Genomic DNA, 115,343 nt, shown 5'->3' on the forward strand with positions numbered 1-115,343 from the left:
GGATGCTGGTACCCTTGCAAACTCCTGGAGACACCAGCCAGGCACTCCTGCTTATTGTACAGAACTGGCTGTGGCAGAACTTAAGCAAGCTCTTGCCGATGGTGAAAAACAAGAAGCTGCACATCTGCGGGACTATGTTATCGGGAAATTTATTAAATTTTCAACACCGCCCACACATGAAGAAGTCGTGGTGCTTAACCGTTCATTGTTTCCTAAAAACCCTAAGGCGCATTGATCAACAAGGAGGGATAACCATCGGATTATCGAATTCCGGGCAGAACTATGATCCAGATAATGGTTTATGTTTTAACTAAACATTATGATGCCCAAAAGCCCCAACGTCAATCGGCCCTTAGAGCGTGTTAATAGTGTTCACAGTCCGTTTTTAACGCTACAATTTTCTTACAATCCTCAATAAAGGTGTTCGACATTTGTACTTTATCGCACTTAAGGAGACAACACCTATATGTTGTCTCCTTTTTTCATACCAATAGAAATCTGTTAACAGATAGTTACAACGAGGACTTTTGTAGTTCGATTTTAGCAGAGAAACTCCTGAACTGTTAAAGGGTAATGGTTTAAAAAGTGTACCAGAAATGCAATTAACCTATTTTTTTGTAGTTCGATTTCTCGTTAAGGTTTACCATCTTTGCACATAATTCAATATTCCCATACTGTGATAAATGTAAATAACATTTCCGTTTCATTTGGCGGAACCACGCTCTTTAGTGATGTAACCTTCTCAATAAACGAGAACGACAAAATAGCCCTGATGGGCAAGAATGGTGCCGGTAAATCTACCATCCTCAAGATAATTGCCGATGTAGCCAAGCCAACTACCGGTAGCGTAACCGGTCCTAAGGACGCGGTAATAGCCTATTTGCCACAGCATTTACTCACCCAGGATAAGGTTACCGTTTTTGAAGAAACGATGAAAGCATTTGAAGAAGCGAACCAAATGCAAAAGGAGCTTGATGAGCTAAATGAACAGCTCAACATTCGTACAGATTACGAAACTGATGATTACATGAAGCTGATCGAGCGGGTATCAGAACTGAGCGAGAAGGTTTATACGGTAGAGGTCACCAACTATGATGCTGAAGTAGAAAAAGTCCTAAAAGGGCTGGGTTTTGATCGTAAAGACTTTGGCCGGCAAACTTCTGAATTTTCGGGTGGTTGGCGCATGCGTATTGAGCTGGCCAAAATTTTGTTAAAAAAGCCAGATCTTATTTTACTTGATGAGCCCACCAATCACATGGATATCGAGAGTATACAGTGGTTAGAAGACTTTCTGATCAACTCAGCAAAGGCTGTGATGGTTATCTCGCATGATCGTGCTTTTGTAGATAACATCACCAATCGTACTATAGAAGTTACCATGGGCAGGATATACGATTATAAAGCCAAATACACTCATTATCTCCAGTTGCGTGCCGACCGCCGCGTGCATCAATTGAAAGCTTACGAGGAGCAGCAACGCTTTATTGCAGATAATCAGGAATTTATAGACCGTTTCAGGGGAACTTACTCCAAAACTTTGCAGGTACAATCGCGCGTAAAAATGTTGGAAAAGCTTGAAGTTATCGAGATAGATGAAGTGGATACTTCGGCATTACGATTAAAATTCCCACCTTCACCACGTTCGGGTCAATATCCGGTAATGGTAGAAGACCTGACCAAAACATACGGAGATCACGTCGTATTCAAAAACGCATCTATGGTGATCGAACGAGGAGAAAAGGTAGCTTTTGTGGGTAAAAATGGTGAAGGTAAGTCTACCATGATCAAAGCCATTATGAACGAGATCGATTTTGAAGGGAGTTTGAAAGTAGGTCACAATTCCAAGATCGGGTATTTTGCCCAGAACCAGGCCGCATTGCTGGATGGGAATTTAACCGTATTTGAAACCATTGACCAGATTCCGTTAAGTGATGGCACGGTTAAGATCAAGGATCTTTTAGGTGCGTTTATGTTCAGCGGTGATGATACCACAAAAAAGGTAAAGGTACTTTCTGGAGGAGAGAAAACCCGTTTAGCCATGATCAAGTTGTTGTTAGAACCCGTGAATTTGTTAATACTGGATGAGCCCACCAACCATTTGGATATGAAGACCAAAGACATTATCAAAGATGCGCTTAGGGATTTTGATGGCACTTTGATCCTGGTATCTCATGATAGGGATTTCCTGGACGGACTGGTGAAAAAAGTATTTGAGTTTGGTAATAAACGGGTACGCGAGCACTTTGAAGATATCAAAGGTTTTTTAGCCTACAAAAAGATGGACAGTTTAAAAGAGATCGAACAAAGTTAATCATTGGTTCTAAATAAGATTTAATTCTTTTGGTACGTTATTATACAATAATCCGATCTTCAAATTATTGAGGACAATTTCTTCAAATCATCTATAAAGGTGTTCGAGAACTGCGGTCGGACCGTCACAGGAAAAGTTTAGGTACTACCGAACTTTACTGTAATAATTTAAAAAAACCTCTCTACGATGATGTATAGAGGTTTTTTTGCTTCTTCAGTTTTTGGTTCAGTTCAACCCCGCCGAAGGCAAAACCTAAGCGATAACTGGCCATTATCTAATCCATTTTATAAATCCTTGCTTTTAGATATTGGATTATAGGTTCTATAAGCCGTAAAAGGCCTTCTAAATGTTGAAAGTATTTCCGCTCAGGAATTCGGAAAAAAGTTAAGTAGCCCTAACTTTACTGTAAAACTTAAAAAACTCTTTACATTACCCTGAGCGTTTTTATTTCCTTATATACTAATTAAAAAGCAATTAGAAATTTCAGATAATAAATATTCGGTCACTTACCGATCAATTAATTGAATTCCGGTATTCATTGGGTGAATGCCCAACATGCTGTTTGAAGAAACGGGTAAAATGTGAGGGGTACCTGAAGCCAAGCTTATAAGCCACCTCGCTTACTGATTTCCTTATATCGAGTATCTGTTCTTTCGCTGCATCAATCAGTTTTAGCTGTATGTACTCCTGCGCTGATTTTCCAGTTTCTTTTTTCACCAGGTCTCCAAAATACTTTGGAGACAGATTTAGCTGATCTGCACAATACGAAACGGAAGGCAATCCCAGGTTTTGCAGCTTTTCCGACTGGAAGTAATCGTTCAGTAATCCCTCAAATCCAGTCAATACATCTTTATGAATATGTTCTCTTGTGAGAAACTGCCGGTCATAAAATCGAACGGAATAATTCAGGAACATTTCGATATTACTTACGATCAAAGTCCTGCTGTGCTTATCAATTGGGTGAGCTAATTCATATCGGATCTTATTAAAACACTCCAGCACTATTTCTCTTTCTGCATCCGAAACGTGAAGGGCTTCATTGACATCATAAGAGAAAAAGCTGTATTCGTTGATGCATTTACCAAGATGGGTTCCACGGATCAAATCGGGATGAAAGAATAATCCCCAGCCTGTCGGCTGTATCGTGTTTTCACTTTCATCAAAACCAAACACTTGTCCGGGTGCAATAAAAAGAAGTGTCCCCTCTTCGTAATCATAATGACTACGGCCATATTTTACCTCCCCGCACTTCTCGTCTTTTAAAAAGATCATGTATACGTCCGAAATATAACGTGCCTCTTTTACGGGTTTCGACAGTGACTGGTCAAGAACACTAACTAATGGATGCAAGGTCTTTTGCCCCCGGTCGTTATTGATCTGGGTCACACTTTCAATTCTGAGGGGATTTCCCATGACTTCGGTTATTTGAAGTGAAATTAGATTAAGTATTGCAAACAATCTTACAGAAATACTCCTGAACAGAAATAATGGTAAGAGAAACAGGAATCTGTATAACGATCTGATGCAAAAGTATAAAGAAATTCGCCCCTTAGAATATTCTATCGAATCATTTGACATAGCTCTGCAAATAACTGTAAAAACGACAAATATTAGTACAATTTAACCCATTATACCCCTTATATGGGAGAGGCGGAACTACAACAACTTATTGCCGACTGTTTGCAGCAAAACCGAACGGATCAGAAAGTGCTTTATAGGGCATTTTATGGCTTTGCAATGAGCATATGTCTGCGATATGCAGGTAACCGCTATGAGGCTGCGGAGATCATGAATCAGGGTTTTTTAAAAGTATTCACTAATTTGCATAAGTATGATACGGGGCATCCGTTCATTGCCTGGGTTGGCCGTATTATGATGAATACCTCGGTTGACTATTACAAGAACAATCTGAAACTCCCCCTTAATGATGATCTGGATGCCGCCGAAGATATAGGCCATGATGAACTAACCAACCAGAAATTAAATTATGATGACCTGCTGAGCATGATCCAGCAGTTGCCAAATGCCTATCGTACCGTGTTTAACTTGTTTGCTATTGAAGGTTTCTCGTACGAAGAAATAGCTGCCCAATTGGGTATCAGTACCGGTACGTCAAAATCAAATTTATTTAAGGCGAGAGAAAAACTAAAAACGATGGTGCTTAACTCCGGCCGTTTGCCGGACGATGGTTCTGAGGATATCAGGCGTAAGATTATTACCATTGGCACATTTAGTCTCGGACTATCACAATTGATCGAATTAATAATGCGATGAAAGGAAAAAACGAAAATAAAGTCCCTTGTAAAAAGGTTGTTTAATCTCGTTCGAATTAGCTGATACATTAATCTATCCTGCACTTATTTGACTGGACGGATAGAGCGGTAGATCACAATTTTGTACTAATTTTGGATCTAAACAGTATGAGATGCTTTTGGATGGATGATGTACACAGGCATCCTCTTGCCAAAGTTGATAAACGTCAACGACGGCCATACAAAACAGAACTTCGTCAGATCAGAGTTTATTATCATTTTTTATGTTAAATTGCTGTAGAAAAATGCTGGTGCATCAACCCTATCCTATTGCAATAGCTATTTTACAACCGTTTTATTTTATTTTGCGTATTGCTATTTTCAATTAAAATGAACACTGATACACTCTATACGCATATCTGCTCTTACGTTCAAATATCCAGAGATGAGTTTGAGCTCTTTTTCAATTTGTTTAAAACGGTTCATTTAAAAAAGGGTGATTTCCATTACATAGCTGGTAAAGTTCCTAAGTATTGGTCGTTTACTGTAAAAGGCTGCTTGCGTGAATATTGGATCGATACCGAGGGTAATGAGAAAATTTTCCAATTTTATGAAGAAAATGCATGGGTTGGTCAGATCCAAAGTATGGTAACACAAAAGCCTACGGACATGAACCTACAGGCACTTGAGGATTGCGAGTTATTGTGTATAACAGGCGATGATATGTGTAACGCCGTAAAAACACCATGGATTCAGAACTTTACAATGCATAAGAGTTTTTCTGATAATGCCTCCATAATGGAAAATTCAAACCGAATTAAATCGGCATCACCTGAAGAGCTGTATTTGGAAATTCTTAAGGAAAGACCATCCTTATTGCTGCGTGTTCCACAGCACTATATTGCAAACTTTCTTGGCATCCGGAAAGAAACACTAAGCAGGGTTAGAAGAAGAGTTGCCCACCTATGATTTGTTGATCCAAGTCAACGACATTCAATTTCCGTTCCGGTAATTTTACAGCGAAAAACGATCACCTCCATGTTATCGATATCGTGCTTTATACTCGCGACCTGATAAGCCGTTGAGTGACTGATCGTTTTCTCGAACAACAAATTTTTAAGAAAGAATTAAATCAATGAAAAAAATAATCTACAACCAATACGGCAGTGTCGACGTTTTACATTCCGTAGAGGTAAATAAGCCAATTCCCGATACGCAACAAATTTTGATTAAGGTAAAGGCAGTTTCTATTAATCCTATTGACTGGAAGATTTTAATGGGTGAGGTCAAACTGATGTCAGGCAAGAAATTCCCAAAATCTGTTGGCTGCGACTTCTCCGGAACAATAGAAAGCACAGGTACGGGTATCCAAAAATTTAAAACCGGGGATGATGTGTTTGGGGTAACAAATCCTTTTAAAGAAGGAGCCCTTGGAGAATACATCCTGGTGAATGAAAAAGAAATTGCTAAGAAGCCTGCGGAGCTGTCATTTGAGCAGGCTGCTGCAATACCAACGGTCGGCCAGTCAGCTTTACAGATGCTTACTAAAAACCTTAATAACATCAAAGGAAAGGAAATTTTGATAAATGGTGCGTCTGCCGGAGTAGGCATGTTTGCTATTCAGATCGCAAAAAGCCACGGAGCGATTGTAACGGCTGTTTCAAGCGCAAAAGGGCATCACTTGTTAAAAAAATGGGGTAGTGATTATGTGATTGACTACAACAAAGAAAAATTGACGGATTTAAGGAAGAAGTTTGATGTTATCATTGAACTCTCTGCAAAATTATCTTTCAGCCAGGCTAAAAAATTGATGAAGCCTGAATCAACATATTTTACCGTAACCCCTTCGCTATGGAATTTTGTGCACTCTTTTTTAAATAACATGGTATCTAAAAAGAAATATGAAGTTCTTTTAATGAAATCAGATACAGAAAGTTTAAATCGATTGGCAAACTATACGCTAAAAGGTTTTGATATCCACATTAGCAAGACCTATCCCATGTCAGATTATAAGGAAGCTTATAAAACTATAATCAAAGAGGGGGCTTTAGGCAAAGTCGTTTTTAATATCCCATCTTAAAATGCCCGTTCATTTGTTAAAAATTAGCAATTATTTTTTGACACGCACAGGCCTTATGAAACAATGTCATAAGGCCTTTTTTATTAGGTCAAACGTATTGCAAAAAATCGCAGAGAAATACTCCTGAACAGAAATAATGGTAAGAGAAACAGGAATCTGTATAACTATCTGATGCAAAAGTATAAAGAACTTCGCTCCGTCCAATGATCTATTGAATCACCCGACATCGTTCTGTAAAAACATTAAAAGTAAGAGAGAAAATGAAAAAATTACCATTAATAGCGTTAGGTACATGGTCCTGGGGAACAGGCTTTGCAGGAGGCGACCAGGTTTTCGGTAACAACCTTAGCGCCGGCGATTTAAAGCAGGTGTTTGATACAGCAATGAAAGCAGGGTTTAACCTGTGGGATACTGCTGCGGCTTATGGTATGGGCTCATCAGAATCAATCTTAGGCGAATTTGTAAAACAGTATCCCCGCGAAGACATCCTATTATCTACCAAGTTCACACCACAAATGGCAAGTTCTTCTGACAACCCTGTCGGGGAAATGCTGAATAGCAGTTTGGAGCGTTTGGGAACGGACTATATAGATATTTATTGGATTCATAACCCTACCGACGTTAATAAATGGACTCCTGAACTGATTCCACTGCTTAAAAGTGGAAAAGTAAAAAGTGTTGGGGTATCTAACCATAACCTGGAAGAAATTAAACTGGCAAACAGTATCCTCGCAAAAGCAGGCTTTAGTATTTCGGCCGTTCAAAATCATTACAGTCTTTTATACCGTTCCTCCGAAGATGCCGGGATAATAGACTATTGCAAAACACACAACATCACTTTCTTTGCTTATATGGTGTTGGAACAAGGTACATTGTCTGGCAAGTACAACACCCGGAACCCGCTTCCTGAAGGTAGCGGCAGAGCAAATACCTACAATAAAGTACTTCCGCAAGTAGAGGAATTAACCGATATAATGAAAGAAATTGGTGACAGCAAAAATGCTTCTGTTGCCCAGGTTGCTATTGCATGGGCCATTGCTAAACACACCTTACCCATTATCGGAGTAACCAAAACTTCCCAAATTAAAGACGCTTTAAATGCAACTAAAATTATTTTAACCGATCAGGAAATAGAAAAAATAGAGGCATTGGCAACAAAAGCAGGCGTTGACACTCAGGGTGCCTGGGAAAAATCAATGATATAATTACACAACGTGCAGAATATAGGCTCACCACTGAATTACCTGGCAGGCATGTAGCATCATTCCCGGCCAATTTATCCTTAAAAAACAAAGCGTTAAAATTTACCCAAGTGAAAAAAGCAGCAACTTTTAAAAACAAAGATCTGAAGATGGCAGCGGAAATACATCTGCCGGATGATTTTACTGAAACAAAAAAATATGCGGCCATTGTATGTATACATCCTGCCGGTGGTGTTAAAGAGCAGACTATCGGTATGTATGCTTCACGACTGGCAGAATATGGATTTGTCGTATTGACGTTTGATGCTTCATACCAGGGAGCAAGCGAAGGTGAGCCTCGTTACCTGGAAGACCCTACGGCCAGAGTGGAAGATGCCCGTGCCGGTGCTGACTATTTATCAACGCTGCCATACATTGATACTGACCGTATGGGTGTATTCGGAATTTGTGCCGGTGGTGGTTATGCCATCAGTGTGGCACAAACAGATCATCGCTTTAAAGCAGTAGCCACAGTGAGTGCTGCGCCTATGGGCGAAGGATTCCGGAATTTTCTTGGAAACGAAACACCCGCCTCGGTTTTGTTGAATATACTGAAAAACGTGGGGGACCAGCGAATCGTGGAAGCAAATGGCGGAGAATTACTTTATGTACACTGGGTACCTGATACAAAAGAAGAGATTAATAAAAATACACCTGATCTATGGAGAGAAGGTTATGACTATTATAAAACATCGAGAGGGCAGCACCCCAATTCAGTGAATAAATACTTGTTTACCGGCACAGACAGAATGATGGCCTTCTCTGCCTTTGACCAGATAAGCACATTGCTTACGCAACCCATTCTTTTGATTGCAGGAAGTAAAGCAGATACCAGATTTTTCAGTGAACAGGCCTACAACCTTGCAAAAGGCAAAAAAGACTTATTCATCGTAGAAGGGGCAACTCACATTGCGCTTTATGACATACCTGAATATGTAAATCAGATTGTACCAAAGCTGGTTGATTTTTTTCAGGCATTATAATAATTATATAAACAAATACCCTTAAGAAAAACGAAATGAACAAAGAAAAAGGTTCAAAAAAAGTCTTGTTCGTGGTAACAAGCTGTAATGTAAAAGGAGCTACAGGTATTCCAACAGGATTTAACCTGAGCGAAGTTACACATCCATTGGAAAAATTGGAAGCAAGCGGCGTTGTAGTTGATATTGCGTCTATAAAAGGCGGCGAAGCCCCATTAGATGGCTTAGAGGATTTCAATGATCCGGTTAATGCCCAATATTGGGCAGATGCTGATTTTCGTAAAGCTCTCGCGAATACCCTGAAATTAGATGATGCAAAAGCTTCAGACTATGACGCCATATTCTTTGCAGGCGGTCACGGAACCATGTGGGATTTCGCTGATAGCCCTGCAATCTTAAAGTTAGTACCGGAATTTTATGAGTCCGGAAAAATTGTTTCGGCCGTTTGTCACGGCCCTGCGGCTTTGATAAATGTAAAACTAAGCGATGGCTCCTATTTAATCTCAGGTAAAAATGTGGCTGGCTTTACTAATGGAGAGGAGGAAGAAGTGCAATCAACCAACGTAGTTCCATTCCTGCTACAGGATGCTTTAATTAACCACGGAGCTGTTTACAAGCACGCGCCTAACTGGAACAATAACATCGCTATTGATGGCAGGTTGATCACGGGTCAAAATCCGCAATCTGCCGCAAGTGTAGGTGAAGCCATTGTAAAAGCGCTTAAAATTAACGCTACCGGCGCATCAGCACCTAAACCTGCATTTTCAAGTGCTGATGTAAGTAGTGTTTCTCCTGCATTAGGCAAGTATATTGCTGAAAAATTAGTCGGCGAAGTTTGGGAGCGTCCGGGTTTGTCAAAGCACGACCGTTGCATAGTTACTTTATCATGCCTGATAGCAAGAAACCAAAGCAATGCAATGCCTCATTACTTTATTAAAGCACTGAACAACGGTATTACACCGGGCGAACTTTCAGAGATTATTACTCACCTTGCTTTCTATTCAGGAGCGCCTAATGCCATGTCGGCTGTGGCTGTTGCAAAAGATGTATTTGCAAACTATGGTATTTCACAAGCAGAATTACCTTCAATCGAACCATTGATGCTTGATAAAAATGAAGCTTTACCGGGCGATGAAAACAGGGTAGCTTTTATTCAGCAAAACATCGCTCCAATAGCAGAAGGCTTTGCTAAATATACTAATGAATTGTTATACGGTGAAGTTTGGCTGCGTGCAGGTTTAACATCAAGAAGCAGAAGCCTGGCAACAGTATGCGCAATGATTGCAGCCGGGGATATCCAATTTCTAGGAATGTACATGGGCAGGGCTGTTGAGCACGGCATTACCAGGCAGGAAATCGGTGAAGCATTAACTCAACTGGCATTTTATGCAGGTTGGCCTAAACTTATTTCTGCGTCAGAAATTGTAAAAGAGGTATATGACGGTGCAGGTAAATAATTTCTTTCATTAGCACCAATTCCCTTAAAAGGAGTTTGGGATTAAAATCCCGGGCTCCTTATTTTAACACAGGACTCCATGACGATGAGTCTGGTTTAAATCATCACTAAAATTAACATGAAGCCATTAAATAAAATAATTACCATTGAGGAGCATTTTATCCTGAAAAGCATCTCGCAAAAAGTAGCAGCATTCAACGTCAAAGAAAATGGTGGGACAGCGCCCAACGATTTAGTGCAAAAGGAATTAATGAAAATTGGGCCCGCCAGCGAAGATATGGAAGATGTTGGGGAGCGGCGGATAAAATTCATGGATGAAAGCGGCATTGATATGCAAGTGCTCTCGTATGGTGCCGGAAGCCCACAAAATATAACAGATGAAACATTAGCCATTGAACTTTGCCGGGAAGCCAATGATGAATTAGCTAATTTGATAAAACTGCACCCAACAAGATTTGCCGGCTTTGCCACCTTGCCCGCCGCTACCCCAAGTGCGGCTGGAGAAGAATTGAACAGGACTGTGAAAGAATTAGGTTTTAAAGGCGCCATGCTTTCAGGAACTTTCAATGGTCGTTTTTTTGATGAACCTGAATTTTTACCCATTTTTTCCAAAGCCCAGGAATTAAATGTACCTGTGTATATGCACCCTGGCTTCATCTCAAAAAACATTGCAGCGCATTATTATCAGAGTAATAGCTGGCCTGCCGTTGCGGGGGCTATGTTTGCATCCGCAGGATATGGATGGCATTTAGATTCAGGAATCGCAATTGTCCGGCTAATTGCTTCGGGCATTTTTGACAAACTGCCCGATCTGAAACTCATTTCAGGACATTGGGGCGAACTGGTTCCTTTTTTCCTGAATCGCTTAGACGATCAATTAAGTAAGACTTTAAAATTAGATCGTAAAATCTCCGACTATTATAAAAGTAATATCTATATCACACCAAGCGGGCTTTTTTCTGAAGCTCAACTTAAATATGTGATTGAAGAACTGGGGGCCGACAAAATTATTTACTCAGGTGATTACCCTTATTTAATAGACAAAAACACCAGGCAATTTCTTGAAACGGCGCCTATTTCACAAGAGGCCAAAGAAAAAATCGGTTATCAGAATGCCGAAAAATTGTTGGGCTTATAGTTGTTCCTCATTAGGAGTAATCATTTATTGCAGCTGTTAAAGCTTATTGAAGTAAAGTAAAAGTGTTTATAAACATAGAATAACAACAAAAAACAATGAAATTATCAAATAACAAAATATTAATCACCGGCGGAGCTACCGGCATAGGTCTGGGATTGACTGAAAGATTTATTCAGGAAAATAACCAGGTTATTATATGTGGCAGAAGGAAAGAAGCTCTGCAAGAAGTGTCTGACAAATTCCCGGCAGTAATAACTAAGGTTTGCGACTTATCGGAGGAATCCGGGAGGACAGAACTTTACAACTGGATTGCTGAATACCATAGTGATCTGAACGTATTGGTAAACAACGCAGGTATTCAAAACTGGATGGATATTTCAGATAAAAGCTTTTATGATAAAGCAAAAAATGAAATTCAAATAAACGTTTTGGCTCCGTTACATTTGACTTCGCTTTTTACCGAACTCAAATCATTGGACACTGTCATCAATGTAACTTCCGGCCTGGCATTTGTGCCCCTTACAAAAGTGCCCGTTTATTGCGCCACAAAAGCTTTTTTCCACTCGTTTACCCTTTCATTGAGGCATTTGCTAAAATCAAAAAATATAGAGGTCATCGAATTGATCCCGCCAGCCCTCAATACAGATCTGGGCGGCAAAGGGTTGCATAGCGAGCACCCTTCTGTAAGTGATTTTATTAATGCAATATTTCAACAACTAAAAGAAGGCAAAGATCAATTGACTTTTGGATATAGCCAAATGCTATCGAAAGCAACACCAGATGAAATACAGGGAATGTTTAAAAGAATGAATCCATAAGAAGAAACGATCAATATTCTGAAGTGAGTGTGTTGGAAATGAATCCTATCAGATTTTTTCATGATCCCGAAGCCAATATTATAAAATATGGGCAGCATTTCAATAATTGAAACTGGGTATAAAAAGGCACTGCGAGCTATCTCAAGCTGTTTCGCAGTGCCTTGGCAACGTTTCATAAATCAGTAGAACCCTCGGGGCATTTTTCGAAGCACATTATTCAAGATTTACAGAAAATAGCAAAGCTGGCTTAATCGGTTCGAGGTCAGTTTAGGAAAAACGCGACAAGCATTTATGGCTCAATATGCTCCGATAAAAAAAACTTAAACCGATAAAAGCCGGGGATCTCACTCCCGGCTTTTATCGGTTTAAGTACTAAAAGGACTCATGCCATGTAAGACCTGGGGCCGAAATTCTAACAGCATCTTGTTGTTTCTCTTTTACACTTTTTCAAAGTTGCATCCCGACTAAAGACGCTTGAGTATCAACTTTCTAAAAATGGATAATCGGTATACCCTTTTTCCCCTCCACCATACATAGTAGCTTGTTCTATGGTATTGAACGCTGCATCAAGTTCGAACCGCTTTGGCAGATCAGGGTTGGCCAGAAATAAGCCGCCGTAAGCGATTATTTTAGCGATACCCTTTTCCAATTCTGCCTCCCCGCTATCTTTATTGAACCCGCCATTGGCGATGACCAGGTGTTTACTTATACTACCGAATGTTTCTACAGCATTCTTAGGGTAGTGAGGGTAATTATCCAAAGGAAACAAGCCATTCATCAGATGAATATAGGCCAGTGGCAATTCATTCAATGCTTCGATCAAAGGTTTGAATTGAGCAACAGGGTCACTGTTTTCTATATTGTTATAATAGACAGTTGGCGATAGCTTAATACCAACTTTGTCGCTTCCCGACGCATTAACCAGTTCCTGCATAACTTCCAGCACGAAGCGGTTCCTGTTCTCAATGCTACCGCCATACTCATCTGTCCGAAGGTTTGCACTTTCCGATAAAAATTGGTTAGGTAAATATCCGAATGCTGCATGTAATTCAACACCATCGAAACCGGCTTCGATGGCATTTTTGGCAGCCTGACCGTAATCCTTTACAATCTGCTTGATCTCTGCGGTAGTTAATTCCTGAGGCGTTTCGTACTCTTTCGGCCCCTGAGAGGTGAAATGCTGCTGCCCTTTTATCCCAATTGCCGACGGTGCAACCGGAAGTTTTCCTTTTCTATCCACTGAATGCCCAACACGGCCGGTATGCCAAAGCTGCGCATAGATCAGGCCTCCTTTGTCATGAACAGATTTTGTTACTTTCTTCCAGGCATCAATTTGCTGCGGGCTGTACAGACCGGGTGTCAGGGGGCTACCCATCGCCTGTTCCGAGATATTTATGGCCTCCGTAAGGAGTAGTCCGGCACTGGCACGCTGTGTGTAATATAATACGGTCGGGTTTGATACGACACCTTCGCCGTTAGCCCGGCTACGCGTCATTGGTGCCATCGCGATGGCGTTCTGCAATATTTCTTTTCCTAATGTTATCTTTTCTAGTAATTTCATGGTCTCTTTTTTTATTATCTTATTGATATCTGTAAATTGTATTGTTTGATTTGGAAGATGTTTCCTTAGATCAGCCAACTGATCGACGCTGTTATTGAAGGACTACAAGAACAACTTTACCGTTAACACCCCCGGCCGACACAAAATCCTGAGCTTGAGCAGCTTCGTCTAATGGGAAAGTTTTTGCAACGATGGGACGGAGTTTTCCTTCATTGACTAAAGCCAAACCAGCGGCCAAACTACCCGCTGAGATATTTGAACTGATAAACCGTGCGTCAACCTGGTACTTTTCCGCTAATGCTGCGGAAGGCGGGCTTACTATACTGAATAATCTACCTCCGGGCTTTAACACTTCGAAAAGTTTATGCTGTGATTCGCCACCAGCGCAATCCACCACCAGGTCGATATTGTTAGCTAACAAACTAACGTCTTGCGATTTATAATCTATCACCTCATCCGCACCAAGGCTTTTCACTAACGCGATGCCTTGTCCGGATGCTGTTGCGATAACATAGGCCCCGGCGTTTTTTGCCATCTGCACCATAGTTGCGCCTGTTGCCCCCGCAGCCCCCTGAATTAAAACTTTCTGATCTTTCGCTAATTTTCCCTCGTTAAATAATACCGATTGAGCGGTGCCGATATTAACCACCAGGGAAGTAGCTTCTTCAAAGGAGGCATTAGTGGGTTTAATAGCTACGTTACTTTCATTTGCAATCGCATATTCGGCATACCCGCCTTCTCTGGTCACAGCGATCACCTGGTCACCTGCTTTAAATTGGGTTACCTTTTCTCCGGTGGCAACAACAATCCCTGCTACATCTGCACCTGGTACAAATGGCAAATTGACAGGACGGATCTGTTGCATAATGCCGCTGCGTAATTTGATATCCAAAGGATTTACGCTGGCTGCCTTAACTTGAATTAAAACCTGGTTTTCATTGTTGATTTCAGGCTGAGGGACCTCTACCAGCTCTATCACATTGGAATTGCCAAATGCTTTATATTGTATTGCTTTCATTATTTTTTACTTGATCATATTTAACTATATGACAAAAGTAGAAGTAAAAAAATGGGCAAAATAACCGAAAAGGACACAAGAATAGTCCTATCCGATAAATAATAGTTGATTAGATAAACGAAGTTCTATGAAGAGGTGGAAAATTTTTTCGGGGTAATGCCGTACTGCTTCTCGAATAACCTGCTGAAGTGGCTAAGGTTTGAAAACCCCAACTCGTAGCCAACCTCAGAAACGGAATGTTTAGCCTGTTTCAACAGAAAAGCGGCTTCTTCCATTCTGGCTTTTTGGTAATAATTATATATCGTATCACCAAATGTTTGCTTAAAAAGCGGCCTAAGTTTCGTTTCGCTCATCGAAGCGATCAGCGCTAATTCACTTAAAACCGGCGGGGTACTCAAATCACTCAATATCTCGTTGCGAATGACCAGAAGTTTCTCTGCATCGTTACTATTTATATTTTTAAAAGTCGTGTTCTCCCTGAGCGACAACTTACTAAAAAGCAGGTACATTAATTCCTGTACCTTAATTTGAACATAAAAATTGTTCATCGAGTTATTCATGTCGACAGATACGATATTTTTAAGCAGCAATTGCATTTCAGCATCCAAACTTTCGAAAAACAGAAAGGAAGCGTTTTCCGCTGTAATGGTTTGTATGGTCGTATTAGGCTTTTCAATAGATAGAACTGAGCGTAATCTGTTAGCAGTGATCCCAACTACTACGTATTGAATATTACTGCCGGCAGGAAAACGAATTTCCGTGCGCAAATCATTTGAGGAAAGGAGTATGGAAGAGTCATTTTTTTGTGAGCATGGTATGTTTGCATCATTATGATATTTAACTTCAAGATCTTCCCTGTCATTATAAAAGAAAATGGTGCGAACATCGTTAGCTATTGCAGCTGGATTGCGTTTAACAATCAGATCTTCATTCAATACATAACGATGGATCGTTAATTTGAAATCATCCCCAAACCCAACTTTACGTACATAACCTTCTCCCAATGTCTTCGGGATTTCCAATACATTGTCCCTTACGGGCGCATTGATCTCTTTTGAAAACAGTGTTATAAAGTCAAAACCCGGGGCAGTTGTAAATTCCAAAATCATTGCAAGAAGTAACTAGTTAGCATGTCTAAGGTTATGTAAATTTCTCCAAAAAAATCACTTTCTTTCAATACATTTCTATTGATGATGAGTATTTGATATATAAATGGAAGATAATCAGATTCTACAGTGTTATTTGCAACATTCATTTTTTACTCAAGGTTGCTATAAAACGCAATAGATTGACCTAACTATTTTGGAGCCAACCTGGATTGCTGCCTATTTCCTTAACGTTATTTGTCGTTTGATGTCAAATTTATTTCTTTAATTCATAAAACCAGGCTTATCAGCTTCGGTTCCGGCTTTTTCCATACCGAGGCTTTCATTAACATGAAGTGTAGGATCTTCTATAAGTTTTACCACCAGATCAGCAACACTTTTTCGGGATATTTCGGTTCCGGTAACGGGTTGACCTTTTTGAGTGATTTTATAATCAACTTCATCATTGTTTGTATACCAGGTCGGACGAAGAATCGTATATACCAGGCCAGATGCCTCAATGAGGCTTGCAGCTTTTTGATAGCGTTCCAGTATAGGCCCGATCATCTGTTTGTTCCAAAGGCCAAAAGCACCGGGAACTTCATCGTAAATCCCAATGGCTGCAATGAATACAATACGCTTCACCCCTGCGGTCAACATGGCTTTTACCGTCTGTTCGGCGATCACATCTTCCTGACCGTTTATATTAACATAGACCAGGTCTTGTCTCTGCATAGCATTTTCAAGTTTTTCGTCGTCCAGTATATCGCCTTCAATCAACTTAATCCGCTCACCTTCCAAATGTTGCAGGTGTGAGGCATTACGCAGATACAAAGTAAGATGGATGGAATTATTTTGTAATAACCTGTCGATTACATGTCCGGCAACTTGTCCGCCGGCTCCAAGTATTAATACCTTTGTCATATTCAGTTTCTATAATTAATATATTTTGCCATAAATGCATCCTTTGGATGAAATCCTTCTGTATACAGGTTAAGGTTCCTGTCACGTTCTATAAGCCGGGCTGCTTCGCACTCCCGATGAGGTTAACGTCTACGAGTTCCAATTTCTTTACCATATGCTCTACGGTAGCCTTGTACTTTTTAAAATGAGGCGTTGCAATATGTTTTAGATAGGCTGCACTGTCGGCGTAGATCTCCAGGATAGTTATCCGCGAAGGGTCTTTTTTGTCGGCAACTGCATAATAGGTCAATACACCAGGTTCCAGCCGGACAGCCGTTTGCATCTGCTCTTTCAGTGCTGCATTATATTCCTTGAGTTGTGTTGAATCAACTTCAATTTGAGCTATACGGATCATGCGCTTATCTGTTTGTGCTTTCGCATGTAAAATAGAAAGGAGTAATATTCCGCAACAGCCAAGTACCTTAAGTAATGCCCGAACTGTCGTTCTGTAAAAATGATTGCTGATTTTCATAGTTTTTTATTTAATGACCTTGAGCTTAGTTAGTACTATACGGGCAGCATCCGCTTGCTGTTTCCCGATGCTGCTTTCCAGTAAGGCAAAAGCTTGTTCCAGTAGCCCTTCCGTCAGTCCGACATTCATCCCCATGCCAAGATGTGCTTGTAATTGTGCTTCCAGTCCGGCCAAGCTCGCAAGTACTGTGATCGTTGCGAGTTCACGCTCCTGATAAGTCAGTACGCCCCGCCCAAAGATGTCGGCAAACAAATGCTCTTTCAAAAAAGCATCAATGCCGGGCGCAAAAGCATTGGCACCCGTAAGCGGGCCGTTCTGCGGCCTACCTGTTAAAGTCTCCAGCGTTTTCCTTCCCGCCTCGTATTTGCTTTTATTATCGCCGGTTACAGCCGTCGGGGTCTGCCCTTCCGTGTCCTGTATACCCATAGATTTCCGTTCTTCCAGTACCGACATAAAAGTGGTAATACCGTTAAGGCTGCGCGGAAAACCGCAGTAGGCATATAACTGCAACAGTTCTTCCCTGATTTGGTTGACAGTCAATCCGGCATCAAGGCCTTCATTCAGGGCCCTTTTCAATTGCGCCAGATCACCCGTCGCAGTAAAAGCGGCAATTAGTATGATATGTTTTTCGTTTGACTTTAATTCGTGACTTTGCTGTCCATTCATAGTAAGACTTGTAATTGTTATCAGAAGTGTTAAAACTGTACGGATCATTGTTGGATTGTAATGCAAAAGTCGTGCGAAAGTATCAGCCTGTGGTTATACAGACTCCTGAAATACTTACCATTATTCCTGATTTGATAACTTGTGTATTGTTTATCGTGTTTTTTTGATATTCCTTTTAACTTTAAGTAGAGCTAAAATAATGGCTGGATAAACCACACATGGTTGCCCCTTGTTGACCAATTTTGAAATGACCACTTTGGGTTTCCGGGTTCAAATCTTTAGATAAAGAAATAAATTGGTGGAGAGGGGTCAGTGCTATTGGTTTTTTTCCAGTCAGTACCAAGGCTTTTATAATTGAACATTTATAGAAGCCAATTTCTTCAAATCTTCTATGAAGGTGTTCGAAAAGTGCGGTCGGACCTCACTTAAGGAGACAACATATAGGTGTTGTCTCCTTTTTTCATACAAATAAAAATCTATTAAACAGATAGTTATAACGAGGACTTTTGTAGTTCGATTTTGCAGAGAAATCCCTGAACCATTAATGGGTAAAATGTTATGCTACAAATAAAATCGAACGTAAAAACCTAAACCTTCACACTTATTTAAACCGACTTAATAGAAGAACAATCCGCTTTTCCAAAAGTATAAGCATGCTTGAGGCTTGCTTAAAAATCTTTTTTGGGCTGGGGGCAATAGCTGCCTGAAGCTACTTCTATTAACGAAAAATGCAAGTGAAGATTCGATGATAGATTTTATCCAGCTTTCATTCCCGACTGCTTTAACAACCTTGATGGTAACATTACTCACTCAAATGAGACAAATTCAAATGCTATTGTAAAGCACGCGAAAGTTTTTTCGACATGCAATGTGTTGTTTTGCATAAACATTTACCAGTCATTGTCATTAAAAATCACTCATTTAAATCCCTGCTTTTATAATCGTTTTAAGCACGATTACAATTAATTAACCACAACACCATTAAACTGATCATGAGCAAAGAAACACCACAGCAGTCCATCATTACCGAGAAGTTTACAATACCTCCTGCTAACCTTCGCCCAGGCCTAAGCTGGGCACAGAGGATCAGCCTGTATTATTTTCGATCAGTGCCTTTCCTGACCATACTACTGGGTTTCGGCGTCGGTCATGTGGATTATTGGTGGTATCTGCCGGTCTGGTTGACCAATACTATCATGATGGCTGCCGCTATGTATCAATTGCTTAGATACAGACCGTCCAACAATCAGCTGTTTACAACCGCCGCCTTGTTACTCATCACCCCCTGGATTATTTTTCCTGTTTTTGGAGGCATGGGTCGGCCACCGCAGACCGTCCAGGGCTGGCTGGAATTGGAGGGAGAACAGCACGCCCGATTTAATTTGCTGATCATCGGCGGTTCACTGGCTTATCTTGGCACCGCGCTCCTTTACTGTTGGTTACGGAATAAGGAAAAAATATTTGCGTCACTGGGTCTGGGGCTGATGACATTGGGCATGCCACTTTTTGTAATAAACATGGCCTATTGGGGAAGCTTCCTTTCTGAGGCGTTCCGCAATTTTAAAACAGCGCACCGCCCTGACTGGTACCTGGCGCTAAGGGAACTGTTCTTCTTAATCGGCACAGTTGAGGTTTCGCTGATCTATCTGGCCACTGCGATGTTTGCATTAGCGTTAGGTAAGGCAGGTTATTTCAAAGCGGCGGCTGTACGTACTTATGTCATTGTCAGCCTGTGCGCCGCCCTGATCAACCTGATCCCCCCATCCGCCCCCGACCCTTTTTCTACTATGAGTTACCTCGTGTGCATACCGGCCATTCCATTTATCATGCTTTACCTTATTGGTGTCAACCTACTGCGAAGAGTTTCAGCGCATCCATGATTCGTTTGTTTACGCGGTTGCTTCAAAAAACTTAAATTTACGTTATGCACCGTTTTTGGTTTCCTATAATATTCATCTGTCTGCTCTTTCTCAGTGAGGGCATCCTGTCTGCTACGGCTGCTGTTCCTGTGTTGCGGACAGACAGTTTAAAAGTTCAGAAAAAGGGTTTTGACCTGCATGCGCTTCCCTGGCGTTTCCATATCGCCGATGGCAGGAATTATAGTAACCCTGCTATTACAGACAGCACCTGGACGGTAACAAAAACCATGTTTGGCAGTACCGAACAACCACAGGGCTGGAAAGGAAGCGGCTGGTTCAGGTTATGGCTAAAGGCAGATGAACACCTGATTGGCAAGATGCTGGCACTTAGAATTGGTCAAAATGGAGCCGCCGAGATCTATATAGACGGAAAGAAGATCGGTGGAACGGGCAAGATTAGTAAAACAAAAGCCGAAACGCAAGCTGGGCGGGCCCCCTTCAGCGTTTTTCCTTTTATGGTAATGGATCAACAGGCGCACTTGCTCTCGGTCAGGTATGTGAATGATCAGCCGACCTTTCCGGAATACACCGGATTCCAGTTGTGGGTAGGTACCTATGAGCAATTGGCGGCCGGTGCATTGGATGACTTGAAGATGAATGGCTTTTTACTGGCCAGTATCAGTGCCCAACTGGCGCTGGTACTGCTTCACCTTGCCCTGTTTGTTTTTTACCCACGACAGCGGCTGAACCTTTATTATAGTCTTTTCGTATTTTCAACTGCTTCGGTGCTTTACCTGCGTTACCTAACGGTTGGTACTGCTGATCCTTATGTGCAGCGGATAACGGCAGATCTTTTTGAGGCAGGAATCATTGTTGTCCCTTTTCTCGCAGGTATTTTGTTATATGGTGTCAGCTATGACCGCCTGCCACGCAGGCGTATATTCATCACGGCTTCATTAGGTGCATTGACCCTGTTGGATTATTTCCTGGAATATCGCAACACTTCCGTACCAACAACAACATTCTGGTTGGAGATCTTTTACTTCCTGCTGGTGGTCGCTGATGGTTTATTGGCGCTGGTAAGGGCAATGATCCGTAAAAAGCCAAGAATCTGGCTGATCGGGGCGGGCATGCTCACCATCACCCTATTCTATTTGCTGGTTGGCAGCGATCTGTTCGGGCTGATGAAAGGCAATTACCAGCTGATCGCTGAATGGATGAGCATCGGTCTCCTTGCTATACCGGTATCTTTTTCCATCTATCTCGCGCTCAACTTTGCGGATGTCAACCGCAGCCTCACCTCCAGGCTAAAGGAAGTAGAAACGTTGTCTGCCCTGAACCTTGCGCAGGAGGTGGAAAAAGGCAGGATATTAACCGAACAAGCGGAGCGACTGGAACAAACGGTAGCTGAACGCACGCTGGAGGTCCGCAGCCAGGCCCAAAAACTACAGGAGATGGACGCCCTGAAATCCCGGTTTATGGTTAACCTGACCCATGAATTCCGTACGCCCTTATCCCTGATCATTGGACCAGCCAGCTTACTGGCGGAAAAAGCAGGAACCGCTATTGAACGGCAGCAGGGCGACTTGATCAGGCAGAACGCACAGCAACTTTTGCTGCTGATCAACCAGTTGCTTGACCTGAGCAAACTGGAAGATGGCAAAATGGAAATTGCAGCTGCTCAAACAGATATTCTGGCAACATCGGCATCTGTACTGGCACCATTTGCCGGTGTTGTTACCCAGAAACAGATAACGATTGACTTCAAAAGCCCATTCAGCCAGTTACATGGCATTATTGATGCCGAAAAGCTAACGATCATCCTCCGGAATTTGCTTTCCAACGCGGTCAAATTCAGTTTAACACACGGCAGGATACTAGTAGATATCGCTTTGGAGAAAGACCATGCAGATGATGTCCTGTTATTAAGCATCGCGGATCAGGGAATTGGCATATCTTCCCTAAAGCTCCCTTATGTTTTTGACCGGTTTTACCAGGCTGATGCATCGGATACACGTTCAAATGAAGGCAGCGGGATTGGCCTGGCGCTCACCCGGGAACTTGTCGAATTACTTGGCGGCACGATCAATATAGACAGTACCGAACATGTTGGCACGACTGTACGCGTGAAACTGCCAATAACAAATATACAAACGAAGACCGGCGGTGAACAATACTCTTTGCCGGCTGATCCGGAGCCGGTACAAGAAGGCGAAAAGGACGATTTTTCCGATAAGGGACCTTTGTTGCTTATCATCGAAGATCATGAACAGCTCCGGGAGTTTATCAGGAACACGCTGGGCCCGCAATTCAGGACAGTGACTGCTTCAAATGGTGAAGAAGGGCTCAGACTCGCCGGGAAATACATTCCAGACCTGGTCATCACCGATCTGATGATGCCGGGAATGGACGGGTACGAGGTTTGCAATAAAATAAAGGAGCAGGAATTAACCAGCCACATACCGGTATTGATGCTCACCGCTAAAAGTGCTGCAGAAAGCAGAACAAAAGGATGGGAAGCCGGTGCCGACGCCTACCTGTCAAAGCCCTTCGAACCATCGGAACTGCTGGCCCTTACAGAAGGCCTGATCAGAACCAGGACGCAATTACAGGAGCGTTACCTCCGTGAGGAGGCATGGAAACCTTCCGCCGGGTCGTTGCCGCCGCAGGAAATTCGCTTTATTGACAGGGTGCGTAGTGTTATTGAAGCGCAGCTGGGCAACGAATTGTTTGGTGTTGATATGCTCTGTGATCTGGTCGCGTTAAGCAGGGCGCAATTGCATCGTAAATTAAAAAGTACAACCGGACACTCCCCTGGTGACCTGATTCGTATGGTGCGTCTGCAGCAAGCGCTGAATTTGCTTAAAGCAGGGGAAACCACGGTAGCAGAAGTCGCATACAAGGTCGGTTTCGGTAACCCGGCCAGTTTCTCAACGAGTTTTTCCAATTATTTCGGATATGCGCCGAGTGAGGTAAAAAATAGCTAAAGGGGCCACCCCTTACACTTGCTCGATTTTGTCATACATATGATATCTGCCGGATAATTGCGTAAGCATCAATATTATATTATCAATTACTATTGCCTCCCCATTTGAAAGTATTATTTTTGAGAATAAGGGTTGCGAGGTATTTTGTATGTATAGGAGGGATATTTTTTCATATAGGTACATGAGGTGTTGCATGCTATTGGGGTGCCTGGTATTGTTGTGCCTAATAAACCGGGCCAGCGCGCAGCATGCAACCCTAATACGCGGTAGTGATTTTGGTAAATATAACCAGATCTTCCTTGATGATTCGCTTTGGTTTTTTCACTCCGGCGATTTTGCCGCCGGTAAACAGGCTGTAACCACTACAGCTGGCTGGGATACCTTGCGTAATACCACTTTTGGCAAAACCAATGCGCCCCTGCACTGGCGGGGTATGGGCTGGTTTGGTATATGGGTAAAAGCAGATACAGGGCTGGTGAACAGAAAACTTTTCATCGGCATCAATCACGATGGCGCTTCTGAAATATTTATGGATGGTAAACCCATGGGGGGTTATGGCAAGGTTGGCCACTCAGCGCAGCAAATGGAGGCTGTCCGCGCCCCAAGGGAACTGATCCCGCTTTGGTTTGCCGATACCCGTCCGCACCTGCTCACTATCCGTTATTCAAATTTTTTTGGTGTTTTTCCTGATTTTTTGGGGTTTCAGCTTTCAATAGGCGATTATGTAAACCGTGCCGAAAAAACAAGGGCGAGCAAACAACTGTTTGATTATTTGCCAATGTTCGCTGCCGCACAGCTTATACTGGGCCTCTTGCATTTCCTGTTTTTTCTTTTTTACCCCAGGCAAAAGCTCAACGCGTATTACGCGCTGTTTGTGTTGCTGATAGGCATCAATGGCATTGGGGTTTACCAGTTTTATCTAACTCCGTATCCTTCGGTACAATATCTTGCCGATTTTATAACCACTGCCTGTAGGGTATTGATCATGTGGTCGGCCGTGTTATTACTTTACGTACTCAATTATCGCCGGGTGCCCAGGTGGCGCGTGGCGGCCTTAACAGGCATTACGCTATTTTATCTTATAAGGTACATTTTAAAGTCCTGGGTTTTTAAGGTGGAGCAAGGGGATGACTATTTTTGGATAGCCTACTTTGTATGTATGACGGATGGTTTATGGTCGGTAGCCCAGGTTATTAGAAGAGGTCAAAAGGATGCATGGCTTATTGGCATTGGGGTAAGCACTATTATATTGGTTTATGTATTTACCTGGTCGGATATGTTTCACGTTTGGCCTTATCAACGTAACTCGCTACGCCTGTTTGTAATGGGTGCGGGGTCGTTAGTGCTGCCGCTTTGCCTATCACTTTACCTGGCGCTTGATTTTGCCAGAACCAATCAAAAACTTACGGCAAAGTTGCGTGAAGTAGAGAGCCTATCGGCCCGGGCCCTTGCCCAGGAGGCCGAAAAACGAGAACTGGTGGCCACAGAAGCCCGGCGACTGGAGCAGATTGTGCAGTTACGTACCGCCGAGTTGAAAGAGCAGGCCGATAAGCTACGTGAATTAGACGCGGTAAAATCGCGCTTTTTTACCAACATTACCCATGAGTTTAAAACGCCGCTTACGATGATCATGAACCCGGCTAAAGAACTGCTGTATACACCTACCGGGGATTACAATAAAAACCTTAGGCTCATCATTAACAATGCCGAACGTTTACTGCAATTGATTAACCAGCTATTGGATTTAAGCAAGGTGGAAAGCGGCCTGATGGACGTAAACCTTACGCCTGTAGATTTGGTGGCGCTTATAAAACTGCACACCTTCTCCTACGAATCGTTGGCCCTACAAAAGAGCATTTCGCTACATTTTACTGCCGACAGGGATTCCCTTTGGATAATGACCGACCGGGATAAAATGGATAAGGTGGTCTTAAATATACTCTCGAACGCCTTAAAGTTCACCGATAAGGGAAAGGTGGAAGTGGCGTTGCGCCAAAATGCCGAAGCACACAACAGTGCCTTCACCCTCACGGTAAGAGATACAGGAAATGGTGTCCCGGCCACCAAGCTGCCCTACATTTTCACCCGCTTTTATCAGGCCGACCCATCGGATACCAGATCGGCAGAGGGTACAGGCATTGGGCTGGCGCTCACCAAAGAACTGGTAGAACTAATGGGCGGGCAGATAGGGGCCGAAAGTGCAGAGGGTTTGTTTACACAGATCCGGATTGATATGCCATACCTGGCTGCCGAAGCTGTTGCTGGACTGGCGATGGAAACGTTACCCGATATGGCGTTTACGCCCGTGGCCGACGCTGGCGAAGTGTTGGTTCCCGATGAAGGCAGCCCGCTGATCTTGTTAATTGAAGACCATCATGAACTGAGGGAGTTTATTTGGCAGTCGCTGGCCGGGAAGTATCGGCTAATTACCGCGGCAAATGGCGAAGAAGGGATAACCCTTGGTCTGCAACACATCCCCAACCTGGTTATTACCGACCTGATGATGCCAAAGGTAAGTGGATACGAAGTGAGCACGACATTTAAAAAAGACGAAAAAACCAGCCATATTCCCATCATTATCCTAACCGCAAAGGCCGACTTGGTCAGCCGTATACAGGGGATCGAGACCGGGGCCGATGCCTACCTCGCCAAACCGTTTGATCAGCGGGAATTGATTGCCTTGATTGAAAATCTCATCAGCGTACGCGAACAATTACGCCTGCATTATAGCAACTGCGACCTCTGGCTTAAAGATACCGTCGCCCTGCCATCCATTGAGCAGGACTTTATAGCGCGGATACGCCAGGCTGTTGAAAGCCACCTGAACGAAGAAGGTTACAGTGCTGATCAGCTTGCTGTCGATATAGGGCTTAGCCGCACTCAGCTACACCGCAAATTAAAGGGCCTTATTGGCCAGGCCCCCGGCGAACTGATCCGCATCGTTCGCCTGCAATACGCACATGATTTGTTGGAACGTCGTGTGGCAACCGTATCTGAGGTGGCCTATATGGTTGGCTTTGGCAGTCCGGCCAGTTTTTCCACCAGTTTTTCCCGCCATTTTGGTTTCTCTCCTAAAGCTGTAGGCACCACATAATTTATTCGTCGAATATCATTGATCTGGCACAAACTCGAAAGGATTTGTAACAGGCTCGAAAGTATTTTGTGAACGTCTGTCGGTTATTTGTGCACTGATATTAGAGAACGGATATTTAGCCGTAAAAAGTATCTTTATATATCATAAAGACTATGAAAAAGATCTGCCTGAGTTTTCTATTCGTTCCAGCATTGCTATTATGTCGTTTTGCCAGCGCTCAGGTTTCACTGGGTGGTATGGCGCTCACCACAGTAACCATTATTGATGCTAATCACCGCGTCCCGCTTGCTGCGCAAACGGTACTCATTGAAGGGGGTAAGATCAAGGATGTTTTTGCTGATGGCAGCAAGCCCATACCCGCTTCTTATGCTGTACTGCCGCTGAAAGGAAAGTTCCTCCTCCCGGGTTTGATAGATACCCATGTACATCTGGCCACTGATCCGTCAGGAGTGGATAACCGAGCCCATACATTAGCTGTGCTCCGGCAAATGTTGTACAGCGGCATCACGACGGTAAGGGACATGGCCGGCGATGCACGCACGCTTGCTGGCTTATCGCGCGATGCGCTAACCAACGATATTATATCTCCTGATATTTATTATTCTGCGCTGATGGCGGGGCCCACTTTTTTTAGCGATCCAAGGACGGGCAGCTCCACTAAAGGCGCCGTATCAGGCAAAATGCCATATATGTTGGCAGTTACAGACAGTACAAATTTGCAATTAGCCATCGCGGAAGCAAAAGGTACAGGAGCAACCGGGATAAAATTATATGCCAATTTATCGCCTGGGCTGGTCGGCAAAATTGTTAGCGAAGCAACCCGGCAAGGCATGATTGTTTGGGGACACGCCTGGTTACAGCAAGCCAGGCCATCTGATCTGGTTAAAGCAGGGGTGAGTTCAATTTCGCATGCACCACTCGTAATACATGAAAAATTTGATAAGATCCCGGATACGTGGAAGAAACACCATACAAACCGTTTCTGGGACGACTCAATACCCAATTTAAACACGCTGTTTATTCTGATGAAACAGCGTGGCACTATACTGGATGCTACACTACTTACCTACAAAAACTGGGCGCAGACAGATACTGCGATGCAGTATGATTATGAAATTGGGAAACGACTTACTATCGAGGCATATAAAGCTGGTGTAACGATATGCACCGGGACTGATGACGATCAGGAGGCCTTTGTACAGGACGAAATAAAATTGCTGGTCAGCGATGCGGGTTTTAAACCCATAGACGCAATTATAGCGGCTACCCTGAACGGAGCAATGGCACTAAATATTGCCAATACGCATGGCACCATATGGCCCGGCAAAACGGCTGATCTTTTAGTACTGGACAAAAACCCCTTGGTAACTTTGGATAACCTGACATCAGTTTATCTTGTTATTAAGAAAGGCTTCATCTTTAAAAAGTAAAAGCCCGCCTAATTTTACCCGTAAGTTCATAAACAGAAATATGTTTTATGAACATCAAATCAAATAACCTTCCTTAGGTTGTTACGCAACAAAATCGAAAACATTTGCAACATACTCGAAAGTGTTTTGCCGGCGTGTGTTGTTTATTTGTGCCTTGTCGCTTCCCTTGATAAAGGGTGCATATTTAACACCATTAATAGCGATATAAAAAACGTCAAAACAATACCTTACCAATGAAAACTTTTAAAATAACCCTCGTGATACTACCTATCATGGCAGTATTTATATCCTGTTCAAAAGATAACAAAAGTCCGGACCCTGCTGTCATCACTACACCTTTGGTAACACAAATGGTAGTAACCTATTCGAATTTAAGGGTCGTTTACAACAATACCTATGACGATAAAAAAAGACTGGCCACAGTTGGCACTTCTACCTATGTAGTAACTTACAATGCTGGCGGTTTTGAAATAGTACGCCCCGATGCTCAATTAATCACGGATGTAAATTTGGCCGATGGACGAATTGGCAGCATCCTGAGCTATTACACTACAGAAAGATACAATTCTACATTTAGTTACGATAACAAGGGGCGATTGATAAAAATACTGCAAACCCGGACAGCAAACGGACAAGTAATAGGCCATTTTAGTTATACTTATTCCTGGGACGATAATGACAACCTGGTATCCAATACTTCAACCGGTAATAGCGGCGACACTTATACCACCACCTATTCCGGCTTTTCGGCAGAAAATGTAAACACCCTTAGGGGCAAGAATTTTGGGTTCAACTATTTTGGAACTGCCGACTACCCAAGTGATTATGTACCTAACAATAACGGCGGCAGCGGGTATATCTTTCCAAGTATATACGCGGGTAAGCTTTTACCGTCGGTTATAAAAAAGCCCGGTCATACGTATAACGTAACCTATCATAAAAACGCACAAGGTTACATAGATAAAATTCAAGAGATTGATCCGGCCGATTCTTACTACAATATAATTATTGATATCGCTTACCAATAGCAAGCGGCAGCAAAAGTTTTACTCCTTTATATTTCAACACTTTTATAAACCCATAAACAATGAAAAAACAACATATCGTCACGCTGATACTGAGCTGTGTAATATTTGCCGGATGCAACTATAGTAAAGGTGCAAAAAAAGACCTCCGCACCGGGTTATCGTTCAGCTACAATGGCTTTATCGTGCATGATGTTTTATTGATTGACCCTGCTAATAAACGAATGACCGATAATAAAGTACAATTGAATACCCACATAGCTATCGTAGCGCTTGGCTTAAACAATTATGGGCTTAAAGATGGAAAGGTTTTCCCGGGGATGATGCTTTTGGTGACCGATAAAAAGGGAACGCCGGTGCTTAATGCTGCCGACCTGTTTGCCGGCGACCAGGGCCATCCGCCGGAAAGCGCTACCGAACTGCGTGGTGATATCACCATTGCAAAGCCGATGGTAGCCGGTGAAACCTATCACGTAAAAATGCGCGTTTGGGACAAGGTAAAAGCAGACAATGAATTAAATATTGAAGCAGAACTGGTTATACAGTAAGTTATTATACACCTCAAAATTTGGTAACCATTTAAATTATTTAGCATGGCCATTTTATTGCCGAGAAAACCGACCCTTATTTGCATGGCAGTGCTGGGTCCCATTTGCGTGGTGGACGGCATTGTCAAAAAAGACACCCGAGAGATCCTGGCAATGTTGGCCGTATTCATATTTGCCATAGTAACCCTGATCATGGACAGCAGAAAAAAGAAAAAGCTTATAAATAAAAATGACAAGGAGTATAGCAATCGCGTTAACCCAAACCGATAAACCTTAATAAAATATCATTATGCCCGATGGAAAAAACTTTTGGACAACCGTGCCCGGAATTATTACCGGCCTGGCCGCTATAGTTACCGCTATTACCGGTTTAATTGTGGCATTAAACGGGGCCGGTTTGTTTAGCAAATCAGCTACTGCAAACAAGGCCACTACCGAAACAAAACAAGAGGTTAAAAAAGATGTGGATAGTTTGGCGGGTAAACAAGCGGGACCGCAAAAGCCAGTTGAAAAGTTCAAACCGGTATTTGCAATGACCACGGTAAAAATTGAAGATCACGAGTACAAAATTCTTGGCTCATCACTTGAAGCGATAACACCAGAAAGCAACGCGCTGAAAATTGAAATCAAATACAAAAACAACAGCAATTATTCGCCGGCTACTTTTTGGAACGAAGGCTTTAGGCTGGCTATTGATGGATCCCTTACTGCACCTTCAGGAGACTTAAGCGAACTGGTTGAACGCCATGCAGAACTGGCTGGGACCGTAACTTTTGAGGTGCCGAACAATGCCAAAGATCTTGCTTTGCATATCCTTGATGTTGGAAAAGATATATCCATCCCTATAGAACTGGTGCCTGATTAATTCCCGCCAGGTTTCGAGGCGCAACAAACCCGAAAGGATTTGCAACAAACGCGAAAGTATTTTTTGAGTAGGCGGTGTTTATTTGTGGAGGAAACATCGGCTATAAGGAGGATATTTTTCCCCTTTGCTTTTTAAGCATTTTATAAAATCACAATAAGGAACCTTAAAGTCTACCAGAAATGAAAACACTTCAAAACTACTTTACACTTAACAGGATGCAAACCCCACCCGAAAGGCTCGAAAAAAATGAGATAGCAAGCATTATTTCAGAAAAAAACGGAAAAAGCATTGCCAAATCCGCGTTTGCCGCCTTACTTACGGGTAGCTTATTAATTACTTTGTATGGTTGTGGCAAACCCACTCCTAACCCAACTCCCCCTCCGGCAAATACCACGGGCTGTGCTATTACAGGTGATGTTGACGAGGCCCTTGGCTCCCGTATATTTGAGTATGACGATAAAGGCCTCCTTGTAAAAATGACAGGTCCTAATTATTATTATGGCCCTTTCGTCAGAACTATTACCGCTGCTAAAGCTGTGGATTCCTATCCTACTGAATCGGTTAGTGGTAATGGCACTCATTACAGCGGCAATATTAACATTACCTATAATTATAGTGGTGGCAGCGGCAATATTTATGATGGCAATCCCGAATATTTACACGAATCGTTTGTTGCCTCTAACCCGCCTAATGTATCCAAAAGAGACTCGCTGTATCAATTTAAATACGACGACGCAAAGAAACACCTGACTTCGGTTTTAATAGCAACTAACGGTTCCCGAGACGCCGACGGCTTTACGCTTTTCAGATATGAACTCAATTTTACCTATGATGCCAATGACAACGTAACACAAGTAAAAATTGTATATGATTACGAGCGGAAGTTCAGCGCTCCTCAAACAGGTGAGAGCCGGATCGATTACAAACAAACTTCTGATGAAACGCTGAATATTACTTATGACGATAAACCTTCGCCATACACGGTCATCGCCAAATATTGGAAATTTATAGGCGAAGATTTTAGTGGTTTTGGCGCCTATAACCTGGATAAGCTTCGTTTTTGGGCAGGCCGCTGTGCCATCCTGAGTAAGAATAACCCGGTTAAAATTACCGGGAAACTGATAACCACCAGTGGCGCAGCAGCTGTAGACATTAACGTAGCCCTTACCTATCAATACAACGAGAAGAATTTTCCGCTTAGCATGACAATTAATGGTGCAGGCGTAAATGCGTTTACTTATAACTGCAAATAGGTTCCTGTTTATTAGATAATGATGCTATGCTTGTATTGTGGGGAATAGGTTAGATGGCTATAAAAATATTAAAATTATAAGACAAGGCAATTCATGATTATTTGCGTGTTGGTTAACTATGCAACAAACGCGAAAGGATTTTTCCGCCTGTTTATGTCTCTTTGAGTTCCTTGTAATACTTTCCTATAGTAAACGTGTTCAATCATTAATTAAACTACAACACCTTATCCACTTATGAAAAAAAACTATAAATCCGGGATTTACTACTTTGCAGTGAATGCGTTAAAATTAGCCACATTAATAACTGTTACCAGCTTGCTGCTTTTTGCCGGCTGCAGCAAAGACTCGCCTCCCGCAACTAAAACAGACACAGGAACTGGAACTGGAACCGGGACTGGAACGGGCACTGGAACCGGAACCGTTATTGATACCCTTACTGCCAGCAAAGTTGCTGTTGCCGCTTTAGATGATGAGGTAAATACCTTTATGACCACTTATAACGTTCCGGGGGTATCTGTAGCCATTACCAAAGGGGAAAAGCTGGTTTATCTGAAAGCCTATGGTACAAGTGATAAATCTAAGAACAGCAAAGCTGTGATCAGCGACCGTTATCGTTTAGCCAGTCTTTCAAAACAGTTTACGTCTGTTGCCATTATGAAATTGCTGGATGAGGGCAAAATAAAGCTGGATGATAAAGTGTTTGGTGATGGCGCTCTGTTAGGTAAAACCTATGGCACTAAAACGTACGGTTTGCATATTACCGATATCACGGTTGATGAACTGCTGCATCATACATCCGGGGGCTGGGGTAATGAAGTGAATGACCCGATGTTCAGCAACCCTGGAATGACAGCTGCACAACTCATCACCTGGACCTTAGATAACCGTCCGCTTGACCATGTACCGAGCACGAACTATGACTACTCGAATTTTGGTTACTGTATATTAGGACGAGTGATAGAAAAGATTACCGGACAGACATATGAAGAAGCGGTGAAAACATTGGTGTTAAAACCCATCGGAATTACAGATATGACCATTGGCGGTAACACAGTTGCCCAGAAACTATCAAAAGAAGTTACTTATTACGGCCAGTCTGGTGAAGATCCATATGCATACAATATCAGCAGGATGGACTCACATGGAGGATGGATAGCGACAGCTGCAGACCTGGCCAGATTCCTGGTTTATATTGATAAGTTTCCGATACGTACGGATATTCTGTCATCATCGGCCTTAAATTTGATGTATACCGGCTCAACAGCCAATACAGCTTATGGATGCGGCTGGGCCATTGCAGGCAAAAATTATTTTCACCAGGGAAGTTTGCCTGGTACGGCCACTGAGCAAGCCCGCCTCGAAAATGGATTTAATTTTGTGATTTTAACCAACACCCGCAGTTTTGTAGCCAATTTCGACAATGATTTAGACCAGATATTCTGGAAGGCTTACGCCAAAAATCCAAGCTGGTCTACAGACGATTTGTTCACTAAATAACTAAATAGACAACCCACTCTACAATCATCAGGAAGTCGTAAATGTGTTCAAATAATTTCCCGCTCTGAATGTTAAATAATCGGATCAGGGTTTTAATAATTCTATACTACAATTGAACATTTATAGAAGCCAATATTTTCAAATCTTCCATAAAAGAGTTCGAAAATTGTGTACTAAGACACTAAAGGACATTCTATTATGGATGTTTCCTTTTTTTATACCCATAAGAAAATGATAGCCAGACCGTTAGATCACCACAAAAAGAGTTCGAAATTTTCCGGTAAGACTTTATACTAATTTTGAATCGGGTCTATTTTTATTCAAATTATTGGGCAATGACGCTTTTCCAGAGTTCGATTTTCTCTTAAGGTTATTTATACTAAGAGTGAGCTACAACTCCAATGCCGGTTATGGTATTGGCAGCACTTTTCAAACGGTAAAGGAATTAGCGCCCAATAGTACCATTTTGGAAGGGTTTTCGACCAGGGTGGCATTGAAAGGGATGGTATTTTGTTCGTCATGGCGGGTGAAAAAGAAAAACAGGCTAAGGAGGAAATAAAGACATAGTTGAAAAAATAAAGCTGGCACAATGATCAATTACAACAATAAACTCAGGGGTGGCATACTGGTCGTATTGTTGACCTGTACTCTTGCGGCTCATAGCCAGCAATAGCCATTTGGCAATTTAAACTTGGTTGATTCGGACCCAGTATTGCCTAATATTCTTGGGACGGCAGGAAGCGCGGCGTTAACAGCCCGTGCGGTCAGCGAGCTAAAAGCTCCCCTTTAATAGATAAAGCAATACATTACCTTTATCTATTAAAGGGGGCTTACCTTCGGCCATATTGCAGGTTTACTGGAATAAGTATCGTGTTTTGACTTTCCATGATGCTAGGCGTCAAAATTTGTTGCCAGTCCAAATTATATCCCTCTTTCTTTTGATGAAGATATTCTATCCGGAATGGGTAAAATCCTTTAGATAAAGGCACAATACATGTCTGGCCGAAGTCGTCACCATCACCGGTAAAGGCAATGACTAATTTATTATCAATATATAGCTTAGTGCCTTTCTCGCCGCTGCCCAATGTAAAAATGTAATATCCCACTTCCTTCGATTCGAGTAAGCCGTCTATTGTCAATGCGTATTGATTTTTCCGCGGTAACTTATCGATACTGAAATTATTGTCGGTTATGCCCGTTTTTGCAGGTTTCAGTTTTGTAAGATCCGGCCATTCATTCCAGGTTCCTTCGTAATAAGCATAGTTAAATCCGCCACTTTGCCAACCCTTAATGTTTGAGATCGGCTTCGGCATTTCTTCGTCGAAGAAAAGGCCTGTCATCGTTTTATCATACCGGCTTCGGTTGGTGAAGACCTTATAGGTTACTTTGGCCGGGCCGTTAACCGTGATCTCTGGCTGAACTTTTAGGGAGTTCATCCTAGGGACGGTTCCGTCAACCGTGTAGCGCAAGTGAATCGGATCCTCATAATAGAAAAGCTTAAAAGGTTTATCTTTTGAAACAATGCCGTGCATAGGAGAAAAATACATGTTCTTGATATAGCCATCATAGGCAAACTTCAAGCCATCATAGGTGCCTTTTAGTCCTACAGAGCCGTGCGTTTCACCTTCGTAAATATTGAGTTTCCATTTCAAGCCTGCAGGAGCCGTATTTTTCAGAATAGTTTCAAGGGTATCTATTTTCATGTCCTTCATATCACTTTCCCTGCCTGCGATGAAGAATGTTGCATTTTGAAATGGTAGTGTTGGCAGTTTAGCTGCAGCTATTTTTAACACATAATTGTTATCCCACCAGACACTCGGGTCAAGCGCAATATAGGATTTGAAAAGCATTGGCTCCTTGACGAGTGCGTAAAGTACAAACATACCACTTAAAGAGTGCCCCCAAAGGGTATTGTCTCCGTTGGAAGGATACTGTTTGTTAATGTAGGGGATTAATTCATTCTTGATAAATCCGAGGAATTTATCCGCCCCGCCTGAATTTTTCCAGGTGTCCAAATGGGTAGGTGCGAGGTCTGCGTTCCGGTCGGGCTCTATTATGCTGACAATAATGGTTGGCGGCATGAAGCCCTGGACCTCTGCAAAATAATGCACCTGGGCTATCAATCCCGCATTCCAATCGCTGCCATCAAGGTTATAAATTACGTCATATTTTTCCGTACTCCCGGGCTTATAACCGGGCGGCAGGAAAACCTTAAATTGACGCTCCTGGCCGAGTATTGACGAATGAAGAGAGTCCAACAGACCGTGCTCGCCGATATTGATGTCTGTACCTTGTGCCGTAGCGGGATTATTCAGACTGCCAATCATTATGAACAACATTAAAGAAAACAGGGCCGGTGTTACCTTGTTCTTAATAAAATCAAGTCTTGAAGTTATCAGATAACTTTTGAGCATTCTGTGTTTTAATTAATTGTTTTTTATTTTATTCTACCCGCAGACAATTAGCCAAGCTAGCGACAATCGCTTTTCCGGCACGAATGGTTATCTAAAAGAAACAAGCGCAATGCCAATTCATAAACAATTAAAAGTCAATTAAATACAAGACAACACCTTTCAGCAAGTGTACGAAAGTGAACATGATCGTGCGAAAACAGCACAGGACACGATTTTGTTGTATATATCTTTCGAGTTGTAATAACATTAGCAAATACAGCTTGATTCTTCTCTTCAGATCTTGTGCAAATAAAAACCCCACTCACCAGAGCGGGGATAAATGACTGATTTTTAACACACTATTAAGAGATTCAAACTATCACATCTTCTGGTTAACAGTTACTACCAACCTGCTTTGGTATCATCGGCACGAGGGTCCGCACCGCCCTGATAGCCGCCAGAAGTTTTTAAAATAGCATCCACCCTTCCTATCCCGTTAATGTTGTTCAGCTTGTAACCCTTTTGTGTGAGCTTGCTTTGGGTGGCTTCGCTGAAGGCACCTTTTTCCACTGTAACATTATCAGGCAACCACTGGTGATGGAAACGTTTAGAAGCGACAGCTTGCTGCATGTCCTGATCAAACTCTATCACGTTTAATATCGTTTGAAATACGGATGTGATAATGGTTGACCCACCTGGTGTGCCCACCACCATAAATAACCGGCCATTTTTTTCAATAATTGTTGGCGTCATTGATGATAGCATCCGTTTATTGGGCTGTATGCTGTTGGCCTTACCGCCTACCAGGCCGTACATATTTGGCACACCCGGTTTTGAGCTAAAGTCATCCATCTGGTTGTTCAATAAAAAGCCGGCTCCTTTCACAAATATTTTTGAACCAAAGGAACCATTTAAGGTGGTAGTAACAGATACCGCATTTCCATCCTTGTCGGTAATAGAATAGTGTGTGGTTTGATCGCTTTCATACCCTACAATGGTACCCGGCTGGATACTGGCGCTTGGTGTGGCAGCATCCCAGGTAAAGCTATCCATACGGGACAGGATATACGAATCTCTTAACAAACTATCCACCGGGACTTTGAAAAAATCAGGATCGCCTAAATATTTGGAGCGGTCGGCATATACCCGGCGTTCAGCCTCGACCATCAGTTGCACGGTAGAGTCCTGGTTATATCCCCACCTATGCAGGGGATATTTTTCAACCGATTTAAGCAAAGAAATTAAGGCAATGCCGCCGCTTGACGGCGGGGGCATTGTAATAATCTTATAATCCTTATACTTGCCGGTAATGGCTTTGCGCCATACCGAGTGGTAAGCTTGAAGGTCGGCTTTAGATATCAGGCCGCTCCCGCTTTTCATTTCTTCAACAATCTGATCGGCTACGGTACCTTCATAAAAGCCTTTGCGACCCTTATCACGTATTTGTTCCAGCGTTTTTGCCAGGTCTTCCTGTATCAGCAGATCGCCTTCCACCCAAGGCATTTCTTTTAAAAAATAAGATTTGCCTGGGTTGGCTTTTGCAAAAATGTTTGCGCCCCTGGTTAAGCCGTCTGCAAGGCGCTTGGTGATCTTAAAGCCATTGCGCGCCAGGTCTATTGCAGGCTGCACCAGTTCGGCCCATTTCAACCTACCATATTTGCGATTGGCTTCCACCATACCGTCCACAGATCCCGGAACGCCAGAGGCCTGGTGCGAGCCGGTGCTCATGCCAGGTATCACGTTTCCGGAAGCGTCTAAGAACATATTGGCGCTGGCGGCAAAGGGGGCTTTTTCCCTGAAATCTAATGTATTGGTTTTGCCCTTTGCCGAACGGTAAACCATAAAGCCGCCACCACCAATATTACCGGCTTCGGGGTAAGTTACGGCCAGTGCAAATTGCACAGCTACCGCAGCATCAACCGCGTTGCCTCCTTTTTTTAATATAGCGAGGCCTACCTGTGCTGCGTCAGGATAGGCACAAACTACCATTCCGTTGGCATAGTGATCATTTGATTGTGCATGTACTGTTATTTGCCGGGTAGCAAATAACAGTAGCAACATGCCATATCTTTTTAGCATGAAATTATATTTTAGGGGTTAATTTATGTGATTGCTGTTGTCTATTAATAATTGATCATATCATCCAAAAAATCCATATCAGGCATTCCTATCGGCGCCCCCGGCGGCATGTCAAGCGCAGGGTCGGGGGTAAACTTTGATGGGTTTTCATGAAATTCGCCAATCTCGGCCAATGCAAACAATACGTTGGCTTTTTGCTCATCATGAATGCCAGGTAATTTGGCGGTCAGCCAATCCTTAAGCTCATCAATTTCTAAAAGCGCCTGCCCCCGTACACTTTCAGAGGTGCGGGTATCAGCCGCCAGTTCAAGCAAATATTTCAGTGTCAGATTATTGACCAGCACCTGTAACTCGCCTTTATAGCCCGGTAAAACCGGTGCCTTCCAGGTTTGTTCCAGCAATTTGTTGGTGATAGCGATAAAGCCGGGTTGTTTGCTGTCGCGGGCATGGTATTCAATTAACCTTGCGGCGCGTTCGGCATTTAACAGCGACGAGATCGTTTCGGCCGCGGCAGATTCTGCTGCAGCAATCGGGTCAAACGTAGGCCCGGTATAACCGGCGAACGTTTCCACGCTGGACGGGTATCCGGTTGGGCGTGGCGGTATTTTGGAGATCAATCCATCCGGCAGGGCCAGTGCTTCTGGCGAAACGGTGGCCATTAAAGCATCAAAAGCACTCCATTGTACAGCTGGGTCCACCATTCTTGTTGGTTCCTGGCCGTCATTTTTAATGGCATGCGTAAAATACAATCCGCCTATGGATTTTGCTACAGCCTCTACCTGGTATCTGTGCAGCAGGTAGGTTGGTACCAACACTTCTTCCAGGGTTGCCAAAGGAGCATCTTTGGCGATGGCTTTTTCAGAGAACCTGTCTAAAGCTGCCCTGCGTATCTTCATCAACTTGTTCAACTCCGCTATCGGATCCGCGCCATCATCCCATTGGTGCGATGCGGGGTGGGCATAGCCGCCAATATCAGGTATATATTTAAAGCCTAATTTGATGGTCTCATTCATAATTTTATCGAGCGCGGCATTTTCGTCTGTTCCTTTCGGGAAATCACTATAACCCCACATTACCGCGCGCTTATCCCAGCTGCCAATTCCCCTGGCATAAGCGTCGGATACATCAATAGCGCCATCAGCTTTAATAGAAAGGCGGGGGAAAGGGTAATCCATTACCGATGCACGGTCCTTTTCACTGGCGGCAAAATTATGGGTAAAACCAAGTGTATGGCCAATTTCATGGGCGGCCAACTGCCTTAAGCGGGCATAGGCTACCTGTTCCAGTCTTTTATCAAACGGTTTACCACCCTCATAAGGTTGCAGCAATCCTTCCATAATCAGGATGTCCTGCCTGTGCCGGTCTGATCCCAGCGTAACCACGCCTTTAATGATCTCACCTGTACGCGGGTCGATATAAGAGGCACCGTAAGAAAAGGCACGGTTCCCCCCTGACCGGTTTACCCAGTTCACAACATTATAGCGGATATCCATTGGGTCGGCACCTTCCGGTAGTTCTTTAACTAAAAACGCATTTTTATACCCGGCCGCTTCAAAAGCCTGGTTCCACCATGCGCCGCCTTCAATCAGGGCTTTTTTGATCAGGGCAGGCGCACCTCTGTCCACATAATAAACAATGGGCTCTACGGGTTCGCTTACCGCTGCATTCGGATCTTTTTTTGCCAAACGATGACGGCGGGTAAATTTTTTCTCCAGCGGTTCATTCAGCGGTGAGGAAAAATCAATATAACTGAAGATATTGAATGATGAACGCGGATCAAATTTACGGGGTTTGTAGTTGCCGTCAGGCAGCTCAATAAACGATTGATGCATTTTGACGGTAACAGCGGTTGGGTCAGGTGCTATGCCATCGCCACCGCTACCACCGAAACCTCCACCGCCTACTACTGCTCCGGTTAGGGTAATCAGTGCTTCAAACTCTGTGTTTTTTGGAAAGTTTTTGGTATTGGGCATATAAACAGCCGAACGGGTATCATCAATGCGATAAGCGCCAGTGCTGGCTCCTGCTGCAGCGCCCCTACCACCGCGCCCCCCACGGCCGCCTCCTCCGCCTGCAGATGTGCCCCCAAGCCTGCCGCCAATATTCTGGCTATCACGTACAATAAAAGGTGTCAGGTCTATCAATACTTTATCGCCTTCAATGGCAACCGGCACAAAGCCCCATATCACCGATTTAGCGAAAGCATTTTCTACTGCTTTAATCTCATCTGCATTGGTGGTATTGGCCCGGTAGCCGTAGTTGGGCTCAACCAGTAAGATCTTGGGGCCTACTTTGATGAATTTAGCAATCGCGTCTGAGGCCTGTCCGCGTTCCGCACTTTTGCCGGCGCCATCGGTTAATGATTTAAAATAGAGAAATTCGGTATCAAATTTGTCTACTTCCAATAAGATGCGACCTGTTTTATCATCATAATAGAAATTAAAATAGCCGTCAAATTTTTTCATTCCCTGTGTTGCCGCAGCAATACTTGTGGCCGGGATGCCAACTGCCGCTCTTCCCGCCCCACCCCGGCCGCCAGCTGGCTGAGTATCTTGTGAGAAAGCATGATTGCCCAGGGCAATTATACCTGCAAATAATAAAATATATTTTTTCATTACCGTTTATTTATTGAGGGTTTTGTACAATTAGTAGATTGATTGATGTTTCGGCGCTGGATATTGGCCAGATATAGCGGTTATCGGTAGCTAAAATTGCCGGCGCATTGCCTGCTGTACCCGATTTTGCAGGTAGCGTTAAGCCCAGTCGTTGTAAATCCGGCACACGGAAGCCCTCGCCCAAAAACTCGATCTTTTTTTCCTGTAAAATGGTAGCTATTAAAGCCGACTGGGTGGCAATACTTACAGCCGGGAATACATAGGTAGCGTCAGAACGGTTCCTTACCGCAGTAAGCAGGGCAACTGCTTTGGTCATATTGGCCACATCGCCACTACGGGCCAGGGCCTCGGCAAAATTCAATAACACTTCTGCATATCTGATAACCGGTACCCAATCAGAATAAGTACTGGCCACTTTATATTTACTAAGCCATTTTTGGCCGGTGTTGGTAAATACCAAGTCCTTACGCGCATCGGTTGAGGTTGCTGAACTGTATACCGGGTCGGCAATTGTGCCCGAAGCATTTAAATAAAATTCGCCGTTACCCGGAGCAATATTAAAGTAGTAAGCCAGCTGATTTTGTGTGCCAGGCGTTTCGGTAGCTGTAAACGGCAGGGAGAAAACAGACTCCAAACCGGCGTAGCTTCCCAGGAAAACGGTAGCGATATTAGCCTCCAGTTTATTATTAACGCCGCTTGCCGGGGCCTGGAAAGGGGCTGCAGCCGATACGATCTTATTGCATTCGGTAATCACGCCGGCATAATCGCCCTTAGTCAGGTCAACCCTTGCCTTTAAGGCAATAGCCGTATTTTTAGTGGCCCTGGTGGTATTTAAAATAGTTGTTGTGTAGTTAGCAGGCAAACCTATTTCGGAGGCATCCAAATCAGCCAGTATCTGCTTGTAAACGTCTGCAACAGAGCTACGGGCCAGTTGGTTATTGGCGTTAGAGCTTTCAGCAATTAACCGTAGCGGCAAACCTAAGCTTGTACCCCCGTTTAGGGTGTATGGCCGGGCATAGGTTTGAACCAGCGCGAAATAACATAAGGCCCTGATAAACTTGGCTTCGCCGGTAAAATTAGCGTACTGCGCCGTTGTTATTTTACTTTGGTTGAGCGCTAAACCGTCCAAAAATGTATTTACCGAGTTAATAGTGGCATATCCTGCACTCCACAGACTAACCACTTCGCTTGTGCTGGAGTTAACGGCCTGCAGCCAGGTTTGCTGCCCGGTCACAATATTGGGTTTATTCATAATAAACTCATCGCCTCTTAACTCGTTATAAATGATTAGCCTACCGCCATAAAAGCTACCGCTCTTCAACGAGGCGTATAAACCATTAATCTGCGCAACAATCCGCGTAGCATTATCAAATGCATTAGCATCGGAGATATTGGTAATATTGGTAGGTTCAAGCAGGTTCTTCCTGCAAGCCGTCCCGCATAATAATAAGCAGCTTAACAACAAAGCCCTTAAAATTACTGTGCTATAATTTTTTATAGTTTTCATCATCTTCTAATTAAAATCCTACGTTAATGCCCATGGTGAATGATTTACCGGCAGGAACAGAGTTCTTGTCACGACCGGAGGCGGTATTAGAATCGCCGTTGGCCGAAATTTCAGGGTCGGAGCCGGTGTATTTAGTATATAAAATGATGTTGCTTGCCGAGCCATATATCCTGATTGAGGAGATACCGGTTTTCCTAAACAGCTTTACAGGGAAGGTATAGCCTAACGAGGTGTTACCCAGTTTAACATAGCGGTCACTCTCTACGTTAAACGAGTTGGGCAAAACAGAACCGCTCGCCTGCTGGTCATTATAATGCAGGGCTGGGATATCAGTGATCTGACCCGGGGTTGTCCAGCGCCTTAAGATATCAACCTGATTATTAAAAAAGCGGTTGTCCAGCAGCGTTGCTTTAGTACCGTTGTAGATCATGTTGCCGCCTGAATAAACAATGTTTACATACAGATCGAAGTTTTTGTATTTAAACGTATTGTTAAAGCCGCCATAGTAGGTTGGTAAAGTGGGGCCCATCACAACGCCGTCGCCGTAAGCATCCAATGCGGGCGCTTTTGTTCCGTCGAGATATGTCCAGGCTCCCGATACCGGGCTGTATTGTACTGTTTCGCCATTCCTGTTTAAGTAAGTTCTTAAACCGTTAGCCGGGTTAACCCCTGTTGTTTTAACTACGTATACCGAGGCCACCGAATAGCCAACCCGGGTAATGTTGGTGGTTTCCAGGCCGCTGGTCCAAATATCGGTATTATTAGCCAGGGCGGTAACGCGGTTCTTTAAAGTACTGAAATTAAAGCCGGCGGTCCAGCGGAATGGCCCTTTATCAATGATATGTGCCTGTATATCAAACTCGAAGCCGCGGTTATACATAGAACCTATATTGGTATTGATAGCGTTTGCGGGAATGCCTTTAGAAGGAGATTGCGGCGCGGCTAAAATTAAACCGTCGATGTTATTATTGTAATAATCGGCATCCAGGGTTATCCTGTTTTGCCATAGGCCGATATTGAAACCAATATCAGTTTTTTTACTTGTTTCCCATTTCAAATTGAGGTTGCCGGTTTGCGAAAGTGCCAGGGTGGCTACGCCGCCGTAAACACCTGGTGTATAAAGCGTTGATGATGCATAGTCACCAATATTAACATTACCCACAAGACCGTAGCTGGCACGCAACTTAACAGAAGAAACCGTCTTGGATAAGGATGATTTTTGGTAAAAATCCTCTTCTGAAAGGTTCCAGCCAATGGAGCCACCGCCAAAATTTCCATATTTATTGGTAATTGAAAGACCAGAGAAACCATCCCTGCGGAAACTGACGCTGAGCAGGTACTTTTTCTTATAATCATAAAACATGTTACTGAAATATGACCGGTAGCCGTTTTCGGTATAATTACCGGTTGCGGCGCTTACAGTTGTAAAACCGCCGGCAAACGATTCAAAATAGGGATCCGACAAACCTGTACGCGTGGCGCTAAAACCGTTTATTACGGTATGGATCACTTCATATCCTGCTAATAAACTGATGTGATGATCATTAGCAAACGAGGTAGTATAGTTCAGGGTATTGGTAAAGTCGGTTCGGTAATTGGTGGTATACCGGCTTGTAGCCGAACCGTTGGTGGCGTAGCCGCCAGCCTGGTAAGGATTGTTGAAACTGATATTGGATACATTAAGGCTGTTAATACTATAATTAGTTTTGGCCTTAAAGCCTTTAAACAGCTCCCACTCGGCATAAACCAATCCCAAATAGTTATTGCTTTCTGACGAAAATTTATCATGCTGCAACTGCGGTAAGGGATTATAATAACCTGTCAAGTTGGTATTAGGGCCTAAGCCCAAGCCACTGCCACTAATATTGTAAGAGCCATCTGGATTAAATGGCAGCACGTTTGGAGGTAGCACCATTGACTCGCGCACCAGGTTGTTTAGGCCAAACGTATTGTTAACGCCGCTGGTTAGGTTATTATTGATAGCATCGCCGTAGGTAAAATTTGTACCGATGTGCAGGCCTTTGATCAGCCGGTGATCCAGGTTAACCCTGGCCGATTTGCGTTCAAAAGTATTTTTCACCAAAAAACCTACCTGGTTGGTGTAACCCAGAGAAACGAAATAGTTTGTTGATTCGGAAGCTCCTGAAACACTCAGGTTATGGTTATGTGAGTGCCCGGTTTGGTATACGTAATCATACCAGTTGGTTTCCTGTATGGACCCATCGGCATTTTTCCCCAAAAAATAAGTTGGCGTTAGTCCGGAATTTACCTGCGACTCGTCTTTGATGGTTACATAATCTGCGGCGCCCAACAGTTTGGGTAATTTGGGCTTTTTAGTGACGCCATAATAACCATCGTAAGTAACTTTTACTTTACCGATCTTACCTTTTTTGGTAGTAATAACTACTACCCCATTTGACGCACGTGAGCCATAAATGGCTGTGGCTGATGCATCCTTGAGTACTTCAATAGATTCGATATCGTCGGTATTAACGGTTGATAGCGGATTGTTCTCGGCAGAGTTGCCCACATCACCAGTAAATGATGTGATACCATCAATTATAATAAGCGGATAGGAACTTAAATTGATAGAGTTGGTGCCCCTGATCCGGAACACGGGCACCCCGTTTAATGAGCCGCCGTTTGAGGTGATCTTAACACCCGCGGCTTGCCCGGCCAGGGCCTGGTCAAAACTGGGTAATGGCCTGTTCTCGATGTTTTTGCCCCCTATGTGGGCAGATGATCCGGTAAACTCCGCCCGGTTTTGAACAGTATAGCCGGATACTACCACTTCGCTAAGCAAATCTGACCGGGGAGAAAGGCCTATATCAATAATGGTTTTTGAGCCTATTTTAACTTCCTGCCGTTCGTACCCAATAAAGGTGAATACCAGTATACCACCGGCATCAGGAACATTAAGTGCATAGGTCCCGTTAATATCTGTTTGCGTGCCTGTTTTTGTCCCCTTTACAGAAACGGAAACACCCGGTAGGGGCTTCCCCTTTTCATCATTTACGGTTCCTTTGATCGGGAAGGAAACCGGCGGTGCGGTTACAGCTGTTTGTACCGGTTTGGTTGCATAATTTTCTTTTAGTTTAAGCACTATTGTTTTGTTTACGATAGCATAGGTAAGCGGCTGGTTGCTGAAGCAGGCATTCAGTACTTCTTCCAGCGGCGCTTTGTTGACAACGATATCAACTTTCCGGGCCATGGCTATCCACTCCTGGTTATACAGGAAGAGATAGCCTGTCTGTTCCTTAATTTTACTGAACACTTTGGCCAACGACGCATTGTGTTCGTTCAGGGTAACATTTTGAGCGTAAGTACTTGCACTTACCTGTATAAAAGTTGTAAATACCAGTAAAACAATTAACTTCATACGTAATAGTATCCGTTTATTTATACTAAAATTTGAAAAGCCTTTAAAGACCAGAACCTTTTCAAAATTCTCACTGGCCTGGGGTAAGACCGGAAACCTGGAGTTAATTATATTCCTTATTTTTCGGAATAGTAATGCGTCAACGACCGTCTTGTAACAATGTACAAGCGTGTTTTTGCAAATAGCAGTTAAATGCATAATTTTGCATGATTAAGGTTAAACATTAAATTTCGGGAAGAAAGATTTTTTTTGATTGGCCTCAATCTGATAGCCGGAACGCTGTGAACGTTCCGGTTTTTTTATTGAGGTTATGGGTAAGTAATTATGGGTCCATAGCCTGTGTTTAAGGGTTAAAAATTAATTAGTTGATTATCGTGACCTTGTTTTCTTTCAGCGTGCTTTTTACCCCGCTTATTTCAAGCATTTTTAAAATCTCTGTTAAATTTGAAGTGCGGGCAATATACCCCGTTAGCTGATTTGCCGGCACTTTGCCCTGGTAAGTAATTTCAACACCATACCATCTTCCTATTTGCCGCATAATAGTTTTAGTATCCGACTTATTAAAGCTAAACAGACCATTTTTCCAGGCGATACTTTCCTGTGCATCCACAGTAGAAACCTTGATCTGATCTGTAATTTCTGCTTGTTCGCCGGGGACAATCATTTGATTGGCCGAACCTTTTTTTACTTTGACAGAACCTTCTAATAAGGTGGCATTGATGTTTATTTCATCCTGATAAGCCATAATATTAAAATGTGTTCCTAAAACCTCTATTGATGCATGATTAGCCAGCATAACTTTAAATGGTTTGTGCTTATTTTTTGCCACCTCAAAATACGCCTCGCCGGTTAATTCTACCACGCGTTCAGTTCCGTCAAAGGCTGTTGGATATTTCAGGCTGCTCAGGGCATTTAACCAAACTTTGGTACCATCGGCTAAGCTTACTTCGTACTGGCTGCCCACCGGTGTCGAAATACTGTTGTATTGTATGCCCGGCGCAGCTATGCCGGCTCCTTCGTTGCGGTAGCTCAATTTCCCGCTGTCTGTTTTGTCTACCTGCGTGTTTCCCTGTTTGGCAACCAGCCCCTTACGGGTTTGATCCAGAATTACTTTTGAACCGTCGGCCAGGGTAAGTATCGCCTTGTTGTTGTTTTTTGTTCCTGATAAAATGGCCTGATCGCCGCCTGCGCTAATTTTATTAAATGGCGACAGGTGATAAATCAAGCCGACGCCTGCAAGCAACAGTAGGGCAGCTGCGAGCTTACGGCTATGCCCTAGCACTATTTTAATTATGAACGGCCTACGCCTAATCAGATGTTCTTCCTGCGCCTCCTGTATTCCTTTAAATAAACGTTCACCTAATTCAAATTCAGTTCTATCCCCGCTTTCCCAGTTAATGACCCCGGAGGATTCCTGATTGTACCATTTATCCAGTTTCATCCGCTCTTCGCTGGTAAGATTGCCACTTAACCATTTCTCCGATAATTCTTGTAATTCTTTTTCAGTCAAGTGCAGTATTTAAAAATGATTTGCATTTATTACATAGCGTGTAGAACCAGTAAGCCACCCTTAGTGAGCATGAAAATATTTTTTACCGGAGCGCCAGGTAGACTATAGTGCAGGAGAAAAGTGTAAGGCAAATGAAGTTATTAAGACTTAAGCGCAGGATTTTAAGCGCTTTACTAATATGAGCTTCAACTGTTTTTGGGGATATAGCCAGGTTTTCAGCGATCTGCTTATCGGAAAGTCCTTTATCCCGGCTCAGTTTGAACACCAGTCGGCACTTATCTGGCAGGGAATCAACCAATGATTCTATTTGCGATCTCAATTCGTCAAACTCAAGCCATTGTTGCGTAGCATTATCTGCAACTGCCGGAATTTCCAGGTCGTCAATATATAGCGGCTGCTTGTTCTTTTTCGCCAATTGCGTCATTACTTCATATCTTATAACTGATGCGATATAGGTGTGAAAAGTATATTTAAGGGTTATAGTATGCCTGCGTTTCCAAAGGTTAATAAAGGCATCCTGAACAACTTCTTCGGCAATGGTATAAGATTGCAACTGGGTATAGGCCTTAGTCAGCATTTTTTTCCAGTACCTGTTGTAAAGCATTTTAAAAGCAATGGCATTGTTCTTGGCTATTAAAAGGATCAATTCTTCGTCTGAAAGGTTTTTTGACAGTTCCATTTACTAAATTGATAACGTACCTAAGTTAATATTGCCTTTATTTTAAATTAACGTTATAAATTTAGCAATTCATTAGACTTTTAGGCACACAGATTCAAATATGTAAAAATATTACGATTACATCATTTTATTATAAAAAAAATGGCCGCCAATTACATTTCTTTCACAAAAACAAACAAAAAATATAAAATATTTCAACACAAATCAGTACTTAGATAAAAAAATCACAAAAACAGTGATTTAAAATACAAGATATTTTTTTTCAATGATTTTCAGTGATTAAACCAAGCCAATTTAACATCCTCCCTAAAAGCCTGAACTTAAATACTAAGCGTAGTCATTTCAAAATTGGTCAACCGGGGTCAATCAGGTGTAGTTTATCTAGCTATCCATTTTATTACAAAAAATTCAGAAGGATAATACATTAAAAAATATGCCCCAATGTATTTCTCCACGAACCTGAAAATTGTGAAGACTTGCTCGATTTTTAGGATTCGGCCTTGCATATCCCACCATTATTCAATATAGCGACCAGTCCTGAGCTCTCGTCGGATTAATAATTATTTCAATCACAAGATTAACTTCGAACCTTTCATAATTGAATATTTATAGAAGCCAATTTCTTTAAATTTTCTATAAAGATGTTCGAAAACTGTGGCCGCAAGGCCACTTAGGGAGACAACATATAGGTATTGCCTCTTTTTCTACACCAATAAAAATCTGTTAATCAAATAATTACAACAAGAACTTTTGTAGTCCGATTTTATTGCAGATTTCAGGAAATTAAAGGCTATGCAAAACCATTTTTAAATAAGTGATCTGCCTGAAGGCACCTACAACTATATGCCTATGCCCTGAAATTACCGAACAGGCACAAAAAGTACAGCATCTGCTACGGTCACCCCATCAGCGTTTTTATTGGAGATCTCTACATAAGCTTTCTTTTCCTTTGACAAATCATATAACCCCAATGAAAGCCATTCCCCTGACGTTTGTCCTTCTACACGCAAATCCGACTGATTGATTATCTTTTCTATAGTCTTTTCTCCATCATAAATAGTGATATAAGTTTTCGTCGAGGCATTCATAACCTTAGGGAAATAGGTATAAACATGATAAGTCCCCTTTTTCAAAATTTTCGGAATAAACTGTACAGACTTGGCCGTTACTGCCTTGGTGGTGTCTATAAGATAAGTTGGACCATAACCGCCGAACTTTTCGGTTTTCCAATTACCTGTTAGGTGACCGGCTTCATTATCAACCAATATTTCTGTAGTGCTTCCATCAGCAAGGGGGTTACTCTGGAGTATATCTCGTATCTCCTTCACATTAACTTGCTGAACAGCTATTTTTTTATCAATTGACAGACATGCAGCCACAGCCGAGGATTGGCCCAACACCATGAATACTGGCTCCATACGAATGGAACCATAAGCAATATGAGTTGCAGACAAGCACACCGGAACAAACAAATTTGCGGCGTCCTTTTGCTTTGGGATTATAGCCCTGTACGAAACAGCATAGGGCGCAAATCCATGCACCTGAACATCGCCTTCATTTTTCACCATACCGTTCACTACCAACCTTTCGCAATTATGCGAATCCATGCCATATGCAGCCATTCCTACTCCATCATCAACCACTTCCTTTCCCTGGCAATGATGTTGGGTCATCACAAGTTCGCCGATCATTCTGCGGGCTTCCCTGATATAAAGCTGAGTTGTCCAGTTACCGCTATCCGTATATTCATCTTTGGGATAACCCCATTGTTTCATTTCGTTCCTGATGTTCTCGGGTATGCGGCTATCATTTCCAATAAAATAAAGGAAGCCTTTGGTATAATCTTCATGTTCCTTCCATATTTTGGCTCTTGTATTATAATCAGCCTCGGGATATTCCCAGTTCATCCCAATCATATCCGTCGAGAAACCTCCCCTGTTATTAATGTCCGTTTTACCGTTAGGCATCTTACTGATAATAAAAACGTCAAAAATTGTTTTCCAGGGTTGTTTCTCTTTTAAACGGATAAGTAACTCATACTTCTGAGGATCATAATTTGCGGGCCTTGAAATTGGAATACGGTTTTCTGGCACATTGGTTAACGTAATGCGAAAATTGTAAGCCTGTACTTTTTTATCCCCGGTACCATTTGCTTGTAATACTTCCTTACTTATACCCCACAACAAACCGCTTTTCGGATCGCCCGGTACTTTATAGGGATCAACACCATCCAGAAACTGGTGTTGATCCAACAATTCAACCCCGTTTATAGTTTCATCATACTGACTGTTCGCCTCCCGCCCTACCGCATAAGAAACACCCGAGCGGGCCATCAGATCGCCTTCATAAGTACAATCAATAAATACTTTAGCACGGATAATTTTATTGGAAGCAACCGATGGCTTATAGCTATTCTCCAATGTAATTTCTTTGAGCTGATTCCCTTCTTTTTTTACTTTGATAAGCCTGTTCCCAAGCAAAACAGAAAGGCCTGCCCGTTTTACATAGTCATTAAAAATGCCTTCAGCTACCTTGGGCTCAAATATCCATTGTTCAAATTTCCTGTAATGCGTGCCTATACGGCGGTAAAAATCTCTCGCTAAACCGGTCACTACATATTTATTCCCAATATCTGTATAACCAAGGCCTCCCGAGCTCATACCACCCAAATGTTTTCCCGGTTCAATCAATATCACTGTTTTCCCCATTTTTTTTGCCGTGTAAGCTGCAATTACGCCTGCGGAAGTTCCTCCATATACACAAATATCAGCACTGATTACTTTGCTGTTTTGCGCATTAGCAGGCAATACAGCAACAAAACGGACTATTAATATTGCCAGGATGATCGCTTTAATGTTTTTCATAATTGTTTATTTTAAACGTTTCAATTTCAGAAAAAGACCTGCCGCAGTAGAGGCAGGTCTTACGTGACAATAATTTAGGTTGAGTAATTTTTTAATAAGGTCCTATATCTAATAACCCGGGTTTTGAACAATTGCGGGGTCAGTTACCGTTTCAATATTAGGGATTGGCCAAAGGTAATCTCTATTAGCATTAAAATTCCTGACCTCAACCACCCGCATATCTGCCTTATTGGGCACATTACTATAATTTGCAATTCCGTTAGCATCAATTGATGGAGCACTGGCTAACAGTCCTCGCGGTATCCTTCCATAAAGAGGGCCCTTCATTACCAGGTCTGCAATTTTCCATCGCCGTATATCAAAAAGCCGGAAGCCTTCTGTTGCAAATTCATACAAACGTTCTTTGCGAACAACGGAACGAAGTTGGGCCTGGGATTGGCCAGGTTGAATTGCCGGCATATTTACACCTGAACGCTGCCTGATGCTGTTGATAGCATCATAAACAGACTGATCAATTTCTCCTTTTTCTATTTTGGCCTCGGCATATATCAGCAGCACCTCGGCATATCGTACCAGTATGACATTTAATTCTGAATTTGCTGGATCAGCTTTGTCTGTTAAATCTACGTACTTACGCCAGCAATAACCCGTTGCAGTAGCAAAAGCATTTATAGCTTCCTGGTTGGGCACTCTTGTTGCCGGCGATGTATTATAATTCCAGCATTGAAGGCTGTCTTTATGTGTCTCAAATTGATAATTGTAAAAAACAGACCCGGGTAAGGCAATGGTAAAGCCAAGCCTGGGGTCGCGGTTAGCAAAAGGTTTAGCAGGGTTATAAAGCGGCGACTTATCAATAGTTAGGCCATCGGTACATTCAAAAGCATCTACTAAAGATTGTGAGGGTAACTTATTGGAGTAACCCAAGCCGTTCCGTGATAAATAGCTTTTAGCGGTAGATTGCGTTATTGCGGCAGATTTCAGGTATTGTAAAGCAAGGATGATCTCCTTTGAAGTTTGACCGTTATAAGTAAATAAATCGGCAAAATTATTATGGAGGCTATAAGTGTTCAGATCCATTACGGCTTTGGCTGCCGCTATAGCAGCATCCCACTGGCCATTATATAAAGCCGCTCTGGCCTTTATGGCCAAGGCCGCACCTTTTGTTGCGCGCCCTGCATCACTTGCACCGTAACTTACCGGAAGATCATTAGCTGCAGCATCCAGCTCGTTGAGCACAAATGTTAATACATCCGCTTTTGAACTTCTGGGAAGCTGTGCATTATTTATAGACAACATGTTTGTAACCAATGGCACCCCGCCAAAAAGTTCTATTAAATTCTGGTAAGCATAGGCCCGTACAAAACGTGCTTCGGCAATTGACCTGGTATAAATAGCTGGTGTGGTTTTATCCTTTACCTTAGCAACATTGTCTAATATAAAATTACATCTTCCTATGGAGGTATAAAACTGGGTCCATATTGTTTGTGTGTAGGCGTTATTGCTATCCTGATTTCCCTGGCCTAATGATTGCAGGCCATCCACATTCCTGTTCCAACCAATATCGGTAGCCTCGTCAAGCGAGGTAACAATAGGCATATTAACATCGAAATTGATCTTTAAAGTTGGGTAAATTCCGTTTACAGCTAAAATCAGTTCATCCTGATTGGTAAAAAAGTTTTGATCAGATGGCCCTGACAATGGAGATTTATCTAAATAACCTTTGCTGCATGCCGAAGTAATGAGGATGAGGCAAATTACCAGTATCCTCAGTTTTATATTCTTTTTCATCTTTTAAGTCTTAAAAATTAACATTTAAACCAAAGCTGTAAACTTTTACCTGAGGATATGAATTAACCGTACCAACAGGCGATTCCACATCGTAACCCTTCCAGAAATTATCCGAAGTAAAAAGATTGGAACCATTGACAAACATGCGCATGCTCCTGACACCTATTTTACTGGTTAAGGATACTGGAAAAGTATAACCTACCTGCAGATTTTTTAATCGCAGATAAGAGGCATCTTTCATCCAAAAGCTTGAGTTTTGTTCATTGTTCGATCCGCCGAAAGCAAGACGCGGAAATTTAGCATTGGGATTATCCGGGGTCCAGCGGTCTTTATTTTGTTCAAGGATAGTTCCACCAAACTGCCCCGTGCTAAACGGCATTATACCAGGCCCATATAAGTATCCGTTAGCCTTCCCTACACCTTGCAAAAAGATACTGATATCAAACCCCTTAAATGAACCAGTAATGTTTGATGCATAAGTGTACCGGGGAATGGTACTTCCCAGCACAACTTTATCTTTTTCGTTTATTATTCCGTCGTTGTTTTGATCCTTGTATTTGATATCCCCGGCTGCAACCGTACCAAACTGCGTGGCATGACCTGCAACGTCTGCGGCATCTTTAAAATAGCCCTCTGCCTGATATCCGTAAATAGAATTAACAGCATAACCTTCCCTGTTTACAGTAAGGCCAGGTAAACTTATCCCATGCATATCGATCACCTTATTTTGAACATCAGAAAGGTTTAAATTAACACTGTATTTAAAAGCGTTTATATTCCCTTTATACCCAATACCTAACTCCCATCCTTTATTCTTAACTACTCCCGCATTTTGAAACGGAGCATTTAATCCTATAATTAATGGAATATCCAAAAGGAGTAAAATATTGCTTGTTTTTCTGGTGTAATAGTCAGCAGTTATCGTTAAATGGGAGAACAAAGTCATATCAATACCAATGTCCGACATTTTTGTGCTTTCCCAAGTGATATCGCTATTGGCTAAACTATTAAGGGAAGCCGTATTTACAACTTGTTTCCCAAAAACAGATGTTCCTAAAACAACAGCTGTTACAGAGGGATAAGTTCCGATATTCTGATTTCCTAAGCGGCCCCAGGAAAGCCTGAGCTTCAGTTCATCAATAGTATTTTTTAAGGGCTCCATAAAACTCTCCTGTGATATGCGCCAGCCGGCAGAAACAGAAGGAAAAAAAGCATACTTATTGCCTTTAGCAAAGCGGGATGATCCGTCATAACGGCCATTTACCTCCATTAAATATTTCTGCTTATAATCATAGTTTATCCTACCGAAGTAAGAACGCAATGCCCATGCCTCAGATGTACCGGCTGTTTGTTGATTTGCGGTAGAGCCTGCATTGATAACCGGGTAATCGGGCAAGATATAAGTGTCGCGGTAGGCGCTTGTATAATCATTGTGATAATCTTCCTGCGAAGCCCCTACAATTGCTTTAAGGTCATGTGCTCCGAATGTTTTATTGAAGGTAAGCATAGCCCTCAGCGTATTATAAAAAGACCGGCTGCTACTTTCAGTAAGCGTTGTTAAAGCAGGGGTTTTAAAACTGGGTGTACCATCCGGAAGGTAGGTTTGAATAGCTTTATTAAAGTTTTTGCCAATAGATTCAGCATATTTGGGGCCAATATTAACTTCAGCTTTTAGCCATTCAACCGGACTGTAAAGAAGGGTGGCATTTAAAGTGGCAAAGGGGGCTGTGGTCTTATTTGTACCACCATCCTTAGTTTGGGCAATAGGATTAAGGCCATTCCAGCCTACGCCCCAACTACCATTTGAATTAACACCTAATTGGTTGGCCGGAATACCATTTATATAGTTAAAGATATTTCCAGAACCAACTCCAGGTTCCTTGGTTACAGCATTAATTATTTGAAGATCGAATTTTGCACTAAATTTCTTTGAAAAAGTAACATCAGTATTATTACGTATGGTATAACGTTTAAAATCAGAGTTCTCAATAATTCCTTTTTGATTAAAGTAGCCTACTGAAGTAAGCAGGCGAACTTTTTCTGAACCTCCGTTTACGGTTAAAAATTGGCTTTGCTGGAAACCGGAACCAATTAACACTTCTTTTTGCCAATCTGTATTTGGATATTGATCGGTACTTACACCATTCTGAGCCCGATATTGTTGAATCAAAGCGTCTGAATAAAGTTGAGTTCTTCCTACATTAACATAAGCTTCATTCAGCAGCAGCATGTGATCCAGCGCATTTACAGTCTTTGGCATATTGGTTGGTTTTTGCCAGCCAGCATAACTATTATAGCTTATACCTATTTGTTTCCCGCCACGTTTGGTTGTTACCAAAATAACACCGTTTGCCGCTCTGGAACCGTAAATAGATGCCGAAGCTGCATCTTTTAATATAGATACTGATTCAATCAAATTTGGGTCAATGTTATTCATCGAACCCTCTATACCATCAATTAAGACTAAAGGATCAGCAGTTTTTCCAGTTGTTTCTATTGTTCCAACACCCCTGATCCGAATCGTGCCGGCATCCCCTCCGGGTCTTCCTGAACTTTGGGTTACAGTAACCCCTGGTGCTACACCCTGTAAGGATGCTGAGGTTTGTCCAACTGGTCTTATTTTAAGATCATCTCCTGAAACAGATGAGACAGCCCCCGTAAGATTTACCTTCTTTTGTGTTCCATATCCCACTACCACCACTTCGTTCAATCCCTTTGATTCGGCCTTTAGCTGAACATCGATCTTAGTTTGTCCATTAATGGCAATTTCCTGTGTTACATAGCCAATACTGGTAAATACAAGCGTTCCATTACTATCAGAAAAGGTTAACGAATAATTACCTTTTACATCGGTAACCGTGCCGATTGTGGAGCCTTTCAGTTTGACACTTACTCCTGGTAATGCTCCTTTTTCATCTGTTACGGTACCGCTTATCTTAATTGCCGGGGTGATGAGTGGCGCCTGATTTTCTTCTACATACTTTCGTTTTAAAACAATAGTTTGCCTGATGATCTTATAGCTTAGCGGTTGATCTTTAAAACATTGCTTTAAAACCTCCTCAATAGATGCATTGGTAACCGTTACGCTGATTCTTTCATTTTGAGGAATATCTTTACTGTTATACAAAAAATAATACCCGCTTTGCTTTTCTATTAACTGTAAAACTTTTTCAATAGAAATTTTATTTTCCCGAAGTGTTATGGTTTGGCTAAAACTGGAGGCACTTACCTGGGTAAGTGCGGTAAACATCATAATGGCAATTAACTTCATAGCCAATATAGTTTTGGCAAGTTGCGGCTGTGCCGGCAACAATACCTTATTAATAAATTTCATACCTTTGAAATGTTGGGTTTAAGGGTTAGCTATCAATTTCGCGATTGGTTATAATTGTAAACTCAGCACTAACCGGGAATGTGGGCAAACGCTTCCCGGTTTCTTTATTTACAAGAATTTACTTTGAGTACATTACCTTGGTAATGTTTGGGGTGGGTTAGTATATCTTCTTCATAGCTGGTTAATTTAAGTGAATAAATGGTTAAAAATTGTTGTTATCCGTATCATGTCACCATCCCATCTGGTTGACCATATTACTGTGTTATAATGATGTTTTTCTCTTCTATTTTAAAATGTATTCCGGTATAGCTTAGCATACTTAAAATTTCCGAAGCATTTACATTTCGTGATATTTTACCGGTAATTTGCACATGAGGTACCTTACCCTCATATTTTACATCCACATCATACCATCTTGAAATTTGTCGCATTACTGCTTCAATTTCCGTGTTTTTAAAGAGAAATACACCTCTTTTCCAGGCAGTTACGGCATTAACGTCAACATTATCGGCAATCTTTATATCACCAGCATCTGCTAACTGTGCCTGCTGGCCTGGCTTTAATATATTATTTGCATGTCCGCTAAGTACTTTTACAGATCCTTCCAGCAAGGTTACTTCGGTAGTAGCTTCATTATGGTAAGCCATAACGTTAAAATGAGTTCCCAGAACCTGGACAAGCCCCTTATCATATTTAACTATAAAAGGGATATGCATTTTGGCAACCTCAAAATAAACCTCACCTGAAATATCCACCTCTCTTTTATTGGGATCGAAAGCCACCGGAAAACTGATGGAGGAAGAGGCATTTAACCAGGCCCTGCTCCCATCGGGCAATACCACCTGGTACTGTCCGCCCCTGGGCGTTGAAATTTTGTTTGTTTCAGCATCAGATCTACCAGAGTTATTAGGCTTTGCAGAGTAGATAAGTTGGTTATCCTTTGTTTTATGAACCGTAATATCGCCCTGATTGGCTAAAACACCATTCTTGGCCGTATCTAATACTATAGTGGAGCCATTACTTAAAGTAAGAATCGCTTTGTTTGTACCCGGACGAACATCTGTTGGTATCTTATTTTTAGCTATTTGTGGAGCTGTTTTCCCTCCTTTATTTAAATAGAGATAGATCCCAAAGCTTAAGAACAATGTAATAGAAGCTGCAACGGCAATTTTAGTCCATAAATATATAACCCCACCTCCTGATGATTTACTTTTCAGTATCTTATTTATCTCTTCATTAGCCTTTGCGTCATCAGGAACAAGGGCATTCTTATCTAATTTATTAAAAGCATGGGCCATTAACTCTGACAGATCTTCGTCGCTGAACTTATTCAACAATAGAAACAGTTCTTTCTTTTCATTACCTGTAATCGTTTTTTCATAAAAACGGTTAAACAAATACGAAGCTCTTTCGTTGTTTTTCATTATCATTCAAAAAATACTAAAGAAATCAGGTGTCAGTTAATTGGTTTTTAACTTTCTTATATACAAGACGCAGACCGACGAAAAAAAGGGGGTACTGAAATTATTTTTTTATTAAAAAAAGCAGGAGTACAATAAAATTGATCTTTTTTTTAACGTATAAGGTTATGGAAGCGGTAGCCAGCTGCAAATATGTTTTAACAGTTTCTCTTGAAATTCCCAACTGACCGGCTATTTCTACGTACTTCAAATGCTCATGCCGGCTTAGGAGATAAACCTTTTTTTGTTGAGGAGGGAGTTGATCAATAGCTTCATCCAATAACCCGTAATAATTATGAGTATTACCATCTAAACCCTCTTCCTTGAAGGTTTGAACCTCTTCGCTCTCCCATTGTTGATGTAATATGGTCTGCCTGATATGTTTTCGTAAAAAATCAATGGTATAGTTTCTTGAAAGTATAAAAAGATATCCTTTGAAATTATTTATCCCATCCAAAGTTTCACGGCTGTTCCATATTTTTAAAAACACATCTTGTACAATTTCATCAGCCAATTCACTTGATTCTGTTAAACGGAAAACATGGGTACGTAATAATTGATGATATGTAATATATAATTTTCTGAAAGCGCGCTCATTCCCTGTTGATACAAGTTTAACTAATTCTATTTCACTAAGAGAGTCGGGCATTAATTGGCTAATTAGAACTAAATTTAAAGGTAATAAAATTTAGAACCTATTTAAAGACTGTCCATAATTTGCTTATTTCGTTTCCGCATAACGAGGCATTCCCATTAAATATTTGTCATTTAAAAGTATTTAAAGAAGATTTTCCCGTCCTACCTATGCCAGATAAAACTTTGATATTGCCTAAATTTTTATTACAATCTTCTTTCTATATAAAATATATATTATAAACCAGATCAGGATCACGAATACACAGGCTGAAAATATGGACGCATTCTCCGGCGAAAAAATTGGTAGAAACACAATCTTATAAAAATATTTCATACCACTTACCGAATGCCCATTATATGGTATCCTTATAAAATTAATAATCCCGGGAACGATTTCCGACAAGACATATGCACTTATAGCATTTATCCCGAAAACCGAAAAGATCCAGGCGTATTTTTGATACCTCTTAACATCTATGATCCAAAATGCCAATGTAAGTCCGAGTGTACATATACCACCTGAATACAATACGTAAGAGCTTGTCCATAATGATTTATTGATGGGAAAAAACGAGTCTGTGATCAGTCCCAACACGATAGAAGAGATACCTATTAAAAACAAGCGGCTACACTTTTTATTAACATCCTGTCCCGTCTTTTTTAATATGGCTCCTACCCTGATACCCAAAAGTGTTGTTCCGATAGCCGGCCAGGTGCTCAGGAGGCCAACAGGGTCCCACTGTTTGGTAAACCTATACATATGGTTAGTAGAAAACACAGCCCGGTCTACCCAGGCAGCAAGATTAAATTCGGGAATCAGATTGGGTGGGTGCCCGTCCGGGACAGGTATATAATTCAACACAAGATAATAACTCACTAAAATTACAGCCAGAAGCCAGTCTCTCGTTCGCTGATTGGTTTTTAGATATACTAAGGTTGATAAAAAATAAACCACGCCTATGCGTTGCAATACACCAGGAAAACGCAGGTGCGCAAAATCGGGCCGGTAGAATAGAAATATCGAAAGACCAATCCCAATTAGAATCAGCATCCGCCTGAGTGCACTAAAAATGATCGTTCTGTGATTTTCACGATCACCTTTTTTACTTTCCAGTGCGTAAACTATCGATACACCTACCATAAATAAAAAGAAAGGAAAAACCAGATCGGTAGGTGTACACCCATTCCACTTAGAGTGTTCCAACGGAGCATAAACGTGATCACCATCGCCCGGCGTGTTCACCAGGATCATGGCAGCAATTGTCAGTCCCCTGAAAAAATCAAGCGACAAAAGTCGGCTTTTTTTTACAACGGCATCCTGTCCCGGATCAGCAGTTCCAGAGCGCATTTTTTCCATCTGTATTTTTTATAACTACCTAATAAACAATGCAATTAATAAACAATCATATTTAAATTCTATTGCAAAATAAGAATAATAATTATATATTCGTGTACGTACACGTTAATTATTTATATTTCTTAATCTTATCCTTCTGCTAACCATTTTTTAAACAACAACTTATTGAAATCATGAAAAAAACAATCTATCTTTTGCTATTCGCGCTATCATTCGCTGCGTGTAAAAAATCTGACGGAAAACTGTCAGATACAGCTAAAACAACAACCGGCAGCAATGCCGTGAGTAAACTCAAAACAGCTTCAACCCTATCGTTTGCGGGATATACCTGGGAAGTAACAACCAACACGAGCGGTCAGCAACCAGGGCCAAATGTTTTCACTACCGGGAGCGCCTATGTAGATGCCAGCGGTTTTCTGCATTTAAAAATAAAGAAAAACACTACTACCGGTAAATGGGAATGTGGTGAGGTTACCATGCTTTCGAGCCTTGGCTATGGCACTTATCAATGGGAAGTAGAGGGCCCTATAAGCACCCTTGACAAAAACGTTGTTTTTGGCATGTTTAACTACTCGGGAAATGATAAATTTGATGAAATGGATATAGAGTATTCAAAATGGGGGATTGCATCAAATAACCGGGTACTTAATTATACCTTATATCCAGAAACCGGAAGCCCCCTTGATACTGTTGAAGTTACCTACCCTGTTACTTTGAGCGGCACTTACACAACCCAAAGATTTAAAAGATCAAGCAGTGCCGTAACTTTCAAAAGCTTGGGTGGCTTTTATGATGATGATACAAACTTATATGCCAGCAAGACCTGGACCAGCCCGCCACAATCAATCAGCACACTATCAATGCCTGTAATGATGAACTTATGGCTATTTCATGGCGTTGCTCCATCAAACGGACAAAATGTGGAGATCATCATCCACGATTTCAAATTCACGCCGTTATAATTTTTTTAACCCTAATGATAAGGTAAGTAATTTATATAGTTAATATTCAACGTGATGGGAGAAGGGCAAAAGTCCTTCTCCCATTTTTTTGCTATCTATTTTAAAGGTTTTTAAACGTCTTATCAATGTTACATTAATGAACTTTTGCCATTTAAAAATGGTTATTAAAATGTATTATATTTGGTTCGTATATACATGAAGAAGACAGAAACTGAGTTAACAGGCGTTAAAGAAATAGCCCGCAGGGCAAACGTATCCATTGGTACCGTTGACCGGGTAATTCATAATCGAAAAGGGGTCTCTGAAAATACCAAGCAGAAAATAAACGCCATTATTGAGGAACTAAATTTTCAGCCAAACAAAATGGCCAGCCTGCTGGCCTCCAGAAAAATATTGACCTTTGCCATTTTAATACCTGCAGTTTCCAACGAAACTGATTATTGGAGTTACCCTTTGAACGGTATAAAACAGGCAGCGGCTGAAATAAAGCAATTTGGTGTAAGCGTTAAATACTATTTTTATGATCTCGACTCAAAAAACAGCTTCAATACAGCGGCCGATGAGCTATTAAATAGCGAACCACACGCCATCTTGTTAGCACCATCTTTTGTAGAAGAGTCAATAATATTGGTAAAAAAAATCCGGGATCTTAGCTTGCCCCTAGCGTTTATAAACTCTGATTTGCCCAATCAGGATAACCTGACCTATATTGGCCCCGAGCTTTATCAAAGCGGAAAGCTTGCTGCTCAGCTTATCAGTTTCGCCATTCAAAAATCGGATAAAGTATTGACCGTTAACATATCCACAGATCTGGAAAATGATCACCATTTATTTCGGAAGGAACAAGGTTTTAAGAAGTTTTTTGATGACGCCGGCAAAACGAACGAATTATTAACACTTAATATTAATGAAACTAAGCTTGTAGCAGTAGAGAAATCATTGTTAGGCTCTTTATCCACCAACACCGCCATCAAAGCAATTTTTGTTACCAACTCCAGGGTAAATATTGTGGCCAAGATATTAGAGAAGCATAACAAAAAGGATATTTTGCTGATTGGTTATGACTTTTTAAAGAAAAACATCAATTACCTTTTAAGCGAACAAATTACCTTCCTGATCTGCCAGCGTCCTAAAGAACAGGGATATTTGGGCATCATGGCACTCTACAAATATCTTTTTAAGATCAGCGAAGTCGAAAAATCCGTTTATATGCCCATCGATATCATCACTAAAGAAAACTATCAGTTTTACAATAGTTGATCAAGCCTTAATCCTGTATTTCCTGTTTCGATTTTTTATCAACCGGTTCTTTATGATAACCTGGGTTGAAAGGATCATAATAATATATACCTGCCTTTATATAATAATTAAGATGCATCCGAAGCCTTTCGTTAAATAAGCGATCATCTTTCATTGATATATTAGTCCAGCCTGATTCAGCCAGTGCTGCTAAACGAGGGAACAATAAATAATCCAGTCTTTTCTCTGAGACAACAGTCTCCGTCCATAAGTTAGCTTGTACTCCGATGACGTTCCCGTGGCTGTAAATTGTATCCGAAAGCGAGTTTTCGGGGAAATGATAAACATTTGTATAGGAGTTGTAAAGCTTACCCCATTTTCTGCCAGACCTGTGCGTACTATCCTGAACAAAATCAAAATACATGGGTAATCTTGGGCAAAGAATCACTTTATACCCATCACGAAGTGCTTCAGTGAGAACAGTCGGCTTATCCTGGCGCCACCAATTGATCATAACCCGGTTAGTTGGTAAACCAGCAGCCACAGCTTCATCCCAGCACATCACTGTACAATTAAGTTTTTGTACGGTATCGGCTATCCCTTTTAGAAAATAAAATTCCGCCTGTTTGTAATCGGTAAACCCTCTTTCATTCATTAGCTTTTTAACATCCGGGTTATTCTCCCATCCCTTTATGCCAAGTGTAACCTCGTCGCCACCTATATGGATCATATTTCCGGGGAATACTCCTTTAACCTCCTTTAAAATATCGCTGATAAAACTATAGGTGATCTCTTTGCCCGGATTAAACGTAAAGTTTTCAAATCCGGGCGTTGTACCTCCGGAATATATAGGATAAGCATGGTTTGCTGCGGTTGCATGGCCGGGCATATCAATTTCAGGTACAATTTCGATATTACGCTGTTTAGCAAAATTGACAATTTCTTTTATATCATCTTGTGTATAATACTTTGCAGATACCAGCGAGTCGGTAAAATTGCCAATCCCTCCGGTTGTAGTGAGTAAAGGATATTTTTTCACATCGAGTCTCCAGCCCTGCGCATCTGTCAAATGCCAATGAAAACGGTTAAGCTTGTAAAAAGCCATCCCCTTTAATATTTTCTTTACGACCTCTTTCCCGAAAAAATGTCTTGATTCATCAAGCATAAATCCCCTCCATTGATACCGCGGCTGATCGGTGATCGTAACGCCCGGTAAAATTATTTTCGCCCCCTCAGTTTTTGCAGATCTGCACAATTGCAGCAAAGTAACTATCCCATTAAATACACCAGCGCTATCTGGCGCCTGAATACTTATTACACCGCCGGAAATACTTAATGTGTAAGCGCCGGAAATTCCACGGGTTGTATCCCTGTTAATGAGTATTTTCTGTAAAGGCCCCTTCGCATGTTTATCCTGAAAAGCCAGCTCCTCATTTAAATAATCTACCGCATAATTGAACCGATTGTTATTGGTGTAAAACCGGCAGTGTTTTGCCAAAGGCAAGTTATATTTGAGCAATTTTACTTGTTGGGGATAGGGTATCAGGTTTAAATCCTGCGCATATAAAAAAACAGGCAAGGTTATTACGAGGAAGATCAAAAAGGCTCTTTTCATACTAGGCAAGTGTTAAAATAGGTTTTGGTTCGAATTCCACCCTGCCAAAAGCTGCGGGCTGATGAAAATCGGGTTTCTCGGAAACAATTTCGACCCAGCTTAAAAAATGTGGTTTGGGCAAACCATCACCACATTTAGCGAAATTGACAGAACAGGCTTCTCCGCTTAATGATACTTTATTGTGATAACAAAATACAGCTACAGGCAATATGATAGAGATATCCCATTTGATTGATCTATCTTTTGAAATATTATCCATGGAGATACAGATACTATCCTCCACCGTTTTTAGCAGCTGTAATGGTAAAAATTTACGATGTACCCTGCTTTTTCCGTAAGCTCCTTTAACCGAGCCTAAACAGTTAAATTCAAAGTTATAGTAACTGGTATCCTGCTCAAAAGCTATAAAAAATTCCACGCAATTATCCCTGTGTACCTCACCATTGAGCTTCCTTGTTCTTACCCGGAGAAACTGTTCTGTTACAGAAAATTTCAAGTGGATACCATCGTCAAAATGTGAGATAGAAAAGGCAGCAGTGCAGGATATGGTTTTCTCTGTGTTCCATGGTTCGTAGTCAATCGTATGCAGTGTTGATTTTTCATGGGCATGCGCCTCCTGCGAAACGAAAGGTATATTTAAAAATTTCATTTTTGTTTTGCTAAACGATCATATAAAACATGGATCTTCTGATTTCTTAAAAGGTTTTCTTCGTCTATAGCCGATTGATAAAGAAAATCCTTATTAAGCGCAGTAAATTCATCGTTAAGCCTTTGCTCGTTAGATAAAAGTTTTTTGAGTTGAAGAATATACAAGGGTATTTTGTCACCCGAAAAGTCCGTGGAATTTATTTCAGCTTCGATCTTCATATAGGTAAGGTAATATATCCTGATGTCAGCCATCAAAAGATAGTGTCTGAACTCCTGCACACCTTTTACGGGCTGAAGTGATTTGAGCGCTCTCAGAACTTCGGTGGCGCTATCTAACAATTGCCCAACTGTAATTTCTTTGGAGGCTATCACCTTCCCATGAACAACATTGAATGGAGCAGAAAAAAGCGCTTTTGTAAACAGTTTTGATTTCGGGGAATCAAAGCCATAATGGCTGCTACAATAGCTTTCGATAAACTGATCATTACTCAGTTTTCCATCATCATTTAATGTCTGCAAATAGTAATCAACCAGCATATTAAAACCACTTAGCGGATATACATGCCGGATGGCGTACAGATCGATAAGTTCATCCTCAGATTCAAACAAAGATGAGTAAACACCGGAGGTTGACCATGAGGTCATCACGATACCTTTGTACCCTAAATGTCTTGATAAGGGAATAAAATCCCTGATATTATTAAAATGTTTTTGCCAATCGGTTAAAAAATAATTATCAGGGTAGCTCCTTATTGCCGGTGAGCCCCATATTTCATATCCCGATTTTAATAATTTGGAATGATCGCCAAAACGGTTTACATCCCAGCCATAATTCCAATCAATAAAAATGGTTTCTTTGGGTAGTAGATTGATATAATCGGGGTATTTCAAAGCAATATCGGCCCACACTATTGGCCTCTTACCCAAGCCAACCACTATGTCACATAACATTTTAATGTGATCGAAATATAATCTGGACAATCCTATCTCTGCTGCCCTTTTCTTACACTTTTCGCAATGTCCTAATAAATAAGTTTCGTCGCCACCGATGTGTATATAAGGCGAATTATGGGTTGAAACAAGGTCTGTATAAAGCGCTGTAAATAATTTTTTATTTAACTCAGGCTCGCTGGGGCATACCTGGCTAAAATCTTTCTGGTCTTCCCGCAATGCGGCGTATTTATAGTTCCTTAAAATATACTCTACATGGCCAAAGCTTTGTTGCAGTGGAATAACCTGTATATGAAGTGATTTACAATAGCCGATGAATTCAGCTATCTCCTGCCTGGAATAAGCATACCTGTTTGCGATCAACGGTTCCCTCACAAAGGGGTAACTACCCTCCCATTCCATGATAATAGTATTGATACCTTTTGTACTTAAATTAAGAACAAACTTTTTTAATGCTGGCAATTTCATCACCTGTATCCGCATATCCAGATGAAAACCCTTTATGGCAATTGAATCAGCTGGCTGTGACTTTACGGCTGATGCGGACAGGCTTAGCCCTATAAGCAATAGCATTAGCCATAATCTATTTTGTAAATAAGCTTTCATAAACTTTGAAGATATTTTACTTACTATATTATTGTCATTCGTGTGCGTACACGAATGACAATAATAAGCATTTTATTTGCAGTTTGTTTTATCGAAACGAGGTTCGATAAAAAATTTAATCTTTACAGATCATATTGTAATTCCGATAAATCAATAGCCGGGATTTTGCTCTAATTTAGCGTCTTTGTTCAGATCAATTTCAGACTGGGGAATGGGCAAAAGCAGGTTTCTTGATGAAATACCAGCGATCTTTAGTCCCCTGCCTGTAACCCTTTGCAGCAATGTCCCGGTGCGCATTAAGGTCATCCGGCGGTTTTCTTCCGCGATCAGTTCCCTCGCCCTTTCATCCAGGATAAAATCCATCGTTATCATCCCCGCATTTACGGTAGCAGCCTTTGCCCTCGCCCTTAATACATTAATAGTTTCTGCAGCGCCACCTTTATTGCCTTGTTTAAACTGGGCCTCGGCTTTTAGTAAATATGTTTCACCTAAGCGCATAATGATAAAATCCTTGATCATACTGCTACCGAAGGTATCATTCGGGTCAAACTGATCCCATTTATTGGTTTTGGGAACAATATTTCTGTTGGTGTCAATTCCCGGCCCGGCTACAAGCTGACCATAATTTGGCGAAGAGGGATCATTGTAATAATATTTTCTGCGCAGGTTATATTTTGAATTACGCATATCATTTGCTCCGTACAGGTTTAAAACAAAATAGGTTAAAGCCATTCGGCTGATGCCTCTTCCTCCTAAAGTATCGCATAAGAACATGCCCGGTGTATTGTAATATCTGCTGCCCCAAACCCTGCGGTGCTGGGAACCCAAAAATCTGTAACCAGGAAATTTAGACTGCAGATCCGGACCCGCACCATTTGGTACTGATGCCGGGTTTTCGGTCTCCTCCACCCAGATGGCCTCTTTATTACCCTGACTTCTTCTTTGATTGCCGTATATGAACATATCTGCAAAAGGGTCACCAGGCTGGGATGCCTTAACGCCGTAGCGCTCGGTTATCAGGCTAAAATCGCCGCTGTTAATAATGGTATTACATTCTGCCTCTGCTTCGGCATCTTTACCGCCAATTCTTAAATATGCTTCGGCGAGCAACTGGGAAGCCATAGATTTGTTAGGAAGCGATTGCGCAACCAACTGATCGATAGCAGGTGCGTTTTCTTTTGCAAAAGAGAGATCGGCCACAATCAAATCATTAATGTCCTTTATCGGTGCGCGAACAAAATCAGTTTTAGGTGCGGTTAAAGGTTTTGTAATCAAGGGCACACTTCCGTATAATGTAACCAGGTAATTATAAGCCAATGCCCTGTAAAACATGGACTGTGCTTTGATCTTGTTTCTGAAGTTTGCGCCCAGCTTTATGGCAGGATTATCAATATTAGCAATAACCACGTTGGAGTTATTGATGATATTATAGGCCCATTTCCAGACAAACGCTGCAGCACCGTTAGCCGAATTTAACTTTTCATAATTTGTATAAGGAATCGATACGGGATCAAGGTCATCAGGTGCCTTATTATAGGCAACATCGGTTCCCATTTGCCATACGCATAAAAATCCCTGGTTACCATTATTATCTTCATTCATAGTATTCCAGAGCGAGTACTGGCTTTGTAAACCTACAATACCAGCTTCAAATGCAAGAGAATCATTTAAAGCCTCGGGAGTAAACTTTGAGTAGACATTCTCTTTTAGAAAATCTTTTTTGCATGCCGTAAGCATACAAATTGTTGCGGCGACAATTGCCAATAATATTTTATGATTTTTCATTGGATTTTAATTAACGGAGTGTAATATTAGCGCCTAAAATAAATGTACGGACCAATGGATAGTTACCTTCCGTATTGCCGGTAATGCCATAACCCACTTCAGGATCCCAGCCATACCATTTGGTGAATGTTGCCAGGTTTCTTCCGCTCAGGTAAACCGTAAGCCCGCCAAGCTTCAATTTGTCGAGCAATGTTTTGGGCATGCTGTAACTTAAGGTCACATCTTTTATCCGGGTATAGCTTGCATCTTCGGGATAGCCATAATTCAAATAGTTAACATAAGTAAGCTTAGGCCTGGTATCGCTTTGATTTGTGGCAGTCCAATAACCCAAGCCACTGGGTAGGTTTTGCCTTCCGCCGAAATCCTTAAAGTTGATCACATCATTATTTTTTGTAACTCCCTGAACGGTTTGGATAAAGATATTGAGGTGGAAGTTTTTATAATGAAAGGTATTGGTTATACCTCCGGTCCATTTTGGAATTTCCTGCCCGATGATGGTCTGATCTTTACCATCCGAGGTAATTGTTTTACTCCCGTCAAGGTCGGCAAATTTCAGGTCGCCGGGTGTAGCATTCGGGTCCTGGTTTGCCGGATTTTCTCCAACTTTCCATACCCCCTGCAGTTTATAGTCATAAACAATATTAACCGGGTGCCCTATAAAAAAACGGTTCCCTATATCGTCTTTCTTATCGCCATACAGATCAACTATCTTATTGTTATTGGTAGAAAAATTCAAATTAGTTTCCCACTTAAAATTATCACCAACAATATTTTGCGTTCTAAGCGATATCTCCAGTCCCTGATTGGAAACCTTACCCACGTTAGTAACTACCTGCGAGTAACCCGTTGCTGACGGTAAGGCCCGATATAAGACCAGATTTTTGGTTCGGGTATTGTAGGTTTCAATTGTACCGGTAATCCTGTTATTCAGAATGGTAAAGTCGATACCTATATTGCTGCCATAGGTACTTTCCCATTTCAAATCTTTATTACCCAGGATGTCGGCAATTACACCAGTTGTTGGATGGCCGTTAGACGGAATGGAAATGGTTGTGAATGTGGAGATAGTAGATGTAGGGTCGACCGCTGACTGATTACCGGATAAGCCGTAAGAACCACGTAGTTTCAGATTATTGATAAAGCTTACGTTTTTCATAAAGCTTTCATTACTGATATTCCAGCCGAGAGCAACCGATGGGAACAAACCATATTTGCTGGTATTAGCGCCAAATGCGGAATATCCATCCCGTCTTGCTGTAGCCGTAAATAAGTACTTGCCGTCATAATTATAATTAACCCTTAGCATTTGCGAAACCATTTGAGTGGAAATAGCTTCTGACGATGCCGATATGGTATTAGCCCCCTGCAGGTTATTAAACTCTAAGGCGTCATTAATAAAACCCGATGCGTTTATTGTGGAGGAGAACAATTTATTTTCCTGGGCACTGTATAACCCTGTAAAATCGATGTGATTTTTATTCCAGTTTTTCTCGTATGACAATATATTTTCAACTATCCATTTTTTGCTTTCGCTGTTCACTACTGCCGCGGTACCTCCAGCAATATCACCGGCAAGTCTTCCCTGGTAATTCTGAAACAGCGTGGGCGTATAGGTGTAACCAGCGTTAATACGATATTTGAAATCTTTAAAAGGCTTTAATTCAACGTAAACATTGGTTATAACATTCTGGCGCCTGCTATTCCTGTCGTTAAGCGTGCCCAACATCGGGCTCTGAATGGCTTGCTCTCCCTCCATCGGAAAAATAGCGTAAGTACCGTCCGGGTTTTTAAATCTTCCGTAAGGGCTTACATCAGATGCCAGTGTTAAGCTGGCCCTTCCTCCGTCAGAGTTATTGCTAACCAGGTTGAGGTTTACACCAGCGCTTAAATAACTGGTTATTTTAGCATCAATGTTTGACCTAATACTTGCCCTCTTATTCTGGTAACCTAATAGCACCCCCTTCTCGCTAAAATAATCTCCGGAAATGTAATATTTAACATCTTCGTTACCGCCCGATATACTCAGGGTATGATCCTGGATAAATCCCTGCTGCTGGATCTCTTTCAACCAATCGGTGGTTATACCAGCAGCATAATTCTGTTGCTCATACAGGTTGGGCACAGCGAAATCATTAGTCACCCCGGCTTGTTCTTTCCAGTCGGCATACTTTTTAACGTACTCCGCTGGCCCCATTGGTTTTAAGGTGTGTGCAAAGTTTTCAAAGCCAGCATAGGTATTAAAATTGATAGCGGCCTTACCCGTCTTGCCACGCTTGGTAGTGATCAATATAACACCATTTGCACCCCTGGTACCATAAATTGCGGTAGCCGATACATCTTTTAAAACATCTACAGAAGCAACATCAGAGGTACTGATATCGCTCAGTGAACCATTTTCAAAGGGGATACCATCAATCACGATCAGGGGTGCTGTTTGTCCGTTGATGGTATTAACCCCACGAACCAGTACCGAAGGTGACTCACCAGGAACAGCGGTACCTGTGGATATATTTACACCGGCAACGGCTCCTTGCATGGCTTGCAATACATCACCAACAGGGAGTTGCGATAATCTGTCTTTGGGAAGCGATGAAACCGAACCTGTTACATCAGACCGTTTGGCGGTACCGTAACCAACAACCACAACCTCGCTGAGGGCTCTATTAACCGAAGTCATGCTGATCTGCATCATCTGGTCAAAATTGGCCCTTACTTCTACGGGCTTGTATCCAATACTGCTAATCTCAAGAATAGCGTCATTGGGGACATCGATCTTGAACATACCCTGCGCATCAGAAATTGTACCGGTCGAAGCATTTTTTACTTTTACCGAAGCACCAACCACCGCCTCTTTAGTCACATTATCGGTTAGCTTTCCTGTGAGCGTTTTGTGCTGCGCGAAAGCCTGGGAGCTTATAAAAACGGTCAGCATTAGAATCAGGGTTTTGAGTACCCCCCTGAAGGAAAATCCATAACAACAAAAAGTAATTGTTGTTGGCTTTACTGGTTTAGGCAGTCGCTTAAACTCAATTAAAGAAAAAGTACTGGGAGGTCGTTGTTTGATCATAGCTTAATTGATTAGGTTAATTTATTAGGATATTGATTTTCCTTTACATGCTGATTAAAACCTGCAGTCTCATCCGTTGATCACGTTCCCTTATTTTCTTGTAAAGGATCGCCTTAGTTAAAGGCGATCCTGCTTAATCAGAAAAAATAATATATCGTTAACGTACACATTTGTATCGTTAACGTACACGTTAAAACAAATATATACACTTATGTTAATTATCCAAATTTCTTTGTTGCTTTTTTTTACAATATTTTGAGATGTCCGTCTTGGATTGGCAATGGATAGATTTAGTGCCTTTCAAGTACCCTGGATGGTTATGAATTTTTAAAATACCAAGGGAAATATTGATAAACCTGATTAAACCAAAAAAGAGAAGGTATACCTTCTCTTTTTTGGTTTAATCAACAAATCCTTATAATCTACGGCTATGACAGAGGATTATTTAAAGCAGGCTGTAACTATCGTTATCAACAAAGAGTATAGCATTCTCATGTGTTTTCAATATCGTCGAAGGAAAAATTTCAGATACGGGCTGCACTAATGTGTGTTGTATTGCTGTCGCTTTATTGACTCCCGGAACCATGCAAAACAAGTGAGTTCCTTTCATTAAAGCAGGTATAGTCAACGTCACTGCGTATTCTGGCACGTGAGCCAGAGTATCAAAGCAACCGTCATTAACTTGCTGTTGCCTGCAGGCCAGATCAAGCTGAACTATTTTTACCAATTCCGGATCATTAAAATTTGCCACATGTGGATCATTAAAAGCGATGTGGGTATTCTCCCCTATTCCCATACATACAATATCGGTCGGGTTATTGATTAGCAAGCGAGAATATCGCTCGCATTCGGTTTTAACATGAAGTAAATCTCCATTAATATAATTTACCGATGCGAAAGGAACGCGATCAAAAAGCTTTTCCTTAAGAAAACTGCTAAACAACTCCGGAGCTCCCGCTGGCAAGCCTACGTATTCATCCATATGAAACGCATTTATTTTCGCCCATTCAATACTTTTATCGCTGGCCAAAGCATTTAAAAATTCATTTTGTGAAGGAGCGGCAGCAAAAACTATGTTGATAACCGGCTTATCAATCAGTAATTGTTTAATCTTTTCGCTTACCATTTTGGCCGCTGTTTCGCCAAGGGATGTCCTGTTTTCAAAAACCAGCACTTCGAGTTTTTCTTTTTTTATAATTTGCTGCATTTGTATTGCTTATTTCAGGATAGGTTTAATATCTATTTTATATTGCTGGTATAAACTACTTTGCCTCCAATAATGGTTTTACAGAGGTTGATCTGCTCATCAAAGAGCACCAGGTCGGCATCTTTTCCAAGCTCAATAGATCCTTTTCGGTCATCTGCCCCCATTATTTTAGCAGGCGTAGCGGTCATCATAGTTATGGCATCAATCAAAGGCACATCGGCAAGTCTGACCATGTTTTTTACCAATTGGATAGTTGTGGCTACACTTCCGGCAAATGCGCTTCTGTCAGGTAATTTCGCTACATTATCTTCCACAATCACCTTCAAACCATTTTTGAGATCACCAAGAATGCTTTCTCCTGGCGGCATGCCGGCAGCCCTCATCGCGTCGGTTATCAGGGCTATTTTATCAGGGCCTTTGATCTTATAAACCAACTTGAGCAAAGCTGGAGGTAAGTGTACTCCATCAGCAATTATCTCCACGGTCATATTATCCAGCAGGTAACCAGCCTCTATAACACCCGCATATCTGAAAGCATTACGCCGGGATACACCCGACATGCAAGAATAGAAATGGGTAATATGAGTGTAACCATTCTCATAAGCCTCTAAAGCCTCTTCATATATGGCATTGGTATGTGCAATAGACGGCAGTATACCCTTTGATCTAAGGTATCTGCCAAATTCCAGGGCTCCTTTTAATTCAGGGGCCGCACTCCAGCGCTTTACAATGGATGATCGTTGTAAGACATCTTTGTATTCATCAGGGTCTGGCAATCGTATAAACCTTGGGTCCTGCGCGCCGCGTTGATCCATTGCAAAGTACGGCCCCTCAATATGCATACCTAAATAGTTCGCCCCCAAAACGTTTAATTTTTCCGACTCTTCATACAAGCTCAATGTTTTAAACAATGCCTCTGGTTCGCAGCTTAACGTAGTTGGTGTGAATGAAGTTGTTCCGTGACTTGCATGTAATTTTGCAATTTCCAGGTAAGCCGTAACCGTATTATCCATAAAATCGTGGCCGCCACCACCGTGTACATGAATATCAATAAACCCAGGAGAAAGGTATTTCCCGCCAGCGTCAATTACCGTATCGCTTTCCGTATCTATATTATTTTCAGCAATAGCGGTTATCTTACCATGATTAATCAATAAGCTTCCGTTTTTAAGGATCCGGCCGGGTGTTATAATTTTTGCATTAATGATTTTCAAACTTGAAGAATTCATTTTTGAGTTGTTTATATTAAAAAGTCCATTTTTTGATCCTATGGCCATAAAATGCGTAAAAAACCAGGTAGCCATAACAAGGCAATAATACCATATAGGCTTGTTGTAAACTAAACTGATCTGCAAAGTAGCCGTAAAAAAGCGGCAGGATCGCATTGCCGCACAATCCCATAATTAACAACGAAGCGCCTATTTTTAAATGCTTACCCAAGTTATTGAGTGCCAGCGGCCAGATACCAGCCCAGATCATGGAATTTGCAAAGCCCAAAAGCACAATAAACCATAAAGATATATGTGCATAATGGCCAATGAGATTAATCTGGCCCCTGCAAATAACAACAAAGATCGAGAAAACAGATCCAAGTACCGTACAAATACGAAGCGCGTTCTTTTGAGATATCGCCCAGGGAATTAAACAGATCCCCATCAGGTAACCGCATATGGTTGCAAACAGTGTATAAGACGGCAATACCTTAGCCTCTGCTAATGGCATTCCCATGCTTTGCGCATATGGTATGATAGTATCTATTGCAATAACCTGCGAGCCAACATGGAAAAAGATCGCAAAAACGCCTAGCACCAGATGAGGAAAATGATAGATCCTTGTCTTGTTAAATTCGTCCCGGAGCTCTTCATTATCGCCCACTTTATCAATTTCGGGTAGCGGTGAATATCTGATCAATATGCCAAGCAAAGCGAGTATACTGCCCACAAAAGCGTATGGCGGTATAACACGTTTAATGAGCATATCCAATGCCAATTTTTTATGACTATCGTCCATCAACTGAATATCTTTGAATAATTGACTATCACCTGGTTTAATGATTACAGCGGCCAATAGCAAGGGCGCAATTATACCTGCCGTTTTATTGCAGATCCCCATCATACTGATCCTTTGGGCTGCCCGATCTTTTGCTCCCAGTATAGTAACGTAAGGGTTAGCGGCGGTTTGCAATATGGCCAATCCAATACCGATAATAAAAAGGCCTGTAAGAAACAGATAATATGACCTGATCATAGCTGCAGGAATAAAAATGAATGCCCCAATAGACATAATCCAAAACCCAATCATCATACCCTTTTTGAATCCGGTCCTTTTCAACAAATACGAAGACGGAATTGAAATTACGAGATAAGAAATATAGAAAGCAAATGTGACCAAATACGACTGAAAATTTGTAAGCTGGCAGGCTATTTTGAAATAAGGTATAAGTATCGCATTAATCCACGTTGCAAAACCGAACACAAAAAATACAATACAAATGATCATCAAGGGTATTATATTTTTAGATAACTGGTCTTTCATAAAATGAGCAATTCTAATTGGCAGTGATAGTATTCGTGTACGTACACGAAGATAAATTAATTATATCTTTCTGGCAAGCATTTTCGATACTAATTTAAAATGCTTGCAAAAAGCAAAAATAAGAAGCAACTATCTGATGCTGAAGAGATCATTACCCCATATTACATAGTTTGCTGCTCATATACCAAGAACCTAAAAAAGACTGATATAATTAATCGCTTTATAAATATTACCACAATCGAAACTACAAGCCGTACCAATATCCCCTTAATTCCTGAGCCCTTGCCATACTTCGGATGCCAATCACTGTTGGGTTCACTAAATGCGCCTTTTACAATTAAACACTTATAGAAGCCAGTTTCTTCAAATTTTCTATAAAAAAGTTCGCAAGCCGCGGTCATTTATCTCATCTTGTTTTAACATTTTGCAATAGGAAACCAATTTTAGCACAATTTGCTCAATAGCATTTGTTGTTTCATATTTATTTGTTATATTGTATTGTCGGAACATAAAAAGTTGGCTTGTAAGCTATCAACCTCATGAAGTTATGAGAGGTTTATTTCCCCTTCCCATTTTAGAGTATTGACGTTATTTTACGCTTTGATATATACTCATGCCAACTTCTCAACCTCATTATATTATTGCAATTGGCGCATCAGCAGGCAGTACTGAAGAAATTAACGCCTTTTTCGATCACACACCTTTAGATGATGTTTCCTATATAATTGTGCAACATTTGTCAGTTGACTTTAAAAGCAGAATGGTTGAATTACTCGCCAGACATAGTAAACTTAAAGTTGAAGAGGCTGTGCATAATATGGAAGTTAAAAGGAATCAGGTTTACCTGATTCCTAATGATAAATTTATGACCATCAGTAACAACAGGCTTCAATTAACAGAGAAAAAAACTGCAAAAGGTCCGCATTTAACTATCAATACCTTATTCACTTCACTTGCCGTGGATGCCGGCCCAAAGGCCATCGGGGTCATTTTATCTGGATTAGGCTCTGATGGAACCGAGGGTGTTAGTTCTATAAAAACAGCTGGGGGGATGGTGTTAGTCCGTAATCCTGAAACAACCGAATACAGCAGCATGCCTGCTCATGCTATAGCCACGGGAATGGTAGATTTTATTTTAGAACCAGAATTCATGCCGGGAGTTATTGAAGATTATGTAAAACATCAAGGAGATGTAAAATATAAAGGAGAATTAATAGCAGATGAAAAGAGCGATGAAAAATACATCACAGCCATCATCGCATTGATAAAAGAAAAGTCGCCGCTTGATTTTTCCGATTATAAACAAACCACCATACTCAGAAGAACTAAAAGAAGAGCGGCTTATAAAAACTTCACCAAGCTCTCAGATTATCTGGAGTTCCTAAAATCGACCCCCGAAGAGGTTGAGGTCCTGGCGACAAATTTTCTGATAAGTGTTACAGCTTTTTTCAGGGATAAGGTGGCATTTGACATTATTAGGGATACCGTATTTCCCGACCTACTATCCAGGATCACTCCCGACGAAGAACTGAAAATATGGGTAGCTGGGTGCGCAACCGGCGAAGAAGTGTACTCTTTGGCTATACTAATTACTGAACAGCTCAATGCTAATTCACAAAATAACGTTGTTAAGATTTTTGCTACTGATATTGATAGCGCTGCGCTTGCATACGCAAGCAAAGGTATATATCCCAAAGCGGCTATTAAAAATATACCCTGGGAACAAATTAATAATTTTTTCCTTAAAGAAGGAAATGATTACCGGATAAAACCAGAAATACGCAAAATGGTCATATTTGCGCAGCATGACCTTGTAAAAAATCCGCCTTATTGCAATATGCATTTTATCAGTTGCCGCAATCTGCTGATTTATATGACCCCTGTTTTGCAAAAAAAAATATTTACATTGCTTTTATTCGGGCTTAAAATGGATGGGTATTTATTCCTGGGTACTAGCGAAAACCCCATGCCGATCATCAATAACCTGGAAATAATAGATAAAAAATGGAAGATCTATAAAAACATCAAACCAAAGCAAGCAGTAAGTTTCGATGCCTTTTCAATGCCTGACTTACAGGACATCAAAAGAGCTGCCCCAACCCAATCCATGGAAGATTCTTCAAAAAATACAAACTATACCACGGCCGATGCCATGCTTTTAAATTTGGCAACCCAACTGGACCATCTTGCTATTTGTGTTGATGAACATAACAACGTGTTAAAGTCATACGGCGATCCGACAAAATATTTTCTACAAAAATATTTCACCTCACACCTTCCTGACTTATTGCCCAAACCACTTGCAGTAGCCTTTAATATATTGATTAACAATACATTAAAAACAAATAAAAGTAGCCAAATTAATGGAATAAAAATAAAAACCGGTAAACATACCATTAAAGTAAATATAACTTTAGATCCTTTGCAGCAAAAGAAAGGCGAAAAAAAGTTACTGATGGTAACGCTAAGGGAAGACAAGTTAACTAAAGATAAGCAATTAACAGCGGATACCTTATTTGATGAACACACATCGCTTAATCAGTATTGCATAAACCTGGAAGAAGAAGTAAAGGAATTAAAAGACAAGCTTCAGGCATCATATGAGAGGCTTAATGCATCTAATGAAAATATGCTGTCTTTTAACGAAGAATTGATCTCTGCAAATGAAGAAATGCAAAGCACCAACGAGGAAATGCAATCAGTAAATGAAGAGCTTCATACTATTAATGCCGACTATCAACTTAAAAACAAAGAGCTTGTTGAGCTCAACGATGATCTTAATAATTATTTCCGTAGTAATATTAATGGGCAATTGTTTATCAACAACGATCTGGTTTTAATGAAGTTTTCGCCAGGTGCTGTGAAACAAATTAACTTACTGGAAACTGATATTGGCAGGCCATTAAGTAATATTTCTACCAACATTAAATTTGATACCATCATTGATGATATTAAACAGGTACTTACAACCGGTACAACACTTACAAAGGAGGTAGAAACTAACAATAATCACTGGTATCAAATGATGATTATGCCATACATACGGGCAAATCACAAAAATAACGGCGCAGTTATCACGTTTAACGATATCACTGAGCTAAAAAGCGCTCAAAATGCGCTTGATAAAAAGAATAAAAGTTTACTGCGGATAAATACAGATCTGGATCATTTTGTTCATGCTACATCACATGATCTTTTAGCCCCCTTAGGTAATATCGAAGCGAGCATCAATGAATTGAATAATTTGACCTTGTCTGAAGCCGAAGTGATCGACTTTTTAAATATCATCAATTTATCTATTAAACAGTTTAGAGAGTTAGTTACAGAAATAGCCACAATTGCTAAAATAGAAAGTGATATGTTGGTTTTAGAACTTGTTGATTTAGATGAGATCATTAACAGTGTTACCTGGAGTCTGCAAAATCAAATCAAGACAACAGGAGCAATTATTAACCGGGATATTAAAGAAAAAAAGATCCTATTCTCAAAAAAGAATTTGAGAAGCATTATATATAACCTGATTTCCAATGCTATCAAATACAAGCGTGATTTATCGCCGGTGATCAATATTGATACTGTAAGAGATGGGGATAATGTGATTATTGCCGTACAGGATAACGGGACCGGTATAGCCAAAGAAAAACTTCAGAAAGTTTTTGAGATGTATACCCGGTTTAGCCAAGATACCGAGGGGAATGGTATCGGTTTATATCTCGCCAAAAAAATTGTGGATGGCGTAGGAGGTAATATCATTGTAGAAAGCGAACTGGGCGTTGGCAGCAAATTTATAATACACTTAATGGCCAAACCATCGGGTGTTTAATGTTCCCGAATAACCCAGTTAAAAACTTGTAAACCAGTAGTTGCCTCTCAGTTTTTAATTCTTTCCAGGCGATTGGGTTCCAGAATGGTAATATGACCGGATTTTTTTTCAATCAACCCTTCTTCTATAAAATCCGTTAGTGTCCGGCTTACGGTTTCCATAGCCATGCCAGCCATACCGGCTAATTCCTCCCGGGATATTTTCAGCAGTAAGAAATCATCTGATTTTTTGTTGAGCCTTAACAAGGTTTGGGCCAATCGTTTTCTGACAGAATTATAAGCAAGCTCCAGCATCTGGTCTTCTTTCTCAGATATATCTGTTGAAAGCAATCGTAAAAACTGCTGACTGATAGATGGGTAGCGGGCTAATAATGATAAAACAGTATCTTTAGGCAGCAGGCACACGGTAGCATCTTCAACCGCTACCGCACTTTCTTTATATACTTCATTTAACAACAAAGCATTTACGCCTAAATAATTATCTGCTTTGTATAAACCCGTCATGAATTCCCTCCCGTCGTCTGATAATTTTGTGGTTTTTATGCATCCTTCCAATACGAGGTATATACCGGTTGGTTGATCGCCATCGTAGTATAAAATCTGTTTCTTTTTAACCTGGCGTATCTTTCTGCTGGCTATTAAAGCTTTTAATTCGATCTCTTCGTCCTTGGGATTGTTTGTAAGTATATCCATACTTTTCATCGTCCGGTTAAACGAAATCTTTCGTGTTTCATTTTTATTTAACCGGCATACCACTGAACTAATTAATTCTGTACTGTTAACCGGCTTAATAATATAATCGTCGGCTCCCAGTTGCATCCCTTTTCTAAAATCCAGGGGATCATTTTTAGATGTTAAAAAAATAAATGGGATACTGGCAGTTTCCTGATTTTTACCCAATAATTGTAAAACATCGTAGCCGTCCAATTCGGGCATCATGACATCGCACAATATCAGGTCGGGTTTAATTTGTGACACTAATCCAACACCGGTTTTACCATTGCTGGCTTGTACTATGTTGTACCCTGCTTGTGTTAATACCTTTGTCGTGACGGCCCTCATCAGGTCATCATCGTCAATAATAAGTATACGTTCATTCATAATCAATAAGATTAAAGTTATTAGGGTAACTTATATTTAACTCGTTATAGGCAGATCAGAATTTTTTCAACTTAACAATTAAAAAACAGCATTCTAAAACATCCGGAGTTTATCTGTCCCGATTATGATTCGAAAAGATGCGCACTCGGTTTAGGTTGTAAATAAAATTTTATTAGTTATAAAATTGGCAAATGATATAGTTTTTGATAAACTCAGTTATTTTATAGGGATACACAAATTTACAATTAATATTTGTAAATTAAACCCGTAAAGGGCCAATATATACCTATAGAGGGTCATTTTAGTGTTTAAACACTTTCTTTTAATTGTTTTTATCACACTATTGGCTTTGAAATATCCTGAAATATACCTGCAATTTTTTGACAGGCCCCCTCTCTAAATTCCGAGTAACTTATTACCCTTATCCGCCTCGGATTCCCCGCCAATGTAATTATGTCAGCCTCTATATCAAATGTTAATCCTTTTGTTAGCGCCTGGTTATAAACCTGATTGATCAAATTTCGGTCGCTCCCTTTCTTAAACAACTTTATAATAATATCAAAATCAATCTCAACACCTACGGGTATATCTAATATATCCATGGAAACTTTACTCCAGGAGGTTTTCTTATTTTTGAGGTCGAACTTCCACGTCCCAATCCGAGCTATTTCGTTGGCTTTTCCTAAAATTTCCGACACATCATCTTTTTCACTATCCCGAGTTTTTAAAACAGAAATATCTTCTGTACTTATTAATAACCCACTTATCGCATTTTTATCGTTGTACCAGGGTCTTACCTCCCATTTTATCCAAGTTTTTGTTCCATCATTTTTTTCGATCAATTCTTCATCACATCTATTAATCTTTCCTTGCATTGATGTTTTATAAACCTCTTTAAACTTTAACTTTTCGCCCAATAAGCCCGGGTTATAAACCGTACCGGTTAAGTCGCCATTGGCGTAGTTGTGATCCTTTAACCATTTATTTGAAAATGCCAGGTAGTGCATATTTTTATCGAGCATGGCCAGAGCTATTGGAGCCTGAGAAACAAATATGTAACATAGATCAGCGGTAATCCTGTGTATTTTTCCAAATGAATTATCTTCATTTTTATCATGAAGATATTTTTTATAGCAGGCAATGAAGTTTGAGGGATTAGAGAAGTTAAATATAACTGCCAATTGCTTTTTACTGTATCGATCCTCTTCCAGGTATTTTTCAGCTAACTCCATTTGCAGGTTTCTGTAATAGGTAAAAACGCTCATGTTGAATTTGGCTTTAAAATCCCGTTTCAATTTTGACTCCGATATAAAATGGAGTTTTGAAAGTTTCGAAATTCCCGGGAACCCTGTAAACAAACATGATTTCAATGTAACGTCAACATCGTTGAATACACTTTCGGCCAAATGATTAAAACTTTTTAAATCATCATATTTACCTGGTACGTTTGGTAAATTTTTATTTTCATCATTAGCTATATCTTTTATATGGACAAAAAAACCGTCTATTTTCCCATTTTCAGAATCAGGGCTATAAGTTACAGCGCTTTTCTTTATTTCGCCAGCGGGCGTCTTTATTTCGCATTCAAAGCGTTGCACCTTCCCTTCAAGTACATTGGTCATATAAGGTAAGCTTCCCTGAAAAGAATCGCCCAATAACTCCTTTATTTCTATTGTATTAATCATAGTATCGAGCTGCCTGCCAAACCACAGGGCAAAGGCTTCGGTCGCATATCGGCATATCAGGTTCCGATCCCAATAAGCAACCATCGCAATCGATTGGTCCATCATTTCAACTTCTGGTATACTATGTTTGTTAACCATGTTACTCATAAGGGTTAGTATATTTTTTGTGAATAACCACACTAAAAAAAATGAAGTTATTCAACGATAAAATAGCAACGATGTTGATTTGAGACGCATCATCAGCTTATTTATGATTTTTCAAATTAAAGCTCCTGAACAAGCCAATGTTAAAGACCTTGTCCTGAGCTTAAACAGAAATAATAAATTAGGTAGTATGGCTACGGAATATATTGGTTATGGCGAATCTATCATTAAATTTAGTGTTTTTAATAAAGATTCCATCATTATCTTTTCTTAACTTAATTAAAATAAACACCCGTTTCTTGTTTGCTACAGATCAAATCTCCAGGCTAAAAACAAATAAAGCCATTGACCAGATAGTCAACGGCTTCGTTTATTCTCAAAATTTATAGGGTATATAAACAGGTTGCTGATTATCTGGTCCAATCATTATCTGAGTGCGGATCATGGTCTTTTATTTCGTGGCTTAACGCTTCGTTAAATTTCTCCAATAACTTAATATACCTGTCCATCCAATAGTAGATAGCAGTTGAAGGTTGTTCAACTCCGTTTGGTATTTCGGTAAAAGGCTCTTCTATTGCATTATTGCTTTTTTGGGCAAAGTCATCAGGAAATTCGTTAGAAAAATCGTGTCCAATCACAAAACCGATTTTACAGATAATATCAAAACTCAGTTTCTCCATTTCAAACCAATTGTAAATAGTACGTCGGCTCACATTTAGCCGCCTGGCGAGTTCGCTAATACCCATAGGATCTCTTCGAACCACCCGCTCTACTACCTGGCCGTAATTCACATCAGAATAATTAGAAGCCTTCATAAGATTGTTATCATAACTCATAACCGGATAATCGATTTTATTATACATACCTTGATTTTTTAATATATCTTCAATGTTATTAAAAGCTCTTACTGGTCGAAAAATGAACCTAATATAATAGTAACCAATCGTACCTTCTTAATTTTAAGATGCGTTTACTATTTCCAATCTGTTCAATTATCCACCTCGTTGCTATTATGTATGATAAAAATAAATCAATGAAAACACTAAAAAGTGATTTGCATCACACTTAGCTGTGATTTTGAACAATATGATTTACAAGGTATCTTGGAATATATTTTATTATTTAAGCTATATTATTTCGGTATTAACGAGCATCATATCCAGCTTTTCATACTGCGAGTTATTACTGATATAATCTGGCAGGATACTTTTCATTTTCAGTACCATTTGATCTGTATTATTAAGCATGCTCAATTCCAACAGTTCCTTGATTACTTTATTAACTTCTATATAGCAATTAGGTATAGTTTTAGAAATCGTTATATTTTTATTGTGAGTTGGAATAATATGTTCATCTATATTTAGCATTTCTTCGTAAAGCTTTTCACCAGGCCTAAGTCCGGTATAAACAATTTTAATATCCTCGTCTGGTCTGAGGCCAGCCAGCTTGATCATATTAGCTGCAAGATCCGCTATCCGAACAGGTTCGCCCATATCAAACAGGAATATTTCGGAACCCTTACCCATCACTGCTGCTTCCAGAACCAGTTGCACCGCTTCTGGAATGGTCATAAAATAGCGGGTAATATCAGGATGGGTTACTGTTACCGGTCCCCCTTTTTCAATTTGCGCTTTAAATCTGGGAATAACGGAGCCATTTGAGCCTAAAACATTACCGAAACGGGTTGTAATAAATTTGGTATTATGTATTACGTTATTTTCATTTACTAAATAAAGAGAGTTCTTATCACCAAGTTCGGTACCTAAAGACTGTATGTACATTTCTGCAATACGCTTGGATGCTCCCATAATATTTGTAGGCCGAACGGCTTTGTCGGTTGAAATCATTACGAATTTTTCCACCCCAAACTCCAACGAGATGTCTGCCATGTTTTTGGTGCCCCAAACGTTGGTCAATACAGCCTCAACAGGATTATTTTCCATCATGGGTACATGTTTATAAGCAGCAGCATGAAAAACTATCTGTGGCTTGTATAAGTTAAATAGTGATTTAATCCGATTCGTGTTTTGGATATCAGCAACAAATATCTTGGTCTTACAGGTACTTTTTCCATCTTCAATTTCAAGCTGTATATCATGTAGCGGAGTCTCCGCCTGATCACATAATATGATGTACTCCGGATTATAACCCATTACCTGCCGCACTATTTCAGACCCGATAGAACCTGCCGCTCCGGTAACCAGGATTCTTTTGCCACGGATTTCACTAAAAATATGATCCTTACACAATTCAATAGGTGCACGTTCCAACAAATCTTCAATCTTCAAATCCTTAAATTGATTTAAATTGGGTTTTCCGTTGAGCCATTGACCGGAAGGTGGCACAGTAATAACCTTGATGCCCAATTCAATACATTTTTCTATGGCCCTTTTTTTACCATCAACATTCAGATCTTCGGAAGTCACCAACATGGTTTTAATGGTAAACTTTTGCTTTAAGCCCTCCAGTGCTCTTATTGGATAAACCTGCTTTTGTTCAAGGCATTTATTGATTTTATCAGATCCAACGTCTATAAAGCCTTGAACCTGTATCATGAGTCCTTTTTGCGACTCAATAGCCTTCTTAATTAAAATAGAGGACGTACCTGACCCATATATCAATATATTATCCTTTTTTACCGTAACCAGAGGGCCATCAAGGTATACAAACAGATCTTTTATAATAATACGCATCCCCATCAGTAATGATGATGATATGAAAAAATTGATGAGCAGAATGTCACCTAATCCACTTAAACTAAACTGAAAATAAGGCGCAAAAAGAATATTGCAAAGCAACATGAATGCTGCATTACTTAACAATACTGCCATAAAAACACGCAACATATCCTTGGTATTTGAATACCTGATAATACGGGTATGAATGCGCATGATCAGGAATATTAAAATGGCATTGGCACTGTAAAAAATCATGTAATAAATATTATTCAGTTTCATGTCCAATTTGTCTTTTAAAGAAATGGAAAGACAAAGCGAAATAAAAACGATCACCAGATCGATCAGAAGAACTAACCACCTGGAATGAATTTTATCCTGAAATAGTAAATTTCTGATAAGTAACATAATAAATAAGATTAAGGTTATTTATAAACTCAGGCGTACCTGTAGAGCGGGAAAAAGTCGATATCTGAGGTTTTATCTATATTTTTTTTATCAAGAAGTTCCTGATAAGCGCAAGGGTTGGCTATATAACGCCAGCTTTTATACGGCAGGCACAGATCGGTAAAGCCTAATTTCCATTTAAAAAGTGCATCTTCTTTAAACCCTAACCCACCACCAAGGTTATAGTAATGCATCCCCATTGTCCTGCCTATTACAGAAATCTCATCTGCCAAAAATTTTGACGGACTATGATGCAGGTATTCTGCGCGGGTACCTAATAAGTGTGCTTGGATAATGCCATTTGTTAAAGTAACTATGGTACTACAGATGGCTTTATCGCCATCATATACGGTTAAAAGCCGGGCGTCATATTCATTAGTATTCAGTATTCTGTCAAAATAGTCTTCGTTAAACAAATAATAATCAGAGGCGCCTACCCTTTTCATGGTTTCATGATAAATATTTACAAACAACGCAATGGACTCTGAGTCTTTCCCATCTTTAATCACAAAACCTTTTTTCCTGGCATGTTTCACAGCATCCATGGTTGATTGCCGGTATTTTTCCCGTTGCGCTTCTATACTTACAGACAGATCGATAACTACAGTAAGACCATTTTCAAATACCCCACCAAATTTTTCAAGTATTAATTGTTGTTTAAAAAAGGGGTGCATCCTGATAAATACAGAAACATATTTTTCGTCTGATAAAAATTGGATAAAAGCTCGCTTAAAGTTCCCAATAAAGGGTTCATCCAATTCCTCTATTTTTTTATTGGAGAAAGGTCCCGTATAACCATACACACAGCTGAGGTCAAAAAGCTCTGATCCGGGAATTGCTCTTCGGAGTAACGGCACTGCAATAAAATCATCATGCTCCTGATAGACTGCTAAAATTGGTATACCGCCAGTTTCTAATGTGTGATAATGCCAGGTATGATAAAAGTCATATTCTGCAGCTTTTTGAACATAGGAAATCCATTCCAGCTTGTTATGGATGGTAAATATTTTAATCATAAGGTTGTTGGTTTAGATAATGATCATTTCGCAAGGCGTTCAAGTGCAAGAAATTTCTTTTTAGAAATACTCATTGCAACAAGGCCATCTTTTTCGCCGGTGATTTCAAATCCTGCTTTTTCGTAAATTGAAAGAGCGGGAATATTAGCCGGGTGGACCCTTAGGTATAAACTTTCTAATTCACGGTAAAAAAAGGCATATCTGAGTACGAGTATAGTGGCCTGATAGCCTATGCCTTTACCCCAAAAAAGTTTATTACCAATAAACAGGTGCAATTCTGCACGCTGAAGGTGGATATCAAGCAGTTGAATATTGCCGATATAAGTATCGAGTTCCTTCAAACATATAGCAAAACGAATTTGATCTGGCTTACGCAGGTTATCCTGTAGCCAGGCTGTTTCCATTTTGGATGTGATACGCTTTGTGGCTTTGAATTTTGTAAACGTCCATATTTGCGGGTCATTTCTCCATAAATAGGAAGTTTGGGCATCTTCCAATACCAGGGGCCGTATATATATGGAAATTGTCATAAAAACTGTTGTAAAGTATTTAACATAAAAAATATATCCTGAAGGTTATACCGGTGATCTATCGGTAAAGGCACCAGATACCGGGCAAGATGATTTTCGAACATTTTTTTATTAGTCCACTTAAAAACATTGGGCCAATAGGTTGCAACGTATATTTTTTTCTGTATCAGATGTAGCTTCAGATCCCGGTCAGCACTTAAAAATGGATAAACCATTGGAGAAGAGCTCTCTGAAATATCGAACTTTAAGAGGTTATGAGCTTGCAGATGCTGATGTAAAAAGTTAAAATTCCGCTTTCTTATCTTGGCACATTCTTCATAATCAATTCCCGAGAGGATTTTCTGTGTTAAGAGCGACATACCCTTAATTTCGTTATTTTCCAAAACCTCGTTATTGGCTTTATAATCACCATAGCCTGCTTCGATACCTAATTCGATGCTTTTTAGAAGATGAGAAAACCGATTGATAGATGAGTCTACAGGTAATTTCTTACTGAGTTTCTTTTTAATTTGCAAATACGCTCCATCAGAAACGCCAAAAAACTTCCGGCAAGAGTAAAATGTATCAATACCCGGCAATGGCTCCGAAAAAAACGCTTGTGAATTATCAACTATCAGGTGTTTGATGTGCTTACTTAACTCTTTAACGGCGCCCTGCTTAATACCAAAATAATTGGTATACAAAAGGCAGGAATGTGGCTCGATCTCAAAATCGATAATTGGTTCAAGCTGCTCATTTATCGAATAAAACTGATAAGCTATATTCAGTTTATTTATAGGTTCAAGTATAACTTCACAAGTAAAATAGGGAATATAAATTTTGGTGTAGGCTCTTTGTTTTAAAATATACTCCAGGGCGTTGCGACCTGTATTTAACCGTATCAAATTGGGATAGTGTTCGGCCCCGGCAGTAAGCTGCAGCTCAAAATATCCCCCCATAGATTTTGGGTTAGGTTTGTTTTTTTGCATTGTTAAAGGATTGAAAGTGTATGATTCTAATTATACTCAGCCTTGATCGCGCTGGTACATCCTTAAATGCGGGGGTTGATAATATTCATCCAGGTTTTCCGGAACACGTGCATTATATCCAATAACCTGGCGCAATTCAGGACTTAGTTCTGCAACAAAGTCATATCCTAAAAACCGCGAGTAATCCATTTGTTGTTTAAAAAATGGCCTGGTAAAACCCAGTGTCAGGGCCCTTCTTAAGTGGGCTGTACTATTTTCGCCAGCAGCATGCCAAATATTTGAATTAAAGAGGATAATACTACCCTTAGGAACAATTGCCCGGGCAGCATGCTTATAAAAATAAGTTTCATCCGGGCGAAGGTCTGTTTTGTGTGATCCCGAAAGAAAATAAGTTGCGCCATTCTGTAAAGTAAAATCATCCAGCGTAACAATCATTTGTACCAATAACTTGGTATCTTTCATAAATGTCCTCACGTCACGATGCATGTTACTGAGATAGGGATGCTCCTGCCTCGCATGCATAACCGCGTTGATACCATTAAGAATATAATTGCCCCTTAAAAAATAACTGATCTCATCATTACAAAACATTTTTTCGAGAAACCGGAGCCCGAAATTATCGCGCTCCAACAAATGATGCAGGGTGCCATCCATATTTGCACTAATGCCATTTTTTTCCTGAATTTTTCTTCTGTGCTCATATGCCGTTACCAAATCATCGTTGATTGTTTTAATAAAATCAGGGTTTAACGCATCAGTGTATACAATCCATCCATAATTATCCATTGCCTCCTCAAAATCGCCAATCGTTCTTTGTGCGTAATTAAATTCATTTTCCATTATATAAAGTTTAGTTGGTTGTTTATTAAGATCTACACTATTCCTTATCCAGTTGCATAATCTTCAGCATTCTGGCATTAATCTGATGCACATCAAATTTTTCCCGGGCATAAGCAAGTCCGTTTACACCATAACTGTATATTGCTTCTGTATTGTTGATGAAAAACTCCATTCGTGCCACGAGTTCAGGAACATTTTTGACTGGGACCAACAGACCGTTTATGGCCCCTTCGCAATTAATGGTTTCTCGGCAACCAATAGAATCACAAGTAATAATAGCCCGTCCCATGGCCATACCTTCCAGCAAACTCCGGGGCATGCCTTCTCTGTAAGAAGGTAAAACTACTACGGATGCTTTTTGGATATATGGACGCACATCATCAACCTCGCCGCAATAATTAATCACATCACCATTACATATTTTAATGTACAGTTCGTCGTCTATCACGTCAACATTATCACCGTAAGCACCTATCAGGTTAAAAGTAACCTCCGGAAAACGCATGCGGATATTTTTTGCAGCTTCGTAATATTCCCGTATGCCTTTTGCGTTTATTAAGCGGGCTATCATCAAAAAGCCGATATTTTTTGCGTTTGGTTCGCAATAGCTGTAGTGATCAAGATCAACTCCTGAGCCGTTTACTATAACAGCCTGATGCTTTTCTGTTAATATATTGTATTGCAAAAGCGTTTGATAATCATCATTATTATGGAAGATGATTTTAAGCCGTTTGCTTTTCGCCAGGCTAAACTTTAACAGCCATCGTGTAATATGGCTTACGAGTTTATTTTTTGAGGTTGAGGTAAAATTATAACCCAAGCCGGTAAGCATCGGTGTTATACTTTTAATATGGCATATTTTTGCCAGCAATGTTCCGTAAATAACAGGTTTTAATGTATAAGGAAAAAAAACGTCTGGCATGATATTTTTCATGAGCTTATAAAGCTGTATCATGTAGGTGAGGTCTGAAAAAACAGATACCACACCTCCGTTAAGTTCAATTTCATGAACCTCAACCTGCATAAGTTTTAATTTCTCCCGAAAACCCGGCTGCATTATACCGGGAGTGTATACATGCACTTTATGTTGCTGAGCTATCAACTCAACCAGGTTGCCCCTAAAATCCATCAATGATTTTGACGAATCACAGGCGATCAGAACCGTTTGTGCCATTTGATTCACGTAATTATTAAAACACCAACCTTGTATAGGGCGGTTGTACTGGGTACAAGAAGATATTGGAAATTATTTGCTACAGAATGCAGGTAAATACTGTTGTTCAGCTTGACTTACTAAAAAACAGCCAGGTTTATAAGTGAAATGGGGTTGTACTGGGCGTACAGTTAAAGGCTTGGTTGATAATATTAAATTTTAACAGCCCAATTGTTTCATACAATTGGGCTGTTAAAGGGGTATTAAGTTTTATAAAAAAAATTAATGAATTGCTCTTGGTCCTGTACCCTGTACCACAAGTGCAGGTACATCGGCAGCCGCATTCAGGTATTGTTTATAGGTATACTCAGGCACCCATGTTGATACCGCTGTTGTTATATCATTAGCACCGCAGTTAACAAAGATATCCGTATTTGCGCCACTGATATAACCTGGAGGGTCGCCATCCAAATTAGTAGTAATAGGTTTGTGACCGTTTGCAAAATAATCGTTGTCGGTTCTGACAATACCACCAGCTCTGGCCGATATAGAATAACTTGCGTTATTCAAATGATAGTTATTGAAAAGGTGTACCCGACCATAGTTCATTGTTGGCTCTCTTTCACTAACGTTATACCAGTAATTGTGATGCATAGTGATGTGGAGTTTTCCTTGATCAGATTCATGCCCCACTATGCCCCCGCTAATAAGTACTGATAAGTTATTGTCATGAAATTTACACCATGATACCGTTATAAAGTCAGACTCCCTTGTAATGGCAATATCCTTACCCCAGTAACCCCATTTTGTACGATCGCATGAGAATTCGCAATGATCTACCCAAATATGATGAGAGGAGTATTTGATCTGAACACCAGCGTCATAAACATAATTCTTCAGGCGTAAATCCTGAACAATAATATTGCTAACTGTTTCCATAAAAAGTGTAAGCCCCTCTACAGAAGCGCTTGGTTTACCAATTATCGATGTATTTGAACCTACATAAACCAAGTCATCACCGGTACTCTTAATTGCTCCGCTGATGTAAACAATTTTCGGAGCATTACCTTTTACAGCACTTCTTAAAGCCTCAAGTGAACTTACTGTAACCGATGTGCCACCTGCACCACCAGTTGTTGTTCCGTTATACATGGCGTACCCAATAAGTCCGGTTGTAGTTGTAGATGAGGTTGACGAAGAAGCAGTAGACGTTCCTGTTGTTACAGTACCTGTAGATCCATCCAGCGTGTACGTATACTTTCGGCCATTAGTCGCGGGATTGGTATTGTCAGAAGCCGAAAACATCAGCTCTGTACCCCAGTGACTAAAACGCCCTTTACCATAATCGCGAATGTCCTGATGAACAGAATGCGGAGGTTTCAACTCGACTCCGTTCTCAAAAAGACGCATGGTTGATACTGTAGGTTGCGTATTAGAGTCTCCGGATTTACTAAGCGGATAGCCTATCTTGTAGGAATAACCACCATCTGACTTTAATCCCGTTAAATCTACAGCCAAACTGGTGCTTGTTCCTACCGCACTTGTAGTAGCCGTTGTTTCTGAAACCGTTGTTTGTGCGGCATTGTTAGATGCGAGTCCGGGAGAATCCCCGCTTTTTTGGCAACTACCCAACAGGATAATTGTACCGAGCATAAAACCTGCCGTGACCACTTTTTTAAAAGGTGTTGTTTTTCTTTCCATATGTGTTTTTTTAATTAGGCCATCAAACGGGGGTGTGTTTGAAAAATTGCCAATAAAAATCACATGGAAAATAGACTTAAATCAAAATGGGTTCAAAAAAGGCTCCGTTACAGCTATAACATTAATAATGTGTATAATATAATTGTAAACCTTCTGTATAAAACTACACATTTCATGACATTAAAATGACATTACAGCGTATCTATTGTTGCAGAAACGGGTTCTAAATTCTGTTTATTCGGTTTATAAAAGGCCTTGTACCAGGCAATAAACCTAGAAATCCCAACGTGTACCGTGGTTAAGGGCTTGTAGTTTAAAACTCCTTTTAAATTGGATACATCAGCACATGTTTCGGCCACATCCCCCTCCTGCATTGGTAAAAATATTTTTTTTGCCGTACGGTGAATTTGTTTTTCTATTTCGTTTACAAAATCAAGCAAACTAACTGGGGCACCACCACCAATATTAAAGATCCGGTAAGGAGCTTTTGAAGTAGCCGGATCTGGTTTTTGGGCATCCCAATTGGGATTGCTTTCTGCGGGTGCATCAATTACATGTACAATACCATCAACAATATCATCAATATAGGTAAAATCACGTTTCATATCCCCATTATTGAAAACCTCGATAGGCTTACCTTCTAACATAGCTTTTGCAAAAATGAACAGCGCCATATCCGGTCGGCCCCATGGCCCATAAACAGTAAAAAAACGGAGTCCCGTAGTACGTAAATTAAACAGATGGCTATAAGTGTGCGCCATCATTTCATTGGCTTTTTTCGAAGCAGCGTATAACGAAACAGGATGGTCGGCTATATCATGTTCATTGAAGGGCATTTTCTTGTTCAATCCGTAAACGCTGGAAGAACTGGCATAAGCCAAATGCCCTACCTTAAAATGTCGGCAGCACTCTAAAATATTCAGGAACCCTTTGATATTAGAATCTATATAAACCTCGGGATTTGTTAAGCTATAGCGTACACCCGCCTGTGCTGCCAGGTTACATACCGCATCAAATTGATATGTTTTAAAACAGGCCTCCAGCTGCTCTTTATCTAACAGATCAAGTTTAATAAACGTATAGTTAGGGTAATTCACACTACAAACAGGTTTTGCATATTCCAATCCAGATATGCTAATACCGGTTTCCTTAAGCCGTGCATATTTTAGGTTGACATCATAATAATCATTTAAATTATCGATACCGACTACTGTATCGCCCCTATCTAACAGGCGTTTAGCCAAATGATAGCCAATGAAACCGGCAGTGCCGGTAACTAAAATTTTCATAAGATTTTAAGTTTAAAAGATAAATTAATGGCCCTTTAGAATAAAGGGGAAACAGGGAAGTTTATATTAAACAAGTATGGGTACTTGTAATGCATATTAGTAGGTGGTAATCGTAGTAGTATAGTCGTCGAAGCTTTTGTTCCATAGAAAACTTGACAAAATAATGGGTTTACATTATTTTGCAGATAATCAATATAATTTATTGATTATCAATTAAATAATAAATATTAACCATAAATTGTGTAAACCATGCAAACCCACTTAGAGAATAATAAGCAGGTATAGTATCAATTTTTTGCTGCAGGGTACCCTGAACCATCTAAGGTATAAGCGTATTCGCGGCCATTAGCAACCGGATCTGTATTATCAGAGGTAGAGAAATAAAGTGTTGTACCCCAGTGGCTAAAACGACCTTTTCCAAAATCACGGATATCCTGATGTGTAGAATGAGGTGGATGTAATTCTACACCATTTTCAAAAATCCGGAGAAGTGATGCCGATGGCGCCTCGTTTGAATCCCCTCCTTCAATTACATACCCAATTTTCCAGGCATACCCTCCATCAGACCTTAAACCGTCAAAATCGATGGCAAATAAACCAGCTCTTATCTCTACGGGTGTTTTTACTTTAGCAGGTACCGGATTTTCCAATGATTTTTTACAACCATTAAAAAAGACAAATACGCCAATTAATATAACTAAAGGCACTATTTTTTCAAGAAGTTTTAGTTTACGTCTCATGAGATTTAAATTTAAAGTGTAACAATATCCCCCTAGTTTAAAGGTTGTTTACAGCAGGCAGGCTTTTTAATAAGGAGTTAATAAATATTTCAGGTGTCCTGTTATGCAGATATTGCTTAATTACTGAGCTTGGGCTTCCAATACTTTTGTCAAGCGCTTTTTCAATACCGATCACCAATTCATTAACGCTATCTGGTTTTACTTTCAAAACTCCGGGTATTGCTTCTATTCCACCGGCACAGAGGGTAGCAACCACTGAGGGATTTACAGACATCATTTCCAACAGTACATTCGGAAACCCTTCTTTAATGGATGATAGTACACATATTCTTGCCCGCTTAAAATAAGGCATAGGATTATCGATCCTGCCTTTTAGTATGACGCGGTCTGTAAGTCCCAGGGTTTCAATTAGCCTAAATAGCTCAACCCTTTTACCCCCCTCACCCAATATCAGCAACTTTAAAGTTGGGTATTGCTTTTCGATATAGCTAAAGGCATGTATTAAAACCGAAAATCCTTTTTCAGGGATCAGTCGTCCCGCGGCGCAGATAAAGTCTCCGATTGTATCCGGGTCATCTAAGGGCAATTTTGCCTTAGTATTAATTAGTTTTAAGTTTATAGGGTTCCCTTGTACTATTATCTTTTGGTTTGGTATAAAATTTATATGTTGTAGAAATTGATAGCGCATCAGACTTGTCTGACAAACCACAAGATCTACACCAGGATACCCTAAATAATAAGCCAGCTTGTAACTCATTTTTTTTAAGCCGGTAAACCTGGTAAATACAGAGGTACACTCGCGCACAATAAGCTGAGATTTTATATAACCAACCCTTTTTAAAAAACCCAAATAGGCATTTAAGTAAGGGTGGGTGCTGATAAGAATAAAATCTTTTCGGTAGGGTTTAAGTAATTTTATAAGTTTTAAAAAACCCATAAACATGCTGTTGGTGCTTGCATAATACGATGATTGTTCTTTCGGAATATCTAAACCACCCGAGTTTACTTTTTTTGCAAACATCATCGGTGCCCCTATAGCGCTTGCGGCCATAAACAATACATTTTCGGCCCCGTTGGCCGCATTGGTCATGGAAACAAAAAGTACATTTTGATTGATTACGGGCATTTTACCAAGATTAGACATGACTTCTGATCTTTCTAACGATTTTTTTTATTGGAGTAAACACACTAAACCTATTGCGTTTACCATCAACAACCAGCAAACCTTTGGCGAAATTGATAGTATGCAAACCGATGCTATAAGGAGGTTGTGGCAACAACTCAAAAACAGTTCGATATTGAAATTCAGTTTCGTTAATATGAATAATTTCATTGATCATGATTGAACCACCATAACACTTTCCGGGATTCTGACTTGGCATATATAATTTTTGATCAACAATAAATAACCTCCCAGCTGACCGGCTAACGTGATTTTCAACTACAATTGGGTTTAAGCTATGTGCCTTAAATGTGCCGAGAAGGGTATCTGAATAATATATATACAATGCACCTGGTTTTCCAGATACACTGGTAAACAACCAATATTTATCATTATACTTTATAACAGAACTATCTACAAAATCATCTCCTTCTAAAAGGGTCCGCACTTTTTTAAATTTCTGTAAATTATCAGTGTCAATCTGATATAATACTACCTGTTTAATTGCAGAGGTTTCAGGGATACAGTAAAACTTGTTTTTTTCAGTAAACAGATAAGGATAAGAGAGGTGTATAGATTGGTTGGTTAAAATTTCTACCTTCTTTTTGTCTTTAAAGCTTAATCCATTGGTAACCATTATTTCGCCTTTACCCTTTAAGAAGTTTAACTCTTCATAAAAAATATGATAATTCCCATTTATATGGACAATAAAGGGATCGGCCGCATAATCAACGCTGTCTTCACGAAACCAGTTTATTTTGCCATTTAACTTTTGGGAACTAATCAGACTTTCAGGACTTTGATTAATATATCCGATATTCCACTTATCACTCATAAATAGCTTATCAAAAACCATTTGAAGTTTTATGGCCAAACTCATGATCCGAACATTTTATTGAAAAAAGATAAAATCAATGTGGGTAAGGGCAAATAATCACTTTCCTGTATCAACTCTCCTCCAAAACTGTCTTTAAACTGATTTATTCTTTGTAGTGCTGCGTTATTCGTATTCGCCGCGTAACCTCCTAAATCATAAACTTCAAATCCGCGTTCCTTAAATAAGCACATATCTTTAAAGTGTAATAAGCGATTTGCTCTGCCTATAGTCGCTTTAAGCTGGGGTGCTTCCTCATTCCTAAAAAGCGAGGCCGAATACAACAACCTCACCCTTTTCTGTTCATTATCAACAACATAAGCATGCATAACAATATCTTGTTGATTGTAAACAGCTTTGGTAATAACGGTATGTGATTTGTAATTACTAAAATTCGTCTTGAGTTTTGGCAAACCTTTGGTTTTGGAAAATAAATTATAAAAATTAATAAATCGGGTAAAATCCGTTTCAGTAGTTGTTGCTACACCATCTTTAATAGCCCGCCTGATCTCATAAATGGTTTTTTGGTCAAAGCCTGATTCAAAAGCAGCCACCGGAGTACTTATATCGATGATTTTGGTATAAAATGCTTCCTGGCAATATCCTGAAACCGTTTTGTTATAGGAGCTTTGTTTGTAATAGCTAAAAAGGCATCGCCATATTTGGGGCCTGCCTGCAAACCAAATTACACGAACAGGCATCAGGCGAAAAGCCTGGGTTTTGATCTCGATCATAAAATATTTAGCATTAACAGCGCTTAAACTGTTTGATATACTGGCAAACTGTTTATTTTTTGATTTTCTAACCACTGTTTGAGTACCAGCAGCTTCCAAATTTGGGGTGCACGATTCCATTTACCGATCATATGATCATTAATCATGTCTGATGCAGTTTTTGCCTCAATACCAGGTATATTTTTAAGGTCGCGCAATGAAAGCTGGTCAAGTACATAATCCTTAAGCTGATGCCTGAACCAATAACTAAAAGGCATGGTAAAACCCGATTTAGGCCTATCAAATAAATGGGCCGGTACATATTGATATAAAATATCTTTTAGTATTCGCTTTTGTATTCCACCACCATATTTATAATTATCTGGGAGTTGTTGCGCAAATGTTACTACCCGGTGATCCATTAGTGGTGCCCGCGCTTCTACCGCAAAGGCCATCGAAGCGCGGTCTACCTTCGTATTGATATCACCGTTTAAATAAGTCTTGATATCAAAAGCCGACATTTTTTGTAAAAAACTTCCTGATTCTGTTGATAATATATCCATAAAAGGCACATTTAAGCCAGCCTGGGGTTGTTGAAGCCATGAATACTCTAACCCACCAAGCATGAGCGCATATAGCAAATCAATTGTTGCTGTACTTATACCCATTGCAATAAGTTTATGCCGATAGTCAGGTGATAACTTTACCAGCCCCCCCATAATCTTGCGCAATACCAGCGGACAATTAAAAAACTGATTAGCCATATTTAACCATTTATACCGGGAGTAACCCATAAAACTTTCGTCACCTCCATCGCCACTCAGTGCTACCGTTACATGCTTTTTGGTGTATTTACTGAGCAACAAAGTTGGAATTGCACTTGAATCAGCAAATGGTTCATCATAATATGTTCCAAGTTCTCCAATTAGTGCGATACCTTCTTCCTCGTCACATTCGATCTCATGATGATCCGTTTTGAGGTATTTGGCAATATTCCCGGCAAAGACACTTTCATCAAACCCCTTTTCATTAAACCTGACGCAAAATGTCTTGATCTGTTTTGTACTTTCAGCAGCAAGCGCGGCCACCAACGATGAGTCGACTCCTCCGGAAAGAAAAACACCAAGATTTACGTCAGCATGCATCCGTATGCTAACCGCATCTTTCAATAGCTTTTTTAGTTCGGATTTAGCTTGAGCATAGCTTCCTTTATAGATGCTTAAACCCACGGGATCAAGATCCCAGTATTTTTTTGTTTTAAACTGACCTGAGCTAAGTTCAAAAATGAAAATATTTCCTGCCTCAAGTTTCTTAATTCCTTGCCAGGCTGTGCGGGGCTCGGGTATATACCCCCATATAAAATATTCGTTAATGGCCTGCAAATCCAGATCTGCCTGCCTGGCAATAGTAATTTGTGCAGCTTGACTGGCAAATTCAAAGTCTAAGCCTTTATGGGCATAATAAAAAGGTTTTTTGCCAAGCCGGTCCCTCGCTCCAAAAAACAGCTGTTGTTTAGTATCGTAAATTACAAAAGCAAACATCCCATTAAAATGATCTACACAATGTATGCCGTACTCAAGGTATGAAGCAGCAAGTACCTCTGTATCTGAGTCTGTTTTAAATTTATGTCCTTTTGATTTTAATTCAGATCGTAATTGTTTATAATTATATAATTCACCATTAAAAACAACCTTCAAATGTTCATAAGTAAATGGTTGATTTGAGCGCGGGTCCAGATCTACAATTGCCAGCCTGTTATGTCCTAATATTACGGATTCTACACGCTCAAAACCAGAATAATCGGGTCCACGAAATTGCACTCGTGCCAGCTTTGCCCGAATGATCTCATCATTATAGTAAACAGTAGAGCCGTATATTCCACACATATCAATTGATTTTAATATTAATTTTGCAAGAGGCTTTCATAAGCCTGTCCTATTTTATCAAGGGAGAATTTGCAATAAGTGTCCGCTTTAATTTTTTCATGCGGCCACGACTGGGAACATGCTCTTATGATCAGTTCTTTTAATTGTATTAAATTGGCTTGCTCGGCAACAAAACCGTTAAAACCTTCGGAAATCATTTCATCGATTCCGCCTACTCTAAAAGTCACCACCGGAACTCCAGAGGCCAGCGCCTCCAGAATAACGTTCGGAAACCCTTCCGTAAATGAGCACAACACAAAAAGATCATGAGCTGAAATCAGGGTTGAAACTTCTTTAACTTCTCCTAAAAAAGTAACCCGGTTATCCAGTTTTCGTAAACGAACGCGGTCTTTCAGATCTCCCATTAAAGGTCCGTCTCCCGCAATGGTTAAAACATAGTTTTCTGGTAACTCCTCCATAACCTCGAGCAGCCGAAATAAACCTTTCTCCCTGTTTAAACGAGCCACTATTATTAATTTCTTTTGTACTGCGTTATATGATTGTTTTTTTATTGCAGATGTATACAAAACCGGGTTGGAAATAACCTTTAACTTATTCAAGCTAATACCATATAATTTGGAGATTGACTGTTGCATTTCAACCGACTGACAAACAATAAAATTAAACCGGAAGGATAAAAACCGGGTAAATAAATTATAAAATCGAGCTTTAAAACCATAAAATTGTTTCATCTGCTGCGGATTGTTTGATGCCCTGGCTATTAGGTTAGGTACCTTCAAAAAGCAAGCAACCATGGCAGTTAAAATGTTAATATGATCATTAGTAGAAAAAACAGCAAAAGGCTTGGCATCTTTTAAAAGCTTGTATAGTTTAAAGAATGATCTGGAAGCTTTTATCGTTTTAAGATCGATAAACTCAACACCCTCAATATTGGTGGGAAAACACTGCTCCTGAGCATTTAAAAACACAACAGACACGGAATATGCTTCCTTATTAAAATATTGAGAAAGCAGCCAGTAAACCCTTTCGGATCCGCCGGCACCAAGCGATCCGACGATCAGGAATATCTTTTTCTTCATTATAAAACAAGTGTTTGCAGTCGGTCTTGTGCTGCCGAATTTTCCGAGGATTCAAGCATCTCTGATGATTCCGTACTATTTTGTTGCTGCGCGTAAATCTTTGCTCCCTGCATTACACCGAAATACAAAAACAGGGTTGGGCCATCAGCACTCATCAACCACCCGTTATGAGATAACGCATTTAGTGATACAGCGATAAATGAAAAACACAAGGCTGGCATTAAAGCATTGGACCTTAATTTTACATGTTGCATAATTTCTCGGGACAGTCGTGTAATCCTATAATAAATAGCCCCTAACAATCCCAAACCTAAAAAAGGACCTAAATAAGTTATAAACATGAGATAAGCGTTATGTGAGGTCAGGCCAAAAGTGAATAAGGGGTTACGGTAGGTTACATCTTCCCAGGTTTTACCATAAAATATGAGGCCAAAGGGATAATCGGCACATATCTTCAAATTTTCTTCAGCCATGTTTGCCCGATTAAAATCATTGGCCCCTTTAGCTTCGTTTTTTGAAAGAATATTGTTTTTACTATCCAGGGTATCTTTTAACAAATAAGTATAACTCAGAAAACAAATGATGGTGGCCGCTGCCAGCAATAACACAGCCTTAAACTTGTAATAAATGAATATAAATATCACAACAGCAACGGCAAAGCTGATAAATGCCGACCGGTTCATCCCCAGATAAAGGCATACTATACATGCAAAAAAAACTATAACCTTAATTATCGCGTGCAGCCTGAACGTGAACGTAGCTACAAAAGCAAAAGCTGTAAAGGTTGCTATTTGATAGCCAAAGGTAAATTGGGTTGTAGCAAGGCCCGAAGGGCTTTGTTTAACAGGTTCACCAAGCATAGTTGATCTTAGGGGATCAATAATGCCTTGCTGTGTATGATCAAGAATCATCAAGAGCATAGATAGTGATAGTAACAGGAATATGATGACCACCGATATATTAAAACGTCGTTTATTTAAACCTACAAAATGATTAAAGTAAAACGCGCAGGTTATTATGGTGATAACATTGGCAAAAAATGCCTTATAATCTGCCATGCCAACTATATAGTATAAAAACAACGCTATAATAATAAATATGCATTCTTTATAATAGGCAAAATGCTGAACAGGTGCTTTTATAAAAGGCAACAGCAGTATCCCCAAAACTACCGGGGCTGGTACCCTAAAAATATCTGTCATAAAAATGCCAAAGACAAGTGTATACAGATAGGTTAGCACTACGCTAAAAACAATTAACCTTTTAACTAACATATACCGTGTTATTTATTGGCAACCTTTTTTAAGGTTTGCCAAATAATTTTAATATCAAGCCACAAATTGTGTTTATCAATATAATCCAGATTGTATTGGATCTTTGATGGTATGATCTCATTAATGTAGAATTGTTCGGGCTCATGGGCGGCTGCCAAAAGCTCATTCTCATTAAAGTACATAATAGAGGCCTTATCCGTTATACCTGGTTTTACGCTCAATACTCTCTGCTGCTTTGGAGAGTATATTTCCACGTATTTCCTTACCTCTGGACGCGGCCCCACAAAGCTCATATCGCCAATAAAAACGTTGAATAACTGCGGCAATTCATCAAGCTTATATTTACGTAACCAGTAACCGGCTGTCGTAATGCGATAATCATGATGTCCAATAGTTAAAAGTCCGGCTTTATCTGCATTGACATACATCGTTCTGAATTTTAACAGCTTAAAATCAACTCCATTCCTTCCAACCCGATGTTGAATATAAAATATTCCCCCTCTTGAGTTTATGCTGACGGAGATTGCTATGATGACGAATAAGGGTAATAAAACAATAACGCCTATTAGGGCAAAAAACACATCAAATACCCTTTTCAAAACCATGGTTTTAAACTTACAATTACACGTTTACAACAGTATTACTTGTGCTTGATTCAGTAACAACATCAAGTTGTTTTTCAACGGCGCTAATAACTGAAGATATAACATAGGCTATTTCTTCGGCTGTTAACTGAGGATATATAGGCAGTGAAATTTCACAGGCATATTGATGGTAAGCAATCGGATAATCTTTCATCTGATAACCCAGGCTTTTAAAGTAAGTAAGCATAGGCATAGGTATAAAATGCACGTTTACAGAAACTCCTGTAATTACAATATCATCTATGATCAGGTCGCGTTGTGCCTCCGTTATATTTTTGATCCGCAAAGGGTACAAATGATAACTGGATTCACGTTTTTCATCCATTAAAGGAGGTAGAATAGCCCAATCATGTTGCTTAAACCTTTCACTGTATAGTAAAGCTATTTGCTTGCGCAACGGTAATAACTCGGTTTCATATTTCCTGATCTGAGCTAATCCTACTGCAGCACAAATATCTGGCATATTAATTTTAAGCCCCTGAAAAAGAATATCATACCGCCATCCGCTACCCTGTGCTTTGGAAAAAGCATCTTTGGTTTGTCCATTTAGCGTGTACATTTTAAGGTACCTGGATTCTGCAGTGATATCAAACTGCTCAGGCAGATTCAAACATATGCATCCCCCTTCAGCTGTGGTAATGTTTTTAACCGCATGAAATGAGAATATCGTTACGTCGCTTCTTTTTGCCGCAGCCTCACCGCCATATCTGGACCCGAGCGAGTGTGCAGCGTCGCTGATCATTAAAATACGGTTCAACAAGCCTTGTTTAACAGATGTAGCGTTGAACAAGGCGGCAATTTCAGGCTCATTGATCAGGGCATTAAGCGCATCATAATCACATGGCCAACCGGCAATATCTACAGCTATAATAGCTTTTGTTTTTGAAGTAATAGCTTTGCGAATTGCCTCAACAGATATACAAAAGTCTTCGTCGACATCAATCATCACAGGAGTTGCGCCACAATGTAAAACACAAAGCGCTGTTGCGCTATACGTATATGCCGGCACAATAACTTCATCTCCTTCTTTAATGCCGAACCATTTTAACATCAATATAGCACCTGATGTCCAGGAGTTAACACAAATGGCCGATGCACATGAGGTTAGTTTGACAATCTCCTGCTCTAAAGCTGCCACTTTGGGCCCAGTAGTGATCCATTTTGAATAGAGTGTATGTAACACCTCTTCAACTACTTCATCGTCAATAAAAGGCGGGGAAAACGGTATGATCATGTTCATATGTATAATGATTAAGCTTATCAGGATCTTGCCGGCTTAGCGTATCGAAAACGGTAAACCTGCTTTTTTAAAAAGTCCAGTATTACCCTGTGATAAATAAGGTAATATTCTTTAATACAATCTTTCCAGGAGTAATCCCTAAAGGTCAATTGCGACAGGGATACGAAGTGCTGATAATTTTCGGCAATAAACTTTTCGAGTCTTTCAAAAGCCTCATCAGTACATGTTTCCGGATGATAGTTAAATGTCCAGGTGTGCTTTGTTTTGAGGCAGACCTCTGAGAGCTGCACGGGTACCCAACCAAAGCCTAACCTAATATAGGGCGACCGTAATAAGCCGTCGCTAATGATCAATACTTCAGAGTGCTTGCTAAGTGCTTTAAGTGTATTACGGTCAAACGTATGCGCTGGAGCTATAAAAAGCGGAGTATGAACCCCTTCGCGGTTAAATATTGCAACTGCAGCTTTTACCTTTTGTTCCTGAATATATAGAGGTAAACCTGCAAATTCTGAACGGCCATTGATCCGGAACAAACCCGAATTATTGTTTTGATAAAGATGTTCAAAACCGTGCATTCCGATAACATAGCCTTTTTTTTGAAGGTGACGAACAAGTGGCCAGTAATATGGGTTAAACTGGCCACATACACTTAGCTTGGGGTCATGATTATTAGGTATAACCGCAATGATGGGTTTTATATCGTAAAGGTCAAAAAGATTAAAGAACCTTTCCCACTTTTTCAGGTTATTGGTTGGACACAAGTCATCCAACCGTATTAAGTATTGTACCATAAAGTCTTGGTTATCTACTCGAACTACTTATTTTATTAAACATGGGTTAACAGCAAGCTCTCCCATTGTTTAAAAATTTGATCAGCGTTATTGGTATTATTAATATTCAAGGCTTGTACACCCAGATCATCCTTTAGCTGCGGATTATTCATTAATTGATTGATGGCATTTGCAAGATCTGAAGTATTGGCTGCCTGAACTAAAAGGCCATTTTGCCCATTATTGATAATTTCTGAGGGACCAAATTCGCAATCCATAGCAATACACGGACATCCAAAACTCATAGCTTCAATCAATGCATTGGGGTAGCCTTCGTTTCTGGAGGGTAGCACAAACAACTTCGCCTGACTATAATAGTCCTGAAGATTAGTTTTAGAACCAACAAGGAAAACTCTGTCTTTTAATCCTAAATCATTAATCTGATGCATTAAATTGCCCTTCTCCTGACCGTCACCCACTATAACAAGATCAATATCACTTATCTGGGCATTGCTAAAAGCGGTTATAAGCATGTCGAAACCTTTTACATACTCCAGGCGTCCCACCCCTAGTATAAACCGGCGATGATGTACCATTTGGCCAGATATCGCATTAAATATTGGTACAGCATTGGTTATTTTGTAAACATTGCGGAGGCTTTTAAAAGCTTTGTTTTCGCGAAGGCTATCCTCAACACCTTGGGCCCCCACCACAACCCCCTTTGATTTTTTGTATAATAAAGCAACTAATAGTTTAACCCAGTTTCTAAACTGATTGATACTGCGTTTAGGCGCTGTCCGTTCTGAAACAATGAAAGGAATATGTAAAACGCTACAAGTAACGCCTGTCCAGATATTTGCCGAGGTGATAAAAGACAAAACACAATTTGGTTTTTCTTTCCTCAAAAGCTTTAAGAGTTTATAAAGCATAAGCCACATATAACTCAACCTGAACCAGAGTTTATCACTTTTTCTATCAAGCAGGTAAATAACCTTAACCCCTTCGTTGATGCTATAAGCAGGATCACCCTGATTCAACGCGACGATTACTGAGGTACAGTTTTTTTGATCAAAATAATTGGCTAAAGCAATGAGCACCCGTTCGGCTCCACCGCTCATTAAAGAAGGTATCACAAAAAATAACCGTTGTTTTTGTGGCAATACAGATGGTGTTTCCATGAAAATAAAAGCGGATTGATTTAAAGCAAAAATTTCACGGTGTTATAGGCTTTCCTAACTTTAAACTGCCCCAACTCAAATAACAGATACCGCTGAATATATAACCATAAAAGTTTCTTTTTTTGTAAGGCCGGGTAGCTGAAGTGGGTAATGATCAGATTAAAATCACTGATCATCCTTTCCATTCGGTCGCTCGCCTTGATCATGCTCCACACGCCACCGGTATGATTACGGTAGCAGCTCATTACCTCGGGCATTACATAAATTTTGCGCCCGGTATAATGAGTAGCAAAAAGTTTGAACATTTTATCGCCGGCATAACATTTAAAAAACCAGGGCCTGTTGAATAATTGATGTACCTCAGCTACATTACGGTACAACACTGTCGCAGTTTTGGTTTCCTCCTGCCTCCCTTCAAGTAAGTCATGATAGGTGTGTATCAGAGGCACTGGTTTAGGATTAACATATAAAGTGTTGTTGCCTTCGTCAATTACACGAGTATAATGGCAACAGATAATATACTCCGCATTCTTCTCCAGAAAATCGACCTGTTTTTGTAATTTATAAGAGTCAGTCCAATAATCATCACCCTCACAAAGGGCAATATATTTCCCCTGACATGCTTTAAGGGTATTGATGAGGTTGTGGTGAGCGCCTACATTTTTTTTTGTAGAAACCAGCCTGATCTTAACAGGATATTTATTCAAAAATGATTCTACAACTTTTGCAGTTCCATCGGTAGAACAATCATTACCTACTACTATCTCAAATTCAAAATTGGCTTGCTGCATTATAAAACTTTCTATAGCATGGGCGATAAATTTTTCATGATTATAGGTAATGCAGCAAATGCTTACCATTGGATTCTGCTTGTTCATCATGCCCCATTTTCTTTAACCGTTTGGATATTAATTTCAGATTCGATCTGATCGGCAATCAGGGCTCCGAAACTCTTCGATACCGCTTCACTGCTTTCATTGTTCTGGATTCTTAACAACAAGCGACAAATAAGATCTAAATCAGATAAGGTTAAAGTATGGTACATAGGCAGGCACATGATCCTGCTGGCAATAGAATCGCAAACCGGCATTTCCACATTTTCAACATAAGGTAATGCGGATAAGGAGGGGTAAAAATAGCGCCGGCAATATACTTGTGCCAGCTCCAACTTAGCCTTACATTCCTTCATTAAATCCTCGCTCTTGAAAAGTAGAGGGAAATAAGCATAGTTATAATCCTCCGCATTATCCAATTGTTGAAACTGTACGTCAAGTCTGTTTAAGCGAAGTTTATAATGTGTGGACAAGTACTTCCTTTTTTTAAGTATCTCATCAATATGCGGCAAATTACATAAGCCCATTGCTGCATGAAATTCACAGTTTTTAGCATTGATACCCAGTTCAGCAAATTCATCTACCCCAGAATATCCAAAATTGCGCATGAGTGCCATCTTTTTTAACAGATCGGGTTGCCTGGTAAATACGGCCCCTCCTTCAATGGTATGGAATAACTTGGTAGAATGAAAGCTTGTTGTGCTTATATCTCCATATTCAAATATTGACCTGTTTTTGTATCGGGTACCAAAACAATGTGCCGCATCATAAATTACTTTCAACCCGTGTCTATCAGCAATTTGTTGTATAGCATCTATATCGCAAGCGTTGCCGTAAACATGTGTAGCCAATATAGCTGAGGTGTTTGGCGTTATAGCAGCCTCAATTTTAGTGGGATCAATGTTGAATGTATTTGCATCAATGTCTACAAATACAGGCCTACATCCTTGCCATACTATCGTGCTGGTTGTGGCTACAAAAGAAAAAGGTGTTGTAATGATCTCACCTGTTAAGTTAAGTGCTTTTATGGCAAGTTGCAATGCCATAGTGCCGTTTGATACATAAAGCATGTGATCTAACCCCAGATACTCTTTCAGTTTTAGTTCCAGCGTATTTACAAGCGGGCCGTTATTGGTGAGCCATTGCCGCTCCCAAATACTTTTCACGTAAACTTTAAATTCTTTCTCGGAGGGCAAAAAAGGTTTGGTTACTGGTATCATTTTTTCAGGATTAATTGTTTAAAATCTTTCATTGCCGATATTTTGATGAGCAAGCTAAAGCCATAGTAAAAAATGGCATAACCTATACCGATTATTGCAATGCGCACTAGGTCTGGGGCAAATAGGCGAATGAGTAACATATCCAAAAAGTAGCAGGCAACTCCTATACTACCGGCCAGTATCAGAATGGGCAAAATATCTTCAATTTGCTCTTTAACCGGGTAGTGGATCAATTTGCCACTATATATAGAGTTAATGTAATAGGCAACAAAGTTGAAAAACAGCTGAAAGTAGAGCAATCCATAGATACCGAAAGAGATGAACGATAAAATGCCGATGACACTGAGTACTTTTTTAACAATCTCCAGCTTCAGAAATAGGGCGCTTTTACCCATCACTTTTAAAACATTCAGATTGTAAGCATGTAAAGGGTACATGATACCACTGATACAAAGAATCTGAAAATAGGGCACAGAAGGCAGCCATTTATCAGTTAACAAAAACCGAAATAGAGGCTCGGCTACAACACATAAAAAGATAAGTACCGGTGCATTCCAGAAAAGCACCTGCTGCATAAGCCTTTTATATACATTTTTTAACTGTACAACATCATTAGATATTTCCGCAAACATGGGATAGGCTACCTTATTAACTGCTGCCGATATATTACCGATTGGTAACTGACTGATGGACTCGGCGCGGGAATAAAACCCTAACTGGACTGCCGAGAAATATCTTCCGATAATGATCAGGTATATATTTTGATAAATCGTATCTAATATTCCCGAGAGGGTCATTTTGTAACCAAAATTGAAATGCTTTTTAAAACACGCTTTATCAAATAAGAGCGCCGGTCGCCATTTTGAATAGATCCAATGCATGGCCGTTGATAAGAACGAAGTACACAAACCCATCCAAACCAAACTCCAAACCCCATAACCCATTTTAGCTAACACTATACCCAGTATGCCACCACCAATAGCTGCGGGCACCTGAATGTTGGTTTGTTTCCTGAATTTCAACTCTTTAATCAGCAGTGTACTTTGTACCCCAAAAAAAGCATTGAGGATCAGGATCAACCCGTACACACGAACAATGGGTATTAAAAGATGCTGTTTATAAAATAATGCAATAAATGGCGCTCCTAAGAAAAGTATGCCATATAGCATAATACTTCCAGCCAGGTTAAAATAAAATATGGTCGACAGGTCCCGTTGATCCGCGTCAGTTGTTCTAATGAGTGAAGCGGTTAAACCTCCGTCTAACAAAGTATTTCCTACAGCTATAAAAAGGGATAACATGGCAATCAACCCAAACTGTGCGGGATCAAGTATCCGTGCAAGGAAAATAGAAATGCAAAAACCTACCAGTTTACCGCTTACTTGCTGCCATAAAGACCATAGCACACCGGAAACGGCCTTTTCTTTAAAACTCATGCTTGGTAGGCTAAAGGCGGGCGTTAACTACGCTATCGGGTAAAAACGCTTTCAGATCATACATAACGGCATCCGGCTTGCAAAGTGCCTTGATGTCCATCGTCTTAAACTCTTCGTGGGCAACCGCCAGCAAAACACCGTCGTATTTACGTTTTTTTGATTCGCCGTTCTCGCATAGAATTCCGTAAGCGCGTTTTGCCTGATCGGCATTAGCCCAAGGATCATGAATATGTACCTTAACCTTATATTCTTCCAGCCGACGTACAATATCAATTACACGAGTGTTACGAACATCGGGGCAATTTTCTTTAAACGTAAAACCCAGTACAAGTACTCGCGCGGTGGTAAGCGAAGTGCCTTTGCAGATCATTTTTTTTATGAACTGATCAGCAACATAAGCTCCCATTGAATCGTTTATGCGGCGGCCCGCCAGTATTATTTCGGGGTGATAACCCACTTCCTGGGCTTTTTGTGCCAAATAATAAGGATCAACGCCTATGCAATGCCCGCCAACTAATCCGGGACGAAAATTTAGAAAATTCCATTTGGTACCGGCAGCTTCAAGTACTTTGTGTGTATCAATTCCCAGTTTGTTAAAGATCATAGCCAGTTCATTGACAAAAGCGATATTGATATCGCGTTGTGCATTTTCAATAACTTTTGCAGCTTCCGCTACTTTAATGGAGTCGGCTTTAAACGTACCTGCAGAAATAACAGAACTATAAAGCGCATCTACAATTTCCGCGGTTTTGGCATTGGAGCCTGACGTAATTTTACGAATGTTGGCTACGGTATGAAGTTTATCCCCCGGGTTAATCCGTTCGGGCGAGTAGCCGGCAAAAAAGTCAATATTATAACGGAGCTTTGAAGTTTTTTCAAGTACCGGCACACATTCGTCTTCGGTAACACCCGGATAAACTGTTGACTCATAAATAACAATATCACCTTTCTTAAGTATCTTACCGATCAATAAACTGGCATTGATCAGCGGACTCAGATCGGGTCTGTTATTTTTATCAACCGGAGTAGGCACGGTTACAATGTAAATAGAGCAAGCTCTCAGCTTTTCAATTTCACTGGTGCAATACAAACCTTTTGGGGTTGTACATTCCAGCGTAATTACAGCGTTTAATTTTTTTTCGCTAATCTCCATGGTATGATCCAGCCCTTCTTTAAGCTGATCGATTCGCCGGGAATTAATATCATAACCAAACACCTTGTATTGTTTAGCAAACTCCACTGCTAAGGGAAGGCCAACGTATCCAAGGCCTATAATTCCTATTTTACTATTTCGTAGCATTTTTTTTATCCTGATTTAAGTTTTGTATAGCGATATGCTGGAAGGGTATGCGGGTTACCAATGCGCAATGAATGTTGTCAAAAACCATAAGTACATTTTTGCCTTGTATCTGAACAACCTGGCCCGGTTGGTTAACAAATGCGCCTTGCTTTACCAACACGCGGTCGCCTATGGATATGCTTTGAAGGTTAATAACCTCAACATCCCTGTAGATTGCTAAGTTTCTTTTGATTTCTTCAATTACCGTATCACTCACAACCGCGGGGTGCTGCATATAATAAACATATCCCATAACACCTAAGCAGTAAAGTACTAACCCTTCTTCACGGAGATTAACCCTAACAAAAACATAGGAGCTAAACAATGGCAGGCTCACCTCCTTTTTGCGGTCAGCCCATTGATTTTGAACTTGCTTTAAGGGGCAATAGGATTCTATGCCCTGTCGCTGTAGTAACATGTCGACCTTTTTTTCCCATCGTGGCCGGGTATAAATAACCAGCCATTTTTTTTCATTTAACTGTTTCGGATTCATATATCTGATTTGAAAATAACCGGAGTTTCGGGAGGTTCAATAGCTTCGCCATATCACTTACATGATGCCATTGGTAAAACTGATTGCTATTTATTTAGGTCGTTGGCTAAGGCCAATCATGGTAAAGCGTTTTCTAACATCAGGTGGATTAAAGAATGTAATCTCTATTTCACCCAATCATATGGCAGCGATGCCGGCTTGGTATAGCTTCGCCATACCACTTACATAGCCCTTCTTTTTAAATATTAAATTTGAATTAGATACCAGGCAATAATTGTTTACTTACTGCCTTTTTCAGCAGCATAACCATAAGCATAAGCCTGGCGGTTCTCCTTTTTAGCATCATTAAAAACCACCATCAGGTTTTTAAATTTTCCATTATCATAAACATCCCTCAGAATATCTAACTGGTGCGTGTTTGTATAGTTATAACGAACCAGGTAAACACTCAGATCGGCATATTGCGCTAAACTAAAAGCATCTGCAACAGCACCAACCGGCGATGTATCTATAATTAAATAATCAAATCTTTCTTTTGCCCAATCAAAAAGCATATCCATGCGGTCGTTCATGAGCAATTCTGCAGGATCCTGTGGTAAAGAACCACAGCCCATTACATATAAATTATCAGCATTAGGATACTGTTGGATACAATCATGCAAGTTGTCGGTATCCCCCTGCAGATAATCAGTGATACCTTTTTGCTGAAGCATATTCATTTTTTGCAACAGATCTGGCTTGCGTAAATCAAACTCAAGCATCAATACCCGTTTATTGAGTAGCGCAAGCGTTAACCCCAGGTTAATGCTAAAAAATGTTTTACCCTCCCCTTTCATACAGGAAGTCACCAGCATAACCTGATTGGGCACATCTGGATTTAATACACCCAGATTTGTACGTATATACCTGAACAATTCGGAAATAGTTGAATGCTCACCCTTTTGTATGACTATTTGATTTTCAACTTCGTGATGATTTAATTCTCCCAAAACCCGAACACCCGATATATAACTTAAACTTGAGGGGTCTTTAACCTTTATATTCAACAGTTGCTGTGCGTAAATAAGCAAAGCTGGTAATAGTAAGCCAACAATCCCCCCGCACAGGTACAGTAAAGAGGATTTAGGATACTCAGGAACAGAGTCATACGCCGGCTTATCAATAACCTGTGAAGTTGGGATAGTTGCCGATAAAGACAAGGCTGTTTCTTCGCGTTTCTGCAATAAATACTGATACAAGGTTGTTTTAACACTTTGCTCGCGGCTACGCTGTAGAAGCCCGCGTTCCAACGCCGGTACTGAACGAACCCTGGAATCGTAATGAGCTGAATTCACTTTCAGATGATCATGCTCAATAATAAATCCCTGTTTAATATTTATAAGGTTTTCTTTGATCTTTAACCGAAGGTCGGTTATCTGGTCACTCAAGTTTTCAACAAGGGGGTTACTTAAATTAGCACTACTCAGCATCCTGTTTCGTTCCAGCTGCAAGTCGTTAAATCGGCTGATTAAAGTATTAAGCACAGGATCCTTTAATCCCATAGTGCTTGGAACGACATTAAATTGATTGGCTGATTTATCTAAATATCTTTCAATAGACCGAACTATACCAAGCTGCACATCTGATGCCTCGAGTAATTGGTTATATTCTGCGGATTTTGTTAAGTTGAGCTGAGCGCCGGTACTTGCATCGGCCGCCTCATTTTGTTGCTTATAAACCTCTATTCCTCCTTCTGCATTAGAAAGATCCTGCTCCATATCCTTAAGCCGTTTATCAATAAATAAAATGGTATTTACGGCTATTACATTTTTTTTCTCAACGTTTTCGGTGTTATAGGTATTAATAAGCTTGGTGAGTATATCCACCCCCCTGGAAGGTACAGGATCAGTAAGGCTTAAAATAACTGTATTTGATTCCTTTACTACCGGATTTACGTTTAGTTTTCCCGCGCTATAAGTGGCAGCCAGTTTATATAAATCCTTAAACTGTATTTGTACTGGCCCATATGTGCTTAAAAACGCCGGGCCTTTATCTACTTTAAATACAAAATCGGAATGCTGTATCTGTTGACCATAACGATATACCCATCCTACAATACCTTCTTGTAACAGGAAAGTATGATCTGATATACCTTTTATTTGGAGTTTTTTAAGGTAAGCGCCATTGTTTAGCTTTTTAACAGAAATTTTAAACGGTAATTCATCTGCATAAAGTTCACGGGTTTTGAACCCCTGTGAATAGAAATAAGATATATCCAGATTAAGGTCTTTTAGTGCTTTATAGATCAAATCTTTGGATCTTAAAATCTCCATTTCATTATCTACAGTTTTGGGTTCCTGAAACATATTAAGATCGCTAAAGGCTGTGGCTTTTAGGATGCCGTCTCCTTTTTTATCATCAGGTATTAATAAGGTGCTGCTTATTTTATATAAAGGCGTTGCATAGTCCAGATAAAACCACACCACAGCCATACTTATACTCAATGTGATCAAAAATAAATACCATCGTTTTGAATATGGCATAAGCTTTTCCCTGAAATTATCGGGACGTACAGCTGATTTTGAACTGAAATTTGAAGCCATAATCTAAGATTTTTAATATGGGCAATAGTTATAATGATTCTACCTCTTTAGCAATACAGCAACCAAAACAGCAGCAGCTGATATAGAAGCTATGATCATAGGCATTATCCGGGTATTGGTACTAAATTCTACAGCTTTTGACCGATCGGGTTCAACATATACAACATCATTCTGCCGGAGATTGAAGTATGGTGAATTCATGGTTTCCTGCTGATTCAGGTTAAGTCTTTTCATAACCTTATGACCATCTTCATTACGAATGATCAATACATTATCCCGTTTACCATATACGGTCATATCTCCCGCCATTCCAAGCGCCTCCAGGAGGTTTACTTTTTCATCAGTTATGGTAAATGTGGAGGGTTTATTCACTTCACCTATTACAGTAATTTTGAAATTAGTGATCTGAACCTCTATTTCCGGATTTTTCACATACTTAACTAATGCAGAGGCGATGCCTTTTTCAGCTTCTTCAACGGTTAAGCCTTCTATCTTATAATCGCCTATTAATGGTAAGTGTATCGTGCCATTCTTACTAACCCTGTAGCCTTTTAATGATGCATTTGAAGGGTCGTTTTTGTTACCGGCAAACAGGGTGTTAGATTCGGGGTTTGAACTGTTCATTGTGACACTAACAATGTCATTCAGACGGATAACGATATCGTTGTTTTGTTCATCTTTTGTAATTGTGGCATTGGCCATATTACTAAAATAAACCAGGTCTCTTCGGGGTGCACAGGCGCTTATTACAAAAACCAATAAGACGCATATTCGTGATAGTACTTTTATAGTCATGAGTGATAAGTATGAGCGTTTGTTTATCTTGGTTTGATTTACATATCAAATGTATCTATTTGAAAAACAATATAGTGCATGATTTTTATGATTGAATTTCAATTGTAAACAAAGTGTATATTTTCACACAAAATGTAAAAATATACTTGATGAAGTTTACAGAACATGTAAAACTGTTGTAAAAAAGCTACGGCAGATCTTGAATAATTTACGGCGATTATTTTTATAAATACGGGCTTTTAGCAAAGCTTTTTTATTTAATAAAAAATAGTTAAATAATCCATCATAATAGAATCGAATTATTTCAAAATAACGGCAAACTAAATTGGTGAATTGGCAACTGCACAATGAGTTATATATTCAAATAAATGGCACAGAAAACCTTGTTTTAAAGATTGTGCCATGCGCATTTTTGGAAAGGAAATAGCTGTTAAAAAAAATGCTAAGAATAAATATATTCTTAGCATTTAACGTGGTATTTGTGAGATTAGTTGATAAACTATAGGGATGGTGCTTTTAACTATTTTATTAGATGATGTAACTCATTCCACCGTAACAGATTTAGCCAGATTACGAGGTTGATCTACATTGCAGCCCCGCATTACCGCAACATGATAAGCAAGTAACTGTAAGGGAATAATAGCCAAAAGAGGTAAAAAGGCTTCGTCTGCGTCAGGTATTTCAATACAGTAATCAACCATTTTTCCAATTTCTTTATCCCCGGCTGTTACGATAGCAATAACGATCCCTTTACGCGCTTTAACTTCTTGTATATTGCTAATCACTTTCTCGTAGGATGAGTTTTTAGTCGCAATTACAACAACAGGCATCTCTTTATCAATTAATGCAATCGGCCCGTGTTTCATTTCAGCAGCCGGATAACCCTCCGCATGAATATAAGAGATCTCTTTTAATTTTAAAGCGCCTTCCAAAGCAACAGGAAAACCACTACCTCTTCCCAGGAACAGGCAATTTCTTGAATCTTTAATTTTAGCAGCTATATTCTTAATCAAATTATTAGTAGCCAAAACCGTTTGTATTTTATCGGGAATGCTATCCAATTCTGTTAAAAGACTGGTTAGTTTTGATACAGTTAGCGTACCCTTCTGTTGTGCGATATAAAAGGCCAGTAAAGTTAAAACCGTTACCTGTGCAGTAAAGGCCTTCGTTGAGGCCACTCCTATTTCAGGGCCGGCATGCGTATAAACACCAGCATGCGTAATACGTGGTATAGATGAACCTACTACATTACAAATTCCAAAAATTGTTGCCCCTTTTTCTTTTGCTATTTCGATAGCAGCCATGGTATCGGCAGTCTCGCCTGATTGTGATATCGCTATTACAATGTCTTTTTCAGTAATAATAGGGTTACGATATCTAAATTCAGAAGCATACTCTACCTCAACTGGTATACGGGCATATTCCTCTATCAAATATTCACCGGTTAAACCTGCATGCCAGGATGTACCGCACGCTATGATGATGATGCGTTCAATATTTTTTAGCTTATCCGCATATTCTTTAATACCCCCTAATTCTATTTTACCTTCCTCGGCATTAATACGACCGCGCATACAATCTCTTATAGATCGTGGTTGTTCGTATATTTCCTTTAACATAAAATGATCGAAGCCGCCTTTTTCAAGCTCCTCCAGTTTTAACTCCAACTCCTGAACCAACGGGGTCTGAATTACATTGTCCAGGCGCTTAACCAGTAAAGCATCCCGTTTTATCAATGCTATTTCATTATCTTTTAAATAAATAACATTCTTAATGTATTCTACAATAGGAGTTGCATCTGATGCAATAAAGTATTCTCCCTCACCTATACCGATAACCAGCGGACTACCTTTTCTGGCGGCAATTAACTGATCGGGGTTTTCCCTATCCATAATTACTATAGCATATGCACCGATTACAGTATTCAAAGCCAGGCGAACAGCTTCTAACAGATCTATTTGTTCGATTCCTTGTATCTCTTCTATCAAGTGGATCAACACTTCTGTATCTGTATCACTTTCGAACTGATGACCACGATTAAGTAGTTCTTCTTTAAGCGTGGCATAATTTTCAATTATCCCGTTGTGAATAATATATAAACGTTTATCATTAGAACTATGTGGATGTGAATTAATGTCCGAAGGTTCTCCATGTGTTGCCCATCGGGTATGCCCCATGGCTACCCTTCCGCTCCTATCCTGGTTTCTTGTAAAATCCTCCAAAAAAGCCACTTTCCCTGCTTTCTTGTAAATACTAAATCCATTATCATTTATAATGGAAATACCTGCGCTATCATAACCGCGGTATTCTAATCTTTTTAAACCTTTAATTACAATGGGCCATGCTTCACGGAACCCGATATAACCTACAATTCCACACATAAGGGTTGGTTGTTTTTTATTGTTAAAAAAAATTAAATATCCCTACCTTTTATGAGCTTTGTCGTGATATTTATCACTATTAATAATGAGATTGATCACACTACTTTTAATCTTGTATTAGACATTTCTTAAATCTTTTGGTAAAATGCAAATCAAGTTGTTTTTTAATGAATATAAGGATCATCCATTTTATCGGGAGATTACTGAAAAAAATCTTATAATTTCAAATGGCTGCTACACCATCCAAAACCGAACGGCCCAATGTTCGGTTTTGTTACAGCACAATATTTCATTTTATATAATTTTTTATATATCAATAAGTTATAAGTTTGGAACAGCGATTGCTTTTAAATACTTCAATTGAATACTTATACTTTCCATATTAATATCTACGACCTGGCTTTCCTGGGAGCGATATTTATTGGGCTCTCTTTTGCGCTGCAGCTGTGGTTCACCAAAAGGATCAACCGGGCTGCAAACCGCTTCTTGAGTTTGGCCCTCGCGGTGATGGCGCTGCGACTGCTTTGGGAACTGGGCAGAGACATCGGTCTTGAAGCCTATTTTTCTCATTGGAGCTGGCTGCCGCTGCATTTCTCACTTGCGTTTGGCCCCCTTATTTTCTTTTACGTGCTTAAAATAACCCGGCCGGAATATAAATTCCGGTCAAATGATCTGCTGCATTTTAGTCCATTGCTACTGGAATTGACTGCCCAGGCATTGGAAGTTATGGATAGTATAAAAACCGGCGCAGCTATTGATGAAACGCCAACCTTTCATTTGCTGAACCCTATATTACAATTGCTGATGTTTATTTCAGTCAGTACCTACCTGTACGCGTCTTATAGGCTGATAGAACGCTTTTACCGGGGTATGAAATTTAACAGGGGCGATAGGTACCGTTACGAATTGCGCTGGCTGCAAAATTTATTGATGGTTTTTGGCTTGTTATGGCTATTGTGGATACCTTTTACAGCCGCAAACTATTTTTATTACCACTACCAATTAAGCGCACATGCTTATTATCCTTTATATCTTCTTTTAGTGGTAATGACCATCTGGATAGCGGCTGTGGCTTTTTTAAGACAAGAGGCCGGCATGCGGGTCGCACCCCCTCTGTTTTTAAAGCCGGCGCTTCCTGCAGAAATGAAGCAAATGGGTATTTGGTTAAAGAAAGCCGTGCAAGCAAACCTGTATTACCAGGACCCGGAACTAAGCTTAAACTCACTGGCCGAAAAGCTGGAGATGACTCCCCATGAATTATCCCGGATCATTAACACCGTGCTCAAAAAAAGCTTCAACGATTTTATCAATGAATATCGCGTACAGGAGGCGGCCCGAAAAATGCAGGACCCTGCTTATGATCACCTTACCCTCCTGGGCATTGCATTTGAATCGGGCTTCAATTCCCAAAGCACTTTTAGTCGCATTTTCAAACAAATGACCGGGAAAAGCCCGCTGCAACATAAAAATGAGCTAAAAAAAGAGTACCCATCTTATAATCTGGGAAGCCAATCCCAACTTGTGCCGGTAATATTGCATCGTGAAACCACTCGTAAGTGGTCTTATGAAAAATTAAACGGCAATTATATGTTTAAGAACTATTTGAAAATAGCAAGGCGCAGCCTGGTACGTAATAAAAGCTATACCATTATTAATATTACTGGTTTGGCTGTTGGTATTGCCGTTTGTATGGTGATCTTTATCATTATACAATATCAAACAAGCTTCGATACTTTTCACTCCAAAAAAGATCGCATCTATCGGGTGTTAACCGAATATCATCACGCCGAATCAGCAAATATTTCTTATGGGAAAGACATCCCTTTTCCAATGCCGCTGGGATTAAAAACGGCTTTTCCTCAGGTAGAACAGGTAGCCCCGATTTTTGCGAGCCACGATGATCAGTTACAGGTACTTGATGTTAACGGAACCACTGTAAAAAATTTCAAAGAGCAGCGCGGTGTATTTTTTGCGGGGCCTTCATTCTTTAAAATATTTGATTACCCGCTGCTTGCCGGCTCCTACGCCTCATTAAAAGATCCAAACAATGTATTGCTTACCAAAGAGATCGCGGAGAAATATTTCGGCGACTGGAAAACAGCAATAGGCAAAACCATTAAACTGCAAGTAGGCGGCTACATATTCGAGCACGGTACAGATGTGTTGAAAGTTTCGGGTATCCTTGCCACCATACCGGCAAATACCGACTTTCAGCTAAAATTGGTTGTGGCCTTTGGAACAAGTTTTACGGGAAGTTACCTGCAAAAATCTACCGATTGGGCTCAAACGGTAGCTGATTTTGGCTGCTACATTTTGTTGCCGCCGGGTATTTCTGCTGACAATTTTAATCAACAATTAAGAGCGTATTCACGAAAAGCGGAATCTTCCGACAATAAGGATAGTCATATTATACAATCATTAAGCGCGGTGCATTATGATGCAGGAGCAGGTAACTACAGCAACAAAATAATCAGTCATAAACTGCTCAATGTATTGTGGCTCATCGCAGCGTTTATCC

Annotated in this window: 84 protein-coding genes (2 of these 84 running past the window's edge); 26 read left to right on the forward strand and 58 right to left on the reverse strand. The window is 40.4% G+C overall.

Annotated elements, in window-relative coordinates; all coding sequences use genetic code 11:
- Window positions 1-235 carry the final stretch of an NADPH-dependent F420 reductase gene (locus tag BLR84_RS12435; protein WP_090468355.1) on the forward strand. 518 nt of this gene lie to the left of the window's left edge, so the window shows 235 of its 753 coding nt (coding positions 519-753); its start codon lies beyond the left edge, outside the window; its stop codon occupies window positions 233-235.
- Window positions 236-676: 441 nt separating this feature from the next.
- On the forward strand, window positions 677-2,311 hold the full coding sequence (locus BLR84_RS12440) for an ABC-F family ATP-binding cassette domain-containing protein (protein WP_090468357.1): 1,635 nt from the start codon (window positions 677-679) through the stop codon (window positions 2,309-2,311).
- A gap of 513 nt (window positions 2,312-2,824) precedes the next feature.
- Here BLR84_RS12440 and BLR84_RS12445 read toward each other — a convergent pair.
- Window positions 2,825-3,724 carry a helix-turn-helix domain-containing protein gene (locus tag BLR84_RS12445; RefSeq protein ID WP_090468359.1) on the reverse strand — a complete coding sequence of 300 codons (900 nt, stop codon included), beginning with the start codon at window positions 3,722-3,724 and terminating at the stop codon, window positions 2,825-2,827.
- Between the two features lie 228 nt (window positions 3,725-3,952).
- Between BLR84_RS12445 and BLR84_RS12450 the strand changes: the two genes are divergently transcribed.
- The 8 genes from BLR84_RS12450 to BLR84_RS12485 all read left to right on the forward strand — a co-directional run bounded on the left by BLR84_RS12450 (window position 3,953) and on the right by BLR84_RS12485 (window position 12,276).
- On the forward strand, window positions 3,953-4,585 hold the full coding sequence (locus BLR84_RS12450) for an RNA polymerase sigma factor (protein ID WP_090468361.1): 633 nt from the start codon (window positions 3,953-3,955) through the stop codon (window positions 4,583-4,585).
- A 368-nt stretch (window positions 4,586-4,953) separates the two neighbouring features.
- Entirely contained in the window at window positions 4,954-5,532 is a 579-nt protein-coding gene (locus BLR84_RS12455) for a Crp/Fnr family transcriptional regulator (RefSeq protein ID WP_090468362.1), read from the forward strand.
- A gap of 166 nt (window positions 5,533-5,698) precedes the next feature.
- Window positions 5,699-6,643 (forward strand): NAD(P)-dependent alcohol dehydrogenase, encoded by a 945-nt coding sequence (locus BLR84_RS12460; protein ID WP_090468364.1) that lies wholly within the window; start codon window positions 5,699-5,701, stop codon window positions 6,641-6,643.
- Between the two features lie 260 nt (window positions 6,644-6,903).
- Window positions 6,904-7,848 carry an aldo/keto reductase gene (locus BLR84_RS12465; protein WP_090468366.1) on the forward strand — a complete coding sequence of 315 codons (945 nt, stop codon included), beginning with the start codon at window positions 6,904-6,906 and terminating at the stop codon, window positions 7,846-7,848.
- Between the two features lie 107 nt (window positions 7,849-7,955).
- Complete coding sequence (locus BLR84_RS12470) at window positions 7,956-8,867, forward strand: alpha/beta hydrolase (RefSeq protein WP_090468368.1); 912 nt, start codon at window positions 7,956-7,958, stop codon at window positions 8,865-8,867.
- 35 nt (window positions 8,868-8,902) lie between these two features.
- A complete protein-coding gene (locus BLR84_RS12475; RefSeq protein WP_090468371.1) occupies window positions 8,903-10,321 on the forward strand; it encodes a carboxymuconolactone decarboxylase family protein in 1,419 nt (472 codons plus the stop codon).
- 117 nt (window positions 10,322-10,438) lie between these two features.
- Entirely contained in the window at window positions 10,439-11,458 is a 1,020-nt protein-coding gene (locus BLR84_RS12480) for an amidohydrolase family protein (protein WP_090468372.1), read from the forward strand.
- 95 nt (window positions 11,459-11,553) lie between these two features.
- The gene (locus tag BLR84_RS12485) at window positions 11,554-12,276 is read left to right on the forward strand and encodes an SDR family oxidoreductase (protein WP_090468374.1); all 723 of its coding nucleotides are present in this window, start codon (window positions 11,554-11,556) and stop codon (window positions 12,274-12,276) included.
- Between the two features lie 481 nt (window positions 12,277-12,757).
- Here BLR84_RS12485 and BLR84_RS12490 read toward each other — a convergent pair whose 3' ends face one another.
- From BLR84_RS12490 to BLR84_RS12515, 6 genes are all read right to left on the reverse strand, one after another.
- Window positions 12,758-13,837: an alkene reductase gene (locus BLR84_RS12490; protein ID WP_090468376.1), complete on the reverse strand. Its 1,080-nt coding sequence runs from the start codon at window positions 13,835-13,837 to the stop codon at window positions 12,758-12,760.
- A gap of 91 nt (window positions 13,838-13,928) precedes the next feature.
- Window positions 13,929-14,855 carry an NADP-dependent oxidoreductase gene (locus tag BLR84_RS12495; protein ID WP_090468378.1) on the reverse strand — a complete coding sequence of 309 codons (927 nt, stop codon included), beginning with the start codon at window positions 14,853-14,855 and terminating at the stop codon, window positions 13,929-13,931.
- A 125-nt stretch (window positions 14,856-14,980) separates the two neighbouring features.
- Window positions 14,981-15,964, reverse strand: a complete 984-nt coding sequence (locus tag BLR84_RS12500) for a helix-turn-helix domain-containing protein (protein WP_090468380.1) — start codon at window positions 15,962-15,964, stop codon at window positions 14,981-14,983.
- Between the two features lie 261 nt (window positions 15,965-16,225).
- A complete protein-coding gene (locus tag BLR84_RS12505; RefSeq protein ID WP_090468382.1) occupies window positions 16,226-16,864 on the reverse strand; it encodes an SDR family oxidoreductase in 639 nt (212 codons plus the stop codon).
- 88 nt (window positions 16,865-16,952) lie between these two features.
- Window positions 16,953-17,375, reverse strand: a complete 423-nt coding sequence (locus tag BLR84_RS12510) for a putative quinol monooxygenase (protein ID WP_176852046.1) — start codon at window positions 17,373-17,375, stop codon at window positions 16,953-16,955.
- Window positions 17,376-17,381: 6 nt separating this feature from the next.
- The gene (locus tag BLR84_RS12515; RefSeq protein WP_218128310.1) at window positions 17,382-18,041 is read right to left on the reverse strand and encodes a carboxymuconolactone decarboxylase family protein; all 660 of its coding nucleotides are present in this window, start codon (window positions 18,039-18,041) and stop codon (window positions 17,382-17,384) included.
- 572 nt (window positions 18,042-18,613) lie between these two features.
- Between BLR84_RS12515 and BLR84_RS12520 the strand changes: the two genes are divergently transcribed.
- From BLR84_RS12520 to BLR84_RS12575, 12 genes are all read left to right on the forward strand, one after another.
- Window positions 18,614-18,748 (forward strand): IS1 family transposase, encoded by a 135-nt coding sequence (locus tag BLR84_RS12520; RefSeq protein ID WP_090469263.1) that lies wholly within the window; start codon window positions 18,614-18,616, stop codon window positions 18,746-18,748.
- 285 nt (window positions 18,749-19,033) lie between these two features.
- The gene (locus BLR84_RS12525; protein ID WP_090468389.1) at window positions 19,034-19,921 is read left to right on the forward strand and encodes a hypothetical protein; all 888 of its coding nucleotides are present in this window, start codon (window positions 19,034-19,036) and stop codon (window positions 19,919-19,921) included.
- 44 nt (window positions 19,922-19,965) lie between these two features.
- On the forward strand, window positions 19,966-22,887 hold the full coding sequence (locus BLR84_RS12530) for a response regulator (RefSeq protein ID WP_090468391.1): 2,922 nt from the start codon (window positions 19,966-19,968) through the stop codon (window positions 22,885-22,887).
- A 193-nt stretch (window positions 22,888-23,080) separates the two neighbouring features.
- A complete protein-coding gene (locus tag BLR84_RS12535; RefSeq protein ID WP_176852047.1) occupies window positions 23,081-25,981 on the forward strand; it encodes an ATP-binding protein in 2,901 nt (966 codons plus the stop codon).
- Between the two features lie 152 nt (window positions 25,982-26,133).
- The gene (locus tag BLR84_RS12540) at window positions 26,134-27,411 is read left to right on the forward strand and encodes an amidohydrolase family protein (protein WP_090468395.1); all 1,278 of its coding nucleotides are present in this window, start codon (window positions 26,134-26,136) and stop codon (window positions 27,409-27,411) included.
- Window positions 27,412-27,644: 233 nt separating this feature from the next.
- Window positions 27,645-28,439 (forward strand): hypothetical protein, encoded by a 795-nt coding sequence (locus tag BLR84_RS12545; protein ID WP_090468397.1) that lies wholly within the window; start codon window positions 27,645-27,647, stop codon window positions 28,437-28,439.
- Between the two features lie 59 nt (window positions 28,440-28,498).
- Complete coding sequence (locus BLR84_RS12550) at window positions 28,499-28,984, forward strand: hypothetical protein (RefSeq protein WP_090468399.1); 486 nt, start codon at window positions 28,499-28,501, stop codon at window positions 28,982-28,984.
- Between the two features lie 45 nt (window positions 28,985-29,029).
- A complete protein-coding gene (locus tag BLR84_RS12555) occupies window positions 29,030-29,254 on the forward strand; it encodes a hypothetical protein (protein WP_143013891.1) in 225 nt (74 codons plus the stop codon).
- A gap of 19 nt (window positions 29,255-29,273) precedes the next feature.
- Window positions 29,274-29,849 carry a hypothetical protein gene (locus tag BLR84_RS12560; protein ID WP_090468402.1) on the forward strand — a complete coding sequence of 192 codons (576 nt, stop codon included), beginning with the start codon at window positions 29,274-29,276 and terminating at the stop codon, window positions 29,847-29,849.
- A 179-nt stretch (window positions 29,850-30,028) separates the two neighbouring features.
- On the forward strand, window positions 30,029-31,102 hold the full coding sequence (locus tag BLR84_RS12565; RefSeq protein WP_090468404.1) for a hypothetical protein: 1,074 nt from the start codon (window positions 30,029-30,031) through the stop codon (window positions 31,100-31,102).
- Between the two features lie 234 nt (window positions 31,103-31,336).
- Window positions 31,337-32,599: a serine hydrolase domain-containing protein gene (locus BLR84_RS12570; RefSeq protein WP_090468406.1), complete on the forward strand. Its 1,263-nt coding sequence runs from the start codon at window positions 31,337-31,339 to the stop codon at window positions 32,597-32,599.
- A 385-nt stretch (window positions 32,600-32,984) separates the two neighbouring features.
- Window positions 32,985-33,158, forward strand: coding sequence for a hypothetical protein (locus BLR84_RS12575; RefSeq protein ID WP_218128312.1), 174 nt, complete (start codon window positions 32,985-32,987; stop codon window positions 33,156-33,158).
- A gap of 271 nt (window positions 33,159-33,429) precedes the next feature.
- On the opposite strand, the gene BLR84_RS12580 is transcribed toward BLR84_RS12575, so the two are convergent.
- The 13 genes from BLR84_RS12580 to BLR84_RS12640 form a co-directional block, all read right to left on the reverse strand.
- Window positions 33,430-35,013: an alpha/beta hydrolase-fold protein gene (locus BLR84_RS12580; RefSeq protein WP_090468408.1), complete on the reverse strand. Its 1,584-nt coding sequence runs from the start codon at window positions 35,011-35,013 to the stop codon at window positions 33,430-33,432.
- Window positions 35,014-35,394: 381 nt separating this feature from the next.
- Complete coding sequence (gene ggt, locus BLR84_RS12585) at window positions 35,395-37,071, reverse strand: gamma-glutamyltransferase (RefSeq protein ID WP_090468410.1); 1,677 nt, start codon at window positions 37,069-37,071, stop codon at window positions 35,395-35,397.
- Window positions 37,072-37,115: 44 nt separating this feature from the next.
- Entirely contained in the window at window positions 37,116-39,686 is a 2,571-nt protein-coding gene (locus BLR84_RS12590; RefSeq protein WP_090468412.1) for a zinc-dependent metalloprotease, read from the reverse strand.
- 10 nt (window positions 39,687-39,696) lie between these two features.
- Window positions 39,697-41,193, reverse strand: a complete 1,497-nt coding sequence (locus tag BLR84_RS12595) for a RagB/SusD family nutrient uptake outer membrane protein (protein ID WP_090468414.1) — start codon at window positions 41,191-41,193, stop codon at window positions 39,697-39,699.
- Between the two features lie 10 nt (window positions 41,194-41,203).
- Window positions 41,204-44,572: a SusC/RagA family TonB-linked outer membrane protein gene (locus tag BLR84_RS12600; RefSeq protein WP_176852048.1), complete on the reverse strand. Its 3,369-nt coding sequence runs from the start codon at window positions 44,570-44,572 to the stop codon at window positions 41,204-41,206.
- 361 nt (window positions 44,573-44,933) lie between these two features.
- Window positions 44,934-46,082 (reverse strand): FecR family protein, encoded by a 1,149-nt coding sequence (locus BLR84_RS12605; protein ID WP_090468418.1) that lies wholly within the window; start codon window positions 46,080-46,082, stop codon window positions 44,934-44,936.
- A gap of 82 nt (window positions 46,083-46,164) precedes the next feature.
- Window positions 46,165-46,761 carry an RNA polymerase sigma-70 factor gene (locus BLR84_RS12610; RefSeq protein WP_090468420.1) on the reverse strand — a complete coding sequence of 199 codons (597 nt, stop codon included), beginning with the start codon at window positions 46,759-46,761 and terminating at the stop codon, window positions 46,165-46,167.
- A gap of 860 nt (window positions 46,762-47,621) precedes the next feature.
- Complete coding sequence (locus BLR84_RS12615) at window positions 47,622-49,625, reverse strand: FAD-dependent oxidoreductase (RefSeq protein ID WP_090468421.1); 2,004 nt, start codon at window positions 49,623-49,625, stop codon at window positions 47,622-47,624.
- 108 nt (window positions 49,626-49,733) lie between these two features.
- A complete protein-coding gene (locus BLR84_RS12620) occupies window positions 49,734-51,413 on the reverse strand; it encodes a RagB/SusD family nutrient uptake outer membrane protein (RefSeq protein WP_090468423.1) in 1,680 nt (559 codons plus the stop codon).
- 10 nt (window positions 51,414-51,423) lie between these two features.
- On the reverse strand, window positions 51,424-54,747 hold the full coding sequence (locus tag BLR84_RS12625; protein ID WP_090468425.1) for a TonB-dependent receptor: 3,324 nt from the start codon (window positions 54,745-54,747) through the stop codon (window positions 51,424-51,426).
- Between the two features lie 254 nt (window positions 54,748-55,001).
- Window positions 55,002-56,171 carry a FecR family protein gene (locus BLR84_RS12630; RefSeq protein WP_176852049.1) on the reverse strand — a complete coding sequence of 390 codons (1,170 nt, stop codon included), beginning with the start codon at window positions 56,169-56,171 and terminating at the stop codon, window positions 55,002-55,004.
- A 100-nt stretch (window positions 56,172-56,271) separates the two neighbouring features.
- A complete protein-coding gene (locus BLR84_RS12635) occupies window positions 56,272-56,856 on the reverse strand; it encodes an RNA polymerase sigma factor (protein ID WP_090468429.1) in 585 nt (194 codons plus the stop codon).
- 180 nt (window positions 56,857-57,036) lie between these two features.
- Window positions 57,037-58,200, reverse strand: a complete 1,164-nt coding sequence (locus BLR84_RS12640; protein WP_255366926.1) for an acyltransferase family protein — start codon at window positions 58,198-58,200, stop codon at window positions 57,037-57,039.
- Window positions 58,201-58,373: 173 nt separating this feature from the next.
- On the opposite strand from BLR84_RS12640, the gene BLR84_RS12645 reads away from it, so the two are divergent.
- Both BLR84_RS12645 and BLR84_RS12650 read left to right on the forward strand, forming a co-directional pair.
- Window positions 58,374-59,162 (forward strand): glycoside hydrolase family 16 protein, encoded by a 789-nt coding sequence (locus BLR84_RS12645; protein ID WP_090468431.1) that lies wholly within the window; start codon window positions 58,374-58,376, stop codon window positions 59,160-59,162.
- A gap of 195 nt (window positions 59,163-59,357) precedes the next feature.
- A complete protein-coding gene (locus BLR84_RS12650) occupies window positions 59,358-60,422 on the forward strand; it encodes a LacI family DNA-binding transcriptional regulator (RefSeq protein WP_090468432.1) in 1,065 nt (354 codons plus the stop codon).
- A 7-nt stretch (window positions 60,423-60,429) separates the two neighbouring features.
- Here the strand turns inward: BLR84_RS12650 and BLR84_RS12655 are convergent, their stop codons facing one another.
- From BLR84_RS12655 to BLR84_RS12690, 8 genes are all read right to left on the reverse strand, one after another.
- A complete protein-coding gene (locus BLR84_RS12655; protein ID WP_090468434.1) occupies window positions 60,430-62,016 on the reverse strand; it encodes a beta-N-acetylhexosaminidase in 1,587 nt (528 codons plus the stop codon).
- A 1-nt stretch (window position 62,017) separates the two neighbouring features.
- Entirely contained in the window at window positions 62,018-62,665 is a 648-nt protein-coding gene (locus BLR84_RS12660) for a carbohydrate-binding family 9-like protein (RefSeq protein ID WP_090468436.1), read from the reverse strand.
- Window positions 62,662-64,221, reverse strand: coding sequence for a beta-N-acetylhexosaminidase (locus BLR84_RS12665; RefSeq protein WP_090468438.1), 1,560 nt, complete (start codon window positions 64,219-64,221; stop codon window positions 62,662-62,664). The genes BLR84_RS12660 and BLR84_RS12665 overlap by 4 nt, the downstream gene beginning before the upstream one ends.
- 150 nt (window positions 64,222-64,371) lie before the next feature.
- The gene (locus BLR84_RS12670) at window positions 64,372-66,006 is read right to left on the reverse strand and encodes a RagB/SusD family nutrient uptake outer membrane protein (protein ID WP_090468440.1); all 1,635 of its coding nucleotides are present in this window, start codon (window positions 66,004-66,006) and stop codon (window positions 64,372-64,374) included.
- Between the two features lie 10 nt (window positions 66,007-66,016).
- The gene (locus tag BLR84_RS12675; protein WP_218128315.1) at window positions 66,017-69,073 is read right to left on the reverse strand and encodes a SusC/RagA family TonB-linked outer membrane protein; all 3,057 of its coding nucleotides are present in this window, start codon (window positions 69,071-69,073) and stop codon (window positions 66,017-66,019) included.
- Between the two features lie 445 nt (window positions 69,074-69,518).
- A complete protein-coding gene (locus BLR84_RS12680; protein WP_176852050.1) occupies window positions 69,519-70,280 on the reverse strand; it encodes a glucosamine-6-phosphate deaminase in 762 nt (253 codons plus the stop codon).
- 32 nt (window positions 70,281-70,312) lie between these two features.
- On the reverse strand, window positions 70,313-71,509 hold the full coding sequence (gene nagA, locus BLR84_RS12685) for an N-acetylglucosamine-6-phosphate deacetylase (protein WP_090469271.1): 1,197 nt from the start codon (window positions 71,507-71,509) through the stop codon (window positions 70,313-70,315).
- Between the two features lie 16 nt (window positions 71,510-71,525).
- On the reverse strand, window positions 71,526-72,815 hold the full coding sequence (locus tag BLR84_RS12690) for a sugar MFS transporter (protein ID WP_090468443.1): 1,290 nt from the start codon (window positions 72,813-72,815) through the stop codon (window positions 71,526-71,528).
- Window positions 72,816-73,428: 613 nt separating this feature from the next.
- Here BLR84_RS12690 and BLR84_RS12700 point away from each other — a divergent pair.
- Window positions 73,429-76,638, forward strand: coding sequence for a chemotaxis protein CheB (locus tag BLR84_RS12700; RefSeq protein WP_090468447.1), 3,210 nt, complete (start codon window positions 73,429-73,431; stop codon window positions 76,636-76,638).
- A 47-nt stretch (window positions 76,639-76,685) separates the two neighbouring features.
- On the opposite strand, the gene BLR84_RS12705 is transcribed toward BLR84_RS12700, so the two are convergent.
- From BLR84_RS12705 to glmS, 30 genes are all read right to left on the reverse strand, one after another.
- Entirely contained in the window at window positions 76,686-77,738 is a 1,053-nt protein-coding gene (locus tag BLR84_RS12705) for a response regulator (RefSeq protein ID WP_090468449.1), read from the reverse strand.
- Window positions 77,739-78,073: 335 nt separating this feature from the next.
- Window positions 78,074-79,570, reverse strand: a complete 1,497-nt coding sequence (locus BLR84_RS12710; protein ID WP_090468451.1) for an AraC family transcriptional regulator — start codon at window positions 79,568-79,570, stop codon at window positions 78,074-78,076.
- Window positions 79,571-79,977: 407 nt separating this feature from the next.
- On the reverse strand, window positions 79,978-80,382 hold the full coding sequence (locus tag BLR84_RS12715) for a helix-turn-helix domain-containing protein (RefSeq protein WP_090469274.1): 405 nt from the start codon (window positions 80,380-80,382) through the stop codon (window positions 79,978-79,980).
- Window positions 80,383-80,694: 312 nt separating this feature from the next.
- Window positions 80,695-82,650: a polysaccharide biosynthesis protein gene (locus BLR84_RS12720; protein WP_255366927.1), complete on the reverse strand. Its 1,956-nt coding sequence runs from the start codon at window positions 82,648-82,650 to the stop codon at window positions 80,695-80,697.
- A gap of 29 nt (window positions 82,651-82,679) precedes the next feature.
- Window positions 82,680-83,705 (reverse strand): GNAT family N-acetyltransferase, encoded by a 1,026-nt coding sequence (locus tag BLR84_RS12725; protein ID WP_090468453.1) that lies wholly within the window; start codon window positions 83,703-83,705, stop codon window positions 82,680-82,682.
- Window positions 83,706-83,728: 23 nt separating this feature from the next.
- Window positions 83,729-84,235, reverse strand: coding sequence for a GNAT family N-acetyltransferase (locus BLR84_RS12730; protein ID WP_090468455.1), 507 nt, complete (start codon window positions 84,233-84,235; stop codon window positions 83,729-83,731).
- Window positions 84,232-85,203 (reverse strand): hypothetical protein, encoded by a 972-nt coding sequence (locus BLR84_RS12735; protein ID WP_090468457.1) that lies wholly within the window; start codon window positions 85,201-85,203, stop codon window positions 84,232-84,234. The genes BLR84_RS12730 and BLR84_RS12735 overlap by 4 nt, the downstream gene beginning before the upstream one ends.
- 36 nt (window positions 85,204-85,239) lie before the next feature.
- On the reverse strand, window positions 85,240-86,043 hold the full coding sequence (locus BLR84_RS12740; protein WP_090468459.1) for a phytanoyl-CoA dioxygenase family protein: 804 nt from the start codon (window positions 86,041-86,043) through the stop codon (window positions 85,240-85,242).
- Window positions 86,044-86,080: 37 nt separating this feature from the next.
- Window positions 86,081-87,217, reverse strand: a complete 1,137-nt coding sequence (locus BLR84_RS12745; protein WP_090468461.1) for a glycosyltransferase family 4 protein — start codon at window positions 87,215-87,217, stop codon at window positions 86,081-86,083.
- A gap of 261 nt (window positions 87,218-87,478) precedes the next feature.
- Window positions 87,479-88,897, reverse strand: a complete 1,419-nt coding sequence (locus tag BLR84_RS12750) for a pectate lyase family protein (protein ID WP_143013894.1) — start codon at window positions 88,895-88,897, stop codon at window positions 87,479-87,481.
- A 191-nt stretch (window positions 88,898-89,088) separates the two neighbouring features.
- Window positions 89,089-90,186: an NAD-dependent epimerase gene (locus BLR84_RS12755; RefSeq protein WP_090468466.1), complete on the reverse strand. Its 1,098-nt coding sequence runs from the start codon at window positions 90,184-90,186 to the stop codon at window positions 89,089-89,091.
- Window positions 90,187-90,473: 287 nt separating this feature from the next.
- Window positions 90,474-90,926: a hypothetical protein gene (locus tag BLR84_RS12760; protein ID WP_090468469.1), complete on the reverse strand. Its 453-nt coding sequence runs from the start codon at window positions 90,924-90,926 to the stop codon at window positions 90,474-90,476.
- 37 nt (window positions 90,927-90,963) lie between these two features.
- On the reverse strand, window positions 90,964-92,052 hold the full coding sequence (locus BLR84_RS12765) for a glycosyltransferase (RefSeq protein ID WP_176852051.1): 1,089 nt from the start codon (window positions 92,050-92,052) through the stop codon (window positions 90,964-90,966).
- Between the two features lie 10 nt (window positions 92,053-92,062).
- Complete coding sequence (locus tag BLR84_RS12770) at window positions 92,063-92,968, reverse strand: glucosamine inositolphosphorylceramide transferase family protein (RefSeq protein ID WP_090468473.1); 906 nt, start codon at window positions 92,966-92,968, stop codon at window positions 92,063-92,065.
- Window positions 92,965-93,696, reverse strand: coding sequence for a hypothetical protein (locus BLR84_RS12775; RefSeq protein WP_176852052.1), 732 nt, complete (start codon window positions 93,694-93,696; stop codon window positions 92,965-92,967). Before BLR84_RS12775 ends, BLR84_RS12770 begins: the two co-directional genes overlap by 4 nt.
- Window positions 93,697-93,719: 23 nt before the next feature.
- A complete protein-coding gene (gene asnB / locus BLR84_RS12780) occupies window positions 93,720-95,561 on the reverse strand; it encodes an asparagine synthase (glutamine-hydrolyzing) (protein ID WP_090468477.1) in 1,842 nt (613 codons plus the stop codon).
- Window positions 95,562-95,578: 17 nt separating this feature from the next.
- Window positions 95,579-96,640, reverse strand: a complete 1,062-nt coding sequence (locus BLR84_RS12785) for a glycosyltransferase (protein ID WP_090468479.1) — start codon at window positions 96,638-96,640, stop codon at window positions 95,579-95,581.
- On the reverse strand, window positions 96,640-97,914 hold the full coding sequence (locus tag BLR84_RS12790) for an O-antigen ligase family protein (RefSeq protein WP_090468481.1): 1,275 nt from the start codon (window positions 97,912-97,914) through the stop codon (window positions 96,640-96,642). Before BLR84_RS12790 ends, BLR84_RS12785 begins: the two co-directional genes overlap by 1 nt.
- Window positions 97,915-97,922: 8 nt before the next feature.
- A complete protein-coding gene (locus BLR84_RS12795; RefSeq protein WP_090468483.1) occupies window positions 97,923-98,519 on the reverse strand; it encodes a sugar transferase in 597 nt (198 codons plus the stop codon).
- A gap of 16 nt (window positions 98,520-98,535) precedes the next feature.
- Complete coding sequence (locus BLR84_RS12800) at window positions 98,536-99,798, reverse strand: DegT/DnrJ/EryC1/StrS family aminotransferase (protein ID WP_255366928.1); 1,263 nt, start codon at window positions 99,796-99,798, stop codon at window positions 98,536-98,538.
- A gap of 20 nt (window positions 99,799-99,818) precedes the next feature.
- The gene (locus tag BLR84_RS12805) at window positions 99,819-100,589 is read right to left on the reverse strand and encodes a DUF2334 domain-containing protein (protein ID WP_090468484.1); all 771 of its coding nucleotides are present in this window, start codon (window positions 100,587-100,589) and stop codon (window positions 99,819-99,821) included.
- 35 nt (window positions 100,590-100,624) lie between these two features.
- Entirely contained in the window at window positions 100,625-101,728 is a 1,104-nt protein-coding gene (locus BLR84_RS12810; RefSeq protein ID WP_176852053.1) for a glycosyltransferase, read from the reverse strand.
- A gap of 38 nt (window positions 101,729-101,766) precedes the next feature.
- Window positions 101,767-102,627, reverse strand: a complete 861-nt coding sequence (locus BLR84_RS12815; protein ID WP_255366929.1) for a glycosyltransferase family 2 protein — start codon at window positions 102,625-102,627, stop codon at window positions 101,767-101,769.
- Complete coding sequence (locus tag BLR84_RS12820; RefSeq protein ID WP_090468489.1) at window positions 102,624-103,799, reverse strand: DegT/DnrJ/EryC1/StrS family aminotransferase; 1,176 nt, start codon at window positions 103,797-103,799, stop codon at window positions 102,624-102,626. The genes BLR84_RS12815 and BLR84_RS12820 overlap by 4 nt, the downstream gene beginning before the upstream one ends.
- On the reverse strand, window positions 103,796-105,235 hold the full coding sequence (locus BLR84_RS12825; RefSeq protein WP_090468491.1) for a lipopolysaccharide biosynthesis protein: 1,440 nt from the start codon (window positions 105,233-105,235) through the stop codon (window positions 103,796-103,798). The genes BLR84_RS12820 and BLR84_RS12825 overlap by 4 nt, the downstream gene beginning before the upstream one ends.
- Window positions 105,236-105,245: 10 nt before the next feature.
- Window positions 105,246-106,535 carry a nucleotide sugar dehydrogenase gene (locus BLR84_RS12830; protein ID WP_090468493.1) on the reverse strand — a complete coding sequence of 430 codons (1,290 nt, stop codon included), beginning with the start codon at window positions 106,533-106,535 and terminating at the stop codon, window positions 105,246-105,248.
- On the reverse strand, window positions 106,522-107,067 hold the full coding sequence (locus BLR84_RS12835) for a UpxY family transcription antiterminator (RefSeq protein ID WP_090468494.1): 546 nt from the start codon (window positions 107,065-107,067) through the stop codon (window positions 106,522-106,524). The genes BLR84_RS12830 and BLR84_RS12835 overlap by 14 nt, the downstream gene beginning before the upstream one ends.
- 278 nt (window positions 107,068-107,345) lie before the next feature.
- Window positions 107,346-109,649: a GumC family protein gene (locus BLR84_RS12845; RefSeq protein WP_090468498.1), complete on the reverse strand. Its 2,304-nt coding sequence runs from the start codon at window positions 109,647-109,649 to the stop codon at window positions 107,346-107,348.
- Between the two features lie 39 nt (window positions 109,650-109,688).
- Window positions 109,689-110,351, reverse strand: coding sequence for a polysaccharide biosynthesis/export family protein (locus BLR84_RS12850; protein WP_255366930.1), 663 nt, complete (start codon window positions 110,349-110,351; stop codon window positions 109,689-109,691).
- 635 nt (window positions 110,352-110,986) lie between these two features.
- Window positions 110,987-112,825: a glutamine--fructose-6-phosphate transaminase (isomerizing) gene (gene glmS / locus BLR84_RS12855; protein WP_090468502.1), complete on the reverse strand. Its 1,839-nt coding sequence runs from the start codon at window positions 112,823-112,825 to the stop codon at window positions 110,987-110,989.
- A gap of 360 nt (window positions 112,826-113,185) precedes the next feature.
- Here glmS and BLR84_RS12865 point away from each other — a divergent pair, with 360 nt between their 5' ends.
- Window positions 113,186-115,343, forward strand: the 5' portion of a protein-coding gene (locus BLR84_RS12865; RefSeq protein ID WP_090468505.1) for an ABC transporter permease. The gene runs 1,514 nt beyond the window's last position; 2,158 of the gene's 3,672 nt are visible here — the first part of the coding sequence; its start codon is at window positions 113,186-113,188; the stop codon falls past the right edge of the window.

Origin of the sequence: Mucilaginibacter sp. OK268, from assembly GCF_900103125.1 — a bacterium.
In the GTDB taxonomy this organism is placed as follows: Bacteria; Bacteroidota; Bacteroidia; order Sphingobacteriales; family Sphingobacteriaceae; genus Mucilaginibacter.

Excerpts from the sequence above, each read along its gene's own strand:
- BLR84_RS12445 (WP_090468359.1), bottom strand. The coding sequence starts at position 3,724 with ATGGGAAATCCCCTCAGAATTGAAAGTGTGACCCAGATCAATAACGAC.
- BLR84_RS12450 (WP_090468361.1), top strand. The coding sequence starts at position 3,953 with ATGGGAGAGGCGGAACTACAACAACTTATTGCCGACTGTTTGCAGCAA.
- BLR84_RS12455 (WP_090468362.1), top strand. The coding sequence starts at position 4,954 with ATGAACACTGATACACTCTATACGCATATCTGCTCTTACGTTCAAATA.
- BLR84_RS12460 (WP_090468364.1), top strand. The coding sequence starts at position 5,699 with ATGAAAAAAATAATCTACAACCAATACGGCAGTGTCGACGTTTTACAT.
- BLR84_RS12465 (WP_090468366.1), top strand. The coding sequence starts at position 6,904 with ATGAAAAAATTACCATTAATAGCGTTAGGTACATGGTCCTGGGGAACA.
- BLR84_RS12475 (WP_090468371.1), top strand. The coding sequence starts at position 8,903 with ATGAACAAAGAAAAAGGTTCAAAAAAAGTCTTGTTCGTGGTAACAAGC.
- BLR84_RS12480 (WP_090468372.1), top strand. The coding sequence starts at position 10,439 with ATGAAGCCATTAAATAAAATAATTACCATTGAGGAGCATTTTATCCTG.
- BLR84_RS12485 (WP_090468374.1), top strand. The coding sequence starts at position 11,554 with ATGAAATTATCAAATAACAAAATATTAATCACCGGCGGAGCTACCGGC.
- BLR84_RS12490 (WP_090468376.1), bottom strand. The coding sequence starts at position 13,837 with ATGAAATTACTAGAAAAGATAACATTAGGAAAAGAAATATTGCAGAAC.
- BLR84_RS12495 (WP_090468378.1), bottom strand. The coding sequence starts at position 14,855 with ATGAAAGCAATACAATATAAAGCATTTGGCAATTCCAATGTGATAGAG.
- BLR84_RS12500 (WP_090468380.1), bottom strand. The coding sequence starts at position 15,964 with ATGATTTTGGAATTTACAACTGCCCCGGGTTTTGACTTTATAACACTG.
- BLR84_RS12505 (WP_090468382.1), bottom strand. The coding sequence starts at position 16,864 with ATGACAAAGGTATTAATACTTGGAGCCGGCGGACAAGTTGCCGGACAT.
- BLR84_RS12510 (WP_176852046.1), bottom strand. The coding sequence starts at position 17,375 with ATGAAAATCAGCAATCATTTTTACAGAACGACAGTTCGGGCATTACTT.
- BLR84_RS12515 (WP_218128310.1), bottom strand. The coding sequence starts at position 18,041 with ATGAATGGACAGCAAAGTCACGAATTAAAGTCAAACGAAAAACATATC.
- BLR84_RS12525 (WP_090468389.1), top strand. The coding sequence starts at position 19,034 with ATGAGCAAAGAAACACCACAGCAGTCCATCATTACCGAGAAGTTTACA.
- BLR84_RS12530 (WP_090468391.1), top strand. The coding sequence starts at position 19,966 with ATGCACCGTTTTTGGTTTCCTATAATATTCATCTGTCTGCTCTTTCTC.
- BLR84_RS12535 (WP_176852047.1), top strand. The coding sequence starts at position 23,081 with ATGCTATTGGGGTGCCTGGTATTGTTGTGCCTAATAAACCGGGCCAGC.
- BLR84_RS12540 (WP_090468395.1), top strand. The coding sequence starts at position 26,134 with ATGAAAAAGATCTGCCTGAGTTTTCTATTCGTTCCAGCATTGCTATTA.
- BLR84_RS12545 (WP_090468397.1), top strand. The coding sequence starts at position 27,645 with ATGAAAACTTTTAAAATAACCCTCGTGATACTACCTATCATGGCAGTA.
- BLR84_RS12550 (WP_090468399.1), top strand. The coding sequence starts at position 28,499 with ATGAAAAAACAACATATCGTCACGCTGATACTGAGCTGTGTAATATTT.
- BLR84_RS12555 (WP_143013891.1), top strand. The coding sequence starts at position 29,030 with ATGGCCATTTTATTGCCGAGAAAACCGACCCTTATTTGCATGGCAGTG.
- BLR84_RS12560 (WP_090468402.1), top strand. The coding sequence starts at position 29,274 with ATGCCCGATGGAAAAAACTTTTGGACAACCGTGCCCGGAATTATTACC.
- BLR84_RS12565 (WP_090468404.1), top strand. The coding sequence starts at position 30,029 with ATGAAAACACTTCAAAACTACTTTACACTTAACAGGATGCAAACCCCA.
- BLR84_RS12570 (WP_090468406.1), top strand. The coding sequence starts at position 31,337 with ATGAAAAAAAACTATAAATCCGGGATTTACTACTTTGCAGTGAATGCG.
- BLR84_RS12580 (WP_090468408.1), bottom strand. The coding sequence starts at position 35,013 with ATGCTCAAAAGTTATCTGATAACTTCAAGACTTGATTTTATTAAGAAC.
- ggt (WP_090468410.1), bottom strand. The coding sequence starts at position 37,071 with ATGCTAAAAAGATATGGCATGTTGCTACTGTTATTTGCTACCCGGCAA.
- BLR84_RS12590 (WP_090468412.1), bottom strand. The coding sequence starts at position 39,686 with ATGAAAAAATATATTTTATTATTTGCAGGTATAATTGCCCTGGGCAAT.
- BLR84_RS12595 (WP_090468414.1), bottom strand. The coding sequence starts at position 41,193 with ATGAAAACTATAAAAAATTATAGCACAGTAATTTTAAGGGCTTTGTTG.
- BLR84_RS12600 (WP_176852048.1), bottom strand. The coding sequence starts at position 44,572 with ATGAAGTTAATTGTTTTACTGGTATTTACAACTTTTATACAGGTAAGT.
- BLR84_RS12610 (WP_090468420.1), bottom strand. The coding sequence starts at position 46,761 with ATGGAACTGTCAAAAAACCTTTCAGACGAAGAATTGATCCTTTTAATA.
- BLR84_RS12615 (WP_090468421.1), bottom strand. The coding sequence starts at position 49,625 with ATGAAAAACATTAAAGCGATCATCCTGGCAATATTAATAGTCCGTTTT.
- BLR84_RS12620 (WP_090468423.1), bottom strand. The coding sequence starts at position 51,413 with ATGAAAAAGAATATAAAACTGAGGATACTGGTAATTTGCCTCATCCTC.
- BLR84_RS12625 (WP_090468425.1), bottom strand. The coding sequence starts at position 54,747 with ATGAAATTTATTAATAAGGTATTGTTGCCGGCACAGCCGCAACTTGCC.
- BLR84_RS12630 (WP_176852049.1), bottom strand. The coding sequence starts at position 56,171 with ATGAAAAACAACGAAAGAGCTTCGTATTTGTTTAACCGTTTTTATGAA.
- BLR84_RS12635 (WP_090468429.1), bottom strand. The coding sequence starts at position 56,856 with ATGCCCGACTCTCTTAGTGAAATAGAATTAGTTAAACTTGTATCAACA.
- BLR84_RS12640 (WP_255366926.1), bottom strand. The coding sequence starts at position 58,200 with ATGGAAAAAATGCGCTCTGGAACTGCTGATCCGGGACAGGATGCCGTT.
- BLR84_RS12645 (WP_090468431.1), top strand. The coding sequence starts at position 58,374 with ATGAAAAAAACAATCTATCTTTTGCTATTCGCGCTATCATTCGCTGCG.
- BLR84_RS12650 (WP_090468432.1), top strand. The coding sequence starts at position 59,358 with ATGAAGAAGACAGAAACTGAGTTAACAGGCGTTAAAGAAATAGCCCGC.
- BLR84_RS12655 (WP_090468434.1), bottom strand. The coding sequence starts at position 62,016 with ATGAAAAGAGCCTTTTTGATCTTCCTCGTAATAACCTTGCCTGTTTTT.
- BLR84_RS12660 (WP_090468436.1), bottom strand. The coding sequence starts at position 62,665 with ATGAAATTTTTAAATATACCTTTCGTTTCGCAGGAGGCGCATGCCCAT.
- BLR84_RS12665 (WP_090468438.1), bottom strand. The coding sequence starts at position 64,221 with ATGAAAGCTTATTTACAAAATAGATTATGGCTAATGCTATTGCTTATA.
- BLR84_RS12670 (WP_090468440.1), bottom strand. The coding sequence starts at position 66,006 with ATGAAAAATCATAAAATATTATTGGCAATTGTCGCCGCAACAATTTGT.
- BLR84_RS12675 (WP_218128315.1), bottom strand. The coding sequence starts at position 69,073 with ATGATCAAACAACGACCTCCCAGTACTTTTTCTTTAATTGAGTTTAAG.
- BLR84_RS12680 (WP_176852050.1), bottom strand. The coding sequence starts at position 70,280 with ATGCAGCAAATTATAAAAAAAGAAAAACTCGAAGTGCTGGTTTTTGAA.
- nagA (WP_090469271.1), bottom strand. The coding sequence starts at position 71,509 with ATGAATTCTTCAAGTTTGAAAATCATTAATGCAAAAATTATAACACCC.
- BLR84_RS12690 (WP_090468443.1), bottom strand. The coding sequence starts at position 72,815 with ATGAAAGACCAGTTATCTAAAAATATAATACCCTTGATGATCATTTGT.
- BLR84_RS12700 (WP_090468447.1), top strand. The coding sequence starts at position 73,429 with ATGCCAACTTCTCAACCTCATTATATTATTGCAATTGGCGCATCAGCA.
- BLR84_RS12705 (WP_090468449.1), bottom strand. The coding sequence starts at position 77,738 with ATGAATGAACGTATACTTATTATTGACGATGATGACCTGATGAGGGCC.
- BLR84_RS12710 (WP_090468451.1), bottom strand. The coding sequence starts at position 79,570 with ATGAGTAACATGGTTAACAAACATAGTATACCAGAAGTTGAAATGATG.
- BLR84_RS12715 (WP_090469274.1), bottom strand. The coding sequence starts at position 80,382 with ATGAAGGCTTCTAATTATTCTGATGTGAATTACGGCCAGGTAGTAGAG.
- BLR84_RS12720 (WP_255366927.1), bottom strand. The coding sequence starts at position 82,650 with ATGTTACTTATCAGAAATTTACTATTTCAGGATAAAATTCATTCCAGG.
- BLR84_RS12725 (WP_090468453.1), bottom strand. The coding sequence starts at position 83,705 with ATGATTAAAATATTTACCATCCATAACAAGCTGGAATGGATTTCCTAT.
- BLR84_RS12730 (WP_090468455.1), bottom strand. The coding sequence starts at position 84,235 with ATGACAATTTCCATATATATACGGCCCCTGGTATTGGAAGATGCCCAA.
- BLR84_RS12735 (WP_090468457.1), bottom strand. The coding sequence starts at position 85,203 with ATGCAAAAAAACAAACCTAACCCAAAATCTATGGGGGGATATTTTGAG.
- BLR84_RS12740 (WP_090468459.1), bottom strand. The coding sequence starts at position 86,043 with ATGGAAAATGAATTTAATTACGCACAAAGAACGATTGGCGATTTTGAG.
- BLR84_RS12745 (WP_090468461.1), bottom strand. The coding sequence starts at position 87,217 with ATGGCACAAACGGTTCTGATCGCCTGTGATTCGTCAAAATCATTGATG.
- BLR84_RS12750 (WP_143013894.1), bottom strand. The coding sequence starts at position 88,897 with ATGGAAAGAAAAACAACACCTTTTAAAAAAGTGGTCACGGCAGGTTTT.
- BLR84_RS12755 (WP_090468466.1), bottom strand. The coding sequence starts at position 90,186 with ATGAAAATTTTAGTTACCGGCACTGCCGGTTTCATTGGCTATCATTTG.
- BLR84_RS12760 (WP_090468469.1), bottom strand. The coding sequence starts at position 90,926 with ATGAGACGTAAACTAAAACTTCTTGAAAAAATAGTGCCTTTAGTTATA.
- BLR84_RS12765 (WP_176852051.1), bottom strand. The coding sequence starts at position 92,052 with ATGCCCGTAATCAATCAAAATGTACTTTTTGTTTCCATGACCAATGCG.
- BLR84_RS12770 (WP_090468473.1), bottom strand. The coding sequence starts at position 92,968 with ATGAGTTTGGCCATAAAACTTCAAATGGTTTTTGATAAGCTATTTATG.
- BLR84_RS12775 (WP_176852052.1), bottom strand. The coding sequence starts at position 93,696 with ATGATCGAGATCAAAACCCAGGCTTTTCGCCTGATGCCTGTTCGTGTA.
- asnB (WP_090468477.1), bottom strand. The coding sequence starts at position 95,561 with ATGTGTGGAATATACGGCTCTACTGTTTACTATAATGATGAGATCATT.
- BLR84_RS12785 (WP_090468479.1), bottom strand. The coding sequence starts at position 96,640 with ATGAAGAAAAAGATATTCCTGATCGTCGGATCGCTTGGTGCCGGCGGA.
- BLR84_RS12790 (WP_090468481.1), bottom strand. The coding sequence starts at position 97,914 with ATGTTAGTTAAAAGGTTAATTGTTTTTAGCGTAGTGCTAACCTATCTG.
- BLR84_RS12795 (WP_090468483.1), bottom strand. The coding sequence starts at position 98,519 with ATGGTTTTGAAAAGGGTATTTGATGTGTTTTTTGCCCTAATAGGCGTT.
- BLR84_RS12800 (WP_255366928.1), bottom strand. The coding sequence starts at position 99,798 with ATGAACATGATCATACCGTTTTCCCCGCCTTTTATTGACGATGAAGTA.
- BLR84_RS12805 (WP_090468484.1), bottom strand. The coding sequence starts at position 100,589 with ATGGTACAATACTTAATACGGTTGGATGACTTGTGTCCAACCAATAAC.
- BLR84_RS12815 (WP_255366929.1), bottom strand. The coding sequence starts at position 102,627 with ATGATGAACAAGCAGAATCCAATGGTAAGCATTTGCTGCATTACCTAT.
- BLR84_RS12820 (WP_090468489.1), bottom strand. The coding sequence starts at position 103,799 with ATGATACCAGTAACCAAACCTTTTTTGCCCTCCGAGAAAGAATTTAAA.
- BLR84_RS12825 (WP_090468491.1), bottom strand. The coding sequence starts at position 105,235 with ATGAGTTTTAAAGAAAAGGCCGTTTCCGGTGTGCTATGGTCTTTATGG.
- BLR84_RS12830 (WP_090468493.1), bottom strand. The coding sequence starts at position 106,535 with ATGCTACGAAATAGTAAAATAGGAATTATAGGCCTTGGATACGTTGGC.
- BLR84_RS12835 (WP_090468494.1), bottom strand. The coding sequence starts at position 107,067 with ATGAATCCGAAACAGTTAAATGAAAAAAAATGGCTGGTTATTTATACC.
- BLR84_RS12845 (WP_090468498.1), bottom strand. The coding sequence starts at position 109,649 with ATGGCTTCAAATTTCAGTTCAAAATCAGCTGTACGTCCCGATAATTTC.
- BLR84_RS12850 (WP_255366930.1), bottom strand. The coding sequence starts at position 110,351 with ATGGCCAATGCCACAATTACAAAAGATGAACAAAACAACGATATCGTT.
- glmS (WP_090468502.1), bottom strand. The coding sequence starts at position 112,825 with ATGTGTGGAATTGTAGGTTATATCGGGTTCCGTGAAGCATGGCCCATT.